Origin of the sequence: Pseudomonas extremorientalis (assembly GCF_024584605.1) — a bacterium.
Taxonomy (GTDB): domain Bacteria; phylum Pseudomonadota; class Gammaproteobacteria; order Pseudomonadales; family Pseudomonadaceae; genus Aquipseudomonas; species Aquipseudomonas extremorientalis.
In genome coordinates this window covers 5328466-5442410 of the sequence record NZ_CP089519.1, presented here as the reverse complement: position 1 = coordinate 5442410, position 113945 = coordinate 5328466, and the positions used below count along the sequence as shown (strand labels likewise).

The window sequence follows — 113945 nt, the reverse complement described above, 5'->3', positions numbered from 1 at the left end:
ATCGGTAACACCTTGCCACGCATCGTCGAGGACGACTGCCAATTGATAAGCATAGAGGCCATCGCGGCGACGGATGACGAAATCGCCTACATCGCGACCCAGGTGCTGTCGGAATTCACCCTGGACGCGGTCGGTAAAGTGGTAAGCAAGCTCAGGAACACGCAAACGGATGGCGGCATCTTGCTGATCGTGGCCGGCATTGCGACACAGGCCCGGGTAGATGCCGTTGTAGGCCTCCAGTTGTTTACGTGAGCAAGTGCAGGCGTAGGCGAGGCCGTGGTTGAACATATCGTTCAGTACTTTGGCATAGGCTTCGTGCCGTTCGCTTTGTCGGACCAGTTCGCCGTCCCACTCAAACCCGTAGCTTTCCAGTGCATGCAGGATCGCTGCCTGGGCGCCGGGCTCTTCGCGGGGCGGGTCGAGGTCTTCCATGCGCATCAGCCAGCGGCCGTGGTTGGCGCGGGCGTCGAGGTAGGAGGCGAGGGCGGCGACCAGTGAGCCGAAATGCAAGTGGCCGCTGGGCGTTGGGGCAAAACGCCCGATATAGGTAGAGGCTGTCATGGGCCGGATACTACTGGAAATTCGGTAAACGCCAGCAACAAAAATGGGGCGTTCGCACGCCCCATTCGTTCAGCTCGGCTGGATTACTTGCCGACCTGTTTTTCCTTGATTTCGGCCAAGGTCTTGCAGTCTACGCAGAGGTCCGCGGTTGGGCGGGCTTCCAGGCGACGAATACCAATCTCGACACCGCAGGATTCGCACCAGCCGTATTCTTCGTCCTTGATCAACTGCAGCGTCTTGTCGATCTTCTTGATCAACTTGCGCTCGCGATCACGGGCGCGCAGTTCCAGGGCGAATTCTTCTTCCTGGCTCGCGCGGTCGGCCGGGTCAGGGAAGTTGGCTGCTTCGTCCTTCATATGGTCAACCGTGCGGTCGACTTCCTGCATCAAGTCCTGTTTCCACTTGTTCAGGATCTTGGTGAAGTGCTCGCGCATGGGCTCGCCCATGTACTCCTCACCTTTCGTCTCTACGTAAGGTTCGAAGCCGTTGAGGCCTTGAGTCTGCTGTTGCTTTGCTTGGGTGGACATGAATAGACCGCCTCTCACTCTTCTAATCCATTGCGCAGGATTGCAACGTCACCGACACCTGCCGGCCCTGCGGCTGCAAGCGGGCGAACTTACCAGATAGATTCGGGGTGCGCCACTCCCGGTTGTCGAGGCCCACGGCAAAGGGGTTGCAAACTGCGACTGCCCGCCATTGCTGGGTATGTGTTGCCTCGAATGTAGATTTTAGTCGGTTTGCAGGCGCTTGCTCGGACTGCACATGCCGCCGGGCAGGCAATAGAACATGTTTTACGGCGCGGGTTCGGTAGAATCCAGATTTTGTCCTCACCGTTAAGGAAGGCTAATGGCCCAGCCCTACAGTGCGCGCAGTCGCGCCATCGAACCTTTTCATGTCATGGCATTGCTGGCGCGGGCCAATGAGCTGCAGGCCGCCGGCCATGACGTGATTCACCTGGAAATCGGCGAACCGGATTTCACCACCGCCGAGCCGATCATCCAGGCCGGCCAGGCGGCATTGGCCAATGGTAAGACCCGTTACACTGCAGCCCGTGGCCTGCCAGAGTTGCGCGAAGCCATCAGCGGTTTTTATCAGCAGCGTTACGGCTTGAACGTGGATCCCGAGCGCATTCTGATCACTCCTGGCGGGTCCGGCGCGTTGCTGCTGGCCAGCAGCCTGCTGGTTGACCCGGGCAAGCATTGGCTGCTCGCAGACCCTGGTTACCCCTGCAATCGCCACTTCCTGCGCCTGGTAGAGGGCGCGGCGCAACTGGTGCCGGTAGGCCCGGAGGTGCGCTATCAGTTGACCGCCGACCTGGTGGCCAGGCACTGGGATCAGGACAGTGTGGGCGCGCTGGTGGCCTCGCCAGCCAACCCGACGGGGACGATCCTCACCCGTGACGAATTGGCCGGGCTTTCTGCGGCCATCAAGGCGCGCAACGGCCACCTTGTGGTGGATGAGATCTACCATGGCCTCACTTACGGCACCGACGCAGCCAGCGTGCTGGAAGTCGACGACGACGCCTTCGTCCTCAATAGTTTTTCCAAGTATTTCGGCATGACCGGCTGGCGTTTGGGGTGGCTGGTTGCACCCCCGGCGGCAGTGGGCGAGTTGGAGAAGTTGGCGCAAAACCTCTACATCAGTGCTCCTAGCATGGCCCAACACGCGGCGCTGGCGTGTTTCACCCCACAGACCCTGAGCATTCTCGAAGAGCGTCGTGCCGAATTCGGTCGCCGTCGCGACTTCCTGTTGCCCGCCCTGCGCGAGCTGGGGTTTGGCATCGCCGTTGAGCCGGAGGGGGCGTTCTATTTGTACGCCGATATCAGCGCATTTGGCGGTGATGCCTTCGCATTCTGCCGCCATTTTCTCGAAACCGAGCATGTCGCTTTTACGCCTGGCTTGGACTTTGGCCGCTACCAGGCCGGTCATCATGTGCGTTTTGCCTACACGCAGAACCTCGATCGGCTACAAGAAGCGGTCGAGCGGATCGCCCGTGGTCTGCGGAGCTGGCAAGGCTGATGCGCTTTAATCCTCCCCTTGAAGAAGCGCGACTGATTCGCCGCTACAAGCGTTTTCTCACCGATATCGAGACCGTTACCGGCGAGTTGCTGACCATTCATTGCCCCAACACGGGCTCAATGCTCAATTGCATGGTGGAAGGTGGGCAGCTCTGGTTCAGCCGCTCCAATGACCCCAAGCGCAAATTGCCCGGCACCTGGGAAATCGCCGAGACGCCCCAGGGCCGGTTGGCCTGTGTGAACACGGCGCGCGCCAATCAATTGGTCGAGGAGGCGCTGCATGCAGGGGTGATCACTGAGCTCAATGGCTTTACCGCGTTGAAACGCGAAGTGCCTTACGGCCAGGAGAAAAGCCGCATCGACTTTCGCCTGGATTATCCCGACGGCGCGGCCTATGTCGAAGTCAAAAGTGTGACCCTGGGCTATGACGGCTCTGCGGTTGCGGCGTTTCCCGACGCGGTGACCCAGCGCGGCGCCAAGCATTTGCGTGAGCTGGCGCACCTGGCGCGGGAGGGTGTGCGCGCGGTGCAGCTGTACTGCGTCAATCTCTCGGGGATTGAGGCTGTGCGACCGGCGGTGGAAATCGACGCCGGTTATGCTGCAGCCCTGCGTGAAGCCAAGGCGGCAGGGGTGGAAGTGCTGGCGTATGGCGTGCGTGTGACCTGCGAAGAAATCTGTGTAGACCGGCGCCTGGACGTGCTGCTCGACTAGAGTTCCACCCATAGGCCTTGAGCGTCTTCGCAGCCGCGCAGGGCGGTCAGGCTCTGCCCGGCGCAAGGGCCGGCGATGCATTCGCCATTCTCGATCAGGAACAGGGCGCCGTGGGTTGCACACTGGATCAGGCTGGCGCTGTCGTCGAGAAACTGGTCGGGTTGCCATTCCAGTGAAATGCCACGATGGGGGCAACGGTTGATGTAGAAGTACGCAACGCCGTCGCGGCGCACGGCCAGCAGCTTGCACCCGTCGATATCAAAACCGAGGCTGCTGTTGGGCGCGAGTGCGGTGGAGGGGCAGAGAAACTTCATTTCACTCCTTAAGTGCCTTGACGTTCAAATGCAAACAATTATCAAATGCCGGCTCGCCCGTCAGCTGACCGGGCGCTCAATACGATGCCAGACGGGCGTTTGCTGTCACATCGATGAGTGCTTGAGCGGCCCTGCCCTTGGAAGGAAACCCTGTTATGCGACTGAGTACCAGCGCTATTGCGCTCGTTGTCGGACTGCTGGTCAACCACGGGGCGCAAGCCTCTGAACTGCCACAACGCTGGGTGAGTGCCGGTGGGGCGCTGTCGGAATGGGTGACGGCCCTGGGCGGCGAGTCGAAACTGGTCGGGGTGGACACTACCAGCCAGCATCCCGAGTCCCTCAAGGCGTTACCGAGCATTGGTTATCAGCGGCAATTGTCGGCGGAAGGCATTTTAAGTCTGCGCCCGCAGGTGCTGGTCGGCACCGAAGAAATGGGGCCGCCGCCGGTGCTGGCGCAGATTCGCAGTGCAGGCGTGCAGGTGGAAATGTTCTCGGCGCAGCCGGACCTGCCGACGTTGAAAGGCAATCTTCAACACCTGGGTAAGTTGCTGGGCAGCGAGGCCAAGGCCACCGAATTGTTTACCGGATATGAGCAGGCGCTGGATCAGCAGAAACGCTGGGTGACCAAGGCTCAGTCCACGCAAAAGGCGCCAGGCGTGTTGTTGTTGCTCGGGCATGCAGGCGGCAAGCCGCTGATCGCGGGCAAAGACACAGCGGCCGACTGGATGTTGCAACAGGCGGGCGGGCGCAATCTGGCGGTCCATGAAGGTTACAAGCCGTTTTCGGTGGAGTCGTTGGCGGGCTTGAGCCCGGATGTACTGGTGTTTGCTGACCGTGCCCTGACCGGAGACGCAGCGCGTGCGGCACTGTTCAAGGAAAACCCGATCCTGGCGTCCACGCCGGCGGCCAAGAGCGGGCGAGTGTTTGAGGTCGATCCCACCCTGTTGGTCGGCGGACTTGGGCCGCGTATGCCGCAAAGCCTCGCGGACCTGTCTGCCGGGTTTTACCCGTCCCAGGCCAAACCAGCCCCATGACCACTCCGGTAAAACCGAAAACGCTGTTTGTTGGGTTGGCGTTGTTGTGTGTCTTGGCGATCTGGCTTTCGCTGGCGCTGGGGCCGGTCAGCTTGCCTCTGTTGGATACGCTCAAAGCCGCCTTGCGCTTGATGGGGCTGCCGATTGAGCCCCAAGGGCTGGAGCAGGCTGAGCTGATCCTGGGGCAGATCCGTTTGCCACGCACGCTGCTGGGCTTGGCTGTCGGCGGGGTATTGGCCTTGTCGGGGGTGGCGATGCAGGGGTTGTTCCGCAATCCTCTGGCAGATCCAGGTTTGGTCGGGGTCTCCAGCGGTGCTGCACTGGGGGCGGCGGTGGCGATTGTCGGTGGTTCGTTTTTCGGTGGTTTGCCGGATGCCGTTGGACCTTACCTGTTGTCACTTTGCGCATTCCTGGGAGGGCTGGGTGTGACGGCACTGGTATATCGCTTGGGGCGGCGCAACGGCCAGACCAACGTCGCGACAATGCTGCTCGCGGGCATTGCCCTTACGGCTCTCGCCGGTTCGGCGGTGGGCCTGTTCACCTACCTGGCCGACGACGCCACCTTGCGCACCCTGACATTTTGGAACCTGGGCAGTCTCAACGGCGCCAGCTATTCGCGGTTATGGCCGCTGTTGCTCGTGAGCGCGGGTGTGGCGCTGTGGTTGCCGCGCCGGGCCAAGGCGTTGAATGCCCTGTTGCTCGGTGAGTCGGAGGCCAGTCATCTCGGCATCGATGTGGAACGGCTCAAGCGCGAATTGGTGTTGTGCACGGCGCTGGGCGTGGGGGCGGCGGTTGCCGCAGCGGGCATGATCGGTTTCGTGGGGCTGGTGGTGCCGCATCTGGTGCGCTTGTTGGCGGGGCCGGATCATCGTGTGCTGTTACCGGCATCGGTCTTCGCGGGTGCGAGCCTTTTGTTGTTTGCCGATCTGGTCGCACGGCTTGCCTTGGCACCGGCTGAGTTGCCCATCGGTATCGTTACAGCGTTTATCGGTGCGCCGTTCTTTCTTTTCCTGTTGTTGCGGGGGCGTGCCTGATGCTTCGTGTGGAAGACCTGCACATCCGTCGCGGGCGCAAAACCGTATTGGCAGATATCACACTCGACCTGTTGCCGGGTGAAGTGCTCGGCGTGTTGGGGCCCAATGGTGCAGGCAAAAGTACGCTGCTCGGTGCGTTGTGCGGCGAGTTGCATCCCGACCAAGGCACAGTGTGCCTGGATCAACGTCCTTTGCAGGAGTGGAGTGGGGCACAACGAGCACAGCGCCTCGCGGTATTGCCGCAAAGCTCGACGTTGGACTTCGCTTTCCGTGTCGAAGAGGTTGTCGGCATGGGCCGCTTGCCTCATCAGACCGGGCGCGTGCGCGATGACGAGATCATCGAGGCGGCCTTGCAGGCGGCTGACGTCGGGCACTTGAGCGGTCGCAGCTACCTGGCGTTGTCCGGTGGCGAGCGCCAGCGGGTGCACCTGGCGCGCGTGCTTGCACAATTATGGCCAGGTGAAGCGGGGCAGACGTTGTTATTGGATGAGCCGACGTCAATGCTGGACCCTTTGCATCAACACATGACTTTGCAGGCCATTCGTACCTTCGCCGATCGTGGGGCGGCGGTGCTGGTGATCCTTCATGACTTGAACCTCGCAGCCCGTTACTGTGACCGTATTCTGTTGCTGGAGGCGGGGCGTCCGCATGCCTTGGATACGCCGGCGCAAGTGATGCAGCCTGAGCCCCTGAAAGCTGTTTTTGGTCTGGATGTGCTTGTGCAGGCTCATCCCGAGCGTGGGCATCCTCTGATCATTGCGCGCTGAATTCGACTTTTCCACAGGCAAAAAAAGACCCGGCAAAAGCCGGGTCAAATAACCGTGATTAGCCTGATGAGGAGATAATCTGAGAGTCCGAACCAATGGTCTTTCAGTTATCGGCTGATCTCGCGACCAGTTGTGATAATCATAACGATTCTCATTTGAGAGTCAACCTTTGTTTTCTCGGTGTCTTGGGGTTTTCTCAAACGCCCGTTCGGAATGTCTATAAACAGGGGGGCCTGATAGTCGATCTAATTCTTTTGGCGCGTTGAAATAGCGTCAAGTTGACGGTTCAACGCTTCCTTGCGCTCGGCAGGAATGTCATTCCAGTGCACGTCCATCAATGCCCCTTCGATGGCATACAGCAGCACTTTCGATGCACGAAACCCGCGCGTTCGCACGGCCCGGTAGGCATCAACCGCACCCAGGCGACGCAAGTCGGACGCACTGTGGATGCCCACCGCATGCAGCCACTGTGCTGATGTCTTGCCAAGGTTTTTCAGGTGTTGCAGCTCATCGTTCATCAAGCCTCCTTGCGACGGCCGAATGGTGCGGTGGGTATGTGACCAGGCAAGCCTGAACAGAAGTGTAGCGCTCAGTAGGAAAAGCGTAGTTCTTTAGTCGGAAACGGCCTAAAGACGTATAAGCATGACCAGGTCTGGCAGGCGGGAAGTCCCCGGCACGCCTGCGCGAAACCGGGGCGGAAGCAGAGGGTTTCAGCGAGTGCGATAGCGCAGGCGTGTGCCGAAATTGACCGACATGAGAATCTCGTCAGCGCTCAGTTCGGGCGGGAAGTACGTGCCTGAAATCTGCGCGTGGGCCAGGCTGGCGCCCTCCAGCGGGCAGTCGCGCAGGTCCAGCCCGCGTAAATCGGCAGATCGGAAATAGGCGTCGGTAAAGTCCACGCCTGCCGTGTTCAGTTCGCGCAGATCCAGCCCACGGAAGTCGCCACCGCGCATGTCGATGGCACCGTCTTTTGGACGTTCCCGGTTGAAGCCTCGCACATCGTCTTTATGCAGGAGCGAGTAAAGCGGCGTATCAAGAAGCTTGGGCTGACTCATGACGGCAACTCCCGTTGGATTTATGGCGCCATTATAGTGCCACTATTGCTTGGTCGCGTGGCCCAAGTAGGCGACACGACCAAGAAATTTTTCTTACAGGCCCGGCAGGCGCTTGCGGATATGCGCCACCAGTGCATCGAGGGTCCCGCTTTCATTGGTCTCGACCCGCTTGCTGAGGAGCAGTTCCTCGGCGGTGAGTGGCTCGCGATTGGCTTGCTGTTCTTCGATAACAGTCAGTGTCGCGTCGGAAGGGTCGTTGTTGTCCTCCTGACGTTGCGCCAGCCAACTGGCGATAACTGCTTGTGGGGCGTTGCAATCCAGAATCAGGAAAGGCGCGCCCGTGGCTTCGGCAACAGTGGCGGCCGCATCGCGTTGTTCACGTTTCAGGAAGGTCGCATCCAGCACGACCGGGTAGCCGGCGCGCAACACGGTATCGGCGATTTCATTCAGGCGTGCGTAGGTCGCAGCACTGGCGTCGGCCGCATAGATACCGGCCTGTGGTGTGTTTTCCACGTGTTGCTCGCCAAACAGGCGCTTGCGCTCCACGTCCGAGCGCAGGCGCACGGCACCCAGTGCTTCCACCAGGCGCATGGCCACATTGCTTTTACCGACAGCCGAAACGCCGTGGGTAATGGCCAGGAAACGCGATGGAATGGTGCTGTAGCTTTCCGCCAGGTTGGCATAGTTGCGGTATTGGCGCAGGGTCGTGGCGCGCTGCACCGGGCTGGCTTCGCTCGGCGTGCTGAACAGCGCGATCTTGGCGCGGACCAGGGCGCGATAGGCTTTATAGAAATTCAGCACTTCCAGGCCCTGATAGTCACCGGTCAATTCCAGATACTGGCTGATGAAGCGGCGTGCCAGGGACTTGAGTCCACGGTCTTCCAGGTCCATGGCCAGGAAGCCGGTATCGGCGTACACATCGGTGAAACGGAAGGGTTCGTTGAATTCGATGCAATCGAAGATCACCACGTGGCCGTCGATCAACGTTGCATTACCCAGGTGAATATCACCGTGGCATTCGCGGGTGAAGCCGTCCAGCTTGCGCTGGGAAAACAGTGGCTTGAGACGCTCGAAGCTGCTTTCGGCCCAGGCTTGCAGGGCTTCCAACTGGGTCAGGTCAGTCTTGTCGCTGAGGAATGGACGGATCTGGTCGAAGTTCTGGCGAACCGGCGCCATTACCTCATCCGGCGTGCCGGCCGGGTGTTCCTGCGGCACTTTCGGTGCGCAGAGGTGGAAGTGCGCAATCTGCTTGGCCATCTCATCGATGTGTGCGCTGGTCAATTCGCCGTTGGCTTGCAGGGTGCTGAGCAATTGGCTCTGCGGAAACTGGCGCATTTTCAGTGCGTATTCGATCACTGGGCCATCGCCACCCAACTGCGGGGCTTCGGCTGTGCCGGTGATCGGCAACACTTCAAGATACAAATCTTCGGTCAGGCGCTGATTGAGGCGCAGCTCTTCGTTACAGAAGTGGCCGCGCTTGTCCAGGTCGGTAAAATCCAGAAATCCGAAGTTCATCGGCTTTTTCAGCTTATAGGCGTAAGGACCGGTCAGTACGACCCAGGAAATATGGGTCTCGATGACTTGGAACGCTTCAACCGGATGGGGATATAAAGCCGGATTTTGCAGGGCAGCGATCAGGGACTGGCTCACGGGCGATCCTTCAGAGTCTGGGGAAAAACATGGCGGGCATTATGGCTGCTGCGACCGCTTGTGCAAACCGCTGTCCGGCTCATGTTGATCATCAATAAAGTGCGTATAATCCGCCGCCATGACTCGAACCCGATCTCCCCGTTCCCGTAAAAAACCTCCTTCCCGTGGCCTGCGCCCCTGGCTTGGCTGGGCGCTCAAGCTTGGCCTGGTAGGCCTTGTGGTGCTTGCCGGCTTTGCGGTCTACCTCGACGCTGTGGTGCAGGAGAAGTTCTCCGGCAAGCGCTGGACCATTCCGGCCAAGGTGTACGCGCGCCCGCTGGAATTGTTCGCAGGCCAGAAGCTGAGCAAGGATGACTTCCTGACCGAACTCGACGCCTTGGGCTATCGTCGTGAGCCCGTGAGCAACGGTCCGGGTGCAGCGGCTGTCAGCGGAAATACCGTCGACCTGAACACCCGTGGCTTTCAATTCTATGAAGGCCTGGAAAAAGCCCAGCCGGTGCGTGTGCGTTTCTCCGGCGATTACGTCGCCGAGTTGTCGTCCCTCAATGGCTCGAAGCTGCCTGTGGTTCGCCTGGAGCCGCTGATGATCGGCGGCATTTACCCGAAGAACCTTGAAGATCGCATCCTGATCAAACTTGATCAGGTGCCGCCTTACCTGCTGGAAACCCTGGTAGCCGTTGAAGACCGTGATTTTTACCATCACTGGGGGGTCTCGCCGAAGTCGATCGCCCGCGCAGTCTGGGTGAATACGTCCGGCGGCAAGATGACCCAGGGCGGCAGTACGCTGACGCAACAATTGGTCAAGAACTTCTACTTGACCAACGAACGCAGCCTGACCCGCAAGCTCACCGAAGCCATGATGGCGATGCTGTTGGAGTTGCATTACAGCAAGCAGGAAATCCTCGAGGCGTACCTCAACGAAGTATTCGTCGGCCAGGACGGCCAGCGCGCGGTGCATGGTTTCGGTCTGGCCAGCCAATTCTTCTTTGGCCAGCCGCTGTCCGAACTGAAGCTGCACCAGGTTGCGTTGCTGGTGGGCATGGTCAAGGGGCCTTCCTACTACAACCCGCGTCGCAACCCTGAGCGTGCGCTGGAGCGTCGCAACCTGGTGCTGGATGTTCTAGAGCAGCAAGGTGTTGCCACCGCCGAACAAGTTGCCGCCGCGAAGAAAATGCCACTGGGTGTCACCACCCGCGGCAAGTTGGCAGACAGCTCCTTCCCGGGCTTTATCGACCTGGTCAAGCGCCAGTTGCGTGAAGACTACCGTGACGAAGACTTGACCGAAGAAGGCCTGCGGATCTTCACCAGTTTCGATCCAATCCTGCAGATGAAAGCCGAAGCGTCGGTCAATGACACGTTCAAGCGAATGACCGGCCGCAAAGGCGCGGATGAAGTCGAAGCGGCCATGGTCGTGACCAACCCGGAAACCGGTGAGGTCCAGGCCCTGGTCGGCAGCCGCCTGGCCAGCTTCGCCGGTTTCAACCGCGCCCTGGATGCCGTGCGACCGATTGGTTCGTTGGTCAAGCCGGCGGTCTACCTCACGGCCCTGGAAAAACCGAGCAAGTACACCCTGACCAGTTGGCTGTCTGACGACCCGCTGTCAGTAAAAGGCGCTGACGGGCAGGTATGGACGCCACAGAACTTCGATCGCCGTTCTCATGGGACAGTGTTCCTGTACCAAGGGTTGGCGCACTCCTACAACATCTCCACTTCGCGTCTCGGCCTCGAAGTGGGCGTACCGAATGTCCTGAAGACCCTCGCGCGCCTGGGCATTACGCGTGAGTTCCCGGCATTTCCATCGATCCTGCTGGGTGCCGGCGCAATGACCCCAATGGAAGTCGCGACGATGTACCAGACCCTGGCCAACGGTGGTTTCAATACGCCGATGCGCGGGATCCGAAGCGTGCTGACGGCTGAAGGCGAGCCGCTCAAGCGTTATCCGTTCCAGATCCAGCAGCGTTTCGATGCGGGCTCCATCTACTTGATCCAGAACGCCATGCAGCGTGTGATGCGTGAGGGCACTGGTAGTTCGGTCTATAAGGTGCTGCCGTCCAACCTGACCCTGGCGGGTAAGACCGGTACCAGTAACGATTCGCGCGACAGTTGGTTTGCGGGTTTTGGCCAGGATGTGCTGGCGGTGGTTTGGATGGGGCGTGACGACAACGGCAAGACACCGTTCACCGGTGCCACCGGTGCGCTGCAGGTCTGGACCAGTTTCATGCGCAAGGCCGACCCGCTGCCGTTGAACATGCCGCAGCCGGACAACATCGTGCAGGCCTGGATCGATCCGCACACCGGGCAGGGGTCCGATGCCAACTGTCCGGGCGCGGTGCAGATGCCGTATATTCGCGGCAGCGAACCGCCACCCGGCGCCGCATGCGGTGGCAGTGCCCCTGCTGACGCGGAATCGGTGATGGATTGGGTCAAGGGCTGGATGAATTAAGCAAAGAGGGTTTCAAGTGAACAAGTGGTGGATTCCAGCTATTACAGCTCTGGCTTTGCTCAATGGTTGCGCCAGCGTGCAGCGCGGCTCCATTCCCGTGGTGGACTCGAGCACGACCGTGTCCAATAACGACCGGATCTCGGCCAACGGCGGGTTCCGCCAGACCGTGACCAACCGTCCCGCCCAGGCCAAGCCGCAAGCTGTGCCGCAGGATTCAGGTGTGGTGGTGATGGTGCCGGGTGGTGGCGCAGCGACGTCGGCGCCGATCAGCGCCGAGCCGTGGACCCCGGGGCCAAGCACCTCCGGTCCGATTGACGCGACCCCGGTTCAGACGGCCCCGATCAACCAGGGCACCTACAACATGCCATCCACCCCGAGCGGCATTCCATCGTCCTCCAGCGCCGGCGGCCTGTCGGCTGACGAGCAATTGGATGGCCCGGTACTGGCCTTGCTGACCACTGCACAGCAGCAGCAGGCGAGTGGCGACCTGAATGGTGCGTCGTCGAGTCTCGAGCGCGCCCAGCGCGTTGCGCCGCGTGAACCGCAAGTGCTGTATCGCCTGGCCCAGGTGCGCCTGGCCCAGGGCGATGCGCCGCAGGCCGAGCAATTCGCGCGTCGTGGCCTGACCTTGGCCAATGGTCGTCCCGACCTGCAAGCCAGCCTGTGGGCCTTGATTGGTGACGCGCGCGCCGCACAAGGCGACGCCGCCGGTGCCGCCCAGGCGCGCCAGAAAGCCAAGGTCAGTCTCTGATGGATGCACGGTTTCCCGCGATTGCCGAACAGTTATTGCTGATCGAGCGAGAGTTGCGTGTGCAGGGCTGGTGGGACGAGGTGTCCCCCAGCGTCGAGGCGCTCAGCAGTGTCGAACCCTTTTCGGTGGACACCCTGGACTTTCACCAGTGGCTGCAATGGATATTCCTGGTACGCATGAAGCAGATCCTCGAACAGGACCTGCCGCTGCCCAATGCGTCGGGCATTCTGGAAATGGCCGAGATGGTCTACGCCGATCGCCCGCTGGAAAGCCTTGGCTTACGCAATGCGCTGAAAAAGTTCGATCAACTGATCGTCGACGCTCGTTAATTGCCTGACTGCCGGCTTTTTCGGCAGTCTTGCGCATATTTCTACCGCTTGACGACATTCAGGCGAGTTTTATCCCTCCTCAAAGCCCTTTCTTCTACGTTCTCATGCGCTTAGTTGGAAAAAAGCGCAATTATTGCTTGACTTGAAGGGCCTGAAACAGAAGAATCCAAAGTCCGCTGTATCGGGACTGCCAGAAGCAGGCCCGCTCAGCAGATCATGAGGCGCACATCCGCGCCGACCTGTTACACCCGCAACGCGTTACCTCGCGCTGGGTGGGAAAAGCCCGCAACACTTGGGACGATCCCAATACTTGCTCAGTCAGTGCTGACGTAGTCGGCGACCACCGTCGCTCATGCTCTGTTGAGAAGTAAACCTATTAAGACCCGTCGGTTTTCAACGGACGGTATTCTGGCGTTTTAGAGGTGAACAACGTGGAGCTTTTATCTGGCGGTGAGATGCTCGTCCGCTTTTTGCGTGACGAAGGCGTCGACTATATCTACGGGTACCCAGGTGGTGCTCTGCTGCATGTTTACGACGCACTGTTCAAGGAACCGGCTGTTACCCACATCCTGGTTCGCCACGAACAGGCCGCGACCCATATGGCTGACGGTTATGCCCGTGCCACCGGTAAAGCCGGCGTGGTACTGGTAACGTCCGGCCCTGGCGCAACCAATGCCATCACCGGCATCGCGACTGCGTATATGGACTCTATCCCGATGGTGGTCATTTCCGGCCAGGTGCCCAGCACCATGGTGGGGACCGATGCATTCCAGGAAACCGACATGATCGGTATCTCCCGGCCGATCGTGAAACACAGCTTCATGATCAAGCATCCTTCGGAAATCCCGGAAGTCATGAAAAAGGCCTTCTACCTCGCACAGTCCGGTCGTCCGGGTCCTGTGGTGGTCGATATCCCCAAGGACATGACCAACCCGGCCGAAAAATTCGAATACATCTTCCCGAAGAAAGCCAAGCTGCGCTCCTACAGCCCGGCGGTCCGCGGGCACTCGGGGCAAATCCGCAAGGCGGCAGAAATGCTGTTGGCGGCCAAGCGCCCAGTGCTGTACTCGGGTGGTGGTGTGATCCTGGGCGGCGGTTCTGCACAGCTGACCGAACTGGCCAAGCTGCTCAACCTGCCGGTCACCAACACCCTGATGGGCCTCGGCGCCTTCCCGGGTACGGACCGTCAGTTCGTCGGGATGCTCGGCATGCACGGCAGCTACACCGCCAACCTGACCATGCACCATGCCGACGTGATCCTGGCCGTGGGTGCGCGGTTCGATGACCGTGTGATCAACGGTGCGAGCAAGTTCTGCCCGAATGCCAAGATCATCCATATCGACATCGACCCGGCGTCCATCTCCAAGACCATCAAGGCCGACGTGCCGATCGTAGGTCCTGTTGAAAGCGTGTTGACCGAAATGGTTGCCGCGCTCAAGGACATCGGCGAGGCGCCGAACAAGGAATCCGTTGCCAGCTGGTGGAAGCAGATCGACGAATGGCGCGGTGATCGCGGCCTGTTCCCTTACGACAAGGGTGACGGCAGCATCATCAAGCCACAAACCGTGATCGAGACCCTGTGCGAAGTGACCAAGGGCGACGCCTTTGTGACCTCCGACGTGGGCCAGCACCAGATGTTTGCCGCGCAGTACTACAAGTTCGACAAGCCTAACCGCTGGATCAACTCCGGTGGCCTGGGCACGATGGGCTTTGGTTTTCCTGCGGCCATGGGCGTGAAACTGAGCTTCCCCGACACCGACGTCGCGTGCGTCACCGGTGAAGGCAGCATCCAGATGAATATCCAGGAACTGTCGACGTGCCTGCAGTACGGCCTTCCCGTGAAGATCGTCTGCCTGAACAACGGCGTGCTGGGCATGGTTCGTCAATGGCAGGACATGAGCTACAACAGCCGTCACTCCCATTCCTACATGGAGTCGCTGCCGGATTTCGTAAAATTGGTTGAAGCCTATGGCCACGTCGGCATTCGCATCACTGATTTGAAAGATCTGAAGCCGAAGATGGAAGAGGCGTTCGCCATGAAGGACCGCCTGGTGTTCATCGATATTCAGGTGGATACCAGCGAGCACGTCTACCCGATGCAGATCAAGGACGGCTCTATGCGCGACATGTGGCTGAACAAGACGGAGCGTACTTAATCATGCGGCACATTATCTCCCTGCTTCTGGAGAACGAACCCGGCGCTCTGTCTCGTGTTGTCGGCCTGTTTTCGCAGCGTAACTACAACATCGAAAGCCTGACCGTGGCTCCGACCGAAGACCCGACCCTGTCGCGTCTGACGTTGACCACTGTGGGCCACGATGAGGTGATCGAGCAGATCACCAAGAACCTCAACAAGCTGATCGAAGTGGTCAAGCTGGTCGACCTGTCGGAGAGTGCCCACATCGAGCGCGAGCTGATGCTGGTTAAAGTCAAGGCTACGGGTGCCCAACGTGCCGAGATCAAGCGCACGACCGACATCTATCGCGGGCAGATCGTCGATGTGAGCGCCAGCGTTTATACCGTTCAACTGACCGGTACAAGCGACAAGCTGGACAGCTTCATCCAGTCGATCGGGACGGCCTCGATTCTGGAAACGGTACGCAGTGGTGTCACCGGGATTGCCCGTGGCGACAAAGTACTCAGCATCTAACCCAAATTAGCGAATGGCCTTACGGCCTGGATATATAGAGGAACCTCATGAAAGTTTATTACGATAAAGATTGTGACCTGTCGATCATCCAGGGCAAGAAAGTCGCCATCATCGGCTACGGTTCCCAGGGCCACGCTCAAGCGTGCAACCTGAAAGATTCCGGCGTTGACGTGACCGTTGGCCTTCGCAAAGGCTCGGCCACTGTTGCCAAGGCTGAAGCTCACGGCCTGAAAGTGACTGACGTCGCTTCCGCTGTTGCTGCTGCCGACCTGGTCATGATCCTGACCCCGGACGAGTTCCAATCCGCGCTGTACAAGAACGAAATCGAGCCGAACATCAAGAAGGGCGCCACCCTGGCCTTCTCCCACGGCTTCGCGATCCACTACAACCAGGTCGTGCCACGCGCCGACCTGGACGTGATCATGATCGCGCCAAAAGCGCCGGGTCACACTGTACGTTCCGAGTTCGTCAAGGGCGGCGGTATTCCTGACCTGATCGCGATCTACCAGGACGCATCGGGCAACGCCAAGAACGTGGCACTGTCCTACGCCGCTGGCGTGGGTGGTGGTCGTACCGGCATCATCGAAACCACCTTCAAGGACGAGACTGAAACCGACCTGTTCGGCGAACAAGCCGTACTGTGCGGCGGTACCGTCGAGTTGGTAAAAGCCGGTTTCGAAACCCTGGTTGAAGCTGGCTACGCGCCGGAAATGGCCTACTTCGAATGCCTGCATGAACTGAAGCTGATCGTTGACCTCATGTACGAAGGCGGTATCGCCAACATGAACTACTCGATCTCCAACAACGCCGAATACGGCGAGTACGTGACTGGCCCGGAAGTGATCAACGCCGAGTCCCGTCAGGCCATGCGCAACGCCCTGAAACGTATTCAGGACGGCGAATACGCCAAAATGTTCATCAGCGAAGGTGCTACCGGCTACCCTTCGATGACCGCCAAGCGTCGTAATAACGCCGCTCACGGTATCGAAGTCATCGGCGAGCAACTGCGCTCCATGATGCCGTGGATCGGTGCCAACAAGATCGTCGACAAAGCCAAGAACTAAGTCGTACGTATCAGGGGAAAACGCGGCCTAGGCCGCGTTTTTTCGTTTGGGCGGCGGGTTCTGGTATAAAGCTGCATCGTTTGCGGGCGAACACTCGCCGCAAGTATCTGTCGAACTTTTTTCACACCGTTGCAAGGTAAAGTCCATGAGCGAACGTCCCGAAGAGCCAAGCCAGGCTCCTGACGCCGAAAGCCTGCTGCCGATCGATGAACATGTCGAAGAAGGGCATGACGCGGAAGGTCGCAAGGTCCGGCATCGTGGCATCTATCTTCTGCCCAACCTGTTCACCACGGCGAACCTTTTTGCCGGGTTCTATTCCATCATCAATTCCATGAGCGCGCAGAGTGCTCTGGCGGCGGGTGATGCGGCGAGTGCCAGCAAGTATTTCGGTTTTGCTGCCATCGCAATCTTCGTGGCCATGGTGCTCGACGGCCTTGATGGCCGTGTGGCGCGCATGACCAACACACAAAGCGCCTTCGGTGCCGAGTACGACTCGCTGTCGGACATGGTTGCGTTTGGCGTCGCCCCCGCGTTGCTGGCGTTTGCCTGGGCGTTGGGTGATATGGGTAAGGTTGGCTGGATGGTTGCCTTCATCTATGTCGCCGGTGCTGCCTTGCGTCTGGCGCGCTTCAACACCCAGGTTGGAACTGCCGACAAGCGTTACTTCATCGGTCTGGCCAGCCCCGCTGCTGCGGGTGTGGTGGCAGGTATCGTCTGGGCCTTCAGTGATTACGGCATCCAGGGTTCGAAAATGTCGTTCCTGGTGGCCTTGATGGTGGCCGCTGCCGGCATGCTGATGGTCAGCAACATCAAGTACAACAGCTTCAAGGAACTGGACTTGAAGGGGCGTGTACCTTTCGTGGCAATTCTGGCGGTAGTGCTGGTATTTGCCGTGGTGTTCAGTGATCCACCGCGCATCCTGTTGCTGGCGTTCCTGGTGTATGCCGCTTCGGGGCCGGTTCAATACCTGCTGCATCTGCGCCGCGACAAAACATTGCCTTAATGTAATTTCCCCCATACTCCGCAGTCTATTGGTGCATCAGTCCTCCAATGCTGCGGAGTTGCCATGTTAATCAAATTACCCAAAGCGTCCGATTGCCATGAGTCGGATGTCACGCCTGAATCCTTCTATTTCTCTCGCCGTAGCTTGCTCGGTAGCGCGCTTGCCGGTATTGCAGCCAGTAGCTTGCCGCGTTGGGCCAGTGCTGACGAGGCCTCGCGTTATGCCGATGTTGAAGCGGGCAAGGCGCCTGGCTGGTTTACCGAGAAACTGCCAGGCACAAAATGGCAGGCCATCACGGTGAAGGACGAGGCGATCACGCCTTTCAAAGACGCTACGCACTACAACAACTTCTATGAGTTCGGTACAGGTAAGGGGGACCCGGCCACGAATGCCGGTTCACTCAAGACCGAGCCGTGGAGCGTTGTCATTGATGGTGAGGTTGCCAAGCCAGGCCGTTATGCCCTGGAAGACTTCATGAATCCCTATCAGTTGGAAGAGCGGATCTACCGTCTGCGCTGTGTAGAGGCCTGGTCGATGGTTATTCCATGGATCGGTTTTCCCATCTCGGCGCTGCTCAAGCAAGTTGAGCCGACTTCGAAGGCCAAATACATCCGTTTTGAAACCCTCCAGGATCCCAAGAGTATGCCGGGGCAGCGTTCGAGTTTTGGCTTGATCGATTGGCCTTATGTGGAGGGCTTGCGTCTGGATGAGGCGATGAATCCTCTGGCGATCCTGGCGGTGGGTATGTATGGACGTGAGTTGCCCAATCAGAATGGTGCGCCGCTGCGCCTGGTGGTGCCTTGGAAGTACGGCTTCAAGAGTGTGAAGTCGATTGTACGGATCAGTCTCGTGAGTGAGCAGCCGAAAACCACGTGGCAGAGCATTGCTGCTGACGAGTATGGCTTCTACGCGAACGTGAACCCTACGGTCGATCATCCACGTTGGACTCAGGCGCGGGAGCGTCGTCTGCCGAGTGGGCTGTTCAGCCCTAATGTACGTGAGACTCAGATGTTCAATGGGTACTCGGATGAGGTGGCTTCTCTTTATACCGGTCTCGATCTGCGGAAGAACTACTGATGCGTTACCCGATCTGGCGTGTTGGCGTCTTTATAGCAGCGGCGATTTGGCCGCTGTTCTGGCTCTATGAAGCGTGGAGTTCTGCCCTCGGGCCGGATCCGGGCAAGGTATTGGTGGATCGGCTGGGGCTCGGCACGTTGATTCTGTTACTGATTACCCTGGCAATGACGCCGCTGCAGAAGCTCAGCGGTTGGGCGGGGTGGATAGCGGTGCGTCGGCAACTGGGGTTGTGGTGCTTTGCCTACGTTGTGCTGCATCTGGCGGCTTATTGTGTATTTGTGCTTGGGCTGGATTGGTCGCAGCTGGGGGTGGAGTTGCGCAAGCGGCCCTACATTATTGTCGGAGCGCTGGGGTTTATTTCCCTGTTGGTTCTGGCGGTGACGTCGAATCGTTACAGTCAGCGTCGGTTGGGGGCGCGTTGGAAGAAGTTGCATCGCTTGGTGTATGTAGTTCTTGGGCTGGGTTTGCTGCATATGTTGTGGATCGTGCGAGCGGACCTCAAAGAGTGGGCTATCTATGCTTCTGTAGGTGCGTTGCTGTTGGTGCTGCGGATACCGCCCGTAATGCGGCGAATCCCAAGGCTTATTGCGAAAAAACCACTTTCTGCAACAAAAACGTAATTAAGGGTTGACGGCAGATTCTGGAAGTCTATAATTCGCCCCACTTCCGGCGCAGTCGAAACGGAAAACTCCTTGTTAAACAAAGAGTTACGCAGAATTCGACAGCAACTTGCTTCAGTTTATCGAAGCCCAGAAGGAGTTGGTAGAGCAGTGTTGTCTGGCTCTATTGACGTTTCGATCCTCTCGATCGAAAGTGGAGAAAAAGAGGTGTTGACAGCAGCGTGTAACGCTGTAGAATTCGCCTCCCGCTAACGAGAGATCGGAAGCGCAAGTGGTTGAAGTTGTTGAAGAAATCTTCGAAAACTTCTGAAAATAATCACTTGACAGCAAATGAGGCTGCTGTAGAATGCGCGCCTCGGTTGAGACGAAAGATCTTAACCAACCGCTCTTTAACAACTGAATCAAGCAATTCGTGTGGGTGCTTGTGGAGTCAGACTGGTAGTCAACAAGATTATCAGCATCACAAGTTACTCCGCGAGAAATCAAAGATGTAACCAACGATTGCTGAGCCAAGTTTAGGGTTTCTTAAAAACCCAAAGATGTTTGAACTGAAGAGTTTGATCATGGCTCAGATTGAACGCTGGCGGCAGGCCTAACACATGCAAGTCGAGCGGTAGAGAGAAGCTTGCTTCTCTTGAGAGCGGCGGACGGGTGAGTAATGCCTAGGAATCTGCCTGGTAGTGGGGGATAACGTTCGGAAACGAACGCTAATACCGCATACGTCCTACGGGAGAAAGCAGGGGACCTTCGGGCCTTGCGCTATCAGATGAGCCTAGGTCGGATTAGCTAGTTGGTGAGGTAATGGCTCACCAAGGCGACGATCCGTAACTGGTCTGAGAGGATGATCAGTCACACTGGAACTGAGACACGGTCCAGACTCCTACGGGAGGCAGCAGTGGGGAATATTGGACAATGGGCGAAAGCCTGATCCAGCCATGCCGCGTGTGTGAAGAAGGTCTTCGGATTGTAAAGCACTTTAAGTTGGGAGGAAGGGCAATTACCTAATACGTGATTGTTTTGACGTTACCGACAGAATAAGCACCGGCTAACTCTGTGCCAGCAGCCGCGGTAATACAGAGGGTGCAAGCGTTAATCGGAATTACTGGGCGTAAAGCGCGCGTAGGTGGTTTGTTAAGTTGGATGTGAAATCCCCGGGCTCAACCTGGGAACTGCATTCAAAACTGACTGACTAGAGTATGGTAGAGGGTGGTGGAATTTCCTGTGTAGCGGTGAAATGCGTAGATATAGGAAGGAACACCAGTGGCGAAGGCGACCACCTGGACTAATACTGACACTGAGGTGCGAAAGCGTGGGGAGCAAACAGGATTAGATACCCTGGTAGTCCACGCCGTAAACGATGTCAACTAGCCGTTGGAAGCCTTGAGCTTTTAGTGGCGCAGCTAACGCATTAAGTTGACCGCCTGGGGAGTACGGCCGCAAGGTTAAAACTCAAATGAATTGACGGGGGCCCGCACAAGCGGTGGAGCATGTGGTTTAATTCGAAGCAACGCGAAGAACCTTACCAGGCCTTGACATCCAATGAACTTTCCAGAGATGGATTGGTGCCTTCGGGAACATTGAGACAGGTGCTGCATGGCTGTCGTCAGCTCGTGTCGTGAGATGTTGGGTTAAGTCCCGTAACGAGCGCAACCCTTGTCCTTAGTTACCAGCACGTAATGGTGGGCACTCTAAGGAGACTGCCGGTGACAAACCGGAGGAAGGTGGGGATGACGTCAAGTCATCATGGCCCTTACGGCCTGGGCTACACACGTGCTACAATGGTCGGTACAGAGGGTTGCCAAGCCGCGAGGTGGAGCTAATCCCATAAAACCGATCGTAGTCCGGATCGCAGTCTGCAACTCGACTGCGTGAAGTCGGAATCGCTAGTAATCGCGAATCAGAATGTCGCGGTGAATACGTTCCCGGGCCTTGTACACACCGCCCGTCACACCATGGGAGTGGGTTGCACCAGAAGTAGCTAGTCTAACCTTCGGGAGGACGGTTACCACGGTGTGATTCATGACTGGGGTGAAGTCGTAACAAGGTAGCCGTAGGGGAACCTGCGGCTGGATCACCTCCTTAATCGACGACATCAGCTGCTCCATAAGTTCCCACACGAATTGCTTGATTCATTGAAGAAGACGATAAAGAAGCAGCCCGAAATTGGGTCTGTAGCTCAGTTGGTTAGAGCGCACCCCTGATAAGGGTGAGGTCGGCAGTTCGAATCTGCCCAGACCCACCAATTTTGTGTGGGAAACGCCTGTAGAAATACGGGGCCATAGCTCAGCTGGGAGAGCGCCTGCCTTGCACGCAGGAGGTCAACGGTTCGATCCCGTTTGGCTCCACCACTACTGCTTCTGACGTATGAAAGCTTAGAAATGAGCATTCCATCCAGGTGATGATGAATGTTGATTTCTAGTCTTTGATTAGATCGTTCTTTAAAAATTTGGGTATGTGATAGAAAGATAGACTGAACGTTACTTTCACTGGTAACGGATCAGGCTAAGGTAAAATTTGTGAGTTCTCTTAATTGAGAAATTCGAATTTTCGGCGAATGTCGTCTTCACAGTATAACCAGATTGCTTGGGGTTATATGGTCAAGTGAAGAAGCGCATACGGTGGATGCCTTGGCAGTCAGAGGCGATGAAAGACGTGGTAGCCTGCGAAAAGCTTCGGGGAGTCGGCAAACAGACTTTGATCCGGAGATGTCTGAATGGGGGAACCCAGCCATCATAAGATGGTTATCTTGTACTGAATACATAGGTGCAAGAGGCGAACCAGGGGAACTGAAACATCTAAGTACCCTGAGGAAAAGAAATCAACCGAGATTCCCTTAGTAGTGGCGAGCGAACGGGGACTAGCCCTTAAGTGGCTTTGAGATTAGCGGAACGCTCTGGAAAGTGCGGCCATAGTGGGTGATAGCCCTGTACGCGAAAATCTCTTAGTCATGAAATCGAGTAGGACGGAGCACGAGAAACTTTGTCTGAATATGGGGGGACCATCCTCCAAGGCTAAATACTACTGACTGACCGATAGTGAACTAGTACCGTGAGGGAAAGGCGAAAAGAACCCCGGAGAGGGGAGTGAAATAGATCCTGAAACCGTATGCGTACAAGCAGTGGGAGCCCACTTTGTTGGGTGACTGCGTACCTTTTGTATAATGGGTCAGCGACTTATTTTCAGTGGCGAGCTTAACCGAATAGGGGAGGCGTAGCGAAAGCGAGTCTTAATAGGGCGTCTAGTCGCTGGGAATAGACCCGAAACCGGGCGATCTATCCATGGGCAGGTTGAAGGTTGGGTAACACTAACTGGAGGACCGAACCGACTACCGTTGAAAAGTTAGCGGATGACCTGTGGATCGGAGTGAAAGGCTAATCAAGCTCGGAGATAGCTGGTTCTCCTCGAAAGCTATTTAGGTAGCGCCTCATGTATCACTGTAGGGGGTAGAGCACTGTTTCGGCTAGGGGGTCATCCCGACTTACCAAACCGATGCAAACTCCGAATACCTACAAGTGCCGAGCATGGGAGACACACGGCGGGTGCTAACGTCCGTCGTGAAAAGGGAAACAACCCAGACCGTCAGCTAAGGTCCCAAAGTTATGGTTAAGTGGGAAACGATGTGGGAAGGCTTAGACAGCTAGGAGGTTGGCTTAGAAGCAGCCACCCTTTAAAGAAAGCGTAATAGCTCACTAGTCGAGTCGGCCTGCGCGGAAGATGTAACGGGGCTCAAACCATACACCGAAGCTACGGGTATCACGTAAGTGATGCGGTAGAGGAGCGTTCTGTAAGCCTGTGAAGGTGAGTTGAGAAGCTTGCTGGAGGTATCAGAAGTGCGAATGCTGACATGAGTAACGACAATGGGTGTGAAAAACACCCACGCCGAAAGACCAAGGTTTCCTGCGCAACGTTAATCGACGCAGGGTTAGTCGGTCCCTAAGGCGAGGCTGAAAAGCGTAGTCGATGGAAAACAGGTTAATATTCCTGTACTTCTGGTTATTGCGATGGAGGGACGGAGAAGGCTAGGCCAGCTTGGCGTTGGTTGTCCAAGTTTAAGGTGGTAGGCTGAGATCTTAGGTAAATCCGGGATCTTAAGGCCGAGAGCTGATGACGAGTTACCTTTTAGGTGACGAAGTGGTTGATGCCATGCTTCCAAGAAAAGCTTCTAAGCTTCAGGTAACCAGGAACCGTACCCCAAACCGACACAGGTGGTTGGGTAGAGAATACCAAGGCGCTTGAGAGAACTCGGGTGAAGGAACTAGGCAAAATGGCACCGTAACTTCGGGAGAAGGTGCGCCGGTGAGGGTGAAGGACTTGCTCCGTAAGCTCATGCCGGTCGAAGATACCAGGCCGCTGCGACTGTTTATTAAAAACACAGCACTCTGCAAACACGAAAGTGGACGTATAGGGTGTGACGCCTGCCCGGTGCCGGAAGGTTAATTGATGGGGTTAGCTAACGCGAAGCTCTTGATCGAAGCCCCGGTAAACGGCGGCCGTAACTATAACGGTCCTAAGGTAGCGAAATTCCTTGTCGGGTAAGTTCCGACCTGCACGAATGGCGTAACGATGGCGGCGCTGTCTCCACCCGAGACTCAGTGAAATTGAAATCGCTGTGAAGATGCAGTGTATCCGCGGCTAGACGGAAAGACCCCGTGAACCTTTACTATAGCTTTGCACTGGACTTTGAATTTGCTTGTGTAGGATAGGTGGGAGGCTTTGAAGCGTGGACGCCAGTTCGCGTGGAGCCATCCTTGAAATACCACCCTGGCAACTTTGAGGTTCTAACTCAGGTCCGTTATCCGGATCGAGGACAGTGTATGGTGGGTAGTTTGACTGGGGCGGTCTCCTCCTAAAGAGTAACGGAGGAGTACGAAGGTGCGCTCAGACCGGTCGGAAATCGGTCGTAGAGTATAAAGGCAAAAGCGCGCTTGACTGCGAGACAGACACGTCGAGCAGGTACGAAAGTAGGTCTTAGTGATCCGGTGGTTCTGTATGGAAGGGCCATCGCTCAACGGATAAAAGGTACTCCGGGGATAACAGGCTGATACCGCCCAAGAGTTCATATCGACGGCGGTGTTTGGCACCTCGATGTCGGCTCATCACATCCTGGGGCTGAAGCCGGTCCCAAGGGTATGGCTGTTCGCCATTTAAAGTGGTACGCGAGCTGGGTTTAGAACGTCGTGAGACAGTTCGGTCCCTATCTGCCGTGGACGTTTGAGATTTGAGAGGGGCTGCTCCTAGTACGAGAGGACCGGAGTGGACGAACCTCTGGTGTTCCGGTTGTCACGCCAGTGGCATTGCCGGGTAGCTATGTTCGGAATAGATAACCGCTGAAAGCATCTAAGCGGGAAACTAGCCTCAAGATGAGATCTCACTGGAACCTTGAGTTCCCTGAAGGGCCGTCGAAGACTACGACGTTGATAGGTTGGGTGTGTAAGCGCTGTGAGGCGTTGAGCTAACCAATACTAATTGCCCGTGAGGCTTGACCATATAACACCCAAGCAATTTGACTACTCTAACGAGCATCAGATTGCGGTGTGTGAAGACGAAATGAACCGAAAGTTCGACGTTCACAAAACACCGAAAGCTGTCACATACCCAATTTGCTGAAGCGAGGCGCAGGCCACGACTCAGTACCCGAATTTCTTGACGACCATAGAGCATTGGAACCACCTGATCCCATCCCGAACTCAGTAGTGAAACGATGCATCGCCGATGGTAGTGTGGGGTTTCCCCATGTGAGAGTAGGTCATCGTCAAGATTAAATTCCAGAACCCCTGATTGCTAACGCAGTCAGGGGTTTTGTTTTGGGCGGTCGAAAAGACAGCTAACATCCCAATTCGGCCAACAACTGCCCACAGTGCTAAAGTCCCACCCTCGATTTTGCCTTTCCCAAGGAAGCCGTTATGCCGGATGCGACGTCCCTCAGTGCTGGATTCATGGTGGTTCACGGCAACCGCCTGGACGAACTTCGCAGCCTGGTGGTCAGTTGGATGCGCCGGTACCCCTTGGCACCCCTGGAAAACGAAATCGCCCTGGTACAAAGCAACGGTATCGCCCAGTGGCTCAAGTTGGCTCTGGCCGAAGACCCGGAAGACGACGACATGGGCGGTTGCGGCATCGCGGCGGCAATCGACGTGCAGCTCCCTGGCAGTTTCATGTGGCAGCTCTACCGTATGGTTCTGGGCCGTGACGAAATCCCGCCCAAATCCCTGCTCGATAAAGCCCCACTGACCTGGCGCCTGATGCGCCTGCTTCCGGAGCTTATCGATCAGCCGCACTTCGAACCGCTGCAGCGCTTCCTCACCCACGACACCGACTTGCGTAAACGCTACCAACTCGCCGAGCGCCTGGCTGACCTGTTCGACCAATACCAGGTCTACCGTGCCGACTGGCTGGAAGATTGGGCCGCCGGCCGCCACCAATTGCGTAACGGTCGAGGTGAATCCAAACCCCTTAACCCAGCCAACTGCTGGCAAGCCGAACTATGGCGCGCGCTGCTGTTGGATGTTGGTGAAGAAGGCATGGCCGAAAGCCGCGCCGGCGTTCACCAACGTTTTATCGAGCGCATCAATACACTGGAAAAAGCGCCCGAGGGCCTGCCATCCCGCGTCATCGTTTTTGGCATCTCCTCGTTGCCCGCCCAGGCGCTGGAGGCCCTCGCCGGCCTCGCGCGCTTCAGCCAAGTCCTGCTCTGTGTGCACAACCCTTGCCGCCACCATTGGTCCGACATCGTCGCCGACAAAGACCTGCTGCGTAACGAATATAAGCGTCAGGCGCGTAAAGCGGGCATGCCGGTCACCATCGACCCACAAACCCTGCACCAGCACGCCCACCCGTTACTGGCGGCCTGGGGCAAGCAAGGTCGTGACTACATCAGCTTGCTGGACAGCTACGACGACCCCAACAGCTACCGCGCCGCTTTCCGCGACGGTCGCATCGACCTGTTCAGCGACAGCGAGCCGGCAACACTGCTCAATCAACTCCAGGACGATATCCTCGAACTGCGCCCACTCAATGAAACCCGCGAACTATGGCCCGCTGTGGATCTGGAGCGTGATACCTCAATCCGCTTCCACATCGCCCACAGCGCCCAACGCGAAGTGGAAATCCTCCACGACCAACTGCTCCAACGCTTCAGCGCCGACCCCACGCTGCGCCCCCGGGATATCATCGTCATGGTCCCTGACGTCGACAGCTACGCGCCGCACATCCGCGCCGTGTTCGGGCAGCTCGAGCGCAATGACCCACGCTTCATCCCGTTCACCCTGACCGACCAAGGCCAACGCGGCCGCGACCCTCTGCTGATCGCTGTCGAACACCTGCTGAAACTCCCCGACAGCCGCTTTCCCGTCAGCGAAATTCTAGATCTGCTTGATGTTCCAGCCTTGCGCGAACGCTTTGCCATCAAGGAGCGCGACCTGCCCACGTTGCACCGCTGGATAGAAGGCGCCGGCATCCGCTGGGGGCTCAACGCCGAACAACGTGCAGACCTCGGCCTGCCAACCGGGCTGGAACAAAACAGTTGGCGTTTCGGCCTGCGCCGCATGTTGCTCGGTTACGCCGTAGGTACAGGTGCAGCGTGTGACGGTATCGAGCCCTATGACGAAATCGGTGGACTCGACGCTGTCCTGATCGGCCCCCTGGTCGCCGTGCTCGACGCACTCAACGATGCGCACCAAGCCCTGTCTCAACCCGCTCCCGCGAAGGAGTGGGGCGAACGCCTGCAACGCTTGATGCAATTGTTTTTCTTGCCGAGTAGCGAACACGACGACTACCTGCTGGGCCAACTCGAACAACTCAGAGAAGCGTGGCTGGAAACCTGCGAGTCCGTCGGCCTTAACGACGACTTACCCCTCACCGTAGTCCGTGAAGCCTGGCTAGCGGGTTTGGACCAAGGGCGCCTGTCCCAACGCTTCCTCGCCGGGGCTGTCAATTTCTGCACCCTGATGCCTATGCGTGCGATCCCTTTCAAGCTGGTGTGCCTGCTCGGTATGAACGATGGCGACTACCCGCGCGCGCAGCCCCCGTTGGACTTCGACCTGATGGGCAGTGACTACCGCCCCGGCGACCGTTCACGCCGCGAAGACGACCGCTACTTGCTGCTCGAGGCGCTGCTTTCAGCCCGCGACCAGCTCTATATCAGTTGGGTCGGCCGCAGCATCCGCGACAACAGCGATCGCCCGGCCTCGGTGTTAATCGGCCAACTGCGTGACCATCTGGCCAGTGGCTGGCACTGCGCTGACAGTGACGAGCCGCTGATCGAAGCCATGACCCAGGAGCATCCACTGCAACCGTTCAGCGCTCGCTACTTCCATGAGGGCGACTCGCTGTTCAGCTATGCGCGCGAATGGCAGTTGCTCCACGAAGCATCCGATACCACTCCGACAGAACACGGCCTGGCGCCCCATCAACAGGACGAGCCCCTGACCCTCGGCCAGCTACAAGACTTCCTGCGCAACCCCGTCAAACACTTCTTCAGCCAACGCCTGAAAGTATTCTTCGAGGCCGCCGAAGTACCGCTGGCCGACGAAGAACCCTTCGTGCTCGACGCGCTGCAACGCTACAGCCTGAGCGATAGTCTGCTCAGTGCAGCACTCACCGCGCCCGATCACTTCGACCAGGCGCTGAACGCCCAGGCTTTGCGCCTGCAAAGCAGTGGCCTGTTGCCGATGGTGGGTTTCGGCGAGTGCCTTCGCAACGAACTGATCGAGCCATTGCCCGATCTGCTGCGACGCTACCAACAATTATTGGCCCTCTGGCCCACCCCGCACCCCGGCGCCGAACCGATCAGTTTTGAGCATCGCGGCATTCAGTTGGAAGGCTGGATCAGCGGGCTGCATAGACGCAGTGATGGTGGGTTGCTCAGCGTCACCACCATCCCCAACAGCATCGGCTCGATCAAGACCCGCAAGTGGCATCGCCTGATTCGGCCCTGGGTCAATCACGTGGTTGCCTGCGCTTGCGGTCTGCCGTTAAGCACCGGCTTGGTGGCCAGTGATGACACCCTGCTGCTGCCACCGCTGGATCAAGCCAGTGCCCAGGAAATTCTCTGCAACTTGCTGCTCGCCTGGCACACCGGGATGAGCAAACCGTTGCCCATCGCCGTCAAGACCGCGTTTGCCTGGCTCGGCCAAACTGACCCGGCCAAGGCCGAAGCCGCCGCGGGTAAAGCCTACGAGGGTGACGGGCTCAATAACGAAGGCGAGCGCCGCGAAACCCCAGCGCTCACCCGGCAATTCCCGGACTACGCCACACTTATTGCCAGCGAAGAATTCGAAGGTTGGTGCGAAACCCTGTATCGCCCCCTGCTCAACGCCCCCTGGCGATCACTCACAAGCGAGGAGGCCGGCGCATGAACCACAAACCCTTGGCCCTGGCCTTCCCGCTCAACGGCAGCCAGCTGATTGAAGCCAGCGCCGGCACCGGCAAAACCTTCACTATCTCCGCCCTTTATCTGCGCCTTGTCCTCGGTCACGGTAGTGAAGGGTCTGGCTTTGGCCGCGAACTGCTACCGCCTCAAATCCTGGTGGTGACCTTTACCGACGCCGCCACCAAAGAGCTGCGTGAACGCATCCGTATCCGTCTGGCCGAAGCCGCACGCTTTTTCCGCACAGAAATTGAACAGCCCGACGCCCTTATCGCTGATCTGCGTGACGAATATCCCGTCGACCAATGGCCGGCCTGCGCCAATCGGCTGGACATCGCTGCGCAATGGATGGACGAAGCCGCCGTTTCGACCATCCACAGTTGGTGCCAGCGCATGCTGCGCGAGCACGCCTTCGACAGTGGCAGTTTGTTCACCCAGACTCTGGAAACCGACCACAGCGATCTGCTCGGCGAGGTGCTGCGCGACTACTGGCGGCTGTTCTGCTACCCGATGCATGACGATGCGCTCAACTGGGTGCGCAACAACTGGGTCGGGCCTGCCGCGTTGATGCCGCGAGTCCGTGCGCTGTTCGGCAGCGAACGGCCCGTCGGAGAGACCCGCGAGCCCGCCGAGCTGATCGACGCCTGCCTCCAAGAACGCCGTGAAGCGCTGATGCAACTCAAGGCACCGTGGCAGCAGTGGGCCGCCGAGCTACGTGATATCTGCCTGCAAGCCGTGGCGGCCAAGGCCGTCGATGGCCGCAAGATGCAAGCCCGCTACTTCGAGCCCTGGTTCGAGAAGATCAGCGCCTGGGCTGTTGACGACACCCTCGAACAACTCGATATCGGCACCGGTTTCACTCGCCTGACACCCGACGGCATGGCCGAAGCCTGGAAGGGCGAGCCGCCGCAGCATCCGGGTATCGATGCCATGGCCAGCCTCAAGGCTGCCCTGGATGCCTTGCCGACGCCCGACGCCGCCGTGTTGCAACACGCGGCCGGTTGGGTCGGCAAACGCTTCGAAGAGGAAAAGCGTCGACGCGCCGAAATGGGCTTCGACGACATGCTCATCCGCCTCAATGCCGCCCTGCAATCCGAGGGAGGCGAGCGTCTGGCGAGCGTGATCCGCGAGCAGTTCCCGGTGGCGTTGATCGACGAGTTCCAGGACACCGACCCGGTGCAATACAGCATCTTCGACAGCATCTACCGCATTGAAGAAAACCACCTCGACAGCGGCCTGTTCCTGATCGGCGACCCCAAGCAGGCGATCTACGCCTTCCGTGGCGCCGACATCTACACCTACTTGCGCGCCCGCCAGTCCACCACCGGCCGCCATCACACCCTGGGTACCAACTTCCGCTCCAGCCATGCGATGGTCGAGGCGGTGAACCATGTGTTCCAGCGTGCGGAAACGGGCCGGGGTGCGTTCCTGTTCCGCGAGCCGGATGGCAAAAACCCCGTACCGTTCCACTCGGTGCTGTCCCAAGGCCGCAAGGAACACTTGCAGGTCGATGGGCAAACGTTGCCGGCATTGAACCTCTGGCACTTGCCCACCGACCAGCCGATTTCCAACGTGCTGTATCGTCAGCAGCTGGCGGCGGCCTGTGCCACGCACATTGTTGAATTGCTCAACGGCGGCCAGCAGGGCAGTGCCGGTTTCCTGCAACCGGACGCGAGCTTCAAAGGCGTGCTGCCGTCAGATATTGCCATTCTGGTGCGCGACGGCAAGGAAGCCCAGGCGGTACGCGCAGAACTGGCCGCCCGTGGTGTGCGCAGCGTTTACCTGTCCGACAAGGACTCGGTGTTCGCCGCCCAGGAAGCCCACGACCTGCTGGCCTGGCTCAAGGCCTGCGCCGAACCGGACGTGGAGCGCCCTTTGCGTGCCGCCTTGGCCTGCGTCACCCTGAACCTGTCTTTACCGGAACTGGAGCGTCTGAACCAGGACGAACTCGCGTGGGAAAGCCGCGTCATGCAGTTCCGTGGCTACCGCGCAATCTGGCGCACCCAAGGCGTGCTGCCGATGCTGCGGCGCCTGCTGCACGACTTCAAACTGCCGCAAACCCTGATCGCGCGCAGTGATGGCGAGCGTGTGCTGACCAACCTGCTGCACCTCAGCGAACTGCTGCAACAAGCGGCCTCGGAACTGGACGGCGAACAGGCGCTGATCCGCCACCTGGCCGAACACCTGGCGCTCTCGGGCCAGGCGGGTGAAGAACAGATCCTGCGCCTGGAAAGTGATGAGCAACTGGTCAAGGTCGTGACCATCCACAAATCCAAAGGCCTGGAATACGACCTGGTTTTCCTGCCGTTCATCTGCTCGGCCAAACCGGTGGACGGCAGCCGCTTGCCGCTGCACTACCACGATGAACACGGCAAATCCCAGGTCAGCCTGCGCCCAACGCCCGAGTTGATCGCCCAGGCCGACAACGAGCGCCTCGCCGAAGACCTGCGCCTGTTCTACGTCGCCCTGACCCGTGCCAAACATGCGTGTTGGCTGGGCATTGCCGACCTCAAGCGCGGCAACAGCAACAGCTCCGTACTGCACCTTTCGGCACTGGGCTATTTGCTTGGCGCAGGCGCATCGCTGGGAGAGTCCGCCGGTTTGGCGCGCTGGCTCTTGGACCTTCAAGAAGGTTGCACGGCAATCAACTACGCCCAAGTGCCCGAAGCGCAAGACATCCTCTTCCACCCACCGCGCAACCAAGCCACGCTGCGCGCGCCCCTGCTGCCCAAGCGCAAGGCGGCGGAAAACTGGTGGATTGCCTCCTACAGCGCCTTGCGCATCGGCGACAGCATGAGCGCTGCCGCGCTCGAAGCGCCGGAAAGCCCACAGGCCCAAAAGCTGTTCGATGACGAACGCCTCGACCCCGACGCACCCCGCGAAGTGGCGGCGTCCGGCGGTGACATTCACCGCTTCCCACGTGGGCCCAACCCCGGAACCTTTCTCCACGGGCTGCTGGAGTGGGCCGGGGAGGAGGGCTTCAACGTCACACCCGAGGCGATCGAAAAAGCCGTGGGCGCCCGCTGCAATCGGCGCAACTGGGAGGGCTGGATCACCACCCTCGGCAGTTGGCTCGGCCACCTGCTGCAAACACCATTGCCGGTGGAAAACGGTCACGTTTCCCTCAGCCGGTTGCAGCAGTACCAGATTGAAATGGAGTTCTGGTTCGCCAGCCACAAAGTCGACGTACTCGCCCTCGACAAACTGGTGTGCCAATACACCCATAACGGCGTCTCCCGCGTCGCCGCCGAACCGGTGCTGCTCAACGGCATGTTCAAGGGCTTTATCGATTTGACCTTCGAACACGACGGACGCTATTACGTCGCCGATTACAAATCCAACTGGCTTGGCCCCGACGATTCGGCCTACACCCCGGACGCCATGGAACAGTCGATCCTCGAGCATCGGTACGACCTGCAATACGTACTTTACCTGCTGGCCCTGCACCGCCAACTCAAGGCGCGCCTGCCGGACTACGACTACGACCGCCATATCGGCGGTGCGCTGTACATTTTCCTGCGTGGTACGCAGTCCGCGAGCCAGGGGGCGTATTTCACCCGGCCGCCACGAGAGCTGATCGAAGGCCTGGACCTGCTGTTCCAGGGCAAGCCGATCCCGCCCAGGGTTGAGCCCGCCTGGGAACAAGGAGTGTTGTTATGAGCCTGTCGCCATTACCGCTGGAGGAGCTGACACCCCTCAGCCGCGCCGCCGACCTGGTGCAATTGCTGGCGCGTTGGGTGGAGCGTGGCTGGTTGCGTGCCCTGGACAAAGCCTTCGTCGGCTTCCTGCACGAGCTCGATCCACAGGCTGACCCGCTGGTGCTGCTAGCCGCCGCGCTGACCAGCCATCAATTGGGTCATGGTCACGTCTGCCTCGATTTGTTCGAAACCCTCAAGGCGCCCGATTTCGCCCTGTCACTGCCGCCTGAAGGCGACCTGCAAACCGGCGCCATGCTGCTGCCATCGCAGTTGCTCGACGGCCTCGACGGCGCCCACTGGTGCCACGCGCTCGCCGCCAGCCATCTGGTCGCCCTGGCCGTCGATGGCAGCGAGCCCGCCCAAAGCCGTCCGTTGGTCCTATCCGGCAAACGCCTGTATCTGCGCCGCTACTGGACCTACGAGCGGCGCATCGATACCGCCTTGCGTCTACGGCTCGCCACCCAGGAAAACGTCGCCGCAGATCTGCCGCAGCGCCTGAGCCGTTTGTTTGACCAACCGCCGCCCGACGGCGTGATCGACTGGCAAAAACTCGCCTGTGCCTTGGCCACTCGCGGCGCATTCAGCATCGTCACCGGCGGCCCTGGCACTGGCAAGACCACCACTGTGGTGCGCCTGCTCGCGCTGTTGCAGGCGCCTGCCGTGGAAGCCGGCAGTCCGTTGCGCATTCGCCTGGCCGCACCGACCGGCAAGGCTGCCGCACGCCTCACCGAGTCCATCAGTCAGCAAGTGCTGTCGCTGAAAGTGCCGGACAACGTGAAGGAAAAAATCCCGACCAAGGTCACCACTGTCCACCGCCTGCTGGGCAGTCGCCCGGGCACGCGGCACTTCCGGCATCACATTGGCAACCCATTGCCCCTGGATGTGTTGGTCGTGGACGAAGCCTCGATGATCGACCTGGAAATGATGGCCAACCTGCTCGACGCCTTGCCGCCCCATGCACGCCTGGTGCTGCTGGGCGACAAGGACCAACTCGCGTCGGTAGAGGCGGGTGCAGTGCTCGGTGACTTGTGTCGCGACGCCGAAGCCGGCTTCTACAGCACCGAGACCCGCCAATGGTTGCAAGCGGTCAGCGGCGAAGACCTCAGTGCCAGCGGCCTGCAGGAAGACCTCGACGCCAGCCACCCATTGGCCCAACAAGTGGTGATGCTGCGTTACTCGCGGCGTTTCGGCGAGGGCAGTGGCATCGGCCAACTGGCGCGTTGGGTCAACCAGCAAAATGCCGAAGAGGCGCGCAAGCTGCTGGCGGCGCGCAGTCACGATGATCTGTTCTGCGTCAGCCTAAAGGGCGAGCACGACCACGCCCTGGAGCGTCTGGTGCTGGACGGGCAGGGTGATGGCGCCCACGGTTATCGCTATTACCTCAACCTGCTGCACAGCGCCCGCCCGTCACTTGATACCCCGCGGGAAAGCGACGCCTGGACCCACTGGGCGCAACAACTGCTGCAGGCCTTCGATGCGTTCCAACTGCTCTGCGCGGTACGCAAAGGCCCCTGGGGCGTGGAAGGCCTGAACCTGCGCATCACTGCTGCCCTGCGCAAGGTACGTTTGATCGAAGGCGACGAGCAATGGTACGAAGGCCGCCCGGTGCTGATGACCCGCAACGATTACGGTCTTGGCCTGATGAACGGCGATATCGGCATCGCCCTCAAATTGCCCGAAAGCGACGGCGGTCCCCAGGTGTTGCGCGTGGCCTTCCCACGCAACGATGGCCAGGGCGGTGTGCGATTTGTGCTGCCTAGCCGTCTGAATGATGTGGAAACTGTTTACGCCATGACCGTGCATAAATCCCAGGGCTCCGAGTTCACCCACACCGCATTGATCCTGCCGGATGCGTTGAACCCCGTGCTCACCAAAGAATTGATCTATACCGGCATCACGCGGGCCAAGCGCTGGTTCAGCCTGATCGAGCCCCGAGGGGGTGTGTTTGAAGAGGCGGTCAGGCGCAAGGTCAAGCGCTTGAGTGGGCTGATGCTGGAATTGGGCCACGAACCGGAAAAAACTGACTGACAGGTCATGCCATTTTTCTGATTCAGTCGACTGATTTTTCTGGAAAAATAGCGGCCCCCGTGAAGACCTACTCTTCGCGGGGTTTTGCGCCGCTGTGCTATCGTTGCGGCATCATCTAAAAAACACCTGAGAGAATCGCTGCATGAACGTGGCTGTCTCGCCCACAGAGCGCAGTTTGAGCTGGAGACGCATGCTGCTGGTGGCGTTGCTGTGCGTACTCGCGCCGCGCGCCTTCGCCCAGGCGCCCGACCCCGCTGATCTTGCCGCCCAGCGCGCCCAAGCGGTCACTCAGGTGGTACTCGGTATCCTCAGTTATGCGCGCTGGCCGGTCGAGCCTGCGCAATTGCGCCTGTGCGTCGTCGGCCCGACCCAATACACCGACGACCTGATCAAAGGCACCACCCAGGCCACCGGTCGTCCGGTGGTGGTGCAGCGCCTGCTGGCCAACCATCCCGATATCGTCAACGCGTGCGATGCGGTGTACATCGGCAAACTGAGTGCCGATGAGCGTAGCCAGTTGTTCACCTCGTTGATCGGTCACCCGGTGCTGAGCATCAGCGAAGGCGGCGACCAGTGCACCGTGGGCAGCCTGTTCTGCCTGCGGGTGAGTGATGAGCAAGTGTCCTTCGAGGTCAACCTCGACTCCGTGGCGCGCAGCGGCGTGCGCATTCACCCCAGCGTGCTGCAGTTGTCCCGTCGGCGAGCGCCTGCGCCATGACTGTCACCAAAGTGCGACCTACCCTGCGCTCGGTCATCGGCAGGGGGCACCTGATCCTGGCTCTGGTGGCGGTGACCCTGGCCAGCATCTCGCTGACCCTGCTGGGTGTGCTGGCGCTGCGGGTGTATGCCGAACACAACCTGCACCTGATCGCGCGCTCTATCAACTACACCGTGGAAGCGGCAGTGGTGTTCAACGACAGCGCGGCAGCCACTGAAGCGCTCAGCCTGATCGCCTCCACCGAAGAAGTGGCCCAGGCCGAAGTCTTCGACGCCAATGGCAAGTTGCTGGCGCAGTGGATACGTCCGGATACCGGCATGCTCTCGCGAGTTGAACTGGAGCTGGCGCACACCCTGCTCGAACAACCCATCAGCCAGCCTATCCTCCACCAAGGGCGAGTCATCGGCAGCACTCACCTCACCGGTCACGGCGGTAGCCTGCTGCGTTTCCTGCTCAGTGGCCTGGCCGGGATCCTCATCTGCACCGCGCTCAGCGCGTGGATCGCTCTGCACCTGGCGCGACGCTTATTGCGCGGTATCACCGGCCCACTGCAAAGCCTCGCCGCCGTGGCCCACGCCGCCCGCAGCGAACGCGACTTCGATCGCCGTGTGCCGCCGGCGCGAATCGCCGAGTTGGACAGCCTGGGCAGCGACTTCAACGCTTTGCTCGGCGAGATGGAAGCCTGGCAAAACCATCTGCAAAGCGAAAACGAATCCCTCGCCCACCAGGCCAATCACGACAGCCTCACCGGCCTGCCTAACCGTGCGTACTTCGAAGGCCGTCTGATCCGTGCCCTGCGCAGTGCGGCCAAGGCCAAGGAACAACTGGCGGTGCTCTACCTCGACAGCGACCGTTTCAAAGAGATCAACGACAGCTTTGGCCACGCCGCCGGCGATGCCGTTCTCGTAGCGGTGGCCGAGCGCGTGCGTGCTCAACTGCGTGAGGATGACCTTGTCGCGCGCCTGGGCGGTGACGAGTTCGCCATCCTGCTGGCGCCGCTGCACAAGGTGGAAGACGCCGAGCGCATCGCCGACAAAATCATCGCCAGCATGGACCTGCCGATTCCGGTGCCCGGCAACACCCAGGTGTTGACCTCACTCAGTATCGGTATCGCCATCTACCCTGATCATGGCGCCACACCCGGCACCTTGCTCAATGCCGCCGACGCGGCGATGTACCAGGCCAAGCGTTTGTCCTCGGGCGGCCAGCAAACGGCGGAGTCGGAGAATTCCGTCGTCAACGTTCAACACAGGAGTTGACCCCTTGTTCACGACCGCGCGTTTCATGTTTATCACCTTGCTGGTGGCCCTGCTCGCCCTTGGCGGCTGCCAGACCGCTCCACCCAAAGGCCTTACCCCGGCACAAGTCGCGGTCCTCAAGCAGCAAGGCTTCGAACTGACCGACGAAGGCTGGGCCTTCGGCCTGTCCGGTAAAGTGCTGTTTGGCAGCGACGTCGAGACGCTCAACCAACCCAGCACCGACATCGTCCAACGCATCGGCAAGGCCCTGCTGGGCGTGGGCATCGAACGCGTGCGCGTCGACGGCCACACCGACGCTTCCGGCAAGGAAACCTACAACCAGCAACTGTCCCTGCGCCGCGCGAAAAGCGTGGCGGCGGTGTTGACCGGTGTGGGCATGAAAGAAGAAAACATCCAACTGCGCGGCTTGGGCAGCAGCGAGCCGGTGGCCTCCAACGATACGGCGGCAGGGCGCACGGAGAATCGGCGGGTGTCGATTGTGGTGATTGCGGACTGAGTCACTACCCCCATCTCAACTTGAAACCCAATCAACTGTGGGAGCTGGCTTGCCAGCGATGGCAGTGTGTCAGTCAGTACATCCGGTACTGAGACACCACTATCGCCGGCAAGCCAGCTCCCACAGTTGGTTTGGCGGTGCGCATGAAACAGCGTTTGCTAAGTAACTTCTACGTAGGAAAGCTCTGCCATGACGAATTTTGATGGCTAGGCTGACGAGGTTTCGCTTTTTCGCAAACGGTGGGCTTAGTTAAATGAACGCTCCAACTAACCACCGTAAAGGATTGCGATGAATATAAACGTCAGTGATTTCCGGCAAGCAGTTTCCAAAGTTAGACTTTCAAAATGTGCCTTCGATGAACTTTTGAGCGCAAGAGAGTTGCTAGCATCTGAAAGTCAGGGGGCTCGATTCGATACCAAGGCTGCCTACATCAATTCTCTACAATCATCCGTCTTGAGTGAGGAGCTAGATAGAATCCGAACCATGATCGACCATGAATGCCATGTCTTGATTCTTGATGGTTTTAAGGTCGAGAAACTTGAAAACTTTAAATCACTGATATGGACATTTGGTTCGCTACTTGGCGTACCTATGGTACAGAATCATCTGGGTCACAAGGTGATTGAGGTTTATGACAGAGGCGGTAAGAGTATTGAGGAGGGGGCTAGATACCATCAAACCCGTCAAGGTGCGTACGTACACAACGATGGAGTGAGCGATCCGCTACCTATCGATTACTTGATCCTGGCTTGCGGACAGCAAGCGCTTTTGGGCGGCGAGAGCATCCTGATTGATGCAAGCGCGGTATACGCGGAGCTGATGGCGTTTCCGGAAATATTGGAAGAGCTTAAATGCAACTTCTTTTTTGAAAACTGCGGTATGTCAGATGAAGAGCAGCTTTTCAAGGCGCCCATTCTGAGTTTTTCCAATGAAGGCATTCCACTGATCAGATACTTTCGGGTCTACATTGAATCCGCCCACATCAAAGCGGGAGTGCCGTTAACGGTGGCTCAATGTCAAGCGCTGGACTTTCTGGATACTGTTCTCGATCAGTCATCCGTTCAGCAGCGAGTGTTGCTGGAATCAGGGCAGGTACTTATTTCGGCCGATAATAAGTTTCTTCATACTCGCACGCACTTCATTGACAGGAATACGCCACGTTGTGTGATAGATGATGCTGAGTCTTTGAGCGATCTAAATCGCTACATGCTACGGATGTGGTTGCGTAAACAATGACACCTCGATGCCCATAGCGTACATCCTCTACTATCCGCCATAAGCCGAGCCCCATGGACAACTCCGATATCGCGATCACGCTGGTCTTGATCTCAGCCTTCATGCACGCCACTTGGAACGCTGTCGTCCGCGCCGGCAGCAGTCGCTTCATGACCTTGGCCATGGTGGATGGCACCGCCCTGGTGATATGCCTTTTGGCGTTGCCGTTTGTCAGCGTGCCGAGCCTGGAGGTGTGGGGCTACATCCTCGTCTCCGTGGGACTCAATACGGTCTATCGGCTATTTCTGATCAAAGCCTACGAAGCGGGAGATTTCGGGCAGGTGTACCCGGTGATGCGTGGGATACCGCCGGTACTGGTCGCTTTATTTTCCTACTTTCTGTTGCATGAGCAGTTGTCACGCGAGGTGCTGGCGGGTGTGGTGTTGATTTGTGTAGGCATTATCAGCCTGACCTTTGTGCGCAGGATGACGGCGCAGATGCTCAAGCCGATCCTGATGGCGGTGTGTGCCGGGGCGTTTATCGCGGCTTACACGGTGGTGGACGCCAAAGGCGTGAGAGCCAGTGAAACGGTGTTGCAATACATCATCTACCTGACGGTATTCCAGAGCATTCCGATCCCGGTTCTGGCGTTTTCCAGGGAGCGTTTGGCCTTGATGCGAGCGATACGTGGGCATTGGCGAGTCGGCCTGTTGGGCGGTGTTTTTTACCTGGCGTCTTACGGATTGGTGTTGTTTGCATTGTCGCTGGACGCGGTGGCCAAGGTCTCAGCGCTGCGGGAAACCAGTGTTATTATCGGCGCCATTATTGCCGCGCTGTTCTTTCACGAACAGTTTGGTTGGCGACGGATGCTGTCGGCATTCGTCATTGTTTGCGGGATCATCTTGATCAAAGTGAGCACCTGATGGCCCAGCGTCCGCCTCCCACTCCGATGCTTCAAGCGTTCGTCAGCGCTGCGCAAACCGGTAGCTTTGCGCGTGCGGCGTCGCAGCTTAACCTCACCGCCAGCGCCATCAGCCATCAAATTGCAGGCCTGGAGGAATGGTGGGGCGTGCAGTTGTTTGAGCGGCATTCGCGCGGCGTCAAGCTGACGTCCGCAGGGCAGGCTTTGTTGCCAGTCACCGACGGATTTTTCAAGGCGCTGGATGGGGTCTTGCATTCACTCAACCCCGCAAAGTCCCGTCCGCTGTACCTCTCATGCACGTCCTCGCTCTGTTCGACATGGCTGATCCCCAGGATGCACGGCTCTCACACTGAGGCTTCGTTCAACCTTGATCTGGTGTTGACCAGCGCCGACATCAACAGCACCAGTCTGGAAGCGCATCAATACGATGTCGCGGTGGTGATGGGGTATGGCGATTACCCGGATCATCATGTTGAACTGCTGATGCGTGACGCGGTGTTCCCCGTTTGCTCGCCGGAATTTCTAAGGCCGAAGGGGGATATTGCGCCGGAGGATGTCGCCCAATACCCGCTGATTCATAGGGTGGACGATCAGGTGTGTCCGGGGTGGGAAAGCTGGTTTGCGTTTCAGGGCCTGCCGACGCCGCCTTATCACCATGGGCCGCGCTTTCCGGATTCGAGCCTGGCGATCAGTCTGGCGGTAAAGGGCGCAGGGATTGCGCTGGGCAGGACTGCGTTGGTGTATGACCAATTGGAAAACGGTGCATTGGTTGCGTTGAAAAGCCCCGTGATGATGTCCCCTGCGGCCTACTACATCATTTGTCGAAATGGGCGGCAGTCAGAGCCGGATATTGCGCGTCTGATTGAATGGCTCAAAAACCGTGCGGGTGAGTTCCTGCGCGAAGTTCGGGCTCGGTATCCACAAATAGCCGGGACTACCGTCGTTTAAATGTTGGGAGGAGCAGGGCTCCTCCCGCATTCGAGCGGTGTTCGCTTAACGGCCCGGTGTCATCGCTTGCGTGAGGTCATCGACCACGGCTTTGCCCATCTCACACAGGTAATGCGCGGCCCACGCGTATTGCTCGCCGCGTACATCCATGGCGGCTTCCATCGCGAGTTTCTTGGAGTAGAACAGCAGGGTGGAGGCGTGCTCCAGCGCTTCCTCAATGGGCATGCCGGCGTTGACGCGGAACAGCGGTTTTTCGTTTTCGCCGTAGTCGCCGAAGGTGACTACGCCGAGGGTGGTGATGGAGGAAAGCGGTGGATCGGGGACGATTTTTGACATGATGTTTCCCAAATTTGCAGTAGGGGTCACCACGGCATGTCGCTAAACATGAAGAGGTGGCAGCTGTACACGGGTTAGCGAACCGGTAAATTTGGGAACCCGGCAGACCCGAAGGTCTCCCGCGTACAGCCGCCATAAAATGGTAGAGACAGGTAAAAAGCCTGGCAATACTTTGGCATCACATCCCAACTAATCCGAGTCGCTAAACCCGATCGCTGATGAGCAGCGAAGTCAGGAGGCTAGTGACCCAAACGGTAAGGCGCAATGGGGTAGAGAGTCTCTAGGAAACGTCCTGCAAATTAAAGCGAATCATCGTTGATGGCCCTTTAATCCGCGAACCTGATCTCCCTGGTCTCCCCCATCAACAGCCCCTGATTCTGCTCCGTCACCTCCCTGATGTAGTCCCACAACAACGTAATCCGCTTCAACTTCCTCAGATCCTCCCGGCAATACATCCAGAACTGGCGAGTGATGGAAATCTGCTCCCCCAGCACCGGTAACAACCGTGGATCCTGCGCCGCCAAAAAACACGGCAATATCGCCATCGACCGCCCTTGCTGCGCCGCCACGTACTGCGCAATCACGCTGGTACTGCGCAAACTGGCGCTGGCTCCGGGCACTACGTTTGCCAGGTACAGCAGCTCCGAGCTGAACGCCAAGTCATCCACATAGCTGATAAACGGATGCTCGGCCAAGTCCACTGGTTTGCGGATCGGCGGGTGTTGATCGAGGTATTCCTGGGTCGCGTACAGCTGCAATTTGTAGTCGCACAGTTTGCAGCACACATACGGCCCGTGTTCCGGGCGTTCCAGGGCGATGACGATGTCGGCTTCGCGCTTGGACAGGCTGATGAAGTGCGGCAGGGGCAGGATGTCTACCGAGATGGCCGGGTAGGTGTCGACGAAGTGGCTCAATTGCGGGGTGACGAAGAAGCTGCCGAACCCTTCGGTGCAGCCCATGCGCACGTGGCCGGACAACGCCACGCCGGAGCCGGAGACTTGTTCGCAGGCCATGTGCAGGGTGCTTTCGATGGACTCGGCATAGCCCAGCAAACGCTGGCCCTCGCTGGTGAGTACGAAGCCGTTGGTCCGGGATTTTTCGAACAGCAGGGTGCCGAGGGACACTTCCAGCGAACTGATGCGCCGCGACACGGTGGTGTAGTCCACCGCCAGGCGCTTGGCGGCCACGCTGGCCTTGCGGGTGCGGGCCACTTCGAGGAAAAACTTCAGGTCATCCCAGTTCAGGGAGCCCAGGGATGTGATGTTTTTTTGCATATTGGTCCGGCTTTTATGTGCGTTCTTATTAGAGATTTGCACATCTATACTCCAAAAACAGTCCGAACGCCTCATTTCCCAAGGCGGTTACGCGCCTTGTCTCTGCATAAATATAAGATTGGAGACCACATGAACGCATCTGCCGATATTTCCGTGCAACAGGTCAAGTTGCTGATCAACGGCGAGTGGGTCGAGTCCAAGACCACCGAGTGGCAAGACATCGTCAACCCGGCCACCCAAGAGGTGCTGGCCAAAGTCCCGTTCGCCACTGCCGATGAAGTCAACGCTGCCATCGATGCTGCCCACCGCGCCTTCCAGACCTGGAAGCTGACGCCGATCGGCGCGCGCATGCGCATCATGCTCAAGCTGCAAGCCTTGATCCGCGAACATTCCAAGCGCATCGCCGTGGTCCTCAGCAACGAGCAGGGCAAGACCATTGCCGATGCCGAAGGCGATATTTTCCGTGGCCTGGAAGTGGTGGAACACGCCTGCTCCATCGGCACCCTGCAAATGGGCGAGTTTGCTGAAAACGTCGCTGGTGGCGTTGACACCTACACCCTGCGCCAACCCATCGGCGTGTGCGCCGGTATCACCCCGTTCAACTTCCCGGCGATGATCCCGCTGTGGATGTTCCCGATGGCCATTGCCTGCGGTAACACCTTCGTCCTCAAGCCCTCCGAGCAGGACCCGCTGTCGACCATGCTGCTCGTCGAGCTGGCGCTGGAAGCTGGCGTGCCGGCTGGCGTGCTCAACGTGGTGCACGGCGGCAAGGATGTGGTGGATGCACTGTGCACCCACAAAGACATCAAGGCTGTGTCCTTCGTGGGCTCGACCGCCGTGGGCACTCACGTCTACGACTTGGCCGGCAAACACGGCAAGCGCGTGCAGTCGATGATGGGCGCCAAGAACCACGCCGTGGTGCTGCCGGATGCCAACCGTGAACACACCCTCAATGCCCTGGTCGGCGCCGGTTTCGGTGCGGCGGGCCAACGTTGCATGGCCACTTCGGTGGTGGTGCTGGTGGGCGCGTCCAAGCAATGGCTGCCGGACCTGAAAGCGCTGGCGCAAAAGCTCAAGGTCAATGCGGGTAGCGAAGCCGGCACCGATGTCGGCCCGGTGATTTCCAAGCGTGCCAAGGCACGCATTCTGGAGCTGATCGAAAGCGGTGTGAAAGAGTGCGCCAAGCTGGAGCTGGATGGCCGCGACATCAAGGTGCCGGGCTTCGAGCAAGGCAACTTTGTCGGCCCGACGCTGTTCTCGGGCGTGACCACCGACATGCAGATCTATACCCAGGAAATCTTCGGCCCGGTGCTGGTGGTGCTGGAAGTGGCGACCCTCGACGAGGCCATCGCCCTGGTCAACGCCAACCCGTTCGGCAACGGTACCGGCCTGTTCACCCAGAGCGGCGCGGCGGCGCGCAAGTTCCAGAGCGAAATCGACGTAGGCCAGGTCGGCATCAACATCCCGATCCCGGTGCCGGTGCCGTTCTTCAGCTTCACCGGTTCCCGTGGTTCCAAGCTTGGCGACCTCGGCCCATATGGCAAGCAAGTGGTGCAGTTCTACACCCAGACCAAGACCGTCACCAGCCGCTGGTTCGATGACGACACGGTCAACGATGGCGTCAACACCACCATCAACCTGCGCTGATCCGGGAGACGACCATGAAGATTGCATTTATCGGCTTGGGCAACATGGGCGCACCCATGGCTCGCAACCTGATCAAGGCCGGCCATGCGCTGAACCTGTTTGACCTGAACCAGGCGGTGCTCAAGGAACTGGCCGAGTTGGGTGGCACCATCAGCGATTCGCCGCGTGATGCGGCCACCGGCGCTGAGCTGGTGATCACCATGCTGCCCGCCGCCGCCCATGTGCGCAGCGTGTGGCTGAATGATGACGGTGTACTTGCCGGCATTGGCAAAGGCGTACCGGCGGTGGATTGCAGCACCATCGACCCACATACTGCCCGTGACGTCGCCGCTGCCGCCGCCAAACACGGTGTGGTGATGGCCGACGCGCCCGTTTCTGGCGGTACTGGCGGCGCCGCCGCAGGGACGCTGACCTTCATGGTCGGCGCCACCCCGGAACTGTTCGCCACCCTGCAACCGGTGCTGGCGCAGATGGGCCGTAACATCGTGCACTGCGGTGAGGTGGGCACCGGGCAGATCGCCAAGATCTGCAACAACTTGTTGTTGGGGATCAGCATGGTCGGCGTCAGCGAAGCCATGGCGCTGGGCGACGCGCTGGGCATCGACACCCAGGTGCTGGCCGGCATCATCAATAGCTCTACCGGGCGCTGCTGGAGTTCCGATACCTACAACCCGTGGCCGGGTGTGATTGAAACCGCGCCGTCGTCCCGTGGTTATACCGGTGGGTTTGGCGCCGACCTGATGCTCAAGGACCTGGGCCTGGCTACTGAGGCTGCACGTCAGGCCAAGCAACCCGTGATTCTGGGCGCTGTGGCCCAGCAGTTGTATCAATCGATGAGCCAGCGTGGGGAAGGGGGCAAGGACTTCTCGGCGATCATCAATAGCTATCGCAAACCCAAGTAGGGGCGGTTCCGGGAGCCTGCTAATAGTGGGCTCCCGGGTTTTTGCGGCTCAAGCAAACACAAAATATTTACGCACCGTCTCGACCACTTCCCACGTCCCCTTCATCCCCGGTTCCACCACGAAGATATCCCCAGCTCGCAAGTGAATCGGCTCCAGGCCTTCCGGCGTGATGATGCAGTAGCCTTCCTGGAAGTGGCAGTATTCCCACTTCACGTAGTCCACGTACCACTTGCCCGGGGTGCAGATCCAGGTGCCCATGATCTTGCTGCCGTCTTCGCTGGTGTAGGCGTTGAGGTTGACGGTGTGCGGGTCGCCTTCGAGTTTTTCCCATTTGCACGCGTCCAGGACCGGCAGGGGATGAGTGTCGCGCAGTACGGTGATGGGCTTGGACATGATGACTCCGAGGAAGGGAATGGAAGGATGCACCCTAAGGCCTAGGGCGTTGCGTCAGTGGTCTGAACTCGACATCGGAATGCCCAGAAGCGCAGCGGTGTGATGATCCGGAAATTACCGCGAACCCCTGTGGGAGCCGGGCTTGCCCGCGATAGCGGAGTGTCAGGCTATGAAGATGCAAGCAGTGCCACCGTCATCGCGGGCAAGCCCGGCTCCCACAGGGCACGGTGACGCATCCGGACGATATATTTGTGCGATTTCTCGTCCGTTCTTCGCAGTAAGTGCGAAAGATTTCCCGCTTCACGCCAGAATTCGCAAGAAAATTCGCAGCCGGCCCTCGTATCATTCACCCCAGTAACCGCCGAGAGCCTTGAAATGAACCCAATAAAAACGTGGTGGGATATCAGCCCGCCCTTGAGTACGGCGACCCCGACCTGGCCGGGGGATACGCCGTTCCAGGAAGAGCGCGTGTGGCAGTTCGGCCCGGAGTGTCCAGTGAATGTCGGGCGCATCACCTTGTCGCCGCACACCGGCGCCCACGTGGATGCGCCGCTGCATTACAGCGCGGACGGCGCGGCCATTGGTGAGGTGTCGTTGGATGTGTACATGGGGCCGTGCCGCGTGCTGCATTGCCTGGACAGCGGTGCGCTTATACAGCCGCACCAACTTCAAGGCCGTGTGGATAACTTGCCGGAGCGCGTGTTACTGCGTACTTATCCACAAGCGCCGCTGACCGAATGGGATTCGAATTTCACCGCCATCGCCCCGCAGACCATCGAGTTGCTCGCCAGCCTCGGAGTGCGCTTGATCGGCATCGATACGCCCTCGCTGGACCCGCAGCAGTCCAAGACCATGGATTCCCACAACGCCGTGGCGCGCCATGGCATGGCGATTCTCGAAGGCATCGTGCTCGATGACGTCCCAGAGGGCGATTACGAACTGATCGCCCTGCCGCTGCGCTTTGCCAACCTCGACGCGAGCCCCGTCCGCGCCATTCTCCGCCCGCTCAAGGAGCCCACGCGATGAGCCAATGTCCCTTCTCTGCTGACTATCAGCCGCCCGAAGAATGGCATAACGCCGAACTGAATTTTTCCGAGTCCATGAGCTACGGCGATTACCTGGACCTGGGCAAAGTCCTCAGCGCCCAGCACCCGCTGTCGCCGGACCACAACGAAATGCTCTTCATCATCCAGCACCAGACCTCGGAGCTGTGGATGAAGCTGATGCTCCACGAACTCAAGGCCGCCCGCGAACATGTACGCCTGGGCGAGCTGCCACCGGCGTTCAAGATGCTGGCGCGGGTGTCGCGGATCTTCGATCAACTGGTGCACGCCTGGGCGGTGCTGGCGACGATGACGCCCCCGGAGTACAAGGCGATTCGCCCGTTCCTGGGGCAGTCGTCGGGGTTCCAGTCATTCCAGTACCGCGAGATCGAATTTATCCTCGGCAATAAAAGCGCGGCGCTGTTGCGGCCCCATGCCCACCGGCCGGAGCTATTGAACGAGTTGAAAGTGGCGATTGCCACGCCGTCGCTGTATGACGAGGCGATCAACCTGATGATCAAGGCGGGCCTGGCGATTGATCCAAAGCGGGCCGAGCGCGACCCGACGGCGGCGACGGTTCACGATGAGTCCGTGGAGGCGGCGTGGCGTGAGGTGTACCGCGACCCGAAGCGTTACTGGGATTTGTATCAGTTGGCCGAGAAGTTTATCGACCTGGAGGATTCGTTCCGTCAGTGGCGTTTCCGCCATGTGACGACGGTGGAGCGGATTATCGGCTTCCAGCCCGGTACCGGCGGTACGGAGGGTGTGGGGTATCTGCGCAAGATGCTCGATACCGTGCTGTTCCCAGAACTGTGGCGAGTACGTTCCACGCTGTAAACAAAATGTGGGAGGGGGCTTGCCCCCGATGGCAGTGTCAGTCAGTACATCGGGTACTGATAGACCGCTATCGGGGGCAAGCCCCCTCCCACAGGCATCACTGCGCGTTGACTATCGCGTGACTTCTGCGAACCCGCAGCCGATAGGCAATGTAGATAATCCCCACCCACACCGGCATCGCATACACCGACTCACTGATGCCCGGAATCGCCAGCATCACGCTGATGATCATCACCATGAACGCCAGGCACAGGTAGTTGCTGAACGGGAACCAGAAGGTCTTGAACGACGGCGTCAGGCCCTGTTCGCCCATGGCCTTACGGAACTTGATGTGGGTGATGCTGATCAGCGCCCAGTTGATCATCAGCGAGGCAACCACCAGCGCGAACAGCAACTCCAGGGCGCTCTTCGGTGCGACGTAGTTGACCACCACGCACAGCATCGTCACCAGGGCCGAAATCGCCAGGGCGCGGATCGGCACGCCTTGCTTGTTCAACTTCATCAGCGACTTGGGCGCATCGCCTTGCTCGGCCAGGCCGAACAGCATGCGGCTGTTGCAGTACACGCCGCTGTTGTACACCGACAGCGCCGCGGTCAGCACCACGAAGTTGAGAATGTGGGCGGCGGTGTCGTTACCGATCAGCGAGAAGATCTGCACGAATGGGCTGCCGCTGTAGGCATCGCCCGACGCGCCGAGGGTTTGCAGCAGTTGGTCCCATGGGTAGAGCGACAACAGCACGGTCAATGCGCCGACGTAGAAAATCAGGATGCGGTACACCACCTGGTTGATCGCTTTCGGGATGACCTTGCGCGGTTCGCTGGCTTCGGCGGCGGTGATGCCCACCAACTCCAGGCCGCCGAAGGAGAACATGATGAACGCCATGGACATCAATAGCCCCATGCCGCCATTGGGGAAGAACCCGCCGTGGCTCCACAGGTTGCTCACCGACGCCTGCGGGCCGCCGGTGCCGCTGAACAGCAGGTAGCAACCGAGCACGATCATGCCGACAATCGCCACCACCTTGATGATCGCGAACCAGAACTCGGCTTCACCGAAGAACTTCACGTTGAGGGTGTTGATCAGGTTCACCGCCACGAAGAACACCAGCGCACTGACCCAGGTCGGGATCTGCGGCCACCAGAACTGGATGTACTTGCCCACCGCCGTCAGTTCGGCCATGCCTACCAGCACGTAGAGTACCCAGTAGTTCCAGCCGGCCAGGAAGCCCGCGTAGCCGCCCCAGTATTTGTGGGCGAAGTGGCTGAAGGAACCGGCCACCGGCTCTTCGACGATCATCTCGCCAAGCTGGCGCATGATCAGGAATGCGATAAAACCGGCAATCGCGTAGCCCAGGATCATCGACGGCCCCGCCGACTTGAGTACCCCGGCCGAGCCGAGGAACAACCCCGTGCCGATCGCCCCTCCCAAGGCGATCAACTGAATGTGCCGGTTCTTCAGGCCACGCTTGAGGCCCACCGGGTTAACCATGTCATCCGCCATTAACATTCCCTTCTACTTGTTTTTCTCAGGGTGGAGTGCACGCCGCATCTACCCCTCAGAAGTGCTGAGGGTCAGATATTACTCTGCGTGAACTTTTCGTAATACAGCTGAACGCCATCAAGTGCCTGATCCGCCAGCCATTGTTGGACGGATTCGACCATTGGAGGGGGGCCGCACAGGTACATATCCGCCGATCTGTCCCGCCATTCGGCCAGGTCGAAATGCTCGGTGAGGTAACCGCGCTTGCCGGGCCATTCGTCCGAGGGCGCGCTGAGCACTTCGGTGTAGCGAAAGTCCGGGATTTTCGCGGCGTAGGCCTGGATGCGCGCCGCTTCGCACAAGTCTTCTGCGCCACGCACGCCGTAGTACAGGTGCACGGGCTGGTCGCAGCCGTTGGCGGCCAGTTCATCGAGCATGCCCAGCAACGCCGATAACCCGGTGCCGCCCGCCACCAGCACCAAGGGTTTGGAGACGTGCCGCAGGTAGAAAGCGCCGAGTGGTGCTTCCATCACCAGTTCATCACCCACCTGGCAACGCTCGCGCAGGTAGTTGCTCATCACCCCATCGGGCAGCAGGCGCACCAGGAATTGCAATTGATTGCCCGGAAGGTTGGCGAAGGAATACGAGCGCCAACTGTCCGTGCCAGGCACCGACAGGCGTGCATATTGGCCCGGCAGGAATTCCAGTGCCTGATCCAACTGGACCTGCAGGATCGCCGTGCTGGCCGACACCTGCTCCACCGCGCTCACGGTGCCCTTGACCTGAACCGGCCCCGGCGCATTGCACAGGCTCGAATCAAAGTCGAAGTAGAACGTCGCATCGGACTTCACCCGCGTCTGGCAACTGAGCATCTTGCGCTGTTGCAGGTCGAGGTTGGACAGGGCCTCTTCGTCGACATAATCCTGGCTGTAGTCGCCGGATTCGCAACGGCCCTGGCAAGTGCCGCACACGCCTTCACGGCAATCCAGCGGGATCTTGATGCCGTTGCGCAGTGCTGCATCCAGCAGGATTTCATTGGCGCCGACGGGGAAGAACAGGGTCTTGCCGTCGGCAAAACTGAAGGCCACTTTGTGATTCATGTGTTGCTCTCCGCATATTTATAACGTGCGCTCGCCACAAGAAGCCCGGTTGCCACAAACCCCTGTGCCATAAAAGGTCGCTGCTAGAGGTGATAGAAATCCAGCACCGAGTTAATGGTGTCGTTGAGCAGCAGCGCATGCTTGCGGGTGATCAACCAGCTGTCGCCTTCCGGTTTCAGGGTATAGGTGGCGTGGCCGTAAAACTGCTCCGACGTGGCCAGGCGATAGAACAGCGTGTGCCAATTCAGTCGCACCTCCAGCGTGCCATCCGCCTGCTCGGCAACGCGCACGTTGTTGATCATGTGCAGCGTACGCGGCATCGGTGTGGCCGACGCCGCCTTGCCGGTGCGCAAACGGAACACGCGGTCTTCCAGGCCCGAACGGTTCGCGTAGTAGATCAGCGACATTTCGCGCTTGGGGTCGCGGGTGTAGACGTGTTCCGAGTCCCACTGCGGCAAGTGGAACTCACTCTGCGGGTCGAACAACTGCACATAGGCGTCCCAGTCCTGGGCGTCGCACAGCTCGGACTTGCGGTAGAAGAACTGTTCGATGCGGAACTGCAATGGGGCATTCATCATTTCACCTCCCGCAGTTTCAGCGCTTGTTGATCGAGGCCGTTGAGCAGGAACTGCTGCCAGTTGCGGTGCTGGTTCACGTAGAGGCCTTCATGGGTGAATTCTGTGCCGGTCATGGCCGGCTGGATGCCGATGGCTTCGCTGTTCGGCGTGGGCCCGGTTGCCCAGCGGTGGCTGCCGCGTGAGATGTCGCTCCAGCGTTCAAGCCGGCCTTGGAACCCGCGCTGGGCTTCGCGGAACTCCACCAGGTCATCCGGCGTGCCCATGCCCGACACGTTGAAGAAGTCTTCGAACTGGCGGATGCGGTTCTCGCGATCGGCGTCGGACTCGCCCTTCACCCCCAGGCATTGGCTGATGATCTCGGTCTTGTTCCACGCCACCGGGCGGATGATGCGCAGCTGCGAGCTGATCTGGTCGAGGAAGAACAGGCTCGGGTAGATATTCAGGTTGCGCAGGCGGTGCATCATCCACTCGGCCTTCTGCTGGCCGTGCTCCTGCACCAGGCGCGGCATGATGGTGGCGTAGCCGGAGCGCACGCTGGGGTTGGGCATGTCGCTGAACAGCACACTGTGGCCATTGTTGAAGGCGAACCAGCCGTCATCGGTATTGGCGTCGCCGGCGCCGAGTTTGCTGTAGTCCAGGGTGCTGCCGGCCCCTGTGCCGTTCTCGGTGTTCACCTGCTGGCGATGCTGCACGGTGGCCACGTAGTTGTAGTGCACGGTGCTGACGTGATAACCGTCCAGGCCGTTTTCGTTCTGCAGCTTCCAGTTGCCGTCGTAGGTGTAGGCGGATTTGCCCGGCAGTACCTCCAGTTCACCGGTGGCGGACTGCGCGACCATCATGTCGAAGAACACTTTGGCGTCGCCGAGGAAATCTTCCAGGCTGTCGCTGCCATTTACGTCCAGGCTGATAAACACAAAGCCCTTGTAGCTTTCGATGCGCGCCTTTTTCAGGCCGCGCGTGGCCTTGTCGAAACCGTCCGGGTATTCCCCCGGCGCCTTGACCTTCACCAGCCGGCCATCGCTCTTGTAGCACCAGGCATGGAACGGGCAGGTGAACGTGGATTGGTTGCCTTTGCCGACCCGCGTCAGCGTGGTGCCGCGATGCTGGCAGGCGTTGATCAACGCATTGAGGCGGCCTTCGCCATCGCGGGTGATGATCATCGGCTGGCGCCCGGCGCGCAGGGTCACGAAGTCGTGGTTGTTGGCCAGTTCGCTTTCGTGGCAGGCGTAGATCCAGTTCTTTTCGAAGATCAGTTCCATCTCCAGATCGAACAGTTCCGGCTCGGTGAACATGTCGCGGGCGATGCGGAATACTTCATCCACCGGGCGAAAGTCCAGGCAACCTTCGATAAACGTTTTCCACTGCTCGACGCTTCTTGCACCACTCATGGGAGGCACCTTTTTGATAGGGGCTGATCGGTGGTTTATTAGAGGCAGCGGGGCAGGGCGCGGGCTATCCGCTTAGTGGGGGAACCTGCGCCGGATAATTGGGCAGCAAATACCCAACCCGGTGCGCAGCGGTGACGGGATGCGCTACTGTCTTGCAGGGCAGTGGTCGCAAAAGCCGGGGTCTTATCCACTTAGTCGACCCTTGCTATCCACCCGCTGGCCATTGCGCCGGCGTGGCGCATTAATTGCTGTCGAACAACAACGACGCGCCGCCAGAGCGCGCAACAGCCTAACCGCCGTGGGTGCACCTGATGAGCAGCCAAACGATTCAACGCTTCGACCTGGAAGGCGCCCGCAGCTGGATGTCGGGCATTTGCGGGCCCCATCGCCTGGCCACCAATACGCCGGAGCGCCTGCGCTTTCACCACAGCGCCAACGTGTTCAAGTCCCGCGCCACCACCCTGGGCGTGATCGAATACGGCACCGACGTGACCATCGACATCGAAGACGCCGAGCATTTCAGCAGCTACAGCCTGAGCCTGCCGCTGGTGGGCGAACAGGAGTTGAGCAAGAACGGTGAGCGCCTGAGTTCCAACCGCGACCAGGGCGTGATCATCTCGCCCAATGAGCATCAGGTGCTGGCGATCTCCGGCGATTGCCGCAAGTTGCAGGTGGTGATCACGCGGGCGGCGATGAGTGAATCGCTGGAAGATTTGCTGCAACGGCCGATTGAGGCGCCGCTGCGCTTTGAGTCGGTGATGGACGCAGTGGACGGCGCTTCGGCGTCGTGGTGGCGCATGGCGCGCTACTTCATCGCCGAGCTTGAGCATGGCAGCGAGTTATACGAGCAGGCCGCTTTTACCCGCGACCTGGAAAGCTCGCTGATCAAGGGCCTGATCCTGGCGCAGCCGAACAACTACTCTGAAGAACTGCGCGATGTCCTGGGCGTGAAACTGCCGCATTATCTGATCCGTGCGCGGCAGTACATCCATGACAACGCTCGGGAAGCGGTGCACCTGGAGGACCTGGAGGCCGCTGCGGGGGTGTCGCGGTTCAAGCTGTTCGATGCCTTTCGCAAATACTTTGCGTTGTCGCCGATGGCCTATTTGAAGAAGTACCGGCTGGGCGTCGTGCGCCAGGAAATCCTTGAACACGGCTCTACCCGTACCATCTCTGAGATCGCCCTGGGCTGGGGCTTTACCCACCTGGGGCGGTTTTCGGCGGAGTATCGAAAATTGTTCGACGAGTCCCCTAGCCAAACCCTGCAGCGCAAGCGCCTGCGCAGCCTTTGAATACAATGAAGATCCAAATGTGGGAGCTGGCTTGCCTGCGATAGCGATGTGTCAGTCAGCTGATGTGCCAGCTGACCCACCGCTATGCAGGCAAGCCAGCTCCCACAGGGGTTTGTAGTGTTTGGGATAAATCAGATGAGCTCTTCCACCAGTTGCAGGCAATGACTGAGCCCTGGCGACTGGTCATTCACCCGTCGGCTAAGGATGATCGGCGAGGTCGCCGTGGCCTCCACGACGGGTGTATAGCCGATGTCCGCGCGGTGCAGCACCTGCACCGAGGCGGGCACCAGCGTCACGCCCATGCCGGCGCCGACCAGGCCAATGGCGGTCTGCAACTCGTTGGTCCACTGCGCCACCTTGAGGCTCAAGCCATGGGCGTCGAACAGCGCGATCACATGGTCGGCGTAGCTGGGGCGTGGGTTGCCGGGGTAGAGCACAAAAGGTTCGGCGGCCAGTTGGGCGAGGGTGGCGGGCGCATCGAGCAACGGGTGACCGGCAGGCAGCACGGCGACCAGCCGGTCCTCCACCAGCACGCGCTGGACGATGGCCGGGTCATCGATGCGAATTCGCCCGAACCCCACGTCGATGCGCCCGGCCTTGAGCGCTTCGACCTGCTGCAAAGTGGTCATCTCCGACAGCCCCAACTCCAGTTCCAGCGCCTCATGGGTACGCAATCGGCGGATCAATTCGGGCAGCACGCCGTACAGGGTCGACGGCGCAAAACCGATGCCCAGCCACGTCTTCTCGCCCTGGCCGATACGCCGGGTGTTGTCACAGACCTTGTTCAATTGCTCCAGCAGCACGTTGGCGTGTTCATAAAAAAACCGCCCGGCCTCGGTCAGCCGCAGCGGTCGGCCACGTTCAAGCAAAATGACGCCCAGTTCATCCTCCAATTGCTGGATCTGCCGACTCAATGGCGGCTGGGCGATGTGCAGGCGTTCGGCGGCGCGGGTGAAGTTGAGGGTCTCTCCCAGCACCTGGAAGTAGCGCAGGTGACGCAGTTCCATGACGGTTCCTTTCATACCTTCAGGGTATTGTGCGAGACCCATTCTATATTGGAAGCCTTGAAAAATACGGCACAGAATCGGCTAAAACCTATAAAGAACCCAACGGGTATAGCCATGCCGATTTGCCCCATCGAGTCGATCGACACGATCATCGTCGACCTCCCCACCATTCGCCCGCACAAGCTGGCGATGCACACCCTGCAAAACCAGACCCTGGTGATCATCCGCCTGCGCTGCGCCGACGGTATCGAAGGCATCGGCGAAGCCACTACCATTGGCGGCTTGAGCTATGGCAATGAAAGCCCCGACAGCATCAAGGTCAACATCGACCGCCACTTCGCGCCGCTGCTGATCGGCCAGGACGCCAGTAATATCAACGCTGCCATGTTGCGCCTGGAGCGCAGCATCCGTGGCAACACCTTTGCCAAGTCCGGTATCGAAAGCGCGTTGCTCGACGCTCTCGGCAAACGCCTGCACCTGCCGGTCAGCGAACTGCTCGGTGGGCGTGTGCGCGACGCGCTGCCGGTGGCCTGGACCCTGGCCAGCGGCAACACCGAGCAGGACATTGCCGAGGCCGAAAAGATGCTCGACCTGCGCCGCCACCGCCTCTTCAAGTTGAAGATCGGCGCTGGTGAAGTCAGCCACGACCTGGCCCATGTGATCGCGATCAAAAAGGCCTTGGGCGACCGCGCCAGTGTGCGCGTCGACGTCAACCAGGCCTGGGACGAAGCGGTGGCACTGCGGGCGTGCCAGGTGCTCGGCGACAACGGCATCGACCTGATCGAACAGCCCATCTCGCGCAATAACCGTGGCGGCATGGCGCGGCTCAACCTGTCGAGCCCGGCGCCGATCATGGCGGATGAATCCATCGAGTGCGTCGAGGACGCGTTCAACCTTGCCCGCGAAGGCGCGGCGTCGGTGTTCGCCCTCAAGATCGCCAAGAACGGCGGCCCACGTGCCGTGCTGCGCACCGCCGCGATTGCCGAAGCGGCGGGTATCGGCCTGTACGGCGGCACCATGCTCGAAGGCGGCATCGGCACCCTGGCGTCGGCGCATGCCTTCCTTACGCTGAACAAACTGGTGTGGGGCACCGAGCTGTTCGGCCCGTTGCTGCTTACCGAAGACATCCTCACCGAGCCGCCGGTGTACCGCGACTTCCAGCTGCATATCTCCACCGCACCGGGCCTGGGCCTGGCCATCGATGAAGAGCGCCTGGCGTTCTTGCGTCGTGACAAACACTAAGAGGCGCCTGCCATGTTGTTCCACGTAAAAATGACCGTGAACCTGCCGCTCGACATGAACCCCGAGCGCGCAGCCCGCCTCAAGGCCGATGAAAAGGCCCTGGCGCAGCGCCTGCAACAGGAAGGCAAATGGCGCCACCTGTGGCGCATCGCCGGGCACTACGCCAACTACAGCGTGTTCGATGTCGACAGCGTGCAGGCGCTGCATGACCTGCTGATGCAACTGCCGCTGTTCCCCTATATGGCCATCGAAGTGAACGCCCTGTGCCGGCACCCGTCGTCGATCCATGACGACGACCGCTAGGCCGGTTTCCAGACCAATAACTACAAGATGAGGAATGCACCATGTCCATCCGACTGTCCCAGACTGCCCATGCCCAACAGTTTCTCGAAGAAGCCAGCGGCAACCTCAACGACGCTGGCAACCCGCGCACCAAGGCGCTGATCTACCGGATCCTGCGCGACACCGTGAACATCATCGAAGACCTGGAAGTGACCCCGGAAGAGTTCTGGAAGGCGGTCAACTACCTCAACGAGCTGGGCAAGCACCAGGAAGCCGGATTGCTCGCCGCCGGGCTGGGCCTTGAGCATTACCTGGATTTGCTGATGGACGCTGCCGACGAGGAAGCCGGCAAATCCGGCGGCACGCCGCGCACCATTGAAGGCCCGCTGTATGTGGCCGGGGCGCCGTTGAGCAAGTACGAGGCGCGGCTGGATGATGGCAAGGACGATGCGGTGCCGCTGTTCATGCGCGGGCAGGTGCGCGATACCAACGGCAAACCGCTGGCCGGGGCGATTGTGGACGTGTGGCAGGCCAATACGGGGGGTACTTACTCGTGGTTCGACCCGACGCAATCGGAGTTCAACCTGCGCCGACGCATCGAGACCGATGCCCAGGGCAACTACCGGTTCCGCAGTATCGTGCCGTCGGGCTACGGTTGCCCACCGACCGGGCCGACCCAGCAACTGCTGGATCAGCTCGGGCGCCACGGGCAGCGGCCGGCGCATATCCACTTCTTCATTTCGGCGCCGGGGCATCGGCACCTGACCACGCAGATCAACCTGTCGGATGACCCGTACCTGCATGACGACTTTGCCTATGCGACGCGGGATGAGTTGATCGCCGAGATTCGCTTCTGCGACGACCCGCAACTGGCGCGGGAGTTTGGCGTGGAGGGGCGGTTTGCGCAGATTGATTTTGACTTTGCGTTGCAGGTAGCGGATGCGCCGGTGGAGCAGAAACGCATGCAACGAGTCCGCGCTCTGGAAGATTAAACGCGATTCAAAATGTGGGAGGGGGCTTGCCCCCGATGGCGGCGGTGAAGCCAATATATTAATTGGCTGAACCATTGCTATCGGGGGCAAGCCCCCTCCCACAGGGTATTGTGGTGGCGTGGTTATTTGCGTACCACCAAGTCCAGCACCTCATCCCGATCCTTGATCTTCTGCAACACAATCTCCGAACGGATATCCATCACCCCCGCCGTGCGGTTCAGATGGTTCACGATAAAGTCCGAAAAGTGCTTGAGGTTGCGCGCCTGCACCCGCAGCACATAGTTGCTGGCGCCGGTGATCACGTAGGCGCTGGCGACCTCCGGCCAGCCCTGCACCTTCTTGATGAACGTCTCGTGCCAATCCTCCACATCCTGGCGCAACGACAGGTGCACGATGGCCTCCAGCTCAATCCCCAACTGCTCCGCATTCAGCACCGCACGGTAACCGCTGATGATGCCCTCGCTCTCCAGCAGGCGCAGACGGCGCAGGCACGCAGACGGCGACAGCGCGACTTTTTCGGCCAGTTCCTGGTTGCTGATGCGGCCATCCTGCTGCAGGAAATGCAGGAGGCGCAGGTCGGTGGCGTCGAGAATCATGGTTAGAATAAATCCGCGTGTTTGGGGGTTAAATTCGAATTTCCTACAGCTTAATTAGCCTGTTACCCGCCACTTTGCACGAAAATTCTCTAAAAGTTCGTTCATTATTTGGTCCATTCTTACCTATAAAAACCAGGACAGCCCATGACCACGCGAAGCCACTGCCTAGCCCTCGACGAACAAGATCCGCTGGCGCCACTGCGCCGCCAGTTTGCGTTGCCGGAGGGCGTGATCTACCTCGACGGCAACTCCCTTGGCGCCCGCCCGGTGACGGCGTTGGCACGAGCCCAGGCAGTGATTGCCGAAGAATGGGGTAATGGCCTGATCCGTAGTTGGAACAGCGCCGGCTGGGCGGACCTGCCCCAGCGCCTGGGTAACCGCCTGGCGCCGTTGATCGGCGCGGGCGACGGTGAAGTGGTGATCACCGATACCACCTCGATCAACCTGTTCAAGGTGCTCAGCGCCGCGTTGACCGTGCAGCGTCAACGCCAACCGCACCGCAAGGTGATCGTCAGCGAGGCGAGCAACTTTCCGACCGACCTGTATATCGCCGAGGGCCTGGCCGAGCTGCTGCAACAGGGCTATGCCCTGCGCCTGGTGAACAGTCCGGACGAATTGCCCCAGGCCATCGACCAGGACGTGGCGGTGGTGATGCTCACCCACGTCAACTACAAGACCGGCTACATGTACGACATGCAGGCGCTGACTGCCCTGAGCCATGAGTGCGGCGCGCTGAGTATCTGGGACCTGGCGCACTCGGCGGGCGCGGTGCCCATCGACCTGCATCAGGCCGGTGCCGATTATGCGATTGGCTGCACCTACAAGTACCTCAACGGCGGCCCGGGCTCCCAGGCGTTTGTGTGGGTCAACCCGGCGTTGGTGGATGTGGTGCGCCAGCCGTTGTCGGGCTGGTTCGGCCACACCCGGCAGTTCGCCATGGAATCGAACTACGCGCCGAGTGCGGGTATCGCGCGTTACCTGTGCGGCACCCAACCGATCACCTCGTTGGCGATGGTGGAATGCGGGCTGGAGATTTTCGCCCAGACCGATATGGCGAGTCTGCGCAGCAAGTCCCTGGCGTTGACCGATCTGTTTATCACATTGGTCGAAGCACGTTGCGCTGCTCATGAACTGGTGCTGATCACCCCGCGTGAACACGCCCGGCGCGGCAGTCATGTGAGCTTTGAACACCCCGAAGGCTACGCGGTGATCCAGGCCTTGATCGCCCGTGGCGTGATCGGTGACTACCGCGAGCCGCGCATCATGCGCTTTGGGTTTACGCCGTTGTACACAAGCTTTACCGAGGTGTTTGATGCCGTGGAAATACTGGGCGAAATCCTCGACAACCGCACCTGGGACCAGGCGCAATTCAAAGTCCGCAACAGCGTCACCTGACCACAACGCAGATAAAAATGTGGGAGGGGGCTTGCCCCCGATTGCAGTGTGCCAGCCAATACAGCGTTGACTGATCCACCGCTATCGGGGGCAAGCCCCCTCCCACAGGGAATCTGTGACAACAGTTAATAAACAGTGCAATCACAATAATAAAGGGGCACACCACGTGACTACGCCAGACACCGGCTTTGCCGAGATCACCCACCGCGAACTGGGCCTGCGGCGCCAGCTCACTTCCGGCCAGATGAGCATGATTGCCATCGGTGGCGCCATTGGCACCGGGCTGTTCATGGGCAGCGCGTACGCTATCGGGTATGCCGGGCCCAGTGTGCTGGTGAGCTACGCCATCGGCGCGTTGATCACCCTGCTGTTGATGGGCTGCCTGGCGGAGATGACGGTGGCGCATTCCACCTCGGGCTCGTTCGGCGCCTATGCCGAGTTCTACATCAGCCCGCTGGCCGGTTTCCTGGTGCGCTACGCCTACTGGGCGGCGATTGTGCTGGCGGTGGGCGCCGAGGTCACGGCGGTGGCGATGTACATGAAGTACTGGTTCGCCAACGTGCCGGAATGGGTGTGGATCGTGTCGTTTTCCAGTGTGCTGATCCTGCTCAACGCCATCAGCGTGAAGACCTTCGGCAACTTCGAATACTGGTTCTCGACGATCAAGATCAGCGCCATCGTCGGCTTCATCATCCTCGCCGTGTACGTGGTGTTCGGCTCCGGCAACCCGGAGTACGGCGTGCAGAACTACACGGCCCACGACGGCTTTTTCCCCCATGGCCTGAGTGGCATGTGGGTCGCCGTGATCGTGTCGATCTTCAGCTACCTGAGCGTGGAGATGATCGCCGTGGCCGCCGGTGAAGCGGCCGATCCGGAACAGGCGGTGAAGAAAGCCTTCCGTGCGACCATCGTGCGCCTGGTGGTGTTTTACCTGCTGACCCTGGCGCTGATGCTGGCCATCGTGCCGTGGAACCAGGCCGGGCAGACCCAGAGCCCCTTCGTCACGGTGATGCAGACCATCGGCATTCCCGGCGCCACCGGGGTGATGAATTTCGTGATTTTGATCGCAGCGTTGTCGGCCATGAACAGCCAGCTCTACATCACCACCCGCATGATGTTCAGCCTGTCCCGTGCCGGCTTTGCGCCCAAGGCCATGGGCGCCTTGAGCAAGAGCGGCATCCCGCTGAACGCGTTGCTGCTGTCCAGTTCGGGCATCGCCCTGGCGACGTTGCTCAACGTGGTGTACCCGGAAAGTTCGTTCACCTTGATGATGGCAATCTCGATGTTCGGCGCGATCTTCACCTGGTTCATGATCTTCCTTACGCACCTGTTCTTCCGTCGCTACCGCCAGCGCCACGGTGGGCCGACGCTGTCGTTCCAACTGCGCTTGTTTCCCTACAGCACCTTGCTGGGCCTGGTGCTGATGGGCGCGGTGATGATCACCACGTATTTCACCGAGGCGTTCAAGATGACGCTGGTGTTTGGCGTGCCGTTCCTGCTGATTCTGTCAGTGGTGTATTACGGGTTTTTCCGCAAGGGCAGGGCCAAGGCGTCGAGCAAGGCCTTGGCGTAACCGGGCAGGAGTTCGAACGAGCGCGCACATAACATCAGCTTCCGGCAGGCCCATTCTTCTTGCAGGGGGTGGACCTTGAAACTGGATGCCAGCGGCCAGCGCTCCAGTGCCGCCCGGGGCACGATACCCAGGCCGGCGCCGCGGGCGACCATACGGATCACTCCGTCAAACCCCTCGGCGCGGATGCGTGTTTGCAGACGGAAACCTGCGTGCAATGCCTGTTCTTCGAGGTAAACCGTCAACGCGCTGTGGGCGGCGAGGCCCACAAAGTCGTGTTGCAGGCTATCGATAAAGCTCCCTGCGGTGAACGGATGATCCAGCGGTGTGATCAGCACCAGCGGGTCATTGCGAAACGGCAGGGTCTGCAAGCCGTGGGTGTCTACCGCGTCGGAAATGATCCCGAGGTCCGCCGTGCCCTGGCGCAAGGCCTGGGTGATGCGCAGGCTCGGCAGTTCCTGCAGGTCGATGTCGAGGTTGGGGTGTTCGCGCAAAAAGTCTGCCAGCAACTCCGGCAGGTATTCGCTGAGGGCCGTGGTGTTGCACAGCAGGCGCACCTGGCCCTTGATGCCGTTGGCGTATTCCGCGAGGTCCTGGCGCAGATGCTCGGCCTGTTGCAGCAACAGGCGGGCGTGGCGGGCCAGGGCCTTGCCTGCGGGCGTTGGGGTAACGCCACGGCGGCCACGTTCAAGAAACTCGATGCCCAGCGAAGCCTCCATCGCTCGGATGCGGGCGCTGGCAGCCGCGAGGGACAAGTGGCTGCGGGCTGCTCCAGCGGTGATATTGCCTGTGTCGAAGATATGCAGGTAAAGGCGCAGGTCTATCAGGTCAAAGTGCATGGCACCAGCCTCTGGCAAAACAAGAGTCTGCCTCAGTATATGGCGAATTTTCGACCTCATCGAAAAACCGCACTATCACCCTATGAATACATTCCTCGCGTTTTACCAAGATATCGGCCCAGCCCTGACACTGCTGGTGATCGGCACCTTCATGCTCGCCGGCACCGTCAAGGGTGTGATTGGCCTGGGCTTGCCGACAGTCTCCATGGGCTTGCTCGGTCTGGCTATGCTACCGACGCAGGCTGCGGCGTTGCTGATCATCCCTTCGACGATCACCAACCTGTGGCAACTGGCGTTCGGCGGTCATTTGAGTGCGTTGCTCAGGCGCTTGTGGCCGATGCTGCTGCTGATCTTTCTCGGTACCGGGCTTGGCACGCTGTGGCTGGGCCTGAGTGGAGGGCGATGGGTAGGCCATGCGTTGGGCGGGGCGTTGCTAGCGTATGCAGTGAGCGGGCTGTTCCTGCCCACGTTCAAGGTGAAGCCTCGAACCGAACGCTGGTTGGCGCCTTTGTGTGGTGTTATCACCGGCATCATCACCTCGGCGACCGGTGTGTTTGTGATCCCCGCCGTGCCCTATCTGCAAGCCCTGGGCTTGGACCGCAATCAGTTGGTGCAGGCGCTGGGGCTGTCCTTCACCGTGTCGACCCTGGCGCTCGCTGCCGGCATGGCGTTGGACGGCACGCTCGGAGGTGGGGAGATCAATGCTTCATTGTTGGCATTGGTGCCGGCGCTGCTGGGCATGTGGTTGGGCCAGGCGGTGCGTCAGCGCATCAGTGCGGTGTTGTTCAAGCGCGTATTTTTCATCGGCATGGCGTTGCTGGGCGCCCATCTGCTGATCAGCGGTTAACAATGCGCGGGTAATTCGTGCCTTTTGGTCAAATGTATTTTGCCGCATCACCGCTTATTCCGAGGGGCCGATGTCGATAGCCTGCCGGCAGACATTGTTAACCCCTTCTGGATACCCTCCCATGAAAAAAGTCCTCCTGCTCAACGGCGGCAAGAAATTCGCCCACTCCGATGGCCGCTACAACACCACCCTGCATGACACCGCCGTGGCGGCGTTGGACCGTGCGGGCATCGACGTCAAGGTCACCCACATCGACGAAGGCTACGACGTGGCCGAAGAAGTGGCCAAGTTCCTCTGGGCGGATGTGATCATCTACCAGATGCCCGGCTGGTGGATGGGCGCGCCGTGGATCGTCAAGAAGTACATCGACGAAGTCTTCACCGAAGGCCACGGCAGCCTGTACGCCAGCGACGGTCGCACCCGTTCCGATGCCTCGCAGAAGTACGGCAGCGGTGGCCTGATCCACGGCAAGCAGTACATGCTCTCGCTGACCTGGAACGCGCCGCAGCAAGCCTTCGATGACCCGACCGACTTCTTCGAAGCCAAGGGCGTGGACGCGGTGTACTTCCCGTTCCACAAGGCCAACGAGTTCCTCGGCATGACCGGCCTGCCGACGTTCCTGTGCGTGGACGTGATGAAACGCCCGGCCATCGACGCTGATGTAGCGCGCTACGAGCAGCATCTGGCGCAGGTGTTCAATTTCTCGGTGTAAGCTGCGCTGAACCGATAACGAGGAGCGCCTGTGAAAGCCCGGTCCGATGAGCTGCAGATCTTCGTCAGCGTGATTGAATGCGGTTCGATTTCCGCCGCCGCCGAGCAAGTCGGGCAGACACCCTCGGCTGTCAGCCGCACCTTGTCGCGCCTGGAAGCCAAGCTCGACACCACGCTGATCAACCGCACCACGCGACGCATGGACCTGACCGAAGAGGGCAAGTACTTCTTCGAGCAGGCCAAGGTGATCCTGGCGCAGATGGAAGAGTTGGAGGAGCGCCTGTCATCACGCCAGCAGAAACCGGCGGGGCGCCTGCGCATCAACGCTGCCGTGCCGTTCATGCTGCATGGGATCGTGCCCTACATCGCTGAATTTCGCGGCCTCTACCCGGACATCCAGCTGGAGCTGAACAGCGATGACTTGATCATCGACCTGCTGGAGCAGAGCACCGACATCGCCATCCGTATCGGCGTCCTGGCCGACTCCACCCTGCATGCGCGGTCTCTTGGCTGTACGCCGCTGCATATCCTCGCCAGCCCCGACTACCTCAAGCAATACGGCGTGCCCACCACGGTGGCCGAGCTGGCCGATCACACGCTGTTGGGGTTCACCCAGACCGAAACCCTCAACCACTGGCCGCTGCGCCATGTGGAGGGCGATCGCTGGCTGATCCAGCCCGGCGTGGCGGCGTCCAGCGGCGAAACCGTGCGCCAGTTGGCGCTGGAAGGGCAGGGCATCTGTTGCCTGTCGAACTTCATGACCATCGACGATATCGAGGCCGGGCGCCTGGTGCCGGTGCTGGAGGCGTTCAACAGCGGTTATCGACAGCCGATCCACGCAGTGTTCTACCGCAACTCGCAGCTGGCATTGCGTATCCAATGTTTCCTGGACTTTATCCAGGCCAAGCTGGCGCGGTATGCCTGCTGATTCGTGAGCTGCGCGCAAGAGTGAATTGGGCGGTAGGGGCTTATTCGTCAGGGATGAGTGCTTGATACTGGGTTCATCACTTACCCAGTCAGGAGAGTCCTCCATGAATGTATTCATTACCGGCGCAGCAGGTTTTATCGGCGGTTCCATTGCCACCGGCCTGGTCAAGGCCGGCCACACCGTTACCGGCCTGGTGCGCAGCGCCGAGCAGGCGGCCTTGATGACCGCGCTGGGCATCAACCCAGTGATCGGCACCCTGGATGACGCGGCTGTATTGATCGAGCAAGCACAAAAGGCCGACGCGGTGATCAACGCCGCCAGCAGCGACCACCGTGCCGCCGTGGAAACCCTGCTCGCGGCGTTGAAGGGCTCGAACAAGCCGTTCCTGCACACCAGTGGTTCGAGCATTGTCGGGGATGCGTCGGGCGGCAAGGCCAGCGATGTCATCTACTTCGAAGACAACCTGCCGGAACCGACGGTCGACAAGGCGGCTCGTGTGGCCATCGACAACCTGGTTCTGGCGGCTGCCAAAGACGGCGTGAACTCGGCGGTGATCTGCAACACCTTGATCTACGGCCACAGCCTGGGCGTGAAGCGCGACAGCGTGCAACTACCGCGTCTGCTCAAGCAGGCACGCAAGAGTGGTGTAGTACGCCATGTGGGTAGCGGGCAGAACATCTGGTCCAACGTGCACATTGAAGACGTGGTGGCGCTGTACCTGTTGGCGCTGACCAAGAATGTGCCCGGTACCTTCTACTTCGTGGAAAGTGGCGAGGCCGCGTTTATCGACATGACCACTGCCATTGCCGAAGCGCTGGACCTGGGCAAACCGCAGGATTGGCCATTGGCCGAGGCTGAAGCCGAGTGGGGCTATGAAATGGCCAACTATGGCCTGGGCTCCAATAGCCGGGTGCGCGGCAAGCATGCGCGTGAACTGCTGGGCTGGGCGCCGAAGCGTACGTCGGTGGTGGAGTGGATTCGCAACGAAATGGTGTGATGTTCACGTGATCTCCAGGTGTTGCTATCGGGGGCAAGCCCCCTCCCACACTAGACTGCACTCCACAGTTGGAACTCGGTCAACTGTGGGAGGGGGCTTGCCCCCGATTGGCACGACTCGGTCTCCGAGACTAGCCCCATCTCCCTCAATTCCGTACCATTCCCCGCCTTATCCCCCGCATTACCTGGTACTCCATGAACCTCACCCGTCTGCGCGCCGATGCCCTGGCCGGCCTCACCACGTCTTTTGCGTTGCTGCCCGAATGCATCGCCTTTGCCCTGGTGGCCCACCTCAACCCGTTGATGGGGCTCTACGGCGCTTTCATCATCTGCACCCTCACCGCGTTGTTCGGCGGCCGGCCCGGCATGGTGTCCGGTGCGGCCGGCTCGATGGCGGTGGTGATCGTCGCCCTGGTGGTGCAACACGGTGTGGAGTATCTGCTGGCCACGGTGGTACTGGGCGGGCTGATCATGGTCGCGTTCGGCGTGCTGCGCCTGGGCAAGCTGGTGCGCATGGTGCCGCACCCGGTGATGCTCGGCTTCGTCAACGGCCTGGCGATCATCATTGCCCTGGCGCAGTTGGAGCATTTCAAAAGCGGTGAAACCTGGCTCAGCGGCACGCCGCTGTACGTGATGACCGGCCTGGTGCTGGTGACGATGGCCATCGTCTACCTGCTGCCGCGCATCACCCGCGCCGTGCCGCCTGCGTTGGTGGCGATCCTCGGCGTTGGGCTGGCGGTATACCTGCTCGGCCTGCCTACCCGCACCCTCGGCGACATGGCGCATATCGCCGGCGGCCTGCCGACTTTCGCGCTGCCGCAGATTCCGTGGACACTGGACACCCTCGGCATCATCGCGCCGTACGCGTTCCTGATGGCGATGGTCGGCCTGCTGGAAACCCTGCTGACGCTGAACCTCACCGACGAAATCACCGAGACCCGTGGCTACCCCGACCGTGAAAGCGTGGCCCTTGGCGCGGCCAACATGGTCTCCGGCCTGTTCGGCGGCATGGGCGGCTGCGCGATGATCGGGCAGACCGTGATCAACCTCAGCTCCGGTGGGCGCGGGCGTTTGTCCGGGGTGTTTGCCGGGGTGATGATCCTGTTGTTCATCCTGTTCCTGTCGCCGTTCATCGAGCGCATTCCGCTGGCGGCGCTGGTGGGCGTGATGTTCGTGGTGTCCCAGCAGACCTTTGCCTGGGCCTCGCTGCGGGTGATCAACAAGGTGCCGTTCAATGACGTGCTGGTGATTCTTGCAGTGACGGTGATCACGGTGTTCACCGATCTGGCTACCGCCGTGCTGTGCGGGATCGTGATTGCGGCGTTGAATTTCGCCTGGCAGCAAGCGCGGGAGCTGTATGCCGATGAGCATCTGGAGGCCGATGGCAGCAAGCTCTACCGCCTGCACGGCACCTTGTTTTTCGCCTCGACCACGCCGTTTTTGAATCAATTCGACCCGGCCAACGACCCGGCCCAGGTGACACTGGATTGCCGTCACCTGAGCTTTGTCGATTACTCAGCGATTGCCGCGCTCATGACCCTGCGCGAGCGTTACAGCAAGGCTGGCAAGCACCTGCGGGTGCTGCATCTGTCGGAGCGTTGCAAGAAGCTGCTCAAGCGTGCGCGGGTCCATCATGAGTAAGTGATCAAGGCCCGACCAGGTCTTCCAGCTCCTGGGCACGGGTCTGGGTCATGTCGAGTATGCAGCCGGAACCGTTGACCTGGTCGATAGTGCCGCCGGTAGCGGAACCGGCGAAGGCGCAATTGGCGTCACGGTACTTTATCCACAGGCGTTGCACGTCTTGCAGTTGCTGCTTGCGCGGGCCCTCCTGGGCGGCGAGCGCGGTCTTGTAGGCGCGGTTCAGGCGGGTGTCCTGCACCTTGGCTTCCTTGGTATTGCACGTGACCATGTCGGCGGTCGTGTTGGCGCTGTCCATACACTTCTTCAGCGCTGGATTGCCGGCGGCAGAAGCGGTGCCGCTGAGGGCGAGGAGCAGGGCGCCGGCGGCGAGGGATGTGCGAATCATGGTCGGTTTCCTGGTCATGAAGGGTTGCGCATTCTATGACTCAACGGCAGCGTTCGAGTTTCCGGCATCCTCTGATCTTCATGTAAGAACACCCCGCGAATTTTCATTCATCCCTGTCGGGCATATCCCAACGCGACAGCGCTTATCTGTGGACGAAAGTTACTTTCATAAAAATTGAAAATAGTCCTCGGTAATGATTTATGAGTTTCACAACCAATTCGACGTGACCCTTTCCGAGGAGTACCGCATGGCCGCATCACCGGGCTTCGGGCTGTTGGCATACGCTGCCATCGCCATCATTGCTTTGATCGTGCTGATTGCACGTTACCGACTCAACCCGTTTATCGTCATCACCCTGGTGTCCATCGGCCTGGCGCTGATGGCCGGGATGCCGGCGGACACCATCATGGGTTCCTACGAGGCGGGTGTCGGCAAGACCCTGGGGCATATCGCCCTGGTGGTGGCGTTGGGCACCATGCTCGGCAAGATGATGGCCGAGTCCGGCGGTGCCGAGCAGGTCGCGCGCACACTGATCAACCGGTTTGGCGAGCGTAACGCGCATTGGGCGATGGTGTGCATCGCGTTCCTGGTCGGGCTGCCGCTGTTTTTCGAGGTGGGTTTTGTGTTGCTGGTGCCGATTGCCTTTACCGTGGCGCGGCGGGTGGGCGTGTCCATCCTGATGGTGGGTTTGCCGATGGTCGCCGGCCTGTCGGTGGTGCATGCCCTGGTGCCGCCGCACCCGGCGGCGATGATGGCGGTGCTGGCGTATAACGCGTCGGTGGGGCAGACCGTGCTCTACGCCATCCTGATCGGTATCCCGACGGCAATCATCGCAGGGCCCGTCTACGCCAAATTCATCGTGCCGCGTATTCACCTGCCGGCGGAAAATCCGCTGGAGCGCCAGTTCATCGAGCGTGAACCGCGTACCCGCTTGCCCAGCTTTACCCTGACCATGGGCACTATCCTGTTGCCGGTGGTGTTGATGATGATCGGTGGCTGGGCCAACGTGATTTCCACGCCAGGCACCGGTTTCAATCAGTTCCTGCTGTTTATCGGCAACTCGGTGATCGCGCTGCTGGTGGCGACATTGGTGAGCTTCTGGACCTTGGGTATCGCACAGGGCTTCAACCGCGAGTCGATCCTCAAGTTCACCAATGAATGCCTGGCGCCGACCGCCAGCATCACCTTGCTGGTGGGCGCGGGCGGCGGGTTGAACCGCATCCTGGTGGACGCAGGTGTGACCCACGAAATTCTCGGCCTGGCCCATGCCTTTCACCTGTCGCCGTTGGTGATGGGTTGGCTGTTCGCCGCGCTGATGCGAATTGCCACGGGCTCGGCCACCGTCGCCATGACCACCGCATCCGGTGTTGTAGCGCCGGTCGCCCTGGGCCTGGGTTATCCACACCCTGAACTACTGGTGCTGGCCACCGGTGCGGGTTCGGTGATCTTTTCCCATGTTAACGACGGCGGCTTCTGGCTGATCAAGGAATACTTCAATATGACGGTGATCCAGACCTTCAAGACCTGGACCGTGTTGGAGACTTTGATTTCCCTGGTCGCCTTCGGTCTGACCTATGGTCTGTCCTGCATCTTGTAACCCGGAGAGCCCATGGACATCCTCTACCAGATCCGCGCCCGCCAGGACGCCTTCAGCGCCGGCGAAGGGCGTATCGCCAAGCTGATGCTCGATGACGTGGGGTTTGCCGCATCGGCCAGCCTGGAAGCATTGTCGCAACGGGCCGAGGTCAGCACGGCCACCTTGTCGCGGTTTGCGCGCAGTGTGGGGTGCCGGGATTTACGTGACTTGCGCCTCCAGCTGGCCCAGGCCAGCGGCGTCGGCAGTCGCTTCCTCGACCCGGCGGGGTTGCCGGAACAGTCGGCGTTTCATCGGCAGATCCTGGGGGATATCGAGGCGACGTTGCGTCAGCATTTGTCGGGTTTCAACCAGGCGAGTTTTGTCGATGCGGTGAGCCTGCTGGGCAAGGCGCGGATGATCCATGCGTTTGGCATGGGCGGGCCGTCGAGCCTGTGCAGCGATGAGTTGCAGGTGCGCCTGGTGCGCCTGGGCTATCCGATTGCGGCCTGCCATGACCCGGTGATGATGCGGGTCACGGCGGCGACACTGGGGCCTGAGCATGCGTTGATTGTGTGTTCCTTGACTGGCCTCACCCCCGAACTGCTGGACGTGGTGGAGCTGGCGCGCAATTACGACGCGCGCATCGTCGCCATCACCCTGGCCGACTCGCCCTTGGCCCAATTGGCCGATGTGCTGCTGCCGCTGCAGCCGGCCGAAACCAGTTTTATCTATAAGCCCACCGCCGCCCGCTACGGCATGCTGCTGACCATCGACCTGCTCGCCACCGAGCTGGCCCTGGTCTCGCCGGACGACAACCAGGAACGCCTGCGCCGGATCAAGCTGGCCCTGGACGATTATCGCGGCGGCCCTGACAGCCTGCCGCTTGGAGACTGATATGAAGTACGACACGCTGATACGCCAGGCATTGATCATCGATGGCAGCAACACCCCAGGCTATGTGGCTGATGTGGGGGTGCGTGACGGGCGTATCGAGGCGATTGGCGATTTGTCGACGGCTGTGGCCGAACATGAAGTCGAAGCTGCGGGCCGTGTGCTGGCGCCGGGTTTTATCGACGTGCACACCCACGATGACACGGTGGTGATCCGCCATCCGCAGATGCTGCCCAAGCTTAGCCAGGGTGTAACGACGGTGATCGTCGGTAACTGTGGTATCAGCGCGTCGCCGGTGACGTTGCACGGTGATCCGCCCGATCCGATGAACCTGCTGGGCAGCGCTTCGGCGTTTGTGTACCCGCGTTTCAGTGACTATCGAGCGGCGGTCGAACAGGCTCACCCGGCGGTGAACGTTGCCGCACTGATCGGTCACACGGCACTGCGCAGCAATCATATGCAAGACCTGCATCGCAGCGCTTCAGCGGATGAAATCGCCGCCATGCGCGTGCAGTTGCAAGAAAGTCTCGAAGCCGGCGCCCTGGGGTTATCCACAGGCCTGGCCTACGCCAGCGCGTTCAGTGCCGAGACCGATGAGGTGCTGCAACTCAGTGAAGCACTGACGGCTTTCGGTGCGGTGTACACCACCCATTTGCGCAGCGAATTCGAACCGGTGCTGGAGGCGATGGATGAGGCGTTTCTGATTGGCCGGCACGCCCGGGCGCCGGTGATTATTTCCCATCTCAAATGTGCCGGCGCCGGGAATTGGGGGCGCAGTCCGCAACTGTTGGCATCGCTGGAGCGGGCGGCGAAAACGCACCCGGTAGGCTGTGATTGTTATCCCTATGCCGCGAGTTCTTCGACCCTGGATCTCAAGCAGGTGACTGACGCGTTTCGCATCACCATCACCTGGTCGACGCCGTACCCGGAGATGGGCGGGCGCGACCTGCAGGATATCGCCGCTGAGTGGGATGTTTCGCTGATGGACGCAGCGCGTCGCCTGCAACCGGCGGGGGCGGTGTATTACGGAATGGATGAAGCGGATGTGCGACGCATCCTGGCGCATCCGCTGTCGATGGTCGGTTCGGATGGACTGCCGGAAGATCCGTTCCCGCATCCGCGTTTGTGGGGCGCATTTCCACGGGTGCTGGGGCATTTCAGCCGGGATGTCGGGTTGTTCCCGTTGCACACCGCCGTGCACAAAATGACCGGCTTGTCGGCGGCGCGATTTGGTTTGGCCGAGCGCGGTGAAATCCGCGAAGGGCACTGGGCCGACCTGGTGCTGTTCGACCCGTTGCGCGTGCGCGATGTGGCGGACTTCAAGCAACCGCAGCGGGCGGCGGAAGGCATTGATGGGGTGTGGGTCAACGGTGTATTGAGCTACCGCGACGGGCAGGCGAATGGCCAGCGGTCGGGTCGGTTCCTGGCGCGTAATGGGGATTTGCGTCGGGGGTTTTCGTCTCTATAGTGGACGCTTATTTAGACGGAGCGGTTGCCATGCACTTAGGAAAAGTCACCCCCATCCTGCGGATTTTCGACGAGGCCAAGGCGTTGGAGTTCTACGTCGACTTTTTGGGGTTCAAGGTGGATTGGCAGCATCGTTTCGAGGCGAATTTTCCGTTGTATTTGCAGGTGTCGTTGGGTGAATGCGTGTTGCATTTGACTGAGCACCATGGCGATGCGTCGCCGGGCGCGGCGGTGCGGATTCAGGCACAAGGGGTGGACGCGTATCAGCAGCAGTTGGTTGGCAAGGATTACCGGTATGCCAAGCCAGGGGTTGAGGAAACGCCTTGGGGGGCGCGGGAGATGAGCATCAAGGATCCGTTTGGGAATCGGCTGGTGTTTGTTGAGGAAGGCGAGGGCTGAGGGGTAAATCGCGGGCAATAAAAAACCGCCTTGGTAGGGCGGTTTTTTTTGCAACACCAGTTAGTGGCTGGGGTTGCTCTCTCAAAGGACGCAACCGACTCGGTCCGAAGGCTCACGTGTTCCGGTAAGTGTGCTGGAGGTAAGGCCCAACTCACGGAGGGCCGAGTATGTCTAGGTTTGCCTGTGGCGAGGGAGCTTGCTCCCGTTGGGCTGCGTAGCAGCCCCAAGCATTCACTGCGCTCTCAACTTCAAATCTGCATCAACTTGATCAGGGCCGCTTCGCGCCCCAACGGGAGCAAGCTCCCTCGCCACAGGGACTGCGGTTCTTAAACCCGGAAGTGGCTGACCATCTGCTGCAACTGGCTGCCCAGCCGCGCCAGTTCCACACTGGACTTGGCCGTCTCGTCACTCGCCGTAGCGGTTTGCTCCGACACATCACGCACATTCACGATGCTACGGCTGATCTCTTCAGCCACGGCGCTTTGCTGCTCGGCGGCGGCGGCGATCTGCTGGTTCATCGACTGGATATTCGACACCGTACGGGTGATGTTTTCCAGCGACACTCCGGCCTTGCGGGTCAGCTCGACACTGCTGTCGGTGAGGCTGCGGCTGTTGTTCATCACGTTGGCCACTTGCTGGGTGCCGTTCTGCAAGCCGGCGACCAGGCCTTCGATTTCCTCGGTGGATTTTTGCGTGCGCTGGGCCAGGCCGCGCACTTCATCGGCCACCACGGCAAACCCACGCCCGGCTTCACCGGCACGCGCCGCTTCGATCGCCGCGTTGAGGGCCAGCAGGTTGGTCTGTTCGGCCACGGCCTTGATCACGTCCATCACACTGCCGATTTTGTTGCTCTCTTGTTGCAGATGGGTCATGGCGTCGGTGGAGCGCGCGACTTCGGCGGCCAGGCGTTCGATCTGGGCGATGGCCTCGGCGACCACCTTGTCGCCGGCACGGGCTTGACCATCGGCGTCGGCAGCGGCGAGGGAGGCTTGTTCGGCGTTACGCGCGACTTCCTGCACGGTGGCGGTCATTTCGTGCATCGCCGTGGCAACCTGGTCGGTCTCGATTTTCTGGCTGTTCACGCCAGCGCTGGTCTGCTCGGTCACGGCCGACAGCTCTTCGGCGGCGCTGGCGATCTGGGTCACGCCGTCGCGGATGCCGCTGATCAATTCGCGCAGGGTGGTGCCCATGCGCTGGATGCCTTGTTGCAGCACGCCCAGCTCATCGCGACGGGTAACCTGGATATTGTGGCTCAGGTCGCCGGAAGCGATACGTTCCACCACGGCCAGGGTTTCCTGGATCGGGCGAGTGATCTGGCGGGTGATAACCAGCGCGGCAATCACGCCGACCAGCAGGGCCAGCAAGGTGCTGATCAATTGCAGGCTGCGGGCCTGGGCGCTTTCGGCGTCGCGGCGGTTCAGCTGAATGTCGTACAGCTTGTCGCTGATGGTCACGATATCGGCGCCTTGGGTGGTCATTTCGGCCCGGGCGGTGACGATGTTGGCATTGGCCGCCTTGTAGTTCTGCACGGCAGTGCGGTAGGCGCCCAGAGCGGTTTCCAGCGAGGTCAGTGCGTTCTGTTGGCTGCTACCGAAAGCGGCGCTGAGGTCTTTCAAGCCGGCGATGGTTTTTTCAATCTGTGCGGCGGCACGGGCTTCGGTGTCCGGGTTGACGTTGCCGGTGTAACCGCGCACTTCGTAACGCGCCAATTGGAATTGCAGCTTGGCGTCGGCCACGGCCTGGAACTGGGCCAGGTGCTCCGCACTGTCAGGCATTTGCTTGACGCTGCTCTCCAGCGCATTGATCTGGGCGTTGGCGATGTCGGCTTTGTCGCCCATCACCTGGCGAGAGGCATTGCCGTTACGGTAGGCCTCGCGCATTTTGGTCAGCGACTGTTGGTAAGCGGTGATGATCGCTTTCTGCTCGTTGAGCAGCTTGAGGTTTTCCGGGCTCTTGAAGCTGTCGAGCAGTTTCTGTTGCTGGGCAGCAAAGGCATCCAGGTTGGTCTGTACGGTCTGGGCCACGGCCTCGTCGCCGTTGGCGAGCATGTATTGCAGGCGCACGATGCGCAGCTTGGTCAGGGACGCGTTGAGCTGGGTGATGTCGCTCATCCAGTTGCTGCGGTCGATCAGGCCGCCCAGGCTGGTCCAGCCGGTGAGGGCCAGGATCGAAGTGAGGACCAGCACCAGGCCGAAGCCCAGGCCGAGTTTGAGGTTGACGCTGATGTTACCGAACCAGCTGTTCATCGAATGCTCCGCAAAAGTGATGTCTGTCTGCTGGGCGGTGTTGTTGTTTGAGCCAGCCAAGATGTGTAGGGCTGTATCGGCGGACGAGTTGGAATCTGAAACTTTTTATTCATGCATCAATGGGTAACCCCCGCCTGACCGACCAACGAAGCCCGCAGGCATGAGGCGCGGGGTTCATCGTGCATGCCGGTTTTATGCTAGTCTGCGGGCCCTTTTAGTTTTGGATGGCGCAGGAAACTGTGTCGCCCTACAGCGGAGCCTCTTCATGTCCGAAGTTAATCTGTCCACCGACGAAACCCGCGTCAGCTACGGTATCGGCCGTCAGTTGGGCGACCAACTGCGCGACAACCCGCCACCGGGCGTAAGCCTGGATGCAATCCTGGCCGGCCTGACCGACGCTTTCGCCGGCAAGCCAAGCCGTGTTGACCAGGAGCAAATGGCTGCCAGCTTCAAGGTGATCCGCGAAATCATGCAGGCCGAAGCCGCTGCCAAGGCTGAAGCTGCGGCGGGTGCCGGCCTGGCGTTCCTGGCTGAAAACGCCAAGCGTGATGGCATCACCACCCTGGCTTCCGGTCTGCAATTCGAAGTGCTGACCGCCGGTGATGGCGCCAAGCCGACCCGTGAAGACCAAGTGCGTACTCACTACCACGGCACCCTGATCGACGGCACTGTGTTCGACAGTTCCTACGAGCGCGGCCAGCCTGCAGAATTCCCGGTGGGCGGCGTGATCGCCGGCTGGACCGAAGCCCTGCAACTGATGAATGCCGGCAGCAAATGGCGTCTGTACGTGCCGAGCGAACTGGCTTACGGCGCTCAAGGCGTTGGCAGCATCCCGCCGCACAGCGTTCTGGTGTTCGACGTCGAGCTGCTCGACGTTCTGTAAGGCCTGCTGATTACCTGTGGGAGCGAGCCTGCTCGTCCCCACAGTGTTTTGCGGTTGTGCTCATGGATGGAACTTGCCATTGAGCTCCGTGGCCGGGCGCAACGCTCGGGCATAGCAGAACAGAAACAGATTGCGCACCACCTCCTTCAACACCCCAGGTTCACTGGAACTCAGGCCATTGACGTCCAGGTCGCCCTGATCCTGCAGTTCACTCAACGCTTCTTCTTCCAGTACCGCACAGACTTCACCGGTTTCCCGATGCAGGATCCGCAGGTAAGGGTGTGGGCGGTCCAGCCAGGCATCTATCAAATAAGTCATGGGTCGCATCTCCTTGATGGGGTTTCAATGAGAATAATTCTTATTCGTAGAATAGCAAGTGCCTATTGGCGATTTCCGGGTTTTTCTGTGTGGATATTGCGAGAGGTCAACGCAGAGGGCGAAACGCCATCCCGCGGCGGGCGCGGGATGGATGCAGCGGGTTCAGACTTTACGCACGAACTCGGACTTGAGCTTCATCGGGCCGATGCCGTCGATCTTGCAGTCGATATCGTGGTCGCCGTCACACAGGCGGATGTTCTTGACCTTGGTACCGACCTTGACTACCAGGGAGGTGCCCTTGACCTTGAGGTCCTTGATCACGGTGATGGTGTCGCCGTCCTGCAGGACGTTGCCTACAGAATCTTTCTTCACGGTTTCATCGCCGGTCGCTTCGGCCTCGCCAGTGGCGGACCACTCATGGGCGCATTCCGGGCAGATCAGCTGGGCGCCATCTTCGTAGGTGTATTCGGAATTGCATTTCGGGCAGGGTGGCAACGTGCTCACTAAAGCTCCTTGAAAGTCAGGATGGCTAAAAGTCGCACATTATATAGGGATTTGTGGTCTTACAGGTTGTATGAAATCTAAATGTGGGAGGAGCGCCTCCCACATGGGCCCGCGTCAATGGGTACGGGCGACCGCAAACTCACTCAGTTCAACCAGGGCATCCCGGTATTCGCTGGCTGGCAGGGCTTCCAGGCACTGGATGGCTCGGGCCACGAAATCACGCGCCAGCTGCGCGGTGTAGTCCAGGGAACCCGATGCTTCGACAGCGGCGCGGATGGCTTCCAGATCTTCGATCCCGCCTTTCTGGATCGCCTTGCGCACCAGGGCGGCCTGTTCCGGCGTGCCTTCGCGCATGGTGTAGATCAGTGGCAGGGTCGGCTTGCCCTCGGCCAGGTCATCACCGACGTTCTTGCCCAGGGTTTCGGCGTCGCCACGGTAGTCGAGCAGGTCGTCCACCAATTGGAACGCCACGCCCAGGTGATCGCCAAAGGTGCGCAGCGCTTCGGCCTGTTCGGCGGTGGCGTTGCACAAGGCTGCGGCGCTGTGGGTGGAGGCTTCGAAGAGCATCGCGGTCTTGCCGCGAATCACTTCCATGTAGGTTTCTTCGGTGGTGCTGGCGTCGCGGACCTTCGACAGTTGCAATACTTCGCCTTCGGCGATGATGCGCGTGGCCTGTGAAAGAATCTTCATCACCGGCATCGAGCCGAGTTCAACCATCATTTCGAACGAGCGCGAGTACAGGAAGTCGCCCACCAATACGCTGGGGGCGTTGCCCCACATGGCATTGGCGGTCTCACGGCCACGGCGCATGCCGGACATGTCGACCACGTCGTCATGCAGCAGGGTGGCGGTGTGCAGGAACTCGATGGTGGCTGCCAGCAGGCGCAGGTCATCGCCTTCACGGCCCAGGGCCTTGCCGCACAGCAACACTAATAAAGGACGCAGGCGCTTACCGCCCGCCGACGTAATATAGTCGCCAATTTTGGAGACCAGCGGCACTTTAGAAGTCAGCTGCTTCTTGATGATGCCGTCGACGGCGCTAAAATCGTCCGCGACCGCGCGGTAGAAAGCTTGGGGTTGCATCAGCGACAGTCGCTCCAGAAGGGTTGCGCGGCATGCTAGGACCCAGGCCCCCGGGTGTCAAGGCGCGATGGACGGCCACTTGCAACACCCCTTTACCTTGCGTACAATCGCGCACCCTGAACTTCCTGGGCAGCACCTGCCTTACGCAATTGCATTCGGGACGTCCATCCCATGCAGCCATGCCAGCCAATACCTCTTCTTATAAAGCGCTGGGTGAGCAGGATTATCGGAGAAATACCATGTCGTACGCAGTAATTGTTACTGGTGGCAAGCAATACAAAGTCGCCCCAGGTGAATACCTGAAGATCGAAAAACTGGAAGTCGCTACCGGCGAATCCGTTACTTTTGATCGCGTTCTGTTGGTCGCCAATGGCGATGACGTGAACATCGGCGCTCCAGTTGTTGCTGGCGCTACCGTTGTGGCTGAAGTGATCTCCCAAGGTCGTCACGATAAAGTCCGCATCATCAAGTTCCGTCGTCGTAAGCACCACATGAAGCGTATGGGCCACCGCCAGTGGTACACCGAGATCAAAATCACCGGTATTCAGGCTTAATTTCAGCCTAATTCCTCACTAGGAGAATTGACTCATGGCACACAAAAAAGCTGGTGGTAGTACCCGTAACGGTCGCGACTCAGAAGCCAAACGCCTTGGCGTTAAGATGTATGGCGGCCAGAAAATCATTCCGGGCAACATCATCGTGCGTCAGCGCGGCACCCAATTCCACGCCGGTTACGGTGTAGGCATGGGTAAAGATCACACCCTCTTCGCGAAAATCGAAGGCGTGATCAAGTTTGAAGTAAAAGGCGCGTTCAACCGCCGTTACGTGAGCGTTGTCGCAGCTTAATTGCGAGATCGCTGGAAAAGCCCTGTCTTGCGACGGGGCTTTTTCGTTTGTGGGGTGAGTCTCTTGCAAAGCTGTTTGTAATGGGCTCAAGCGCTGGTTTTGCGGTCGCTGGTTGAGGTCGCTGCGCTCATTTTTGCAAGAGTCTTATGTCTTGGTTTCTTAAGCTCGTCCAAGCGGCGAGAGGCGTTTTGTTATGAAGTTCGTTGATGAAGTTTCCATCCGAGTAAAAGCAGGCGACGGCGGTAACGGTTGCATGAGTTTCCGTCGCGAAAAATTCATCGAAAATGGTGGCCCCAACGGCGGTGACGGCGGTGACGGCGGTTCCATCTACATGATGGCCGACGAAAACCTCAACACCCTGGTCGACTACCGTTACACCCGGCACTTCGATGCCGAGCGTGGCTCCAACGGCGGCAGCACCGACTGCACCGGTAAAAAAGGCGAAGACCTGGTACTGCGCGTACCGGTCGGCACCACGATCATCGACTCTGCGACCCAGGAAGTGATTGGCGACCTGACCAAGGCTGGCCAGAAGCTGATGGTAGTGCAGGGCGGCTGGCACGGTCTGGGTAACACCCGATTCAAGTCCAGTACCAACCGTGCACCGCGCCAGACCACGCCAGGCAAGCCGGGCGAGCAGCGTGACCTCAAGCTGGAAATGAAGGTGCTCGCCGACGTGGGCCTGCTGGGCCTGCCGAACGCCGGTAAAAGTACCTTCATCCGTTCGGTCTCGGCCGCCAAGCCGAAAGTCGCCGACTACCCGTTCACCACTCTGGTGCCGAACCTGGGCGTGGTCAGCGTCGACCGTTGGAAAAGCTTCGTGATCGCCGACATTCCCGGTCTGATCGAAGGTGCCTCCGATGGCGCAGGCCTGGGCATCCGCTTCCTCAAGCACTTGTCGCGTACCCGTTTGCTGTTGCACCTCGTGGACATGGCGCCGCTGGATGACACCAGTGCACCGGACGCCGCCGAAGTGATCGTCAGCGAACTGACCAAGTTCAGCCCGTCCCTGGCCGAGCGTGATCGTTGGCTGGTGCTGAACAAGTGCGACCAGATCCTCGAAGAAGAGCACGAAGAGCGCGTCAAGGAAATCGTCGATCGCCTGGAGTGGGAAGGCCCGGTCTACGTGATCTCGGCCATTGCCAAAGAAGGCACCGAGCGCCTGACTCGCGACATCATGCGCTATCTCGAAGACCGTGCCGACCGCCTGGCGGCCGACCCGGTATTCAAGGCAGAGCTGGCCGAACTCGACCAGCGCATCGAAGACGAGGCACGTGCTCAACTGCAGGCTCTGGACGACCAGCGCGCCCTGCGCCGCAGCGGCGTGAAGTCGGTCCATGACATCGGCGACGACGATTGGGACGAAGAAGACGTGGATGATGAAGACGGTCCTGAAATCATTTACGTGCGCGACTGAGTCGTTGCGATAAACTTGAACGCCGCTCCTTATAGAGCGGCGTTTTAGTATCCGGGTTTAACGTTATGGGCCGCGCTGGGTCGCGCAGCCCTCAATCTAAGGTTGAAGATGATGCGGAGCAAAGTGACAGGTGCGCAGCGCTGGGTCGTAAAGATCGGCAGTGCGTTGCTGACGGCGGATGGCAAGGGGCTGGATCGCGCGGCCATGAGCGTCTGGGTCGAGCAGATGGTGGCCTTGCATGAGGCCGGCGTAGAGTTGGTGCTGGTGTCGTCCGGGGCGGTTGCCGCCGGGATGAGCCGCCTCGGCTGGACCGCGCGACCCAGCGCGATGCACGAACTGCAAGCCGCCGCCGCCATCGGCCAGATGGGCCTGGTGCAAGCCTGGGAATCCAGCTTTGCCGAGCACGGTCGCCATACGGCGCAGATCCTGCTGACCCACGACGACCTGTCCGACCGCAAGCGCTACCTCAATGCCCGCAGCACCCTGCGCGCGCTGGTGGAGCTCAAGGTCATCCCGGTGATCAACGAGAACGACACGGTGGTCACCGACGAAATCCGCTTCGGCGACAACGACACCCTGGCCGCCCTGGTGGCCAACCTGGTGGAAGCCGACCTGTTGGTGATCCTCACCGACCGCGACGGCATGTTCGACGCCGACCCGCGTAACAACCCTGACGCCCAGTTGATCTACGAAGCCCGTGCCGATGACCCGGCGCTGGACGCCGTGGCCGGCAGCGTTGGCGGCGCCCTGGGACGCGGCGGCATGCAGACCAAGCTGCGGGCTGCACGCCTGGCGGCACGTTCCGGTGCGCACACCATCATCGTCGGTGGGCGCATCGAACGTGTGCTGGATCGCCTCAAGGCCGGTGAGCGCATCGGGACGCTGCTGTCGCCGGAACGCGGCATGCTCGCGGCGCGCAAACAGTGGCTGGCCGGTCATCTGCAAACCCGTGGCACCCTGGTGCTGGACGATGGCGCCGTTTCGGCGCTGTCCCAAGGCAACAAGAGCCTGCTGCCGGTGGGCGTCAAGTTGGTGCAGGGCAGCTTCCGCCGTGGCGAGATGGTGGTGTGCGTGGCGCCGGACGGTCGCGAGATCGCCCGGGGCCTGGCCAACTACAGCGCGCTGGAAGCCCAGAAAATTATTGGACAATCCTCCGATGCGATTGTCGGACTCTTGGGTTACATGGCCGAACCGGAACTGGTTCACCGCGATAACCTGATCCTGGTCTAACCAAAGGAATACACCATGCGTGTCATGAAGGGATTGCTCGGCCTGCTGCTGGCCATGCCGTTGCTGGCCTCGGCCGAGGAAATCGGCCAAGTGTCGACGGTGTTCAAGTTTGTCGGGCCCAACGACCGGATCGTCGTCGAAGCCTTTGACGACCCCAAGGTCGACGGTGTGACTTGCTACCTGTCCCGTGCCAAGACCGGCGGCGTGAAAGGCGGCCTGGGCCTGGCCGAAGACCGCGCCGAAGCCTCGATCGCCTGCCGCCAGGTGGGGCCGATCCGCTTCAAGGGCGAGCTCAAGGACGGCGACGAAGTGTTCAAGGAGCGCACTTCCCTGGTGTTCAAGACCATGCAGGTGGTGCGCTTCCTCGACAAGAAGCGCAACACTCTGGTGTACCTGGTCTACAGCGACCGCCTGATCGAAGGCAGCCCGCAGAACGCCGTGACGGCGATTCCGATTTTGCCCTGGCCGACCGCTCAGTAACCTGCAGGCGAGTTTTGCAATCGGCGTCTATGATTGCAGGCTTGCGGGCTGTAATCTCAAAGCGCCGCAATGTGAAGAACATGGGATATCTGGAGTTCGTCATGAGTGCTTTCCACGACCTGAAACTCAAAGCTTTGGACGGACAAGAGCTGCCGCTGGCGCCCTTCAAGGGGCAAGTGGTGCTGGTGGTCAACGTGGCCTCCAAATGTGGCTTGACCCCGCAATATGCGGCACTGGAAAACCTCTACCAGCAATACAAGGACCAAGGGTTTACCGTGCTTGGCCTGCCGTGCAATCAATTTGCTGGCCAGGAGCCAGGGACAGAAGAAGAGATCCAGGAGTTCTGCAGCCTGAACTACGGGGTGACCTTCCCGTTGGGCAGCAAACTTGAGGTCAACGGTCCTGACCGTCACCAGTTGTACCGCCTGCTGGCGGGCGAGGGCGCTGAGTTTCCTGGGGATATCACCTGGAACTTCGAAAAATTCCTGCTGGGCAAGGATGGGCGAGTGCTCGCGCGCTTCTCCCCACGCACTGCACCGGATGACCCGACAATTGTCCAGGCCATCGAAAAAGCCCTCAGCTAAGCGCTGCAGTTGTAATGAGCGGGCTTGTCCCGCGCTGGGCTGCGAAGCAGCCCCGACCGGCCATCACTTTTACCCCTTAATCACCCAGATCAATAGTGCTACCCAGCACCTTGCACTCCCCATATTATCCACATCATAAATCCCGTCTTCCGTGGAGTGCCCCCATGCCTGTCCAAGCCTTGTTCAAACCGTTCCAGCTCGGCGCATTGCAACTGTCGACCCGCGTCGTCATGGCGCCGATGACCCGCTCGTTCTCGCCGGGTGGCGTGCCCAACTCCAAAGTGATTGAGTACTACCGCCGCCGCGCCGCTGCCGGTGTGGGGCTGATCATCACCGAAGGCACCGTGGTCGGCCACCAGGCCTCCAACGGTTACCCCAATGTGCCGCACTTCTACGGTGAAGCCGCCCTGGCCGGTTGGAAGAAAGTGGTCGACGCGGTACACGCCGAAGGCGGCAAGATCGTCCCGCAACTGTGGCATGTAGGCAGCGTGCGCCGTATCGGCACTGAACCTGACGCCAGCGTACCGGCCTACGGCCCGATGGAGAAGCTCAAGGATGGCAACGTGGTCGTGCATGGCATGACCCAGCAAGACATCAAGGACGTGATCAACGCCTTCGCCCAAGCCGCCAAGGATGCCCAGAGCATCGGCATGGACGGCGTTGAGATCCACGGTGCCCACGGCTATCTGGTCGATCAGTTCTTCTGGGAAGGCAGCAACCAGCGCACCGACGAATACGGTGGCAGCCTGGCCAACCGCTCGCGCTTTGCCATCGAGCTGATCCAGGCTACCCGTGCTGCCGTCGGCCCGGAATTTCCGATCATCTTCCGTTTCTCCCAATGGAAGCAGCAGGACTACACCGCGCTTCTGGTGCAAACTCCCGAGGCGCTGGGCGAGTTTCTCAAGCCGTTGTCTGATGCGGGCGTAGACATTTTCCACTGCTCCACTCGGCGTTTCTGGGAGCCGGAATTCGAAGGGTCCGACCTCAACCTGGCCGGCTGGACCCGCCAGCTCACCGGCAAGCCGACCATCACCGTGGGCAGCGTGGGCCTGGATGGTGAGTTCCTTCAGTTCATGGTCAACACCGACAAAGTCGCGCAACCGGCCAGCCTGGAGAAGCTGCTGGAGCGCTTGAACAACGACGAGTTTGACCTGGTCGCCGTGGGCCGTGCCCTGTTGGTGGACCCGGATTGGGCGTTGAAGGTGCGCGAAGGTCGCGAGGGCGACATCCTGCCGTTCAGTCGTGAGGCGTTGATGACGCTGGTGTGAGTGGCTGGGCTCCCTGTGATTACACAGGGAGCTTTATGCCGTCGGGCGTTAGTACTGCGGCCCCTTGTACAGTTCTTTTGTGTGATCGGTTTTGTTCAGGTCTTTATGCCCCGGTTGGCCGTAGACAGGAGGTTCTGCCCGAGATTTATCCATCCATTGTTGCTGGCGCGCCCATTCGGCGTTTGGCATGTTGACGCCATTACGTACACCCATTCCGTAAGCTGACATGTACCTTACCTCCATTATTGAAAGCCCTGCTCAGATAGCAGGTATCAATAATTGGTATGCAGCATTAAGCAGTTCCTGATTTAAATATCAGGAAAGACATATTGATTCATCGCACATAAGGCTGTGTAGGAAGCGCAAGACTTTCATCACATGCACCGCGTAGCTGATGCTCAAACTGCTCGATAATCGCCGGCCAGCCCTGGCGGCTCGCATGCTGGCGCGCATTCAGACGCATGCGGCGCAGGCTTTCAGCGTCCTCCAGCAGCCAATTGGCGGCCTCGCAAAACGCGTTCTCGTCTCCGGGCATCGCCAGCACGCCGTTGTAGCCGTGGCGGATATGCTGGCTTGCAGCGGCCTGGTCATAAGCCACCACCCCCAATCCTGATGCCATGGCTTCCAACACCACGTTGCCGAAGGTTTCGGTGAGGCTGGGGAAGAGGAACACATCGCCCGATGCGTAATGCCGCGCCAGTTCCTCTCCGCGCAAGGTGCCGCAGAAAATCGCCTCCGGCAATTCCTTCTCCAGCGTCGCCCGCTGCGGGCCATCACCCACGATGATGAGTTTCATCTGGCGCAGTGGATAGGTGTCCTGCAAGGTCTCGAAGCAGCGCTTGAGCAACCCCAGGTTTTTCTCCTGCGCCAGTCTGCCCACATAGAGCACGGCGGTTTGCTCACTGTTCAACGCCCAACTTTCCCGCAGCGCATTGTCGCGTTTGGCGGGATGGAACAGTTGGCTGTCCACTCCGCGCGACAACATCCCCAGACGCTCGAAATGCCGGCGCTCCAGCTCCAGGCGCTGGCTGGCGCTGGGTACCAGGGTCAGCGTCGAACGGTTGTGGAACCAGCGCAGATAGTGCGTGACCATCCGGCTCAGCATGCTCAAGCCGTACTGGTTCGAGTACTGCTGGAAGTTGGTGTGAAAGCCGCTGACCACACTGATCCCCAGGCGCCGGGCCGCACGCAGGGCAGACAAGCCCAGGGGCCCTTCCGTGGCGATGTAGAGCACGTCCGGACGCTGACGGGTCCAGCGCCGCAGCAACTTGTGCATCGACGACTGCCCCCACTGCAGGCCAGGATATCCCGGCAGCGGCCAGCCACGGCATAGCAATAACGCGTCGTCGCTGGGACGGCTCTGGTCGACGCCCTGGCGCGGTCGCACCAGTTCGACTTGATGGCCACGCGCCCGCAAACCCTCGCACAGGCGACCAAGGGTATTGGCCACCCCGTTGATCTCTGGCGGGAAGGTTTCGGTGATGAGGGTGATGTGAAGCGAAGCTGTCGTCATGACCCACAGTGTCTCTGTGGGCCATGTCGTCATTGTGTCATCGAGATGATGGATTTATGACTGGGTCACTTTTTGCTGCGCCGCCATCGCCTCGGCCCCTTGTTCGCGTACCCAGAACAGCGTCGCCCCGGCTACTGCCGCCGGCATCATCAGCAGGTTGACCACCGGCACCAGCAACACCAGGTAAACGATGCCGCCGAAGCTCATGCTCTGCCAGCGCTTCTGGCGCAGCCAGGCGAGCATTTCGTTCCAGCCCAGCTTGTGGTTGTCGGCCGGGTAGTCGATGTACTGGATCGCCATCATCCACACGCCAAACAGCAACCACAGCGGTGCGGCGACCAGATTGACCACCGGAATAAACGACAGGATAAACAGGCCGATGGCCCGTGGCAGGAAGTAGCCCAGCTTGCGCATCTCCCGGGCGAGGGTGCGCGGTACCATCGCGATCAGCTCGCCCCAACTGAAGGCTGGGAAGTCATCGGTGCCGCGCACCACCACTTCCACCTTCTCCGAGAGAAAGCCGTTGAAGGGGGCGGCGATGATGTTGGCGAGCATGGTGAAGGTGAAAAACACCATCAACACCACCAGCACCACGAACAATGGCCAGAGCAGGTAGTTCAGGAAGCCCAGCCAGCTCGGCAGCGTCGGCATCAGGTGGTCGACCCACAGGCTGAACTGATGACCGGCAAAATAGATCAAGCTGACGAACAGCACCAGGTTGATCGCCAGTGGCAGCAGCACAAACAGGCGCAGGCCTGGGCTCAACACCAGTTTGAGGCCTTCGCGCAGGTATTGCGGGCCGGAAAGAGCAGGGGCGGGCATGGAGAACTCCGAGCAAAAGGGCGAACGCGCCGACCTTACCGGCTTTACATCGCAGGCGAAAGCCGCGACATCAGCCGTAACAAACCTGTCGATCAGTCGGGCCAACTACATAGTGACCGTCTATGAGCTGGATTGTTATTCCGTATTTCCTTAATCTTGCCCCCGTCGATACGCTGCACCCATTATTTTTCAGGGCCTGCGAGTTCAAGCCTTCCCCAAGTGCTTCGTGGTCCCTTTTTTATTCCAGCCGCCTTGTAGTCCGGGCGGTCGACAGGAGTGAGTCATGTCTGATACCCGTCATTCGCGAGTGATTATTCTCGGTTCCGGCCCTGCCGGTTACAGCGCCGCTGTCTACGCTGCCCGGGCCAACCTCAAGCCGCTGCTGATCACCGGCATGCAGGCGGGCGGTCAATTGACCACCACCACCGAAGTCGACAACTGGCCGGGCGACGTCCACGGCCTGACCGGCCCGGTGCTGATGGAGCGCATGAAAGAACACGCCGAACGCTTTGAAACCGAGATCGTGTTTGATCACATCAACAAGGTCGACTTTTCCAAGAAGCCTTACAGCCTGAACGGCGACAGCGGCGTATACACCTGTGACGCACTGATCATCGCTACTGGCGCCAGCGCTCGTTACCTGGGCCTGCCGTCGGAAGAAGCGTTCATGGGCAAGGGCGTTTCCGCCTGCGCGACCTGCGACGGTTTCTTCTACCGCAACAAACCGGTCGCCGTGGTCGGTGGTGGCAACACCGCCGTGGAAGAGGCGCTGTACCTGGCCAACATCGCCAGCACCGTGACCCTGGTCCACCGCCGCGAGACCTTCCGCGCCGAGAAGATCCTGATCGACAAGCTGCATGCCCGTGTCGCCGAAGGCAAGATCATCCTCAAGCTCAACGCCACCCTGGACGAAGTCCTGGGCGACAACATGGGCGTGACCGGTGCCCGCCTGAAGAACAACGATGGCAGCTTCGACGAGCTGAAAGTCGACGGCGTGTTCATCGCCATCGGCCACACCCCGAACACCTCGCTGTTCGAAGGTAAGCTGGAAGCCAAAGACGGCTACCTGGTGGTGCAGGGCGGCCGTGAAGGCAATGCCACCGCGACCAACATTGAAGGTATCTTCGCCGCCGGTGACGTGGCCGACCACGTCTACCGCCAGGCCATCACCTCGGCCGGCGCCGGTTGCATGGCGGCACTGGATGCCGAGCGTTACCTCGACGGCCTGCAGAACGCTTCGTTCTAACCAACGCCGCAAAACAACTGTGGGAGGGGGCAAGCCCCTCCCACATTTTGTTTCAGGTCTGGCTCAGGATTTTCGAGTCAGAGGTTGGGCGGTGAACTTCACACCGGCCAAGCCGTTTGCGATCAATGCACGGATATTGCCGTGGTCACTGCCCTCAGGCGTCGCCACTACCGAACGGTAATGCTCACCAAACGCCAGCAGCGCTTCCTGCTCGCTCAGCCCTTCCAGCACTGCCAGGCCCAGCGTCTTGCACGACCCTTCGTTCTGCCCGGCGGCATTCTCTACCGCGCCATTGGTGAACGCCTGTGGCTGGTACTCATAACCGGCAGCGACAAACGCCAGGGTATCGGCAAAAACGTGTTCGCCGCTGTTGAGGCTGGCGCGCAGGGTATTCAAATCATTCATGGGTTTTCCTTGGGCGAACGCCGCCTGTTGATCGGCGCTGGCTTCTTTCTGGTATTGGGTTTTCCACTCGGCGTACGGCATGCCGTAGACCACTTCACGGGCGTCATCCAGGCTCAGCTCGATCTGGCGCGTGTCGGCCTCGGCCTTGTACCACTTCGACAAGCAATTGCGGCAGAAACCGGCGAGGTTCATCAGGTCGATGTTCTGCACATCCTTGCGGCTGTCCAGATGCGCCACCAGCCGGCGGAAGGCGGCGGCTTCGAGTTCGAGGCGTTGTTGGTCGTTCATAAGGTTCACGCAAATCTCAGGGGTTAGCGGCTGGCCGCCAGGGTAATCGAAACCGACTCGGCAAAACGCAACGCATGGGGCTTGTCCACTTCCACTTCGGCGTACAGCACCGACTCATTGCTCATCACCAGGTCCAGCAACTCCTGGGTCAGACGCTCCAGCAGGGCAAAACGATTGCCTTCGACATGGGCGATGATCGCCTTGGTGATGGTGCGGTAGTTCAGCGCGTGGTCGATGTCGTTGTCGCGCACGGCTTCCTGGGCGGCGTACAGGATGGTCAGGTTGATCAGCACATCCTGCTTGTTGAGGATTTCGTCCTCGTTGATGCCGATGAAGGTGCGCAGGCACAGGTCCTTGACCCGGATGCGCGCCATGCCTGGTTGAAGTTGTGGCATTGCTACTTGCTCCGTCCGATCAGTTGCAGGAACTCCATGCGCGTGGTGTTCGACTCGCGGAACGCGCCGAGCATCACCGAGGTGTTCATGGTTGAATTCTGTTTTTCCACACCGCGCATCATCATGCACATGTGCTTGGCTTCGATGACCACGGCCACGCCGGCGGCCTGGGTCACTTCCTGGATGGCGTCGGCGATTTGCCGTGTGAGGTTTTCCTGGATCTGCAGGCGGCGGGCGAACATGTCGACGATGCGCGCCAGCTTCGACAGGCCCAGCACCTTGCCGGTCGGGATATAGGCGACGTGGGCCTTGCCGATAAAGGGCAGCAGGTGGTGCTCGCACAGCGAGTACAACTCGATGTCCTTGAGGATCACCATCTCGTCATTGTCAGAGGCAAACAGCGCGCCGTTGACGATTTCTTCCAGGTTCTGCTCGTAGCCATGACACAGGTATTGCATGGCCTTGGCGGCACGCTTGGGGGTATCGAGCAGGCCTTCGCGCTCGGGGTCTTCGCCCAAGCCCTTGAGGATCTCGCGGTAATGGTGGGGCAGGGATAAGGTCATACAACATCCTCAAAAGCGGCTTACTTGATATGCCGCCCGCCGTTGACGGTCAGGGTGGTACCGGTGACATAAGGGTTATCCAGCAGGTAACGCACGCTCTGGTAGATCACCTCGGGCCCGGGCTCGATGCCCAGTGCGGACTTGGCCAGTACCTTGGCGCGGTAGGCGTCGTCGTCGCCGTCGTTGAACATCACCATAGCCGGGGCGATGCCGTTGACCTTGATCAACGGCGCCAATTGCGCGGCAAACGACAACGTCAGGCTGTCGAGCCCGGCCTTGGTGGCGCAATAGGCGATGTGCTGGCGGCTGCCCTTGCGCACCACGTCGTCGCTGATGTGCACGATGTCGGCCGGTGTCGAGCGTTGCAGCAAGGGTGAACAATGCAGGTTGATCAGGTACGGCGCAAGCATGTGCACGCTGAACATGTCGGTAAACGCGCGACTTTCGTCGTCGGAGGATTCCGCTATCCAGGCCGAGGCGTTATGGATAACCGCACGCAGGCTCTGGGTATGGGTGTTCAGCTCAGCGATAAACGCCAGGATACCGGCCTCGCTGGAGAAGTCGGCAAACACCGCGATCGCCCCACGCTCGCGCAACGCCTGCACGCCGGGCCGTTCGCTGCGATAGCTGAAAATCACCGGGTGGCCGTCGTCCAGCAAACGCTGGGCGCAATGCAGGCCGACACGCTGGCCGGCGCCGGTGATCAGGATCGGGGCGTTCGTTGCAGTCATGGGAGGCTCGAGTCGCTGGCAGGTTGAAACTATACCAGCGACCGAGCACCCCTGTATTCACGCCGCGGCTTCGGTAGCCTTGCGCGGTGTAGGGGCAGGATGCAGCCAGTTTGCCAACAGGTGGGTCGACAGTGGGATGAACCAGTAGACCATCAGTGGCGTCAGCGCCATGGTACTGACCAGCACGCGCGGTGCCAGGTCCAGTTCGCTCAGCAGTGGGTTCAGGACAAAGTTGAACAGCAGCGACACCGGGAAAAACGCCAGCCAGATTGCTACAGCCTGCTTCCAGCGAGGTGGGCGCGCGCCCACGGTGCCGAACCAGCCATCGATGCCACGTACGCGATGCTCCGACGGGTCGGCAAACAAGTCGCTGCCACGGCTCAGCCACGCACTGCGCGACGCGGAAAACTCCCAGGCATGCAGGGTCTTCTCATCGGCAAAGCGGAAAATGATCTGGAATTCATCATCGTTGGGCGGCGGTGCCAGGACGCCTGAGCCCAGGTAGCCGGGAAAGTCCGTGGCCAATTGCTCGCCTTCGCGCAGCCAGGCCATCAGTTCTTCATAGCGACCCTTGGCCACGCGACGTGCAACCATCAGGGTGACGGGAGAGGTAGACATTGTGTATCTCCAAATAGTGGGCGCTCGTGACCGGGTAGGTACGACACCAGGTGCAGCTGCGGGGTGATGCGGCTGCGCCTTGAAAAAGCAGGCAAGGATTATTCCTGTTTTGCTGAAATACGCCAGACACTTCTGTCGGTTCGCCTCGTGGCTTGAATCGTTCAACCGAATAAGCGTTAAATAGGATCCAAATCGACACGGATGTTCTTGACCTCTGATGCCCGAAACTATTGCTCCGCAGCGCGAAACGACCCTTGACCGCGTCGCTGTTTCCGATGATCTATTGCCGATTCGAGAAGTCGCTCGGCTGACGGGCGTCAACCCGGTCACCCTGCGTGCCTGGGAAAGACGCTACGGCCTCATCCAGCCGATCCGCACCGAAAGTGGGCACCGGTTGTATTCGCGCACCGATATCGACACCGTGCACCGTATTCTCGACTGGATCGAACGTGGCGTCGCCGTGAGCAAAGTGGGCAGGCTGCTTGCGCGCGATGAGCGCATCGGCGAACCCGGCCTGGCTGGCGGGGACAGCGTGGAGCGGGCCCAATGGCACGGGCAACTGCGCAGTGCAATCAGCGCGTTCGATGATCGCCAACTGGATCGGCTGTATGGGCAGATATTTTCCGCCTACCCGCTCGCCGTGGCGTTCCAGGATATTCTCATGCCGCTCTGGCAGGAGCTGTTGCGTCATCAAGGCCGCTTCGGCGAGGCCAGCGAATGGCTGTTCTTCGATAATTTCCTGCGTTCGCGCACGGCGCAACGTCTGCAGGTGACAGCCGCTTCGCCGCTGCCACGGGTGCTGCTGGCGGCCATAGCCGGAGAATGTCGCGAGCTGGAATTGTTGGTCGCAGGCCTGCTGCTGACGGGGGAGAAATTCGCCGTGAAGCTACTGGGCGTAGGCCAGCCACTCGATGAGTTGACCCTGGTCTGTGAAAAGACCCAACCGCAAGCGCTGGTGCTGTTTTCCAACCGCGCCCCCGGCAGCGAACTGCCACTGCGGCTCAAACGCCTGGCGCTGACCCTGGATTGCCCGCTGCTGCTGGCCGGTGACGCCGCGGACTTCGCCCAGGAAAGCCTGCAAGGCTCTTCAATCGGCTGCCTGGGCAACGAAGCACGGTTGATGCAGCGCCGCTTGCTGCAATTCCTGAGCGGTAGCCTGGATACCTGATGTTTCAGGCGTGCACTTCGGGATGGACCAGGCGGTGCTGGTGCAGGATGAACTGGCGCAGGCGCTCGGTTTCATCGACGTCGTCCTGGCTGAGCCGGTAAGCGAACAGGCCGCGTGCGGTTTCCCGTTCGAACGTTCCGCGCAGCGCAATGCGCTCATAGCCGGAAGGGCTGAACCACAGCGAAAAGGTTTTCGGTGGCTTGAGCCGGCCACGGATCTCCACCAGCACCCCTTTGAACGACACTTCATGCACCCACAACGCGCCCGTGCCGCCCTTGATATTCTCCAGGGCCACCGGCGTTTCGAGCGCCAGGCGCCACGGCCGGATCATCGGCCCATCCTCGAAAATACTCGGCACGCCCAGGCGCAGGTGCACGGCATGAAACTCATCTTCCACCAGGTGCAGCGGGAAGGTGAGTTGCTGATTGTCGAACTGTGCCTGGATGGTGACGTGATCGTGGGCCGCCAGGCGCGTGAGAAGATCGCGAATCTGCGCACCGCCGTTGACTGTCAGGCTCGATGACGCATCCCGCAGGTTCAATTGCGGGTTGTGCTGCATAGTCTGGATAAAATCCAGCTCGTCCTGGGTCAGGAGTGCATCACGTTGCATGGGCTTGCTCAACGAATGTGGGAAGGCATTAAAACGCCATTATCCTCTTAATGACCGTTATTTCTAATCTTTGTTAGATCCACTGGTCGCCTTGAGTGCCGCCAGTTCGGCCTTGAGTTCGGCCACTTGCGCCTCCAGTTGAGCCACGCGCTGCTGGGCTTTGACCTGGACGCTCACATCTTTTTGCACGCCGACGCAATAAGTCTGTTTATCCGCCGGGTTGTAGACCGTCGACAGCGACAGCTCATTCCAGAAATGCGTGCCGTTCTTGCGGTAGTTGCGCAGGACTTCACGGCAGTGGGTGCCCGCGGCGAGGGCTTCGCGAATGGCGATCAGGGCGGGTTGGTCGCGGTCACCGGATTGCAGGAAGCGGCAATCCTGGTAGAGGATTTCATCGCGGGTGTAGCCGGTCAGGCGCTCGAAGGCGGGATTGACGTAGATCAGTGGCAAGTCCTTGCCTTCCCGTTCAGCGATGACGATACCGTCATTCGAGGCGTCGATGACCATTTGCATCAAGTGAGCATTAATCATGCGGGGGATCCATCCATTTGGGTGTTGCAAGTCTAAGGCACCGCGCTCCATTTTCCACCCGGTATGGCGATTTTTGTAGCGGCGTTCAAGCTGTTAATATCCCACGCTTTCGCTCAACTACAGGATCAGATTGATGAAAGTCGCCATCCTTTCCGGCTCGGTCTACGGCACCGCTGAAGAAGTCGCTCGTCACGCTGCCGATATCCTCAATGCGGCCGGTTTAGAGGCCTGGCACAACCCTCGCGCCAGTCTGGCCGACGTGCAGGCGTTTGCGCCGGATGCATTTCTGGCGGTGACGTCCACCACCGGCATGGGCGAATTGCCCGACAATCTCCAACCCCTGTACTCGACGATTCGCGACCAACTGCCCGCCGCCTGGCGCGGGCTGCCCGGCGCGGTGATCGGCCTGGGCGACGCCAGCTATGGCGACACCTTCTGCGGCGGCGGCGAGCAGATGCGCGAGCTGTTTGGCGAACTGGGCGTGCGTGAAGTGCTGCCGATGCTGCGCCTGGATGCCAGCGAAAGTGTGACCCCGGAAGCCGACGCCGAGCCGTGGCTGGCTGAACTGGTCACTGCACTGCGCGCTTGACCGGAAATTCACGCAGCAACGCCAGCCAGGCCTGGGCGGCTTTCGACAGGTAGGCGCCCTCACGCCAGATAAAGGCAATGTCCCAGCGCAGGTAGTCGGGCGCCTTGAGCGTCAGGCGCACCACCCCGGGTCGCACCAGCCCACGCGCGACCACGCTGGGCAGCAGCACCACCCCCTGGCCGGCGGCGACCAATGCGGCGAGGAAGTCCGCCTGGCCGCTGCGGCCGATTTCCTTCGGCGTAAAACCCAACTGTTCACACGCCTGCAGCAGACGGTCGTTGAGCACGAAGCTGCGCTGGTACATCAGGAACGGCGTGTCGGCCAGTTCCTCCAGGCGTACCTGGGCGTTTTCCGCCAGGGGATGATCAATCGGCAACAGCGCGTCCAGGGGCTCATCGCAGAACGCTTGCCAGGCAAACGCCGGGTCGCTGGGTCTGAGGCTGCCCCCCACTTCCAGTTCACCGCTCAGGATGGCTTGCTCGATATTGCGACTGCCGCCCTCCAGCAATTGGATGGTCACGTTCGGGTAACGCCGGCGGTATTCGGCGAACAGTCCGGCAAACAACGTATCCCCGGCCAACAACGGCAGGCCCAGGCGCAGTTCGCCTCGGGTCAACTGGTGCATATCGTCCAACTCGCTGAGCAACTCGTTTTGCAGGCGCAGCATGGCTTCGGCGCGTTGCAGGACGACTTGGCCGGCGGCGGTCAGGCGGATCTGCGAGCCGATTCGGTCGAGCAGTGGCGTGCCCAGGCTCTGCTCCAATTGCGCAACCTGTTTGCTGACGGCGGACTGGCTGATATGCAGGGTTTTGCCGGCCTGGGTAAAGCCACCCCGGTGAACCACTTCGACGAAGCTGCGCAGCTGTTTGAATTCCATGCGCGAAATTCCAGTTTGGAATAGCTGGCAGTCTAACAATTCGCTGTGGGGATGGGGCATGCCTCTTTAAAATGAAGGCCTGCGAGGACCCAAAGCCCATGAAACGTTTCACCCGTCTGTTGATTGAACTGGTCGTGCTACTGGCCATTTACCTGTTCGGCTGCCAACTGGCGATGTGGTTGACCTGGCCGATTCCCGGCGGTGTGGTGGGCCTGGGCCTGTTGTTGATGGCCTTCGCCAGCGGCCTGGTCAAACCGGCGGCCCTGCAATTGGGTGCCGGCGTGCTGATGGCTGAGATGCTGCTGTTCTTCATTCCGGCGCTTATGAGCCTGCTCGACTACGGCGGCCTGCTGCGCAATGAGGGATGGCGCATCCTGCTGGTCATCGGCTTGAGCACGTTGGCCGTGATGCTGGTGACCGCATTCACCGTGGAACTGGTGTGCCGCTGGAGGCTGCGCCATGAAGCTTGAACTGATGCCGGTGTTCTGGCTCGCCTTGACCTTGGGCACCTATATTTTCAGTCGCTGGATCTACCGTCGCACCGGGCGTTACCTGTTGTCGCCGCTGATCCTGGTGCCCGTGCTGTTGCTGGCGGTGGCCGTACCGATGAACACGGCCTACGCCGAATACTCTGCCGACACCCACTGGCTGATGCTGGTACTCGGCCCCGTCACCGTGGCGTTCGCCGTGCCGATCTGGCAACAGCGGCGGTTGCTGGCGCGTTACTGGTCGGCATTGTTGCTGGGGATGGTGGCCGGCAGCGTGGCGTCCATCGCCACCTCATTCGGCCTGGCCAAAGCGTTGGCCCTGGACAGCTCGGTGACGATGTCCCTGGTGCCACGCTCCATCACCACGCCGTTCGCCATGCCGGTGTCCTCTGACCTGGGTGGCGTGCCGGAATTGACGGCGGTGTTCGTAATGTTCACCGGCGTATTCGGTGCGATGCTCGGCGGCGTGTTGCTCAAGTGGTTGCCCCTGCGTACGCCGCTGGCGCGCGGTGCGCTGTTTGGCGTGGGCGCCCACGGTGCGGGCGTGAGCCGGGCCCATGAAGTGGGCGGCGAAGAGGGCTCGGTGGCAGGCCTGGTGATGGTCCTGACCGGCCTGCTCAACCTGTTTGCCGCGCCTTTATTGGCGGCACTTCTCTGACGTCGGTTGCGCGGATTTAAACTATTCTCAAAGCTGACCCGTACGGTCATCAAGCTGGCTGCCAAGGCAACTACGGCGGCCAGGGCGTCTGACTAGACTGGCCCATCACTCAAAAAATAATAAGAAAGTGCGCCAAGGAGGTCGTTGCCGTGAGCCTAGCCCCCGTTCCATCGCCACAGAATGTCAAAGATCAGGTCAGCGCTGCCGAGTGGCAGACCCGCGTCGACCTGGCAGCCTGCTACCGCCTGGTGGCGATGCACGGCTGGGATGACCTGATCTTCACCCATATCTCGGCCAAGGTGCCGGGCACCGATGATTTCCTGATCAACCCCTACGGGCTGATGTTTCACGAGATCACCGCGTCGAGCCTGGTCAAGGTCGACCAGGCCGGCAACAAGCTGATGGACAGCCCCTACGAGATCAACCCGGCGGGCTACACTATCCACAGCGCCATCCATGAAGTGCGCCACGACGTGACGTGCGTCCTGCACACCCACACTGCCGCGGGTGTGGCGGTGTCGGCGCAGAAGCAGGGTGTCTTGCCGATCAGCCAGCAATCGATCTTCGTGCTGTCGAGCCTGGCTTCTCACGCCTACGAAGGGGTGGCGCTGAACCACGAAGAGAAGGCCCGGTTGCAGGCCGATCTTGGCCAAAATAGTTTCCTGATGCTGCACAACCACGGTCTGTTGACCTGCGGCAGCACCATCGCCGATACGTTTCTGATGATGTTTACCTTCCAGCGTGCCTGCGATATCCAGGTGTTGGCGCAAAGTGGCGGCGCTGAATTGATCCCCATCGGGCCACAGATCCTCGCCGGTGCCAAGGCGATGGTGGCAGCTGTCACAAAGAGTGCTCAAGGTATGGGGGGCGCGCTGGCGTGGCCGGCGTTGCTGCGTAAATTGGACAGCCTCGATCCTGGGTATAAAACCTGATGCCTCTCGCCGAGATCCCGCTGAGTGTCTGGCGCAAACGCAGCCAGACGTTCGACTTCAACGGCCGCACTATCCGCTACTGGGTGGCGGGGCAGGGTGAGCCGTTGCTGTTGATCCATGGCTTTCCCACTGCCAGTTGGGACTGGCATTACCTGTGGCAGCCCCTGGCCCAACGCAACCTGGTGATCGCCTGCGACATGCTCGGTTTCGGCGATTCGGCCAAACCCCTCGACCACGGTTATTGCCTGCTGGAACAGGCGGATCTGCAACAGGCGTTGCTCGAGCACCTGCGCGTGGACCAGCCGGTGCACGTGCTCGCCCACGACTACGGCGACAGCGTCGCGCAGGAACTGCTGGCCCGGCACTACGAAGGTCGCTTTCACATGGCCAGCTGTGTGTTTCTCAACGGCGGGTTGTTTCCGGAAACCCACCGTCCGGCGCTGGTGCAAAAGCTGCTGCTCAGCCCGCTGGGCTGGATGATCGGTCGTGCCTTTGGGCGCAATGCCCTGGCGGACAGTTTCAACCAGATCTTCGGGCCCGACACTCGCCCCAGCGAGAGTGCCCTGGATGATTTCTGGAGCCTGATCGACTCTCATGAAGGCACGCGCATCCTGCACAAACTCATTGCCTACGTCCCCCAGCGACGGCGTCTGCGCGATCGCTGGGTCTATGCGATGCAACAGGCTGAAGTGCCGCTGCGGGTGATCGATGGCGAAATCGACCCGATCTCTGGCGCCCACATGGTGGCGCGTTACCGCGAGCTGGTGCCCCACGCCGACACAGTGCTGCTGGCCAATATCGGCCATTACCCGCAGATCGAGGCGCCGGTGCAGGTGCTCAAGCATTACCTGGCGTTTCGTGAGCGGATCGGGCGACCGACTTCGCGAATCGCCTATTCCTGAGCTGACGACTATCCCTGCGCCTTATCGAGCACCATTCAGCCCTGGCCGGCTTTATTGTGACCTGCGCCCCCGTGCCTGACACTCGACCCATTCCCATCGTCGCCATTGGAGTTTGGTATGAGTGAGTCAGTGCAGTTCCAGGATAAGGTCGTGATCGTCACCGGCGCCGGCGGCGGATTGGGCCGGGCCCATGCGCTGCTGTTCGCCAGACACGGTGCCAAAGTATTGGTCAACGATCTCGGCGGTTCCACCCAAGGTGAGGGCGCCAATGCGTCGGCGGCCGATCGGGTGGTGGCCGAGATTCGCGAAGCGGGCGGTATCGCCGAGGCCAACCACGACTCTGTCACCGACGGTGACAAGATCGTGCAGAACGCTCTCGATGCGTTCGGGCGTATCGATGTGGTGGTCAACAACGCCGGGATCCTGCGCGACAAGACGTTCCACAAAATGGAGGACAGCGACTGGGACCTGGTTTATCGGGTGCATGTCGAAGGCGCCTACAAAGTCACCCGCGCTGCCTGGCCCCATCTGCGCGAGCAAGGGTATGGCCGGGTGATCTTCACCGCATCCACCTCGGGTATCTACGGCAACTTCGGCCAGTCCAACTACGGCATGGCCAAGCTCGGCCTGTATGGGCTGACCCGCACCTTGGCGCTGGAAGGGCGCAAGAACAACATCCTGGTCAATGCCATCGCCCCCACCGGCGGTACCCGCATGACCGAAGGCCTGATCCCGCCGCAAGTGTTCGAGCGCCTCAAGCCGGAACTGGTCAGCCCGCTGGTGGTGTACCTGGGCAGCGAGGCATGCCAGGAAACCTCGGGGTTGTTTGAAGTGGGCGGCGGTTGGATCGGCAAGACCCGCTGGGAACGCAGCCTGGGCGTAGGCTTTGATCCGGAGGCGGGGTTTTCCCCCGAAGACGTGGCTGCGCACTGGCAGCAGATCTGTGACTTCGAAGGCGCCGTTCACCCCAAGGACAACATCGAGGCGTTGAAGGAAATGATGGCCAACTTGCAGAAATACAGCCTGTGATCGTTGCTTGAAAAAGCTTTAATGCTGCGGGGCGCTGATGGCGCCCCGTTTTATTCAGGGCAAAAAAAAGCCGCTGCAAACGCAGCGGCTGAAGTCAGACGTTGGATCAAGGAGCGACAAATCAACGTCAGTGAACACCGGTAACAGATTGAAAGCAGGCCTCAATCCATTTGAATCTGGCTTTTCTTCCGGTCGGGGAAGCGGGCCGTCTGCCCTGAAAGCCCGGTAAGAATAGTCGTTTGTAACAGGATGAGTAATGCCGGTTCGTGACAAGGACTGTTACTAAAACAGCAATAGTTGGACTGCGCGTCATCCATTCTCCTGATAACCCCTTATCCACCCGCTGCATGCCCGCGCCCAAACCCCGGCCAGAGCGCCTTGTCATCCTTTCGAGCGACAACACGAATACCTCCTTGGTGCGCTTATCGCTCCTGAGACGCGGCAGTAGGGTGGGGCCTTCTGTCACTCACCGGGGAAGACGCATGACAAGAACAACAATGCGCGCCATCTTCAGGCCACAGGCGCTGGCCGCTGCGGTTGCGTTGGGGTGCTGTGCCCAGGCACAGGCTGTTTCGTTCAACATTGGCGAGATCGAAGGGCAATTCGATTCTTCGCTGTCGGTTGGCGCGAGTTGGGGCATGCGCGACGCCGACAAGAAGCTGGTGAGCACCGTCAACGGCGGTACTGGCCAGGCGTCTACCGGCGATGACGGACGCCTGAACTTCAAGAAAGGCGAGACCTTTTCCAAGATCTTCAAGGGTATTCACGACCTGGAGCTCAAGTACGGTGACAGCGGCGTCTTCGTGCGCGGCAAGTACTGGTACGACTTCGAGTTGCAGGACGAGGACCGCGAGTTCAAACAGATCAGCAATCACCATCGTGACGAGGGCGCGCGTTCTTCGGGCTATGAATTGCTCGATGCCTTCGTTTATCACAACTACTCCATCGGCGATCAACCGGGCAACGTGCGCCTCGGCAAGCAAGTGGTCAGCTGGGGTGAGAGCACCTTTATCGGTAACTCTATCAACAGCATCAACCCCATCGACGTTTCGGCTTTCCGCCGCCCTGGTGCAGAGATCAAGGAAGGGCTGATCCCGGTGAACATGTTGTTCGCCTCCCAAAGCCTGACCAACCAACTGACAGTGGAAGGCTTCTACCAGCTCAACTGGGAAAACACCGTGCTGGATAACTGCGGCACCTTCTTTGGTGGGGATGTGGCGGCCCATGGCTGTAATGACAACTACACGGTGGGCAACCCGGCGATTGCGCCGTTGCAGCCCGTCGCCGCCGCGTTCGGGCAAGGCTTTCAAGTGACCCGTGAAGGGGTGATCGTGCAGCGTGCACAGGATCGTGACGCCCGTGACAGTGGCCAATTCGGTACGGCGTTGCGTTGGTTGGGGGATGACACCGAATACGGTCTGTACTTCATGAACTACCACAGCCGCACACCGACCGTGGGCACCATCACCAACAATACGAGCCTGGCCCGGCTCGGTGCGATCGCCGGTGCAGCCAATGGCATCGCGCCCGGCTCCGGCGCAGGCCTGGTCCAGAGCCTGATGCTCGGTCGTGGCCAGTACTACCTGGACTACCCGGAAGATATCCGCCTGTTCGGTGCGAGCTTCTCCACCACCTTGCCCACCGGCACGGCGTGGACCGGCGAGATCAGCTACCGCCCCAATGCCCCGGTGCAACTCAACACCACTGACCTGACCCTGGCCCTGATCAACCCGGTCGCCGGGCAACTGGCCTCGCCGATCCGCAGCAACTTCGGTGACGACAACAAAGGCTACCGGCGCAAGGAAATCACTCAGATCCAAAGCACCATGACCCAGTTCTTCGACCAAGTGCTGGGCGCCGAGCGCCTGACCCTGGTGGGCGAAGCGGCCTACGTGCACGTCGGCGGGCTGGAAGACAAATCCAAGCTGCGTTATGGCCGTGACTCGGTGTACGGCGCCTATGGCTTCCAGGGTGACACCGACGGTTTTGTCACGGCCAACTCCTGGGGTTACCGCGCCCGGGCGATCCTTGACTACAACAACGCCATTGCCGGGGTGAACCTCAAGCCCAACCTGTCCTGGTCCCATGACGTGGCGGGCTACGGCCCCAACGGCTTGTTCAACAAAGGCGCCAAGGCCATCAGCGTCGGCGTGGATGCGGATTACCGCAGCACCTACACCGCCAGCCTCAGCTACACCGACTTCTTCGGCGGCGACTACAACACCCTCACCGACCGCGACTTCATCGCCCTCAGCTTCGGCGCGAACTTCTGATCTGGCTTAAGGAAGGACAAGACTCTATGCGTAAGATAATTGCGGTAATGGCCCTCAGCCTGTTGGCGGCCCACGTCATGGCGGCGGTGTCGCCGGAAGAGGCGGCCAAGCTTGGCACCACCCTGACCCCGGTGGGCGCCGAAAAAGCCGGCAATGCCGATGGCTCGATCCCGGCCTGGACCGGCGGCATCCCGAAAAACGCCGGCGCAGTGGACAGCAAGGGCTTCCTGGCCGATCCGTTCGCCAGTGAAAAACCGTTGTTCGTGATCACCGCAGCCACCGTCGACAAATACAAGGACAAACTTTCCGACGGCCAGGTGGCGATGTTCAAGCGCTACCCCGAGACCTACAAGATCCCGGTGTACCCGACTCACCGCACGGTCAACCTGCCGCCGGAGATCTACGAGTCGATCAAGCGCAGCGCGTTGAACGTCAAGCCGATCAACGACGGCAATGGCCTCGAAGGGTTCACCGGCAACCGCTACTACGCGTTCCCGATTCCGAAGAACGGCGTGGAGGTGTTGTGGAACCACATCACCCGGTACCACGGCGGCAACCTGCGCCGCATCATCACCCAGGCCACCCCGCAGACCAACGGCAGCTACACGCCGATCCGCTTCGAGGAAGAGGTGGCGGTGCCGCAACTGATCCCCGACATGGACCCGGCGAAGGCGGCCAACGTACTGACCTTCTTCAAGCAGTCGGTGACGGCGCCTGCGCGCCTGGCGGGCAACGTACTGCTGGTGCATGAAACCCTCGACCAAGTGAAGGAACCACGCCTGGCGTGGATCTACAACGCCGGCCAGCGTCGCGTGCGCCGGGCGCCGCAAGTGGCGTACGACGGGCCGGGCACCGCCTCCGACGGCCTGCGCACCTCGGACAACTTCGACATGTTCTCCGGTGCGCCGGACCGCTACGACTGGAAGCTGGTGGGCAAGAAGGAGATGTACATCCCCTACAACAGCTACAAGCTGGACCAGCCGACGCTCAAGTACGACGACATTATCAAGGCCGGCCACATCAACCAGGACCTGACCCGTTATGAGCTGCACCGCGTGTGGGAAGTGGTCGGCACGGTCAAGCCGAGTGAGCGGCACATCTACGCCAAGCGCCACATGTACATCGACGAAGACAGCTGGCAGGTGGCGCTGGTGGATCACTACGACGGCCGTGGCCAACTGTGGCGGGTCGCCGAAGGCCATGCGCAGTTTTACTACGACCACCAGACCCCGGCCTACACCGTGGAAACCCTGTACGACATCATCGCCGGGCGCTACATCGCGCTGGGCATGAAGAACGAGGAGAAGAGCAGCTTCGTGTTCGGGTTCAATGCCAAGGCGGCGGATTACACCCCGGCTGCGCTGAGGGCCGAAGGCGTTCGCTGATCCCGATGTGAAATCAAAATGTGGGAGGGGGAAAGCCTCTCCCACATTGGGTTTTATGCATGGCTGGAAATCACCCCGCTGAATACTTCTTCAACAACCACCAACCACAGGACTAGGGTAGGCGTCACGTTGCATAACAATAAGAACGCAGGATGCAGCAATGACCGCCATGACACGCTGCCTGGACCGTCCTGGATTCATGCCTCGGCTGTCCGCCCACCATCTGTTGCGCCCACGCCTGGCCGAGCCTTTGCTCGCGGCGCCGGTCAGGGTCAAGTTGCTGTGCGCCCCCGGCGGCAGTGGCAAGAGTGCGTTGCTGGCCGAATGCGCGTTGCAGGCGCCCGCGGGATGCCAGGTGTACTGGTTGCCGCTCAATGGCGTCGCCCTGAGCCCCCTCGACCTTTGCCGGCGCCTGGCGCAAAACCTCGGCTTGGCGTTCACTGACGAAGCCACGCTGCTGTCGGATCTTGGCCGCTGGCCAACATCGGCCTGGGTGTTCCTCGATGATTTCTGCCGCTTGCCCACCCCCCAAACCGATGCCTTGCTCGACCGCCTGCTCACGGCAAGCAGCCCCTCGTTGACCTGGTGGCTGGGGGCGCGGCGCCGTCCAGCCTGCAACTGGCCGCGCCTGCTGCTCGACGATGAGTTGCTGGAGGGCGGCACTGAGTTGGCGTTCACCCTTGAAGAAATTCAGCAACTGCTCCCGCTGGGGCAGTCACCGGACAGCGTGTTGCAGTTCAGTGCCGGCTGGTGTGCCGGCGTGCGCATTGCGTTGCTGGGGGACGGCCATCCGCAGAAAACCTTGCTCGATTATTTGCAGCACGAACTGTTCAGCACCTTGCCGCCCGAGCTGACGGAAGCCTGGCGCGTGCTGGCACACATGCCACGCTTTAATCCGGGATTGTGCGAGCACTTGTTCGGCTTTGGCGACGGCGACCACTACCTGCGCGAGCTGCAGGCCCTCGGCGCCTTTATCCAGCCTTGGGACGATACCGAGTGGTTGCAGGTTTTCCCGCCGCTTGCCCGGCTGATACGCGATGACCCCTGGCCGGCCAAGCGTTCCTGGCATCGGCGTGCCTGCCAGTGGTTCACCGCCGAACAGGACTGGCAGGCCGCGTTCGAGCACGCGCTGCTGGCCGAAGAATACGAGGTGGCGGTCAGCCTGCTACAGCACTTCAGTTTCGAAGACCTGTTCCGCCAGCAGAACGCCGTATTGCTGCTGCGCTTGCATGAAGAGCATGGCGAAGAGTTGATGCTCGGCTCGGCGCAACTGGTGGGGCTGGTGACGGCGGCGTTGCTGTTCGCCGGGCGCTTCGACCAGGCCGCGCAATGCATCGACCAGTTGGCAAGGTTTGCGCCGCAACCGACGGCGGTGCAACAACGCTCCCTGCTGGCGCGCTGGCAGGCGCAGTGGGGTTGGCTGCTGCACTTGGGCGGCGATGCCGAGCGCTCCCGCGAACATTTCCTCGAAGCGCTGCAAGCCTTGCCCGACAGCGCTTGGACGTCGCGGCTGATGTGCCTGTCGGGCCTCACCCAGCAAGCGTTGCTGCGCGGCGAACTGGACGTGGCCCAGGCGCTGAGCCGCGAAGCGTTATGCCTGGCCCGCGCCCATGGATCGTTGCTGCTCGAGGCCTTGCTTGAGCTGGATCACGCGCAGTTGCTGGAGCAGCGCGGCGCCCCGTATCGCGCGCAGAGCCTGCTGGAGAATGTGCAGGCGATGTTGCTCAAGCAACGCCTGAAAGCCGGGCCGCTGGTGGGGCGTATCGCCCTGCGACGCGGGCACCTGGCGCTGCGTCAGGGCCAGGACAGCCTGGCTGCCGAGTGCTTCGAGAGCGGCATGAAGATGTGCCTGCACAGCCAGGACAAGCGCGTGCTCTACGGGTTTCTCGGCCTGGCCCTGCTGGCCGCCAACCGTGGTGACTACGCCGGGGCCTTTGTGCAACTGCGCGAGGCCGAACGCTTGATGCAACAGCGCCAGGTCCCCGACACGGTGTACCGCGCGGTGCTGCTGTTGGTCAGCGGGCATTTCTGGTTGCAGCAGGGGCGCGCCGAGTTGACGGTGGAAGCGATGCGTCGTGTGCTTCGCCACTTTCGTGGTCCCCAGGCCAAACAGGCACCGCCGGCCACCCTGGAACTGATCCCGCGCCTGGAATACTTGCTGGTGCTGGCGGAAGTGAAGCTGGGCTGCGCCGAGCAACCGGTGGCGCGTATGACGGCTTTGCTGGAGGCGGCCCATCAACGCGGCATGCTCTGCCTGGAAACCGAGCTGCACCTGGTACTGGGTGAGGTCGCCTGGCAAGTCGGCGACCCAGGTCAGGCGCGCCGCTCGCTGCAAACCGGGCTTGAGCTGGCGGCGCGCTGCCAGGTGCAGCAGGCGATTCGCGAACTGCGGTTGCGCTCGCCGGGGTTGCTCAGTGAGTTGGGCATGGAGCCCCAGGCCGCCGTGTCGGGCACGGCGGAGAATCCCCTGAGCCAACGCGAGCTGGAAGTGCTGCAGTTGATCGCCCTGGGCAACTCCAACCTGGAAATCGCCGACCGCCTGTTTATCTCCCTGCACACCGTCAAGACCCATGCGCGGCGCATCCACAGCAAGCTGGGGGTGGAACGGCGTACGCAAGCGGTGGCCAAGGCCAAGACCCTGGGGTTGATGACCTAGGCGCTGAAGGCCTGGCGATATTCGCCGGGGGTGGCCCCCATGGCCTGGCGGAAGCGATGGGTGAAGTGGCTGGCGCTGGAGAAACCGCAGATCAACGCGACTTCACTCAAGGGCAGGGCGCCGCTGCGCAGCAGCGCCTGGGCGCGGGTCAGGCGGCGCGCCAGCAGGTACTGATGGGGCGGCAGGCCGAAGCTCTGGCGGAACATCCGCGCGAAATGGTATTCCGAGAGTGCGCACAGGCCGGCCAGTTGGCCCAGGCTGATCGGGTCTTCCAGGTGCTGGTCGATGTACTCCACCAACAGCCGCCGCTGGTACGCCGCCAGCCCGCCTTTAAGGCGCAGCCCGTCGCGTGCGCCCACTTGGCTGAGCAGCGTGTGGCTGAGCATTTCATGGGCCAGGCTGCTGGTCAGCAGGCGCTCGGCGGGTTCGTGCCAGTTCAGCGCGATCAACTGGTGAAAGCGTCGCGCCTGGCCGGCGTCTTCCAGAAAGGTGCTTTCGCGCAATTGCAGGGCGCGCGGTTCGCGGTCGAGCAGGGTGACGCAACCGAGGGCGAATTGCTCCGGGCTGAAATACACGTGGGCCAGGCGGATCTCGCCGTTGATCACCCAGGCTGACTGGTGTTCGGCGGGCAGGATGCACAGTTTGTCGGGACCGCCCTTGGTGCCGGGTTGGTCGCGCCGAAACGTGCCGGTGCCGCCGCCGATGTAGCAGGATAACGTGTGATGGCTGGGGGCCTGGTAGTCCTGTGAGTCGTGATGGTTGCTCCACAGCGCCGCAGACAAGCCGTCACCGAGCTCGGCGCAGGCTTCGAGGCGTGCGTTGGGCGAACGGTTAAGCGCTTGGAAGACTTGCAGGGATTCCAGATCTGGCATGGTTCGTACTCTCCGACGCTTTGCATCCTACTCCGCACGGTTGTTGCTGTGATCCCATTGGCCGACAAAAGCGCAAGATTGTGCAAGAGCGCATCCCAGGCCGGGGGCCACACTGTGGCTCAACCGATGGAGCCCGCTATGAACCTTTCCCTGTATTTACTCACCGTGCTGATCTGGGGCACCACCTGGATCGCCCTCAAATGGCAGTTGGGCGTGGTGGCGATTCCTGTGTCCATCGTCTATCGCTTTGCCCTGGCGGCGCTGGTGCTGTTTGCGCTGTTGCTGGTGAGCCGCAGGTTGCAGGTGATGAACCGACGCGGGCACCTGATCTGTCTGGCCCAGGGGCTGTGCCTGTTTTGCGTGAACTTCATGTGCTTCCTCACGGCCAGCCAATGGATCCCCAGCGGGTTGGTGGCGGTGGTGTTTTCCACGGCCACGCTGTGGAACGCGCTGAATGCCCGGGTGTTTTTTGGCCAGCGGGTGGCGCGCAATGTGTTGATGGGCGGCGGCCTGGGCCTGGCGGGGTTGGGCCTGCTGTTCTGGCCGGAGCTGGTGGGGCACACCGCCAGCCCGCAGACTTTGCTTGGCCTGGGCTTGGCGTTGCTGGGGACGATGTGCTTCTCGGCCGGCAATATGCTGTCCAGCCTGCAGCAGAAGGCCGGGCTCAAGCCGCTGACCACCAATGCCTGGGGGATGGCCTATGGATCGGCGATGCTGGCGGCTTACTGCGCGGTGCGCGGGATTCCCTTCGAGATGGACTGGAGTGCGCGCTACATCGGCGCGCTGGGGTACCTGGTGATTCCAGGTTCGGTGATCGGCTTTACCGCGTACCTGACGCTGGTCGGGCGCATGGGGCCGGAGCGTGCGGCCTATTGCACCGTGCTATTCCCGGTGGTGGCGCTGAATGTGTCGGCGTTTGCCGAGGGGTATCAGTGGACCGCACCGGCGTTGGCGGGGTTGGTGCTGGTGATGCTGGGCAATGTGCTGGTGTTTCGTAAGCCCAAGCCAGCGAGCCCGGCCTTCAAGGCAAAGGCAATCTAAAAATGTGGGAGGTGCCTGGGTTATTTGAGGCCCAGGCGCTTGGCCATCCGCCCGAGGTTGGCACGGTCCAGGCCCAGTTCGCGGGCGGCACTGGCCCAGTTGTGCTGGTGGCGTTCCAGGCAGGCGCTGATGATCTGGCGCTGAAAGTGTTCGGTGGCCTGGCGCAGGTCGCCGGTCACCGGGGCGACCGCCTCGGAGGATTCTTCAACCAGCGGTGCGCTGACATCGGGCAGGTCCAGGTCCTGGGCGTTCAGGCTGAGAATCTTCGGACGCTCGCGACAGTTACCCAGCGCCTTGAGTGCGCTGCGTCCGATCAAGTGTTCCAGCTCCCGCACATTGCCCGGCCAGTTATAGGCCAACAGTGCCGCCTGGGCATCGCTGGTCAGGCGCAGGCTGCCCAGGCCCATGCGCGAGCGGTTCTGCTCCAGGAAGAAACCGGCCAGCAGCAACACATCGCGTCCGCGCTCACGCAGCGCCGGGACCTGCAGCGGGTACACACTGAGGCGGTGGTAGAAGTCGGCGCGGTAGCGACCGTTGCGTACCTCGTCGGCCAGGTCGCGGTTGGTGGCGGCGATCAGGCGCACATCGACCTGGTGTTCCTTGTCCGAGCCCAGGCGTTGCAGCTGGCCGCTTTGCAATACGCGCAGCAGCTTGGCCTGTACGGTCAGTGACAGTTCGCCCACTTCATCCAGGAACAGCGTGCCGCCGTTGGCCAGTTCGAACTTGCCACGGCGTTCGTTCAACGCGCCGGTAAAGGCGCCGCGTACGTGGCCGAACAACTCGCTCTCCACCAGGGTTTCCGGCAGGGCGGCGCAGTTGAGGCTGATCAGCGGTTTGTCGGCGCGGGTTGAGGCGGCGTGGATGGCCTGGGCCACCAGCTCCTTGCCCACGCCGGTTTCACCGGTGATCAGCACGGTGAGGTCGCTGCCGCCCACCAGCTTGATTTCCTCGACCAGGCGCTTGTGGGGTTTGCTCTGGCCGATCATTTCCTTGTGCTGTTGGCCGCTGGCCTCGCGGTAGATTTCGGCGCGCAGGACCAGGTGTTCGATACGTTCGGCGACGTTCACGGTGGCGGCAGCGAGACTGGCGAACGCCTGCAGGGCGTCCAGCTCCACGCGTTCGAAACGCTCGGTATCGAGGGCGTCCAGCGTCAGCAGGCCCCAGGGCTGGTCGTCGACGAACAGCGGGCAACCCATGCAATCGTGTACTTCCAGGTGCCCGTGCAAACCATCGACCAGACCGTCGTAGGGGTCGGGTAATTCGCTGTCGCTGTCAAAGCGCGTGGGGCCGGGGCTGCTGAGCAGCACGGCAAAGCGCGGGTGCTCGCTGACCTTGAAGCGCCGACCCAGGGTGTCGGCGCTGAGCCCGTCCACCGCCAGCGGCACCAGCCACTCGCCGTCCAGGCGCAACAGCGCGGCGGCGTCGCAGGGCAACAGGGCGCGCATGGCTTGCAGCAGGCGGCGGTAACGTTCGCCCTCGGGCAGTTCGCGGGACAGGTCGGCGACCAGGGGCAGCAGGGTGGTGAGCAGCGATTGCGCAGTCATAATGACTCCTTGTAGTCCTAATGACTATAAGCTGTAGGAGGTCATACTGACTACATGTTAATTAAGTCGTTGAAAATAAACGGATTATTGGTTGGCACGAATACTGAGTAGATAAAGACAATCAGTAAAGAAGCCCAGGAGGCTCCCATGCTTAGTGCCCAAGACCGTGCCATCGTCAAATCCACCGTGCCCCTGCTGGAAAGCGGCGGTGAAGCGTTGATCACCCATTTCTACCGCATGATGCTGTCCGAGTACCCGGAAGTCCGCCCGCTGTTCAACCAGGCTCACCAGGCCAGCGGCGACCAGCCCCGTGCCTTGGCCAATGGCGTGTTGATGTACGCGCGACATATCGACCAACTCGACCAATTGGGCGACCTGGTGGCCAAGATCATCAACAAGCACGTGGCCCTGCAGATCCTGCCGGAGCATTACCCGATCGTCGGTGCCTGCCTGCTGCGTGCGATTTGCGAAGTGCTGGGCAGCGAGATTGCCACCCCTGAAGTCATGAGTGCCTGGGGCGCGGCCTACGGCCAACTGGCGGATATCCTGATCGGCGCCGAAGCTGCGATCTACGCCGAAAAAGCCCAGGCACCCGGTGGCTGGCGGGGGGCGCGGCCGTTTATCGTGGTCAAGCGCGTGGTCGAGAGCGACGAGATCATCTCCTTCTACTTTGCCCCTGTGGACAATGGCCCGATCCTCGCGGCCGCGCCGGGCCAGTACATCGGCATGAAGCTGGTGCTCGACGGTGAAGAAGTGCGCCGCAACTACTCCCTGTCGGCGTTGACCGATAGCGGGATGTATCGCATCAGCGTCAAGCGCGAAGCGGGTGGCCGGGTGTCCAACTACCTGCACGACCAAGTGCATGTCGGTGCGACCATCGACCTGTTCACGCCGTCGGGCGAGTTCACCCTGGCGGCCAGCGATAAGCCGCTGGTACTGATCAGCGGCGGGGTAGGGATCACACCCACCCTGCCGATGCTCGAAGCCGCTCTGGCTACCGAGCGCCCGGTGCACTTTATCCACTGTGCACGTAACGGCGGCGTACATGCGTTTCGTGACTGGGTGGACGCCCTGGCGGCGAAGCATCCGCAACTCAAGCGCTTCTACTGCTACACCGAAGACGATGGGGTGAGCCCTGCGGCGGACAAGGTGGGTTTGCTCAGCCAGGAACAACTGGCCGCCTGGCTGCCCGAGCAGCGCGACCTGGACGCCTACTTCCTCGGCCCTAAAGGCTTCATGGTCGCGATCAAGCGCCACCTCAAGGCCCTGGGCGTGCCTGAGCAGCAAAGCCGCTACGAATTCTTTGGCCCGGCTGCGGCGCTGGAATAGGGTTTAGCCGATACACCGGGTCGGCATCATCGCGGGCAAGCCCGGCTCCCACAGGGGATCGCATTCCTCTGTGGGAGCCGGGCTTGCCCGCGATGGCGTCCGCCCCGTCACAACATTTCTCTGGATTAATCCGCTGTTAACCCCCCTCTGTTTAAACGGTGGCCTGTGTGTAAACTTGCGCCCATTGGCACAACCAAACAAAGGGATACGGGGATGAGTGACGAATTGCGTTTAGGCAGGGAGCGGCGCTTTCTGGTGTTGCTGGGCATCATCTGCCTGGCGTTGATCGGCGGTGCGTTGTACATGCAGGTGGTACTCGGCGAGGCGCCATGCCCGCTGTGCATCCTGCAACGCTATGCCTTGCTGTTGATCGCGATCTTCGCGTTCATCGGCGCGGCCATGCGTAAAAAAGGTGCGATCACGCTGTTCGAAGGCCTGGTAGTGCTCAGCGCCCTTGGCGGTGTCGCCGCCGCCGGTCATCACGTGTACACCCAGTTCTTCCCCCAGGTCAGTTGCGGCATCGATGTGCTGCAACCGATCGTCGATGACCTGCCGCTGGCCAAGGTGTTCCCCCTGGGCTTCCAGGTCGATGGCTTCTGCAGCACACCGTACCCACCCGTACTGGGGCTTTCCCTGGCGCAATGGGCATTGGTGGCCTTCGTGCTGACCGTGATCCTGGTACCGCTGGGCATCTATCGCAATCGCCAGCGCAAAGCCTGAATCATTCACTCAAACGCCCCGGCGCTTCTTCATGAAGGCCGGGGCGTTTTTGTGTGTGGGAATTTGTGAACGGAACGTGACGCCGGACAATTTTGGGTGCGCGCAGTGTGCGACATGTTGTCACACGGAAGCCGCCGCAGGACGATTCTGACCCGCCGAACACCCGCTTAAATTTGCATAAAACCGCCAAGATGTGCTGTCAGTTCGTGGTGCTGGGAAGGCCGCGCACCTCGCGCCGCGCCAGGGATTCGGTGATGTCCGAATGCCTTGTTTTATGGGGGGTTGCATCGGTTTGGCAGCCCCTTACACACGGTAAGGGGGGCGGCAGGCTGCCCTGTAACACGGCAATTTTTGTGGTTTTTGTGGAGAATCGAACACGATAAGATCGCGAACCGTTGCAATAATGGTGAAGGATTATTGCTGTAATCGATAAAAATTATTTCTTTATAAGACATGGTTTATACATCGCTAGCTAACTACAATCGCCCGCACTGAATGTCCGGTGCTGTTCAATATTTGAGCACTGGAGCGGTCGAGGGGCAGATGGACGGCTCTGTGCGACCCCAAGGTTCCGGCAGCCTTTCAACTATCCGCACCAAATGGAATTGGTCTGTAACAAGGCCTTTAACCACGAAATCGAATAAGAACTCACCGCAGGTCCGTGAAACGTTCCCTTATGACGTGATGGGCAGGCTCTTATTCAATCGAAGAGAAATGCCAACCCTTGGCAGGGTGAAGTGTTGGCGATCAAAACCCAACTGCATTGCGCAAGCTGCTTTAGAGGTCGTGAGATGAGTAAAAACAGGTACCCCCGATTACTAGGCTTTTTGCCGCTGCTTGGCATGATGTTAATGCTGGGAGGCTGCAAGTGGACCTTGATGGACCCGAAAGGACAGATCGGTCTGGATCAACGAAACCTGATCATCACCGCCACCCTGCTGATGCTGCTGGTCGTGGTTCCTGTGATCATCATGACCTTCGCCTTCGCCTGGAAATACCGCGCGTCGAACACCAGCGCGACCTACGCGCCGAAGTGGTCGCACTCCACCAAGATCGAAATCGCGGTGTGGCTGGTCCCGATCCTCATCATCATCGCCCTGGGTTACATCACCTATAAGTCGACCCACGAGCTGGACCCGTACCGTCCGCTGGAGTCCGACGTCAAGCCGATCAACATCGAAGTGGTCGCGCTGGACTGGAAGTGGCTGTTCATCTACCCGGACCTGGGTATCGCCACGGTCAACGAGATCAAGTTCCCCGAGCACACCCCGCTCAACTTCCGGATCACCTCCGACGCCGTGATGAACTCGTTCTTCATCCCTGCCCTGGGTGGCCAGATCTACGCGATGGCAGGCATGCAGACCCGCCTGCACCTGATCGCCAACGAAAAAGCTGAAATGGAAGGCATCTCCGCGAACTACAGCGGCGCTGGCTTCACCGGCATGAAATTCAAAGCGATCTCGACGAGCCAGGAAGATTTCAACGCCTGGGTAGCCGAAGTCAAGGCCGCACCTAAACAGCTTGATCAAGCTGAATACGATGCCCTGACCAAACCGAGCCAGAACAACCCAGTCGCCCTGTACTCCGCGTATGAGCCGAACCTGTTTCAGAAAATCGTCGACAAGTACGAAGGTATGAAGCCAGGCAAGCCGGTCAAGCACGAGAAGAAAGAAGTGGCCGTGGTTGAAGGTTCTGACACGGGCTCGCATTCAACTGCTGGGGCAGAGGAGTAAACGATGTTTGGTAAATTAAGTTGGGATGCGGTCCCGTTCCACGAGCCGATCGTGATGGTGACCATCGCCATGATCGCGCTGGGTGGTCTGGCACTGTTTGCAGCAATCACTTATTTCAAGAAGTGGACCTACCTGTGGACCGAGTGGCTGACGTCCGTCGACCACAAGAAAATCGGCGTCATGTACGTCATCGTGGCCATGGTCATGCTGCTGCGTGGTTTTGCCGACGCCATCATGATGCGTACCCAGTTGGCCATGGCCACCGAGGGTTCGCCTGGCTACCTGCCACCTGAACACTATGACCAGATCTTCACCGCCCACGGTGTGATCATGATCATCTTCATGGCGATGCCATTCTTCACCGGCCTGATGAACCTTGCCTTGCCGCTGCAGATCGGTGCCCGTGACGTTGCCTACCCGTTCCTGAACTCCCTGAGCTTCTGGCTGCTGGTTTCCGGTGTTGTGCTGATCAACGTGTCCCTGGGCGTCGGCGAATTCGCCAAGACCGGTTGGGTTGCGTATCCGCCATTGTCGGGGATCCAGTACAGCCCGGGCGTGGGTGTGGACTACTACATCTGGGCGCTACAGTTATCAGGGCTCGGGACGACATTGACGGGGGTCAACTTCCTGGCCACCGTCCTGAAAATGCGCGCCCCTGGCATGAAACTGATGGACATGCCGATCTTCACCTGGACCTGCACCTGGGCCAACGTCCTGATCGTGGCTTCGTTCCCGATCCTGGCCGCTACCATGGCGCTGCTGTCGCTTGACCGTTACCTGGATTTCCACATTTTCACCAACGAACTTGGTGGCAATCCAATGATGTACGTGAACCTGTTCTGGGCATGGGGTCACCCTGAGGTGTACATCCTGATCCTGCCAGCGTTCGGTATCTTCTCCGAAGTGATCTCGACCTTTACCGGCAAGCGCCTGTTCGGTCACCACTCGATGGTCTACGCATCGGGCGCGATCTCCGTACTGGGCTTCATGGTGTGGCTGCACCACTTCTTCACCATGGGTTCGGGCGCCAGCGTCAACGCCTTCTTCGGCCTGGCGACGATGCTGATCTCCATCCCGACGGGGGTGAAGCTATTCAACTGGCTGTTCACCATCTACCACGGCCGTCTGCGTATCACCAGCCAGGTTCTGTGGACCCTGGGCTTCATGGTGACTTTCGCCATCGGCGGCATGACCGGCGTACTGCTGGCCATCCCGGGTGCTGACTTCGTCCTGCACAACAGCCTGTTCGTGATCGCTCACTTCCACAACGTGATCATCGGCGGTGCGGTATTCGGTTACATCGCTGGTTTCAGCTTCTACTTCCCGAAAGCGTTCGGCTTCAAGCTGCACGAAGGTTGGGGCAAGGCTGCATTCTGGTTCTGGATCTCGGGCTTCTTCGTCGCGTTCATGCCGCTCTACGCCTTGGGCTTCATGGGCATGACCCGTCGTCTGAACGCCACTACCAACCCTGAGTGGGTGCCGTACCTGTACGTCGCCATGTTCGGTGCGGTGATGATCGCCGTGGGTATCGCCTGCCAGCTGATCCAGCTGTACGTGAGTATCCGTGACCGTAAGCAGAACGCTTGCGAATCCGGCGACCCATGGAATGGCCACACCCTGGAATGGTCGACTTCGTCGCCACCGCCGTTCTACAACTTCGCCGTGATCCCTACCGCGAACACCATTGATGCGTTCACCGAAGCCAAGGAAGACGGTACTGCGTACCAGCGTCCGAAGCACTACGAACCTATCCACATGCCAAACAACACCGCCACTGGCGTGGTGATGGGCGCGCTGTTGACCGTGTTCGGTTTCGCGATGATCTGGCACATCTGGTGGCTGGCAATCGTGAGCCTGGTGGGCACTATCGGTTACTTCATCATTCACGCTGCCCGTGATGATCAAGGCTACATGGTGCCGGTCGAGACGATCGAGCGCATCGAAGCCGAGCAGCACGCTCGCCTGGTAGCCGAGAAGAAGATCCCGGCCAACCGTGTTGAAACCTCGTTGGAACAGGCTTAAACCATGTCGAACTTAGTGACCAATGCTGGACACGCCCATGTCGATGACCATGGGCACGATGACCATCACCACGACTCGGGGCCGATGACCGTTTTCGGTTTCTGGCTCTACCTGATGACCGACTGCATCTTGTTTGCGTCGATCTTCGCGGTGTACGCGGTACTGGTAAACAACGTAGCGGGTGGCCCGTCGGGCCACGACATCTTTGAACTGCCTTACGTGCTCGGCGAAACCGCCTTGCTGTTGTTCAGTTCGATCACCTACGGCTTCGCCATGTTGGCCTTCTACAAGGGCAACAAGAAAGGCGTACTGAGCTGGCTGGCCCTGACCTTCCTGTTCGGCCTGGGCTTCATCGGCATGGAGATCAACGAGTTCCACCTGCTGATCTCCGAAGGCTACGGCCCGCACCGTTCCGGCTTCCTGTCCGCGTTCTTCACGCTGGTAGGCACCCACGGCCTGCACGTGTCTGCCGGCCTGCTGTGGATGGCGGTGATGATGTATCAGGTCAATAAGCACGGCCTGACCAACACCAACAAGACTCGCCTGACCTGCCTGAGCCTGTTCTGGCACTTCCTGGACGTGGTCTGGATCTGCGTCTTCACCGTTGTTTACCTGATGGGGACTCTGTAATGGCTAATGCACACTCCCATGACCATGACAGCCATGATGCAAGCCACGGCAGCGTCAAGTCGTACGCCATCGGCTTCATCCTGTCGGTAATCCTGACGCTCATCCCGTTCGGTCTGGTGATGTACCCGACCCTGCCGAAGTCGATCACCTTGATGATCGTGCTGGCATTCGCGGTGATTCAGGTTCTGGTGCACCTGGTGTACTTCCTGCACCTGGACCGTTCCAAGGAGCAGCGCGACAACGTGGTTGCGTTCGTGTTCGCAGGGATCGTAATCGTACTGCTGGTTGGCCTGTCGATATGGATCATGTTCAGCATCCATACGTTCATGATGGCGAAGTGAGGTAAGACCCGATGTCGCTTAAGCACTTTATCCAAATCACCAAACCGGGGATCATTTTCGGTAACGTGCTTTCTGTGGCGGGCGGTTTCTTCCTGGCCTCCAAGGGACATGTCGATCTGGCCATCTTCCTGGCTGCAATGATCGGTACGTCCCTGGTGGTAGCTTCCGGATGTGTGTTCAACAACTGCATCGACCGTGACATCGATATCAAGATGGAGCGCACCAAGAATCGTGTGCTGGTCCAGGGCCTCATCTCCCTGAAACTGGCACTGATCTACGCGACCGTCCTGGGTGTTGCCGGTGTGGCGTTGTTGTACAAGGTGGCCAACCCGCTGGCGGCGCTGTTTGCCGTGATCGGTTTTGTCATCTATGTCGGCCTCTACAGCCTGTACCTCAAGCGCAAGTCGGTTCACGGCACGCTGGTGGGCAGTCTGTCGGGGGCGATGCCGCCGGTGATTGGTTATGTGGCTGTGACCAATAGCTTCGACATGGCCGCGCTGACGCTACTGGTGATGTTCAGCCTGTGGCAGATGCCGCATTCCTACGCCATCGCGATTTTCCGCTTCAACGACTACCTGGCTGCTTCGATTCCGGTATTGCCGGTAAAACGGGGTATCCAGGTCGCCAAGAAACACATCCTGCTGTACATCCTGGCCTTCCTCGTGGCGACCTTGATGTTGACCTTCAGTGGCTACGCCGGCATGAGCTACCTTGCCGTTGCCGCCGCCATGGGCATGTACTGGTTGTACATGGCCTGGACCGGCTACAAGGCGGTGGATGACACCGTCTGGGCGCGCAAGCTGTTCGTGTTCTCGATCTTCACCATCACCGCGCTGAGCGTGATGATGTCCCTGGATTTCCAAGTGCCGAAAGAGCTGCTGCTGACCTACGCTCACTGAGTGGTCCCGCAGTGAAAAAGCCCCGCCTTCGAGAGAAGCGCGGGGCTTTTTCTTGGACGGGGTTTAAATCCCCGGCTGCGTTTATCGTCATACCCCTCAGTACGTGCTGTGCGAATCCATCACCCGCCTACAAGGAGTAGCCCTATGGTCAGCGTAAGTCGTCGGTCCCTTCTCGCCCTGGGCGCCGCCCTGCCTCTGCTGGGGTGCCTCGATTGGGCGGTTGCCAGCCCGCCGACCAAGATTGACAAGGTGCTGCTCAACTACAACGAAAGCCCCTATGGGCCCTCTCAGGTCGCCCGCGAAGCCATGCAGAAGGGAATCGCCACAGCCGGGCGTTATCCCTACAAACACATGTACGCCCTGGCCGGGCTGTTTGCCCAGCAGCAGGCGATTGCCGAAGAACAGGTGGCGGTATTTGCCGGCTCCATGGCTGCACTGCGCTATGCCGTTCTGGCATTCACCAGCGAGACCCGCGGTCTGGTGATGGCTACGCCATCCTACGAAGTGCCACGTCAGGCGGCGCAGGCGAACAAGGCCTCGGTCAAGGAAGTCAGCCTCAACGCCGACCACGCCCACGACATCCCGGCCATGCTCGCTGCCGACCCCCAGGCTGGCATGCTCTACCTGTGCAACCCCAACAACCCGACCGGCACCGTGACGCCCACCGACGCCATCCGCCAGGCCTTGGCACACAAACCCGAAGGCAGCGTGTTGGTGGTGGATGAGGCCTATATCGACTTCGCCAATACGCCCAGCGTGGTCAGTTGGGTCAAGGACCACGATGACCTGCTGGTGCTGCGCACCTTCTCGAAAATCTACGGCATGGCCGGTGCCCGCCTGGGCCTGGCGGTCGGTCATCCGGCGCTGCTGGAACGCCTGGCCGTGTTTGGCGGTGACAACGTCCCGGCGGGCAGCACGTTGCTGGGCGGCCTCGCCAGCCTGGAGGACGTGAAGCTGTTGCCGCAACGCAAAGCCCTCAACAATCAACTGCGTGATGAGACCGTGGCGTGGTTGAAAGGCCGGGGTTTCACCTGCACCGCGTCACAGGCCAACTGCTTCATGATCGACGTGAAGCAACCGGCGGAGCAGGTGATCGAAAAGCTGGCGGCGCAAGGTGTGATGATCGGCCGGGTGTTTAAAAGCTGGCCACAATGGGTACGGGTGACGGTGGGGGACAAGCAGGATATGGCGAGGTTTCGCGAGGTGTTTGCGCAGCAGGTCAGTTGACGCGACGCCGAACACATGTGGGAGCAACTGTCTTGATGACCATAACTTGGCATCCCTTTCAAGGTCTTTGAAAAACCGACCCTATCTGGCTGATACCACTCCATTAAGGGCGAACACTGCAACTGTGGCGAGCGGGCTTGCCCCGCGTTGGTTGCGAAGCGACCCTTGAAGGAGGAATGCGGTGAGTCAGGCATTCTTCGGCCGCGGGTTTCAGGGCTGCTTCGCAGCCCAACGCGGGACAAGCCCGCTCGCCACAGAGTACTTATCGCCTGTTCTACCTAAA

104 protein-coding genes, 2 tRNA genes, 3 rRNA genes and 2 pseudogenes (1 of these 111 running past the window's edge) are annotated in these 113945 nt (G+C 60.2%); 75 read left to right on the top strand and 36 right to left on the bottom strand.

Annotation, left to right across the window (positions count from 1 at the left end; translation table 11 throughout):
• Together gluQRS and dksA are read right to left on the bottom strand one after the other, a co-directional pair.
• On the bottom strand, positions 1 to 561 hold the 5' portion of the coding sequence (gene gluQRS, locus LUU92_RS24630) for a tRNA glutamyl-Q(34) synthetase GluQRS (protein WP_257102772.1). 327 nt of this gene lie to the left of the window's left edge; 561 of the gene's 888 nt are visible here — the first part of the coding sequence; the start codon lies at positions 559 to 561; its stop codon lies off the left edge, out of view.
• Positions 562 to 644: 83 nt separating this feature from the next.
• Positions 645 to 1088, bottom strand: a complete 444-nt coding sequence (gene dksA / locus LUU92_RS24625; protein WP_058427634.1) for an RNA polymerase-binding protein DksA — start codon at positions 1086 to 1088, stop codon at positions 645 to 647.
• A gap of 319 nt (positions 1089 to 1407) precedes the next feature.
• Between dksA and LUU92_RS24620 the strand changes: the two genes are divergently transcribed.
• Together LUU92_RS24620 and sfsA are read left to right on the top strand one after the other, a co-directional pair.
• Positions 1408 to 2580: a pyridoxal phosphate-dependent aminotransferase gene (locus LUU92_RS24620; protein WP_071490012.1), complete on the top strand. Its 1173-nt coding sequence runs from the start codon at positions 1408 to 1410 to the stop codon at positions 2578 to 2580.
• A complete protein-coding gene (sfsA, locus tag LUU92_RS24615; RefSeq protein WP_071490013.1) occupies positions 2580 to 3290 on the top strand; it encodes a DNA/RNA nuclease SfsA in 711 nt (236 codons plus the stop codon). The genes LUU92_RS24620 and sfsA overlap by 1 nt, the downstream gene beginning before the upstream one ends.
• Here sfsA and LUU92_RS24610 read toward each other — a convergent pair.
• The gene (locus tag LUU92_RS24610) at positions 3287 to 3604 is read right to left on the bottom strand and encodes a Rieske (2Fe-2S) protein (RefSeq protein WP_257102771.1); all 318 of its coding nucleotides are present in this window, start codon (positions 3602 to 3604) and stop codon (positions 3287 to 3289) included. The genes sfsA and LUU92_RS24610 overlap by 4 nt on opposite strands.
• 155 nt (positions 3605 to 3759) lie before the next feature.
• Here LUU92_RS24610 and LUU92_RS24605 point away from each other — a divergent pair, with 155 nt between their 5' ends.
• From LUU92_RS24605 to LUU92_RS24595, 3 genes are read left to right on the top strand one after another with little or no spacing between them, the layout of a single operon-like run.
• Positions 3760 to 4638 (top strand): heme/hemin ABC transporter substrate-binding protein, encoded by an 879-nt coding sequence (locus tag LUU92_RS24605; protein ID WP_071490015.1) that lies wholly within the window; start codon positions 3760 to 3762, stop codon positions 4636 to 4638.
• Positions 4635 to 5672, top strand: coding sequence for a FecCD family ABC transporter permease (locus LUU92_RS24600; protein WP_071490016.1), 1038 nt, complete (start codon positions 4635 to 4637; stop codon positions 5670 to 5672). Before LUU92_RS24605 ends, LUU92_RS24600 begins: the two co-directional genes overlap by 4 nt.
• A complete protein-coding gene (locus LUU92_RS24595) occupies positions 5672 to 6439 on the top strand; it encodes a heme ABC transporter ATP-binding protein (RefSeq protein WP_222540433.1) in 768 nt (255 codons plus the stop codon). Before LUU92_RS24600 ends, LUU92_RS24595 begins: the two co-directional genes overlap by 1 nt.
• A 245-nt stretch (positions 6440 to 6684) precedes the next feature.
• Here the strand turns inward: LUU92_RS24595 and LUU92_RS24590 are convergent, their stop codons facing one another.
• From LUU92_RS24590 to LUU92_RS24580, 3 genes are all read right to left on the bottom strand, one after another.
• The gene (locus LUU92_RS24590; protein ID WP_071490018.1) at positions 6685 to 6957 is read right to left on the bottom strand and encodes a TfoX/Sxy family protein; all 273 of its coding nucleotides are present in this window, start codon (positions 6955 to 6957) and stop codon (positions 6685 to 6687) included.
• 192 nt (positions 6958 to 7149) lie between these two features.
• Complete coding sequence (locus tag LUU92_RS24585) at positions 7150 to 7494, bottom strand: pentapeptide repeat-containing protein (protein WP_071490019.1); 345 nt, start codon at positions 7492 to 7494, stop codon at positions 7150 to 7152.
• Between the two features lie 93 nt (positions 7495 to 7587).
• Positions 7588 to 9144 carry a bifunctional aminoglycoside phosphotransferase/ATP-binding protein gene (locus LUU92_RS24580; RefSeq protein WP_257102770.1) on the bottom strand — a complete coding sequence of 519 codons (1557 nt, stop codon included), beginning with the start codon at positions 9142 to 9144 and terminating at the stop codon, positions 7588 to 7590.
• A gap of 118 nt (positions 9145 to 9262) precedes the next feature.
• Here LUU92_RS24580 and mrcB point away from each other — a divergent pair, with 118 nt between their 5' ends.
• From mrcB to LUU92_RS24465, 23 genes are all read left to right on the top strand, one after another.
• Positions 9263 to 11587, top strand: a complete 2325-nt coding sequence (gene mrcB, locus LUU92_RS24575; RefSeq protein WP_071490021.1) for a penicillin-binding protein 1B — start codon at positions 9263 to 9265, stop codon at positions 11585 to 11587.
• A 16-nt stretch (positions 11588 to 11603) separates the two neighbouring features.
• Positions 11604 to 12338 (top strand): tetratricopeptide repeat protein, encoded by a 735-nt coding sequence (locus LUU92_RS24570; protein ID WP_257102769.1) that lies wholly within the window; start codon positions 11604 to 11606, stop codon positions 12336 to 12338.
• On the top strand, positions 12338 to 12667 hold the full coding sequence (locus tag LUU92_RS24565) for a YqcC family protein (RefSeq protein ID WP_071490023.1): 330 nt from the start codon (positions 12338 to 12340) through the stop codon (positions 12665 to 12667). Before LUU92_RS24570 ends, LUU92_RS24565 begins: the two co-directional genes overlap by 1 nt.
• A 431-nt stretch (positions 12668 to 13098) precedes the next feature.
• Positions 13099 to 14823 (top strand): acetolactate synthase 3 large subunit, encoded by a 1725-nt coding sequence (locus LUU92_RS24560; protein WP_071490031.1) that lies wholly within the window; start codon positions 13099 to 13101, stop codon positions 14821 to 14823.
• 2 nt (positions 14824 to 14825) lie between these two features.
• The gene (ilvN, locus tag LUU92_RS24555) at positions 14826 to 15317 is read left to right on the top strand and encodes an acetolactate synthase small subunit (RefSeq protein ID WP_003176102.1); all 492 of its coding nucleotides are present in this window, start codon (positions 14826 to 14828) and stop codon (positions 15315 to 15317) included.
• Between the two features lie 47 nt (positions 15318 to 15364).
• Complete coding sequence (gene ilvC, locus LUU92_RS24550) at positions 15365 to 16381, top strand: ketol-acid reductoisomerase (RefSeq protein ID WP_003176099.1); 1017 nt, start codon at positions 15365 to 15367, stop codon at positions 16379 to 16381.
• 145 nt (positions 16382 to 16526) lie between these two features.
• Positions 16527 to 17384: a CDP-diacylglycerol--serine O-phosphatidyltransferase gene (gene pssA, locus LUU92_RS24545; protein WP_058427621.1), complete on the top strand. Its 858-nt coding sequence runs from the start codon at positions 16527 to 16529 to the stop codon at positions 17382 to 17384.
• A 63-nt stretch (positions 17385 to 17447) separates the two neighbouring features.
• Positions 17448 to 18461: a protein-methionine-sulfoxide reductase catalytic subunit MsrP gene (msrP, locus tag LUU92_RS24540; RefSeq protein ID WP_257102768.1), complete on the top strand. Its 1014-nt coding sequence runs from the start codon at positions 17448 to 17450 to the stop codon at positions 18459 to 18461.
• Positions 18461 to 19081 carry a protein-methionine-sulfoxide reductase heme-binding subunit MsrQ gene (gene msrQ / locus LUU92_RS24535; protein WP_071490025.1) on the top strand — a complete coding sequence of 207 codons (621 nt, stop codon included), beginning with the start codon at positions 18461 to 18463 and terminating at the stop codon, positions 19079 to 19081. Before msrP ends, msrQ begins: the two co-directional genes overlap by 1 nt.
• A gap of 545 nt (positions 19082 to 19626) precedes the next feature.
• Positions 19627 to 21163: ribosomal RNA gene (locus tag LUU92_RS24530) — 16S ribosomal RNA — on the top strand.
• 83 nt (positions 21164 to 21246) lie between these two features.
• Positions 21247 to 21323, top strand: a tRNA-Ile gene (locus LUU92_RS24525).
• A gap of 30 nt (positions 21324 to 21353) precedes the next feature.
• Positions 21354 to 21429, top strand: a tRNA-Ala gene (locus LUU92_RS24520).
• 247 nt (positions 21430 to 21676) lie between these two features.
• A 23S ribosomal RNA gene (locus LUU92_RS24515) occupies positions 21677 to 24568 on the top strand.
• A 155-nt stretch (positions 24569 to 24723) separates the two neighbouring features.
• Positions 24724 to 24839 (top strand): 5S ribosomal RNA (rrf, locus tag LUU92_RS24510).
• The 16S, 23S and 5S rRNA genes sit together here with 2 tRNA genes alongside, the layout of an rRNA operon.
• 145 nt (positions 24840 to 24984) lie before the next feature.
• The gene (recC, locus tag LUU92_RS24505) at positions 24985 to 28437 is read left to right on the top strand and encodes an exodeoxyribonuclease V subunit gamma (RefSeq protein WP_257102767.1); all 3453 of its coding nucleotides are present in this window, start codon (positions 24985 to 24987) and stop codon (positions 28435 to 28437) included.
• Entirely contained in the window at positions 28434 to 32108 is a 3675-nt protein-coding gene (gene recB / locus LUU92_RS24500) for an exodeoxyribonuclease V subunit beta (protein ID WP_257102766.1), read from the top strand. The genes recC and recB overlap by 4 nt, the downstream gene beginning before the upstream one ends.
• Entirely contained in the window at positions 32105 to 34174 is a 2070-nt protein-coding gene (recD, locus tag LUU92_RS24495) for an exodeoxyribonuclease V subunit alpha (RefSeq protein ID WP_257102765.1), read from the top strand. Before recB ends, recD begins: the two co-directional genes overlap by 4 nt.
• Positions 34175 to 34316: 142 nt before the next feature.
• On the top strand, positions 34317 to 34892 hold the full coding sequence (gene yfiR, locus LUU92_RS24490; RefSeq protein WP_071489142.1) for a regulatory sequestration protein YfiR: 576 nt from the start codon (positions 34317 to 34319) through the stop codon (positions 34890 to 34892).
• A complete protein-coding gene (gene dgcN, locus LUU92_RS24485) occupies positions 34889 to 36151 on the top strand; it encodes a diguanylate cyclase DgcN/YfiN (RefSeq protein WP_071489143.1) in 1263 nt (420 codons plus the stop codon). Before yfiR ends, dgcN begins: the two co-directional genes overlap by 4 nt.
• Positions 36152 to 36155: 4 nt before the next feature.
• Positions 36156 to 36647 (top strand): outer membrane lipoprotein YfiB, encoded by a 492-nt coding sequence (gene yfiB, locus LUU92_RS24480; RefSeq protein ID WP_071489144.1) that lies wholly within the window; start codon positions 36156 to 36158, stop codon positions 36645 to 36647.
• A gap of 288 nt (positions 36648 to 36935) precedes the next feature.
• A complete protein-coding gene (locus LUU92_RS24475) occupies positions 36936 to 37883 on the top strand; it encodes a TauD/TfdA family dioxygenase (protein WP_257102764.1) in 948 nt (315 codons plus the stop codon).
• A gap of 53 nt (positions 37884 to 37936) precedes the next feature.
• A complete protein-coding gene (locus LUU92_RS24470; RefSeq protein WP_071489146.1) occupies positions 37937 to 38785 on the top strand; it encodes an EamA family transporter in 849 nt (282 codons plus the stop codon).
• Complete coding sequence (locus LUU92_RS24465) at positions 38785 to 39732, top strand: LysR substrate-binding domain-containing protein (RefSeq protein ID WP_222540428.1); 948 nt, start codon at positions 38785 to 38787, stop codon at positions 39730 to 39732. Before LUU92_RS24470 ends, LUU92_RS24465 begins: the two co-directional genes overlap by 1 nt.
• A gap of 45 nt (positions 39733 to 39777) precedes the next feature.
• Here LUU92_RS24465 and LUU92_RS24460 read toward each other — a convergent pair whose 3' ends face one another.
• Positions 39778 to 40068, bottom strand: a complete 291-nt coding sequence (locus LUU92_RS24460; RefSeq protein ID WP_071489148.1) for a DUF3077 domain-containing protein — start codon at positions 40066 to 40068, stop codon at positions 39778 to 39780.
• Between the two features lie 326 nt (positions 40069 to 40394).
• The gene (locus LUU92_RS24455) at positions 40395 to 41342 is read right to left on the bottom strand and encodes a LysR family transcriptional regulator (RefSeq protein ID WP_071489149.1); all 948 of its coding nucleotides are present in this window, start codon (positions 41340 to 41342) and stop codon (positions 40395 to 40397) included.
• Between the two features lie 129 nt (positions 41343 to 41471).
• Here LUU92_RS24455 and LUU92_RS24450 point away from each other — a divergent pair, with 129 nt between their 5' ends.
• Positions 41472 to 42989: a CoA-acylating methylmalonate-semialdehyde dehydrogenase gene (locus LUU92_RS24450; RefSeq protein WP_257102763.1), complete on the top strand. Its 1518-nt coding sequence runs from the start codon at positions 41472 to 41474 to the stop codon at positions 42987 to 42989.
• A gap of 14 nt (positions 42990 to 43003) precedes the next feature.
• Positions 43004 to 43891, top strand: coding sequence for a 3-hydroxyisobutyrate dehydrogenase (gene mmsB / locus LUU92_RS24445; protein WP_257102762.1), 888 nt, complete (start codon positions 43004 to 43006; stop codon positions 43889 to 43891).
• 48 nt (positions 43892 to 43939) lie between these two features.
• Here the strand turns inward: mmsB and LUU92_RS24440 are convergent, their stop codons facing one another.
• Positions 43940 to 44284, bottom strand: a complete 345-nt coding sequence (locus tag LUU92_RS24440) for a cupin domain-containing protein (RefSeq protein ID WP_010206533.1) — start codon at positions 44282 to 44284, stop codon at positions 43940 to 43942.
• A gap of 375 nt (positions 44285 to 44659) precedes the next feature.
• Between LUU92_RS24440 and kynB the strand changes: the two genes are divergently transcribed.
• Entirely contained in the window at positions 44660 to 45310 is a 651-nt protein-coding gene (kynB, locus tag LUU92_RS24435; RefSeq protein ID WP_071489151.1) for an arylformamidase, read from the top strand.
• Entirely contained in the window at positions 45307 to 46164 is an 858-nt protein-coding gene (gene kynA / locus LUU92_RS24430) for a tryptophan 2,3-dioxygenase (protein ID WP_257102761.1), read from the top strand. The genes kynB and kynA overlap by 4 nt, the downstream gene beginning before the upstream one ends.
• A gap of 97 nt (positions 46165 to 46261) precedes the next feature.
• Here the strand turns inward: kynA and LUU92_RS24425 are convergent, their stop codons facing one another.
• From LUU92_RS24425 to antA, 4 genes are all read right to left on the bottom strand, one after another.
• Positions 46262 to 47665: an amino acid permease gene (locus tag LUU92_RS24425; protein ID WP_071489153.1), complete on the bottom strand. Its 1404-nt coding sequence runs from the start codon at positions 47663 to 47665 to the stop codon at positions 46262 to 46264.
• Between the two features lie 71 nt (positions 47666 to 47736).
• Positions 47737 to 48744: an anthranilate 1,2-dioxygenase electron transfer component AntC gene (gene antC / locus LUU92_RS24420; protein WP_222540427.1), complete on the bottom strand. Its 1008-nt coding sequence runs from the start codon at positions 48742 to 48744 to the stop codon at positions 47737 to 47739.
• Between the two features lie 83 nt (positions 48745 to 48827).
• Positions 48828 to 49319: an anthranilate 1,2-dioxygenase small subunit gene (antB, locus tag LUU92_RS24415; RefSeq protein ID WP_071489155.1), complete on the bottom strand. Its 492-nt coding sequence runs from the start codon at positions 49317 to 49319 to the stop codon at positions 48828 to 48830.
• Positions 49319 to 50710: an anthranilate 1,2-dioxygenase large subunit gene (antA, locus tag LUU92_RS24410; RefSeq protein WP_257102760.1), complete on the bottom strand. Its 1392-nt coding sequence runs from the start codon at positions 50708 to 50710 to the stop codon at positions 49319 to 49321. The genes antB and antA overlap by 1 nt, the downstream gene beginning before the upstream one ends.
• Before the next feature lie 311 nt (positions 50711 to 51021).
• On the opposite strand from antA, the gene LUU92_RS24405 reads away from it, so the two are divergent.
• Positions 51022 to 52002, top strand: a complete 981-nt coding sequence (locus LUU92_RS24405) for an AraC family transcriptional regulator (RefSeq protein ID WP_257102759.1) — start codon at positions 51022 to 51024, stop codon at positions 52000 to 52002.
• A gap of 131 nt (positions 52003 to 52133) precedes the next feature.
• On the opposite strand, the gene LUU92_RS24400 is transcribed toward LUU92_RS24405, so the two are convergent.
• Positions 52134 to 53009, bottom strand: a complete 876-nt coding sequence (locus tag LUU92_RS24400) for a LysR family transcriptional regulator (protein WP_016974899.1) — start codon at positions 53007 to 53009, stop codon at positions 52134 to 52136.
• A gap of 114 nt (positions 53010 to 53123) precedes the next feature.
• Here LUU92_RS24400 and LUU92_RS24395 point away from each other — a divergent pair, with 114 nt between their 5' ends.
• From LUU92_RS24395 to catA, 3 genes are read left to right on the top strand one after another with little or no spacing between them, the layout of a single operon-like run.
• A complete protein-coding gene (locus LUU92_RS24395) occupies positions 53124 to 54251 on the top strand; it encodes a muconate cycloisomerase family protein (RefSeq protein ID WP_071489158.1) in 1128 nt (375 codons plus the stop codon).
• Between the two features lie 12 nt (positions 54252 to 54263).
• Positions 54264 to 54554, top strand: coding sequence for a muconolactone Delta-isomerase (gene catC / locus LUU92_RS24390; protein WP_071489159.1), 291 nt, complete (start codon positions 54264 to 54266; stop codon positions 54552 to 54554).
• 41 nt (positions 54555 to 54595) lie between these two features.
• The gene (gene catA / locus LUU92_RS24385) at positions 54596 to 55525 is read left to right on the top strand and encodes a catechol 1,2-dioxygenase (RefSeq protein ID WP_071489160.1); all 930 of its coding nucleotides are present in this window, start codon (positions 54596 to 54598) and stop codon (positions 55523 to 55525) included.
• A gap of 122 nt (positions 55526 to 55647) precedes the next feature.
• On the opposite strand, the gene LUU92_RS24380 is transcribed toward catA, so the two are convergent.
• The gene (locus tag LUU92_RS24380; RefSeq protein WP_003176072.1) at positions 55648 to 56121 is read right to left on the bottom strand and encodes an Lrp/AsnC family transcriptional regulator; all 474 of its coding nucleotides are present in this window, start codon (positions 56119 to 56121) and stop codon (positions 55648 to 55650) included.
• Positions 56122 to 56265: 144 nt separating this feature from the next.
• Between LUU92_RS24380 and kynU the strand changes: the two genes are divergently transcribed.
• The gene (gene kynU / locus LUU92_RS24375; RefSeq protein ID WP_071489162.1) at positions 56266 to 57516 is read left to right on the top strand and encodes a kynureninase; all 1251 of its coding nucleotides are present in this window, start codon (positions 56266 to 56268) and stop codon (positions 57514 to 57516) included.
• A 166-nt stretch (positions 57517 to 57682) separates the two neighbouring features.
• Positions 57683 to 59089: an amino acid permease gene (locus LUU92_RS24370; RefSeq protein ID WP_071489163.1), complete on the top strand. Its 1407-nt coding sequence runs from the start codon at positions 57683 to 57685 to the stop codon at positions 59087 to 59089.
• Here the strand turns inward: LUU92_RS24370 and LUU92_RS24365 are convergent.
• Entirely contained in the window at positions 59035 to 59925 is an 891-nt protein-coding gene (locus LUU92_RS24365; RefSeq protein ID WP_071489164.1) for a LysR substrate-binding domain-containing protein, read from the bottom strand. The two genes, LUU92_RS24370 and LUU92_RS24365, sit on opposite strands and share 55 nt — an antisense overlap.
• Positions 59926 to 60007: 82 nt before the next feature.
• On the opposite strand from LUU92_RS24365, the gene LUU92_RS24360 reads away from it, so the two are divergent.
• The 5 genes from LUU92_RS24360 (at position 60008) to LUU92_RS24340 (ending at position 65048) form a co-directional block, all read left to right on the top strand.
• Complete coding sequence (locus LUU92_RS24360) at positions 60008 to 60772, top strand: sulfite exporter TauE/SafE family protein (RefSeq protein WP_071489165.1); 765 nt, start codon at positions 60008 to 60010, stop codon at positions 60770 to 60772.
• A 121-nt stretch (positions 60773 to 60893) separates the two neighbouring features.
• Entirely contained in the window at positions 60894 to 61484 is a 591-nt protein-coding gene (mdaB, locus tag LUU92_RS24355; protein WP_071489166.1) for an NADPH:quinone oxidoreductase MdaB, read from the top strand.
• Between the two features lie 30 nt (positions 61485 to 61514).
• Complete coding sequence (locus tag LUU92_RS24350) at positions 61515 to 62411, top strand: LysR family transcriptional regulator (protein ID WP_092249402.1); 897 nt, start codon at positions 61515 to 61517, stop codon at positions 62409 to 62411.
• A gap of 103 nt (positions 62412 to 62514) precedes the next feature.
• Positions 62515 to 63408: an NAD-dependent epimerase/dehydratase family protein gene (locus tag LUU92_RS24345; protein ID WP_257102758.1), complete on the top strand. Its 894-nt coding sequence runs from the start codon at positions 62515 to 62517 to the stop codon at positions 63406 to 63408.
• Between the two features lie 194 nt (positions 63409 to 63602).
• Positions 63603 to 65048: a SulP family inorganic anion transporter gene (locus LUU92_RS24340; RefSeq protein WP_071489169.1), complete on the top strand. Its 1446-nt coding sequence runs from the start codon at positions 63603 to 63605 to the stop codon at positions 65046 to 65048.
• 4 nt (positions 65049 to 65052) lie between these two features.
• On the opposite strand, the gene LUU92_RS24335 is transcribed toward LUU92_RS24340, so the two are convergent.
• Complete coding sequence (locus LUU92_RS24335) at positions 65053 to 65433, bottom strand: lysozyme inhibitor LprI family protein (RefSeq protein WP_257102757.1); 381 nt, start codon at positions 65431 to 65433, stop codon at positions 65053 to 65055.
• Positions 65434 to 65680: 247 nt separating this feature from the next.
• Between LUU92_RS24335 and LUU92_RS24330 the strand changes: the two genes are divergently transcribed.
• The 4 genes from LUU92_RS24330 to LUU92_RS24315 are packed head-to-tail and all read left to right on the top strand — an operon-like array spanning position 65681 to position 69766.
• Positions 65681 to 67030 carry a GntT/GntP/DsdX family permease gene (locus LUU92_RS24330; protein ID WP_257102756.1) on the top strand — a complete coding sequence of 450 codons (1350 nt, stop codon included), beginning with the start codon at positions 65681 to 65683 and terminating at the stop codon, positions 67028 to 67030.
• A gap of 12 nt (positions 67031 to 67042) precedes the next feature.
• Positions 67043 to 67903, top strand: coding sequence for a MurR/RpiR family transcriptional regulator (locus LUU92_RS24325; protein ID WP_071489172.1), 861 nt, complete (start codon positions 67043 to 67045; stop codon positions 67901 to 67903).
• A gap of 1 nt (position 67904) precedes the next feature.
• Complete coding sequence (locus LUU92_RS24320) at positions 67905 to 69368, top strand: N-acyl-D-amino-acid deacylase family protein (RefSeq protein WP_257102755.1); 1464 nt, start codon at positions 67905 to 67907, stop codon at positions 69366 to 69368.
• Positions 69369 to 69397: 29 nt separating this feature from the next.
• Complete coding sequence (locus tag LUU92_RS24315) at positions 69398 to 69766, top strand: glyoxalase superfamily protein (RefSeq protein ID WP_257102754.1); 369 nt, start codon at positions 69398 to 69400, stop codon at positions 69764 to 69766.
• A gap of 326 nt (positions 69767 to 70092) precedes the next feature.
• Here LUU92_RS24315 and LUU92_RS29330 read toward each other — a convergent pair whose 3' ends face one another.
• Together LUU92_RS29330 and LUU92_RS29325 are read right to left on the bottom strand one after the other, a co-directional pair.
• Positions 70093 to 70956, bottom strand: coding sequence for a methyl-accepting chemotaxis protein (locus LUU92_RS29330; RefSeq protein ID WP_370636473.1), 864 nt, complete (start codon positions 70954 to 70956; stop codon positions 70093 to 70095).
• A pseudogene (locus LUU92_RS29325) lies at positions 70948 to 71877 on the bottom strand (methyl-accepting chemotaxis protein); the annotation flags it as partial. The gene LUU92_RS29330 and the pseudogene LUU92_RS29325, both read right to left, overlap by 9 nt.
• Before the next feature lie 400 nt (positions 71878 to 72277).
• Between LUU92_RS29325 and bamJ the strand changes: the two are divergent.
• The gene (bamJ, locus tag LUU92_RS24305; protein ID WP_003176055.1) at positions 72278 to 72895 is read left to right on the top strand and encodes an FKBP-type peptidyl-prolyl cis-trans isomerase; all 618 of its coding nucleotides are present in this window, start codon (positions 72278 to 72280) and stop codon (positions 72893 to 72895) included.
• A 60-nt stretch (positions 72896 to 72955) separates the two neighbouring features.
• Here bamJ and LUU92_RS24300 read toward each other — a convergent pair whose 3' ends face one another.
• From LUU92_RS24300 to LUU92_RS24290, 3 genes are all read right to left on the bottom strand, one after another.
• Positions 72956 to 73213 (bottom strand): PA4570 family protein, encoded by a 258-nt coding sequence (locus LUU92_RS24300; protein WP_056858344.1) that lies wholly within the window; start codon positions 73211 to 73213, stop codon positions 72956 to 72958.
• 162 nt (positions 73214 to 73375) lie between these two features.
• Positions 73376 to 73717 (bottom strand): zinc ribbon domain-containing protein YjdM, encoded by a 342-nt coding sequence (locus tag LUU92_RS24295; protein ID WP_071489176.1) that lies wholly within the window; start codon positions 73715 to 73717, stop codon positions 73376 to 73378.
• 114 nt (positions 73718 to 73831) lie between these two features.
• Positions 73832 to 74800, bottom strand: a complete 969-nt coding sequence (locus LUU92_RS24290; protein WP_058425717.1) for a polyprenyl synthetase family protein — start codon at positions 74798 to 74800, stop codon at positions 73832 to 73834.
• Between the two features lie 239 nt (positions 74801 to 75039).
• On the opposite strand from LUU92_RS24290, the gene rplU reads away from it, so the two are divergent.
• The 7 genes from rplU to LUU92_RS24255 all read left to right on the top strand — a co-directional run bounded on the left by rplU (position 75040) and on the right by LUU92_RS24255 (position 80625).
• A complete protein-coding gene (rplU, locus tag LUU92_RS24285) occupies positions 75040 to 75354 on the top strand; it encodes a 50S ribosomal protein L21 (RefSeq protein WP_007950961.1) in 315 nt (104 codons plus the stop codon).
• A gap of 34 nt (positions 75355 to 75388) precedes the next feature.
• Positions 75389 to 75646, top strand: coding sequence for a 50S ribosomal protein L27 (rpmA, locus tag LUU92_RS24280; protein WP_003176049.1), 258 nt, complete (start codon positions 75389 to 75391; stop codon positions 75644 to 75646).
• Positions 75647 to 75839: 193 nt separating this feature from the next.
• On the top strand, positions 75840 to 77063 hold the full coding sequence (cgtA, locus tag LUU92_RS24275; protein ID WP_010206489.1) for an Obg family GTPase CgtA: 1224 nt from the start codon (positions 75840 to 75842) through the stop codon (positions 77061 to 77063).
• 111 nt (positions 77064 to 77174) lie between these two features.
• Positions 77175 to 78293 carry a glutamate 5-kinase gene (gene proB / locus LUU92_RS24270; RefSeq protein ID WP_003176047.1) on the top strand — a complete coding sequence of 373 codons (1119 nt, stop codon included), beginning with the start codon at positions 77175 to 77177 and terminating at the stop codon, positions 78291 to 78293.
• 15 nt (positions 78294 to 78308) lie between these two features.
• Positions 78309 to 78773 carry a CreA family protein gene (locus tag LUU92_RS24265; RefSeq protein WP_015885841.1) on the top strand — a complete coding sequence of 155 codons (465 nt, stop codon included), beginning with the start codon at positions 78309 to 78311 and terminating at the stop codon, positions 78771 to 78773.
• 101 nt (positions 78774 to 78874) lie between these two features.
• Positions 78875 to 79357, top strand: a complete 483-nt coding sequence (locus LUU92_RS24260; RefSeq protein WP_071489177.1) for a glutathione peroxidase — start codon at positions 78875 to 78877, stop codon at positions 79355 to 79357.
• 164 nt (positions 79358 to 79521) lie between these two features.
• Positions 79522 to 80625 carry an NADH:flavin oxidoreductase gene (locus LUU92_RS24255; protein ID WP_257102753.1) on the top strand — a complete coding sequence of 368 codons (1104 nt, stop codon included), beginning with the start codon at positions 79522 to 79524 and terminating at the stop codon, positions 80623 to 80625.
• Positions 80626 to 80673: 48 nt separating this feature from the next.
• Here the strand turns inward: LUU92_RS24255 and LUU92_RS24250 are convergent, their stop codons facing one another.
• From LUU92_RS24250 to cysZ, 3 genes are all read right to left on the bottom strand, one after another.
• Positions 80674 to 80853 (bottom strand): hypothetical protein, encoded by a 180-nt coding sequence (locus tag LUU92_RS24250; protein ID WP_071489179.1) that lies wholly within the window; start codon positions 80851 to 80853, stop codon positions 80674 to 80676.
• Positions 80854 to 80959: 106 nt separating this feature from the next.
• A complete protein-coding gene (locus LUU92_RS24245; protein ID WP_071489180.1) occupies positions 80960 to 82138 on the bottom strand; it encodes a glycosyltransferase family 4 protein in 1179 nt (392 codons plus the stop codon).
• Positions 82139 to 82192: 54 nt separating this feature from the next.
• A complete protein-coding gene (gene cysZ, locus LUU92_RS24240; RefSeq protein WP_257102752.1) occupies positions 82193 to 82960 on the bottom strand; it encodes a sulfate transporter CysZ in 768 nt (255 codons plus the stop codon).
• A gap of 283 nt (positions 82961 to 83243) precedes the next feature.
• Here cysZ and trxB point away from each other — a divergent pair, with 283 nt between their 5' ends.
• Positions 83244 to 84206, top strand: coding sequence for a thioredoxin-disulfide reductase (gene trxB, locus LUU92_RS24235; RefSeq protein ID WP_257102751.1), 963 nt, complete (start codon positions 83244 to 83246; stop codon positions 84204 to 84206).
• 63 nt (positions 84207 to 84269) lie between these two features.
• Here the strand turns inward: trxB and LUU92_RS24230 are convergent, their stop codons facing one another.
• The 6 genes and pseudogenes from LUU92_RS24230 to LUU92_RS24205 all read right to left on the bottom strand — a co-directional run bounded on the left by LUU92_RS24230 (position 84270) and on the right by LUU92_RS24205 (position 87206).
• Positions 84270 to 84611, bottom strand: a complete 342-nt coding sequence (locus LUU92_RS24230; protein WP_071489183.1) for a HopJ type III effector protein — start codon at positions 84609 to 84611, stop codon at positions 84270 to 84272.
• Positions 84612 to 84899, bottom strand: a pseudogene (locus LUU92_RS24225) (DUF1244 domain-containing protein); the annotation flags it as partial.
• A 23-nt stretch (positions 84900 to 84922) separates the two neighbouring features.
• Entirely contained in the window at positions 84923 to 85294 is a 372-nt protein-coding gene (folX, locus tag LUU92_RS24220; RefSeq protein WP_003194073.1) for a dihydroneopterin triphosphate 2'-epimerase, read from the bottom strand.
• Between the two features lie 2 nt (positions 85295 to 85296).
• Positions 85297 to 85857 carry a GTP cyclohydrolase I FolE gene (gene folE, locus LUU92_RS24215; protein ID WP_024077360.1) on the bottom strand — a complete coding sequence of 187 codons (561 nt, stop codon included), beginning with the start codon at positions 85855 to 85857 and terminating at the stop codon, positions 85297 to 85299.
• Between the two features lie 20 nt (positions 85858 to 85877).
• Positions 85878 to 86588 (bottom strand): dihydromonapterin reductase, encoded by a 711-nt coding sequence (folM, locus tag LUU92_RS24210; protein WP_257102750.1) that lies wholly within the window; start codon positions 86586 to 86588, stop codon positions 85878 to 85880.
• Between the two features lie 57 nt (positions 86589 to 86645).
• Complete coding sequence (locus LUU92_RS24205; protein WP_071489186.1) at positions 86646 to 87206, bottom strand: antibiotic biosynthesis monooxygenase; 561 nt, start codon at positions 87204 to 87206, stop codon at positions 86646 to 86648.
• Positions 87207 to 87423: 217 nt separating this feature from the next.
• Here LUU92_RS24205 and LUU92_RS24200 point away from each other — a divergent pair, with 217 nt between their 5' ends.
• On the top strand, positions 87424 to 88374 hold the full coding sequence (locus tag LUU92_RS24200; RefSeq protein ID WP_257102749.1) for a MerR family transcriptional regulator: 951 nt from the start codon (positions 87424 to 87426) through the stop codon (positions 88372 to 88374).
• Between the two features lie 4 nt (positions 88375 to 88378).
• Here LUU92_RS24200 and LUU92_RS24195 read toward each other — a convergent pair whose 3' ends face one another.
• A complete protein-coding gene (locus LUU92_RS24195) occupies positions 88379 to 88984 on the bottom strand; it encodes a hypothetical protein (RefSeq protein WP_071489188.1) in 606 nt (201 codons plus the stop codon).
• A 63-nt stretch (positions 88985 to 89047) separates the two neighbouring features.
• Positions 89048 to 89515 (bottom strand): PAS domain-containing protein, encoded by a 468-nt coding sequence (locus LUU92_RS24190; RefSeq protein ID WP_071489189.1) that lies wholly within the window; start codon positions 89513 to 89515, stop codon positions 89048 to 89050.
• A 133-nt stretch (positions 89516 to 89648) separates the two neighbouring features.
• Here LUU92_RS24190 and LUU92_RS24185 point away from each other — a divergent pair, with 133 nt between their 5' ends.
• Positions 89649 to 90104 (top strand): flavodoxin, encoded by a 456-nt coding sequence (locus LUU92_RS24185; protein WP_071489190.1) that lies wholly within the window; start codon positions 89649 to 89651, stop codon positions 90102 to 90104.
• Here the strand turns inward: LUU92_RS24185 and LUU92_RS24180 are convergent.
• Positions 90085 to 90981 carry a LysR family transcriptional regulator gene (locus LUU92_RS24180; protein WP_222540408.1) on the bottom strand — a complete coding sequence of 299 codons (897 nt, stop codon included), beginning with the start codon at positions 90979 to 90981 and terminating at the stop codon, positions 90085 to 90087. The two genes, LUU92_RS24185 and LUU92_RS24180, sit on opposite strands and share 20 nt — an antisense overlap.
• Positions 90982 to 91079: 98 nt before the next feature.
• Between LUU92_RS24180 and LUU92_RS24175 the strand changes: the two genes are divergently transcribed.
• From LUU92_RS24175 to LUU92_RS24140, 8 genes are all read left to right on the top strand, one after another.
• Positions 91080 to 91451, top strand: a complete 372-nt coding sequence (locus LUU92_RS24175) for a CidA/LrgA family protein (protein WP_222540407.1) — start codon at positions 91080 to 91082, stop codon at positions 91449 to 91451.
• Complete coding sequence (locus LUU92_RS24170) at positions 91441 to 92127, top strand: LrgB family protein (RefSeq protein WP_071489193.1); 687 nt, start codon at positions 91441 to 91443, stop codon at positions 92125 to 92127. The genes LUU92_RS24175 and LUU92_RS24170 overlap by 11 nt, the downstream gene beginning before the upstream one ends.
• Before the next feature lie 149 nt (positions 92128 to 92276).
• Complete coding sequence (locus tag LUU92_RS24165) at positions 92277 to 93059, top strand: class II aldolase/adducin family protein (RefSeq protein WP_257102748.1); 783 nt, start codon at positions 92277 to 92279, stop codon at positions 93057 to 93059.
• Positions 93059 to 93961 (top strand): alpha/beta fold hydrolase, encoded by a 903-nt coding sequence (locus tag LUU92_RS24160; protein ID WP_071489195.1) that lies wholly within the window; start codon positions 93059 to 93061, stop codon positions 93959 to 93961. Before LUU92_RS24165 ends, LUU92_RS24160 begins: the two co-directional genes overlap by 1 nt.
• Positions 93962 to 94078: 117 nt before the next feature.
• Positions 94079 to 94990 carry an SDR family oxidoreductase gene (locus tag LUU92_RS24155; protein ID WP_071489196.1) on the top strand — a complete coding sequence of 304 codons (912 nt, stop codon included), beginning with the start codon at positions 94079 to 94081 and terminating at the stop codon, positions 94988 to 94990.
• A gap of 482 nt (positions 94991 to 95472) precedes the next feature.
• Complete coding sequence (locus tag LUU92_RS24150; RefSeq protein WP_222540405.1) at positions 95473 to 97263, top strand: DUF1302 domain-containing protein; 1791 nt, start codon at positions 95473 to 95475, stop codon at positions 97261 to 97263.
• Positions 97264 to 97289: 26 nt separating this feature from the next.
• A complete protein-coding gene (locus LUU92_RS24145) occupies positions 97290 to 98648 on the top strand; it encodes a DUF1329 domain-containing protein (protein WP_071489197.1) in 1359 nt (452 codons plus the stop codon).
• A gap of 160 nt (positions 98649 to 98808) precedes the next feature.
• Positions 98809 to 101304, top strand: a complete 2496-nt coding sequence (locus LUU92_RS24140) for a LuxR C-terminal-related transcriptional regulator (protein ID WP_257102747.1) — start codon at positions 98809 to 98811, stop codon at positions 101302 to 101304.
• On the opposite strand, the gene LUU92_RS24135 is transcribed toward LUU92_RS24140, so the two are convergent.
• Positions 101301 to 102176, bottom strand: coding sequence for a helix-turn-helix domain-containing protein (locus tag LUU92_RS24135; protein WP_071489199.1), 876 nt, complete (start codon positions 102174 to 102176; stop codon positions 101301 to 101303). The two genes, LUU92_RS24140 and LUU92_RS24135, sit on opposite strands and share 4 nt — an antisense overlap.
• A 138-nt stretch (positions 102177 to 102314) precedes the next feature.
• On the opposite strand from LUU92_RS24135, the gene LUU92_RS24130 reads away from it, so the two are divergent.
• A complete protein-coding gene (locus tag LUU92_RS24130) occupies positions 102315 to 103217 on the top strand; it encodes a DMT family transporter (protein ID WP_093128295.1) in 903 nt (300 codons plus the stop codon).
• A gap of 20 nt (positions 103218 to 103237) precedes the next feature.
• Here LUU92_RS24130 and norR read toward each other — a convergent pair whose 3' ends face one another.
• Positions 103238 to 104761 (bottom strand): nitric oxide reductase transcriptional regulator NorR, encoded by a 1524-nt coding sequence (gene norR / locus LUU92_RS24125; protein WP_071489201.1) that lies wholly within the window; start codon positions 104759 to 104761, stop codon positions 103238 to 103240.
• A gap of 147 nt (positions 104762 to 104908) precedes the next feature.
• Between norR and hmpA the strand changes: the two genes are divergently transcribed.
• From hmpA to ptaA, 8 genes are all read left to right on the top strand, one after another.
• Positions 104909 to 106090: an NO-inducible flavohemoprotein gene (gene hmpA / locus LUU92_RS24120; RefSeq protein WP_092249340.1), complete on the top strand. Its 1182-nt coding sequence runs from the start codon at positions 104909 to 104911 to the stop codon at positions 106088 to 106090.
• A 213-nt stretch (positions 106091 to 106303) separates the two neighbouring features.
• Positions 106304 to 106810 carry a disulfide bond formation protein B gene (locus LUU92_RS24115; protein ID WP_058426762.1) on the top strand — a complete coding sequence of 169 codons (507 nt, stop codon included), beginning with the start codon at positions 106304 to 106306 and terminating at the stop codon, positions 106808 to 106810.
• Between the two features lie 791 nt (positions 106811 to 107601).
• A complete protein-coding gene (gene cyoA, locus LUU92_RS24110; protein WP_071489203.1) occupies positions 107602 to 108543 on the top strand; it encodes a ubiquinol oxidase subunit II in 942 nt (313 codons plus the stop codon).
• 3 nt (positions 108544 to 108546) lie between these two features.
• Entirely contained in the window at positions 108547 to 110565 is a 2019-nt protein-coding gene (gene cyoB, locus LUU92_RS24105) for a cytochrome o ubiquinol oxidase subunit I (RefSeq protein ID WP_071489204.1), read from the top strand.
• Between the two features lie 3 nt (positions 110566 to 110568).
• Positions 110569 to 111195: a cytochrome o ubiquinol oxidase subunit III gene (locus LUU92_RS24100; RefSeq protein ID WP_058426759.1), complete on the top strand. Its 627-nt coding sequence runs from the start codon at positions 110569 to 110571 to the stop codon at positions 111193 to 111195.
• Positions 111195 to 111536 carry a cytochrome o ubiquinol oxidase subunit IV gene (cyoD, locus tag LUU92_RS24095; RefSeq protein ID WP_016979640.1) on the top strand — a complete coding sequence of 114 codons (342 nt, stop codon included), beginning with the start codon at positions 111195 to 111197 and terminating at the stop codon, positions 111534 to 111536. Before LUU92_RS24100 ends, cyoD begins: the two co-directional genes overlap by 1 nt.
• A gap of 11 nt (positions 111537 to 111547) precedes the next feature.
• A complete protein-coding gene (cyoE, locus tag LUU92_RS24090) occupies positions 111548 to 112435 on the top strand; it encodes a heme o synthase (protein WP_003194050.1) in 888 nt (295 codons plus the stop codon).
• 144 nt (positions 112436 to 112579) lie between these two features.
• Entirely contained in the window at positions 112580 to 113662 is a 1083-nt protein-coding gene (ptaA, locus tag LUU92_RS24085) for a pyoverdine biosynthesis transaminase PtaA (RefSeq protein ID WP_257102746.1), read from the top strand.
• The last annotated feature ends 283 nt before the right edge of the window (positions 113663 to 113945 follow it).

Coding starts and splice junctions, on each gene's coding strand:
- ilvC (WP_003176099.1), top strand. CDS start 15,365: ATGAAAGTTTATTACGATAAAGATTGTGACCTGTCGATCATCCAGGGC.
- LUU92_RS24565 (WP_071490023.1), top strand. CDS start 12,338: ATGGATGCACGGTTTCCCGCGATTGCCGAACAGTTATTGCTGATCGAG.
- LUU92_RS29330 (WP_370636473.1), bottom strand. CDS start 70,956: ATGGGCACCACCCTGCGCGAATTGATCAGCGGCATCCGCGACGGCGTG.
- yfiR (WP_071489142.1), top strand. CDS start 34,317: ATGAACGTGGCTGTCTCGCCCACAGAGCGCAGTTTGAGCTGGAGACGC.
- catC (WP_071489159.1), top strand. CDS start 54,264: ATGTTGTTCCACGTAAAAATGACCGTGAACCTGCCGCTCGACATGAAC.
- LUU92_RS24315 (WP_257102754.1), top strand. CDS start 69,398: ATGCACTTAGGAAAAGTCACCCCCATCCTGCGGATTTTCGACGAGGCC.
- LUU92_RS24335 (WP_257102757.1), bottom strand. CDS start 65,433: ATGATTCGCACATCCCTCGCCGCCGGCGCCCTGCTCCTCGCCCTCAGC.
- LUU92_RS24325 (WP_071489172.1), top strand. CDS start 67,043: ATGGACATCCTCTACCAGATCCGCGCCCGCCAGGACGCCTTCAGCGCC.
- LUU92_RS24260 (WP_071489177.1), top strand. CDS start 78,875: ATGAGTGCTTTCCACGACCTGAAACTCAAAGCTTTGGACGGACAAGAG.
- LUU92_RS24100 (WP_058426759.1), top strand. CDS start 110,569: ATGTCGAACTTAGTGACCAATGCTGGACACGCCCATGTCGATGACCAT.
- cyoA (WP_071489203.1), top strand. CDS start 107,602: ATGAGTAAAAACAGGTACCCCCGATTACTAGGCTTTTTGCCGCTGCTT.
- LUU92_RS24600 (WP_071490016.1), top strand. CDS start 4,635: ATGACCACTCCGGTAAAACCGAAAACGCTGTTTGTTGGGTTGGCGTTG.
- LUU92_RS24465 (WP_222540428.1), top strand. CDS start 38,785: ATGGCCCAGCGTCCGCCTCCCACTCCGATGCTTCAAGCGTTCGTCAGC.
- mdaB (WP_071489166.1), top strand. CDS start 60,894: ATGAAAAAAGTCCTCCTGCTCAACGGCGGCAAGAAATTCGCCCACTCC.
- LUU92_RS24425 (WP_071489153.1), bottom strand. CDS start 47,665: ATGGCGGATGACATGGTTAACCCGGTGGGCCTCAAGCGTGGCCTGAAG.
- recD (WP_257102765.1), top strand. CDS start 32,105: ATGAGCCTGTCGCCATTACCGCTGGAGGAGCTGACACCCCTCAGCCGC.
- LUU92_RS24130 (WP_093128295.1), top strand. CDS start 102,315: ATGAACCTTTCCCTGTATTTACTCACCGTGCTGATCTGGGGCACCACC.
- rplU (WP_007950961.1), top strand. CDS start 75,040: ATGTCGTACGCAGTAATTGTTACTGGTGGCAAGCAATACAAAGTCGCC.
- LUU92_RS24455 (WP_071489149.1), bottom strand. CDS start 41,342: ATGCAAAAAAACATCACATCCCTGGGCTCCCTGAACTGGGATGACCTG.
- kynU (WP_071489162.1), top strand. CDS start 56,266: ATGACCACGCGAAGCCACTGCCTAGCCCTCGACGAACAAGATCCGCTG.
- LUU92_RS24470 (WP_071489146.1), top strand. CDS start 37,937: ATGGACAACTCCGATATCGCGATCACGCTGGTCTTGATCTCAGCCTTC.
- LUU92_RS24140 (WP_257102747.1), top strand. CDS start 98,809: ATGACCGCCATGACACGCTGCCTGGACCGTCCTGGATTCATGCCTCGG.
- LUU92_RS24405 (WP_257102759.1), top strand. CDS start 51,022: ATGAGCAGCCAAACGATTCAACGCTTCGACCTGGAAGGCGCCCGCAGC.
- bamJ (WP_003176055.1), top strand. CDS start 72,278: ATGTCCGAAGTTAATCTGTCCACCGACGAAACCCGCGTCAGCTACGGT.
- LUU92_RS24200 (WP_257102749.1), top strand. CDS start 87,424: ATGCCCGAAACTATTGCTCCGCAGCGCGAAACGACCCTTGACCGCGTC.
- LUU92_RS24175 (WP_222540407.1), top strand. CDS start 91,080: ATGAAACGTTTCACCCGTCTGTTGATTGAACTGGTCGTGCTACTGGCC.
- LUU92_RS24365 (WP_071489164.1), bottom strand. CDS start 59,925: ATGCACTTTGACCTGATAGACCTGCGCCTTTACCTGCATATCTTCGAC.
- LUU92_RS24620 (WP_071490012.1), top strand. CDS start 1,408: ATGGCCCAGCCCTACAGTGCGCGCAGTCGCGCCATCGAACCTTTTCAT.
- LUU92_RS24460 (WP_071489148.1), bottom strand. CDS start 40,068: ATGTCAAAAATCGTCCCCGATCCACCGCTTTCCTCCATCACCACCCTC.
- dksA (WP_058427634.1), bottom strand. CDS start 1,088: ATGTCCACCCAAGCAAAGCAACAGCAGACTCAAGGCCTCAACGGCTTC.
- antA (WP_257102760.1), bottom strand. CDS start 50,710: ATGAGTGGTGCAAGAAGCGTCGAGCAGTGGAAAACGTTTATCGAAGGT.
- LUU92_RS24190 (WP_071489189.1), bottom strand. CDS start 89,515: ATGATTAATGCTCACTTGATGCAAATGGTCATCGACGCCTCGAATGAC.
- ilvN (WP_003176102.1), top strand. CDS start 14,826: ATGCGGCACATTATCTCCCTGCTTCTGGAGAACGAACCCGGCGCTCTG.
- LUU92_RS24185 (WP_071489190.1), top strand. CDS start 89,649: ATGAAAGTCGCCATCCTTTCCGGCTCGGTCTACGGCACCGCTGAAGAA.
- LUU92_RS24585 (WP_071490019.1), bottom strand. CDS start 7,494: ATGAGTCAGCCCAAGCTTCTTGATACGCCGCTTTACTCGCTCCTGCAT.
- antB (WP_071489155.1), bottom strand. CDS start 49,319: ATGAATGCCCCATTGCAGTTCCGCATCGAACAGTTCTTCTACCGCAAG.
- LUU92_RS24395 (WP_071489158.1), top strand. CDS start 53,124: ATGCCGATTTGCCCCATCGAGTCGATCGACACGATCATCGTCGACCTC.
- msrP (WP_257102768.1), top strand. CDS start 17,448: ATGTTAATCAAATTACCCAAAGCGTCCGATTGCCATGAGTCGGATGTC.
- msrQ (WP_071490025.1), top strand. CDS start 18,461: ATGCGTTACCCGATCTGGCGTGTTGGCGTCTTTATAGCAGCGGCGATT.
- mrcB (WP_071490021.1), top strand. CDS start 9,263: ATGACTCGAACCCGATCTCCCCGTTCCCGTAAAAAACCTCCTTCCCGT.
- LUU92_RS24155 (WP_071489196.1), top strand. CDS start 94,079: ATGAGTGAGTCAGTGCAGTTCCAGGATAAGGTCGTGATCGTCACCGGC.
- antC (WP_222540427.1), bottom strand. CDS start 48,744: ATGAATCACAAAGTGGCCTTCAGTTTTGCCGACGGCAAGACCCTGTTC.
- LUU92_RS24610 (WP_257102771.1), bottom strand. CDS start 3,604: ATGAAGTTTCTCTGCCCCTCCACCGCACTCGCGCCCAACAGCAGCCTC.
- rpmA (WP_003176049.1), top strand. CDS start 75,389: ATGGCACACAAAAAAGCTGGTGGTAGTACCCGTAACGGTCGCGACTCA.
- LUU92_RS24250 (WP_071489179.1), bottom strand. CDS start 80,853: ATGTCAGCTTACGGAATGGGTGTACGTAATGGCGTCAACATGCCAAAC.
- LUU92_RS24320 (WP_257102755.1), top strand. CDS start 67,905: ATGAAGTACGACACGCTGATACGCCAGGCATTGATCATCGATGGCAGC.
- cgtA (WP_010206489.1), top strand. CDS start 75,840: ATGAAGTTCGTTGATGAAGTTTCCATCCGAGTAAAAGCAGGCGACGGC.
- trxB (WP_257102751.1), top strand. CDS start 83,244: ATGTCTGATACCCGTCATTCGCGAGTGATTATTCTCGGTTCCGGCCCT.
- cyoD (WP_016979640.1), top strand. CDS start 111,195: ATGGCTAATGCACACTCCCATGACCATGACAGCCATGATGCAAGCCAC.
- catA (WP_071489160.1), top strand. CDS start 54,596: ATGTCCATCCGACTGTCCCAGACTGCCCATGCCCAACAGTTTCTCGAA.
- LUU92_RS24255 (WP_257102753.1), top strand. CDS start 79,522: ATGCCTGTCCAAGCCTTGTTCAAACCGTTCCAGCTCGGCGCATTGCAA.
- LUU92_RS24605 (WP_071490015.1), top strand. CDS start 3,760: ATGCGACTGAGTACCAGCGCTATTGCGCTCGTTGTCGGACTGCTGGTC.
- LUU92_RS24380 (WP_003176072.1), bottom strand. CDS start 56,121: ATGATTCTCGACGCCACCGACCTGCGCCTCCTGCATTTCCTGCAGCAG.
- LUU92_RS24205 (WP_071489186.1), bottom strand. CDS start 87,206: ATGTCTACCTCTCCCGTCACCCTGATGGTTGCACGTCGCGTGGCCAAG.
- LUU92_RS24290 (WP_058425717.1), bottom strand. CDS start 74,800: ATGCAACCCCAAGCTTTCTACCGCGCGGTCGCGGACGATTTTAGCGCC.
- kynA (WP_257102761.1), top strand. CDS start 45,307: ATGAGCCAATGTCCCTTCTCTGCTGACTATCAGCCGCCCGAAGAATGG.
- LUU92_RS24150 (WP_222540405.1), top strand. CDS start 95,473: ATGACAAGAACAACAATGCGCGCCATCTTCAGGCCACAGGCGCTGGCC.
- cyoE (WP_003194050.1), top strand. CDS start 111,548: ATGTCGCTTAAGCACTTTATCCAAATCACCAAACCGGGGATCATTTTC.
- hmpA (WP_092249340.1), top strand. CDS start 104,909: ATGCTTAGTGCCCAAGACCGTGCCATCGTCAAATCCACCGTGCCCCTG.
- folX (WP_003194073.1), bottom strand. CDS start 85,294: ATGCCACAACTTCAACCAGGCATGGCGCGCATCCGGGTCAAGGACCTG.
- LUU92_RS24475 (WP_257102764.1), top strand. CDS start 36,936: ATGAATATAAACGTCAGTGATTTCCGGCAAGCAGTTTCCAAAGTTAGA.
- LUU92_RS24245 (WP_071489180.1), bottom strand. CDS start 82,138: ATGACGACAGCTTCGCTTCACATCACCCTCATCACCGAAACCTTCCCG.
- LUU92_RS24145 (WP_071489197.1), top strand. CDS start 97,290: ATGCGTAAGATAATTGCGGTAATGGCCCTCAGCCTGTTGGCGGCCCAC.
- proB (WP_003176047.1), top strand. CDS start 77,175: ATGCGGAGCAAAGTGACAGGTGCGCAGCGCTGGGTCGTAAAGATCGGC.
- ptaA (WP_257102746.1), top strand. CDS start 112,580: ATGGTCAGCGTAAGTCGTCGGTCCCTTCTCGCCCTGGGCGCCGCCCTG.
- LUU92_RS24330 (WP_257102756.1), top strand. CDS start 65,681: ATGGCCGCATCACCGGGCTTCGGGCTGTTGGCATACGCTGCCATCGCC.
- LUU92_RS24170 (WP_071489193.1), top strand. CDS start 91,441: ATGAAGCTTGAACTGATGCCGGTGTTCTGGCTCGCCTTGACCTTGGGC.
- mmsB (WP_257102762.1), top strand. CDS start 43,004: ATGAAGATTGCATTTATCGGCTTGGGCAACATGGGCGCACCCATGGCT.
- sfsA (WP_071490013.1), top strand. CDS start 2,580: ATGCGCTTTAATCCTCCCCTTGAAGAAGCGCGACTGATTCGCCGCTAC.
- LUU92_RS24340 (WP_071489169.1), top strand. CDS start 63,603: ATGAACCTCACCCGTCTGCGCGCCGATGCCCTGGCCGGCCTCACCACG.
- LUU92_RS24590 (WP_071490018.1), bottom strand. CDS start 6,957: ATGAACGATGAGCTGCAACACCTGAAAAACCTTGGCAAGACATCAGCA.
- LUU92_RS24195 (WP_071489188.1), bottom strand. CDS start 88,984: ATGCAACGTGATGCACTCCTGACCCAGGACGAGCTGGATTTTATCCAG.
- LUU92_RS24230 (WP_071489183.1), bottom strand. CDS start 84,611: ATGAATGATTTGAATACCCTGCGCGCCAGCCTCAACAGCGGCGAACAC.
- LUU92_RS24345 (WP_257102758.1), top strand. CDS start 62,515: ATGAATGTATTCATTACCGGCGCAGCAGGTTTTATCGGCGGTTCCATT.
- norR (WP_071489201.1), bottom strand. CDS start 104,761: ATGACTGCGCAATCGCTGCTCACCACCCTGCTGCCCCTGGTCGCCGAC.
- LUU92_RS24115 (WP_058426762.1), top strand. CDS start 106,304: ATGAGTGACGAATTGCGTTTAGGCAGGGAGCGGCGCTTTCTGGTGTTG.
- LUU92_RS24300 (WP_056858344.1), bottom strand. CDS start 73,213: ATGACTTATTTGATAGATGCCTGGCTGGACCGCCCACACCCTTACCTG.
- LUU92_RS24265 (WP_015885841.1), top strand. CDS start 78,309: ATGCGTGTCATGAAGGGATTGCTCGGCCTGCTGCTGGCCATGCCGTTG.
- folE (WP_024077360.1), bottom strand. CDS start 85,857: ATGACCTTATCCCTGCCCCACCATTACCGCGAGATCCTCAAGGGCTTG.
- LUU92_RS24160 (WP_071489195.1), top strand. CDS start 93,059: ATGCCTCTCGCCGAGATCCCGCTGAGTGTCTGGCGCAAACGCAGCCAG.
- LUU92_RS24180 (WP_222540408.1), bottom strand. CDS start 90,981: ATGGAATTCAAACAGCTGCGCAGCTTCGTCGAAGTGGTTCACCGGGGT.
- LUU92_RS24440 (WP_010206533.1), bottom strand. CDS start 44,284: ATGTCCAAGCCCATCACCGTACTGCGCGACACTCATCCCCTGCCGGTC.
- cyoB (WP_071489204.1), top strand. CDS start 108,547: ATGTTTGGTAAATTAAGTTGGGATGCGGTCCCGTTCCACGAGCCGATC.
- LUU92_RS24135 (WP_071489199.1), bottom strand. CDS start 102,176: ATGCCAGATCTGGAATCCCTGCAAGTCTTCCAAGCGCTTAACCGTTCG.
- LUU92_RS24595 (WP_222540433.1), top strand. CDS start 5,672: ATGCTTCGTGTGGAAGACCTGCACATCCGTCGCGGGCGCAAAACCGTA.
- recC (WP_257102767.1), top strand. CDS start 24,985: ATGCCGGATGCGACGTCCCTCAGTGCTGGATTCATGGTGGTTCACGGC.
- LUU92_RS24450 (WP_257102763.1), top strand. CDS start 41,472: ATGAACGCATCTGCCGATATTTCCGTGCAACAGGTCAAGTTGCTGATC.
- LUU92_RS24360 (WP_071489165.1), top strand. CDS start 60,008: ATGAATACATTCCTCGCGTTTTACCAAGATATCGGCCCAGCCCTGACA.
- recB (WP_257102766.1), top strand. CDS start 28,434: ATGAACCACAAACCCTTGGCCCTGGCCTTCCCGCTCAACGGCAGCCAG.
- pssA (WP_058427621.1), top strand. CDS start 16,527: ATGAGCGAACGTCCCGAAGAGCCAAGCCAGGCTCCTGACGCCGAAAGC.
- cysZ (WP_257102752.1), bottom strand. CDS start 82,960: ATGCCCGCCCCTGCTCTTTCCGGCCCGCAATACCTGCGCGAAGGCCTC.
- folM (WP_257102750.1), bottom strand. CDS start 86,588: ATGACTGCAACGAACGCCCCGATCCTGATCACCGGCGCCGGCCAGCGT.
- dgcN (WP_071489143.1), top strand. CDS start 34,889: ATGACTGTCACCAAAGTGCGACCTACCCTGCGCTCGGTCATCGGCAGG.
- LUU92_RS24400 (WP_016974899.1), bottom strand. CDS start 53,009: ATGGAACTGCGTCACCTGCGCTACTTCCAGGTGCTGGGAGAGACCCTC.
- kynB (WP_071489151.1), top strand. CDS start 44,660: ATGAACCCAATAAAAACGTGGTGGGATATCAGCCCGCCCTTGAGTACG.